Annotated in this window: 105 protein-coding genes and 3 pseudogenes (1 of these 108 running past the window's edge); 66 read left to right on the top strand and 42 right to left on the bottom strand. The window is 54.9% G+C overall.

All coding sequences use genetic code 11. The annotated features are described in order from the left end of the window. Positions 1–262: 262 nt before the first annotated feature. From V2S86_RS06935 to V2S86_RS06945, 3 genes are all read left to right on the top strand, one after another. Positions 263–1,588, top strand: coding sequence for a lysine N(6)-hydroxylase/L-ornithine N(5)-oxygenase family protein (locus V2S86_RS06935; RefSeq protein ID WP_330761791.1), 1,326 nt, complete (start codon positions 263–265; stop codon positions 1,586–1,588). Positions 1,589–1,617: 29 nt separating this feature from the next. Beyond that, positions 1,618–2,496, top strand: coding sequence for an ATP-grasp fold amidoligase family protein (locus tag V2S86_RS06940; RefSeq protein ID WP_330761792.1), 879 nt, complete (start codon positions 1,618–1,620; stop codon positions 2,494–2,496). Between the two features lie 183 nt (positions 2,497–2,679). After that, positions 2,680–4,554 carry a bifunctional sugar phosphate isomerase/epimerase/4-hydroxyphenylpyruvate dioxygenase family protein gene (locus V2S86_RS06945; RefSeq protein WP_330761793.1) on the top strand — a complete coding sequence of 625 codons (1,875 nt, stop codon included), beginning with the start codon at positions 2,680–2,682 and terminating at the stop codon, positions 4,552–4,554. 35 nt (positions 4,555–4,589) lie between these two features. Here V2S86_RS06945 and V2S86_RS06950 read toward each other — a convergent pair whose 3' ends face one another. Beyond that, on the bottom strand, positions 4,590–5,453 hold the full coding sequence (locus tag V2S86_RS06950) for a shikimate dehydrogenase (RefSeq protein ID WP_330761794.1): 864 nt from the start codon (positions 5,451–5,453) through the stop codon (positions 4,590–4,592). A gap of 530 nt (positions 5,454–5,983) precedes the next feature. Between V2S86_RS06950 and V2S86_RS06955 the strand changes: the two genes are divergently transcribed. From V2S86_RS06955 to pcaC, 9 genes are all read left to right on the top strand, one after another. Then, positions 5,984–7,342 carry an MFS transporter gene (locus V2S86_RS06955; RefSeq protein ID WP_330761795.1) on the top strand — a complete coding sequence of 453 codons (1,359 nt, stop codon included), beginning with the start codon at positions 5,984–5,986 and terminating at the stop codon, positions 7,340–7,342. A gap of 414 nt (positions 7,343–7,756) precedes the next feature. Then, a complete protein-coding gene (locus V2S86_RS06960; RefSeq protein ID WP_330761796.1) occupies positions 7,757–8,458 on the top strand; it encodes an RraA family protein in 702 nt (233 codons plus the stop codon). 26 nt (positions 8,459–8,484) lie between these two features. Further along, positions 8,485–9,015, top strand: a complete 531-nt coding sequence (locus V2S86_RS06965; protein WP_330761797.1) for a prephenate dehydratase domain-containing protein — start codon at positions 8,485–8,487, stop codon at positions 9,013–9,015. Positions 9,016–9,064: 49 nt separating this feature from the next. Continuing rightward, a complete protein-coding gene (locus V2S86_RS06970) occupies positions 9,065–9,463 on the top strand; it encodes a cupin domain-containing protein (protein ID WP_330761798.1) in 399 nt (132 codons plus the stop codon). A gap of 48 nt (positions 9,464–9,511) precedes the next feature. Beyond that, entirely contained in the window at positions 9,512–10,912 is a 1,401-nt protein-coding gene (locus V2S86_RS06975) for a 3-deoxy-7-phosphoheptulonate synthase class II (RefSeq protein ID WP_330761799.1), read from the top strand. A 376-nt stretch (positions 10,913–11,288) separates the two neighbouring features. After that, positions 11,289–12,644, top strand: coding sequence for an MFS transporter (locus V2S86_RS06980; protein ID WP_330761800.1), 1,356 nt, complete (start codon positions 11,289–11,291; stop codon positions 12,642–12,644). A gap of 10 nt (positions 12,645–12,654) precedes the next feature. Continuing rightward, entirely contained in the window at positions 12,655–13,833 is a 1,179-nt protein-coding gene (locus tag V2S86_RS06985; RefSeq protein ID WP_330761801.1) for a 4-hydroxybenzoate 3-monooxygenase, read from the top strand. Positions 13,834–13,977: 144 nt separating this feature from the next. After that, positions 13,978–15,342, top strand: coding sequence for a 3-carboxy-cis,cis-muconate cycloisomerase (locus tag V2S86_RS06990; protein WP_330761802.1), 1,365 nt, complete (start codon positions 13,978–13,980; stop codon positions 15,340–15,342). Then, on the top strand, positions 15,335–15,724 hold the full coding sequence (pcaC, locus tag V2S86_RS06995) for a 4-carboxymuconolactone decarboxylase (RefSeq protein ID WP_311992561.1): 390 nt from the start codon (positions 15,335–15,337) through the stop codon (positions 15,722–15,724). The genes V2S86_RS06990 and pcaC overlap by 8 nt, the downstream gene beginning before the upstream one ends. On the opposite strand, the gene V2S86_RS07000 is transcribed toward pcaC, so the two are convergent. From V2S86_RS07000 to pcaH, 3 genes are all read right to left on the bottom strand, one after another. Beyond that, positions 15,721–16,656: a LysR substrate-binding domain-containing protein gene (locus tag V2S86_RS07000; protein WP_330761803.1), complete on the bottom strand. Its 936-nt coding sequence runs from the start codon at positions 16,654–16,656 to the stop codon at positions 15,721–15,723. The genes pcaC and V2S86_RS07000 overlap by 4 nt on opposite strands. Before the next feature lie 97 nt (positions 16,657–16,753). Further along, on the bottom strand, positions 16,754–17,377 hold the full coding sequence (gene pcaG / locus V2S86_RS07005; protein ID WP_330761804.1) for a protocatechuate 3,4-dioxygenase subunit alpha: 624 nt from the start codon (positions 17,375–17,377) through the stop codon (positions 16,754–16,756). Beyond that, positions 17,377–18,105, bottom strand: a complete 729-nt coding sequence (gene pcaH, locus V2S86_RS07010) for a protocatechuate 3,4-dioxygenase subunit beta (protein WP_330761805.1) — start codon at positions 18,103–18,105, stop codon at positions 17,377–17,379. The genes pcaG and pcaH overlap by 1 nt, the downstream gene beginning before the upstream one ends. 429 nt (positions 18,106–18,534) lie before the next feature. Here pcaH and V2S86_RS07015 point away from each other — a divergent pair, with 429 nt between their 5' ends. The 5 genes and pseudogenes from V2S86_RS07015 to V2S86_RS07040 all read left to right on the top strand — a co-directional run bounded on the left by V2S86_RS07015 (position 18,535) and on the right by V2S86_RS07040 (position 23,235). Further along, on the top strand, positions 18,535–19,299 hold the full coding sequence (locus tag V2S86_RS07015; RefSeq protein WP_330761806.1) for an N-acetylmuramoyl-L-alanine amidase: 765 nt from the start codon (positions 18,535–18,537) through the stop codon (positions 19,297–19,299). 31 nt (positions 19,300–19,330) lie between these two features. Then, positions 19,331–20,083, top strand: a complete 753-nt coding sequence (locus V2S86_RS07020; protein WP_330761807.1) for a hypothetical protein — start codon at positions 19,331–19,333, stop codon at positions 20,081–20,083. A 264-nt stretch (positions 20,084–20,347) separates the two neighbouring features. Continuing rightward, the gene (locus V2S86_RS07025; RefSeq protein ID WP_330761808.1) at positions 20,348–21,835 is read left to right on the top strand and encodes a PhoPQ-activated pathogenicity-related family protein; all 1,488 of its coding nucleotides are present in this window, start codon (positions 20,348–20,350) and stop codon (positions 21,833–21,835) included. A 130-nt stretch (positions 21,836–21,965) separates the two neighbouring features. Then, positions 21,966–22,799 (top strand): annotated as a pseudogene (locus tag V2S86_RS25460) (integrase core domain-containing protein); the annotation flags it as partial. 25 nt (positions 22,800–22,824) lie between these two features. After that, a complete protein-coding gene (locus V2S86_RS07040) occupies positions 22,825–23,235 on the top strand; it encodes a hypothetical protein (RefSeq protein ID WP_330761811.1) in 411 nt (136 codons plus the stop codon). A gap of 135 nt (positions 23,236–23,370) precedes the next feature. On the opposite strand, the gene V2S86_RS07045 is transcribed toward V2S86_RS07040, so the two are convergent. The 4 genes from V2S86_RS07045 to V2S86_RS07060 form a co-directional block, all read right to left on the bottom strand. Next, positions 23,371–24,807, bottom strand: coding sequence for a 6-phospho-beta-glucosidase (locus V2S86_RS07045; RefSeq protein ID WP_208904046.1), 1,437 nt, complete (start codon positions 24,805–24,807; stop codon positions 23,371–23,373). A gap of 334 nt (positions 24,808–25,141) precedes the next feature. After that, the gene (locus V2S86_RS07050) at positions 25,142–25,876 is read right to left on the bottom strand and encodes a MurR/RpiR family transcriptional regulator (RefSeq protein WP_330761812.1); all 735 of its coding nucleotides are present in this window, start codon (positions 25,874–25,876) and stop codon (positions 25,142–25,144) included. Positions 25,877–25,964: 88 nt separating this feature from the next. Continuing rightward, positions 25,965–27,272: an MFS transporter gene (locus tag V2S86_RS07055; protein ID WP_330761813.1), complete on the bottom strand. Its 1,308-nt coding sequence runs from the start codon at positions 27,270–27,272 to the stop codon at positions 25,965–25,967. A gap of 265 nt (positions 27,273–27,537) precedes the next feature. Then, on the bottom strand, positions 27,538–28,488 hold the full coding sequence (locus tag V2S86_RS07060; protein WP_330761814.1) for a 2-hydroxyacid dehydrogenase: 951 nt from the start codon (positions 28,486–28,488) through the stop codon (positions 27,538–27,540). Positions 28,489–28,838: 350 nt separating this feature from the next. Here V2S86_RS07060 and V2S86_RS07065 point away from each other — a divergent pair, with 350 nt between their 5' ends. From V2S86_RS07065 to V2S86_RS07080, 4 genes are all read left to right on the top strand, one after another. Beyond that, positions 28,839–29,279: a rhodanese-like domain-containing protein gene (locus tag V2S86_RS07065; protein WP_330761815.1), complete on the top strand. Its 441-nt coding sequence runs from the start codon at positions 28,839–28,841 to the stop codon at positions 29,277–29,279. 53 nt (positions 29,280–29,332) lie between these two features. Next, the gene (gene epsC, locus V2S86_RS07070) at positions 29,333–30,286 is read left to right on the top strand and encodes a serine O-acetyltransferase EpsC (protein WP_330761816.1); all 954 of its coding nucleotides are present in this window, start codon (positions 29,333–29,335) and stop codon (positions 30,284–30,286) included. A 143-nt stretch (positions 30,287–30,429) separates the two neighbouring features. Next, positions 30,430–31,362, top strand: coding sequence for a family 2A encapsulin nanocompartment shell protein (locus V2S86_RS07075; RefSeq protein ID WP_004944722.1), 933 nt, complete (start codon positions 30,430–30,432; stop codon positions 31,360–31,362). Continuing rightward, on the top strand, positions 31,337–33,166 hold the full coding sequence (locus V2S86_RS07080; protein ID WP_330761817.1) for a family 2A encapsulin nanocompartment cargo protein cysteine desulfurase: 1,830 nt from the start codon (positions 31,337–31,339) through the stop codon (positions 33,164–33,166). Before V2S86_RS07075 ends, V2S86_RS07080 begins: the two co-directional genes overlap by 26 nt. Before the next feature lie 269 nt (positions 33,167–33,435). Here V2S86_RS07080 and V2S86_RS07085 read toward each other — a convergent pair whose 3' ends face one another. Genes V2S86_RS07085 through V2S86_RS07115 form a run of 7 tightly spaced genes read right to left on the bottom strand, consistent with a single transcriptional unit; the run spans position 33,436 to position 40,812 of the window. Further along, positions 33,436–34,386, bottom strand: coding sequence for a sulfonate ABC transporter substrate-binding protein (locus tag V2S86_RS07085; protein WP_330761818.1), 951 nt, complete (start codon positions 34,384–34,386; stop codon positions 33,436–33,438). Between the two features lie 23 nt (positions 34,387–34,409). Next, positions 34,410–35,063 carry a methionine ABC transporter permease gene (locus V2S86_RS07090; protein WP_330761819.1) on the bottom strand — a complete coding sequence of 218 codons (654 nt, stop codon included), beginning with the start codon at positions 35,061–35,063 and terminating at the stop codon, positions 34,410–34,412. Further along, the gene (locus tag V2S86_RS07095; RefSeq protein WP_330761820.1) at positions 35,047–36,138 is read right to left on the bottom strand and encodes a methionine ABC transporter ATP-binding protein; all 1,092 of its coding nucleotides are present in this window, start codon (positions 36,136–36,138) and stop codon (positions 35,047–35,049) included. The genes V2S86_RS07090 and V2S86_RS07095 overlap by 17 nt, the downstream gene beginning before the upstream one ends. Before the next feature lie 3 nt (positions 36,139–36,141). Then, on the bottom strand, positions 36,142–36,954 hold the full coding sequence (locus V2S86_RS07100; RefSeq protein WP_330761821.1) for a MetQ/NlpA family ABC transporter substrate-binding protein: 813 nt from the start codon (positions 36,952–36,954) through the stop codon (positions 36,142–36,144). Between the two features lie 32 nt (positions 36,955–36,986). Then, complete coding sequence (locus tag V2S86_RS07105) at positions 36,987–38,357, bottom strand: LLM class flavin-dependent oxidoreductase (protein WP_330761822.1); 1,371 nt, start codon at positions 38,355–38,357, stop codon at positions 36,987–36,989. Further along, positions 38,357–39,562: an SfnB family sulfur acquisition oxidoreductase gene (locus V2S86_RS07110; protein ID WP_330761823.1), complete on the bottom strand. Its 1,206-nt coding sequence runs from the start codon at positions 39,560–39,562 to the stop codon at positions 38,357–38,359. Before V2S86_RS07110 ends, V2S86_RS07105 begins: the two co-directional genes overlap by 1 nt. Before the next feature lie 11 nt (positions 39,563–39,573). After that, on the bottom strand, positions 39,574–40,812 hold the full coding sequence (locus V2S86_RS07115; RefSeq protein ID WP_330761824.1) for an SfnB family sulfur acquisition oxidoreductase: 1,239 nt from the start codon (positions 40,810–40,812) through the stop codon (positions 39,574–39,576). 609 nt (positions 40,813–41,421) lie between these two features. Between V2S86_RS07115 and V2S86_RS07120 the strand changes: the two genes are divergently transcribed. Further along, on the top strand, positions 41,422–42,291 hold the full coding sequence (locus V2S86_RS07120; protein ID WP_330761825.1) for a LysR family transcriptional regulator: 870 nt from the start codon (positions 41,422–41,424) through the stop codon (positions 42,289–42,291). Between the two features lie 8 nt (positions 42,292–42,299). On the opposite strand, the gene V2S86_RS07125 is transcribed toward V2S86_RS07120, so the two are convergent. Then, positions 42,300–43,205 carry a DMT family transporter gene (locus tag V2S86_RS07125; protein ID WP_330761826.1) on the bottom strand — a complete coding sequence of 302 codons (906 nt, stop codon included), beginning with the start codon at positions 43,203–43,205 and terminating at the stop codon, positions 42,300–42,302. A gap of 130 nt (positions 43,206–43,335) precedes the next feature. Here V2S86_RS07125 and V2S86_RS07130 point away from each other — a divergent pair, with 130 nt between their 5' ends. After that, the gene (locus tag V2S86_RS07130; RefSeq protein ID WP_330761827.1) at positions 43,336–43,905 is read left to right on the top strand and encodes a helix-turn-helix domain-containing protein; all 570 of its coding nucleotides are present in this window, start codon (positions 43,336–43,338) and stop codon (positions 43,903–43,905) included. A gap of 32 nt (positions 43,906–43,937) precedes the next feature. On the opposite strand, the gene V2S86_RS07135 is transcribed toward V2S86_RS07130, so the two are convergent. Next, positions 43,938–45,332, bottom strand: a complete 1,395-nt coding sequence (locus V2S86_RS07135; RefSeq protein WP_330761828.1) for an aminotransferase-like domain-containing protein — start codon at positions 45,330–45,332, stop codon at positions 43,938–43,940. Positions 45,333–45,630: 298 nt separating this feature from the next. On the opposite strand from V2S86_RS07135, the gene V2S86_RS07140 reads away from it, so the two are divergent. Further along, the gene (locus tag V2S86_RS07140) at positions 45,631–46,824 is read left to right on the top strand and encodes a benzoate/H(+) symporter BenE family transporter (protein ID WP_330761829.1); all 1,194 of its coding nucleotides are present in this window, start codon (positions 45,631–45,633) and stop codon (positions 46,822–46,824) included. A gap of 46 nt (positions 46,825–46,870) precedes the next feature. Here V2S86_RS07140 and V2S86_RS07145 read toward each other — a convergent pair whose 3' ends face one another. Both V2S86_RS07145 and V2S86_RS07150 read right to left on the bottom strand, forming a co-directional pair. After that, the gene (locus V2S86_RS07145) at positions 46,871–47,920 is read right to left on the bottom strand and encodes a type II asparaginase (protein ID WP_330761830.1); all 1,050 of its coding nucleotides are present in this window, start codon (positions 47,918–47,920) and stop codon (positions 46,871–46,873) included. 153 nt (positions 47,921–48,073) lie between these two features. Continuing rightward, a complete protein-coding gene (locus tag V2S86_RS07150) occupies positions 48,074–48,781 on the bottom strand; it encodes a TetR/AcrR family transcriptional regulator (protein WP_442996135.1) in 708 nt (235 codons plus the stop codon). A gap of 43 nt (positions 48,782–48,824) precedes the next feature. On the opposite strand from V2S86_RS07150, the gene V2S86_RS07155 reads away from it, so the two are divergent. The 5 genes from V2S86_RS07155 (at position 48,825) to V2S86_RS07175 (ending at position 56,797) form a co-directional block, all read left to right on the top strand. Beyond that, entirely contained in the window at positions 48,825–50,339 is a 1,515-nt protein-coding gene (locus tag V2S86_RS07155; protein WP_330761832.1) for an MDR family MFS transporter, read from the top strand. 125 nt (positions 50,340–50,464) lie between these two features. Continuing rightward, on the top strand, positions 50,465–51,625 hold the full coding sequence (locus V2S86_RS07160; RefSeq protein ID WP_330761833.1) for an efflux RND transporter periplasmic adaptor subunit: 1,161 nt from the start codon (positions 50,465–50,467) through the stop codon (positions 51,623–51,625). Between the two features lie 2 nt (positions 51,626–51,627). Beyond that, positions 51,628–54,783 (top strand): efflux RND transporter permease subunit, encoded by a 3,156-nt coding sequence (locus tag V2S86_RS07165; protein WP_330761834.1) that lies wholly within the window; start codon positions 51,628–51,630, stop codon positions 54,781–54,783. Position 54,784: 1 nt separating this feature from the next. Beyond that, positions 54,785–56,239 carry an efflux transporter outer membrane subunit gene (locus tag V2S86_RS07170; RefSeq protein WP_330761835.1) on the top strand — a complete coding sequence of 485 codons (1,455 nt, stop codon included), beginning with the start codon at positions 54,785–54,787 and terminating at the stop codon, positions 56,237–56,239. Positions 56,240–56,419: 180 nt separating this feature from the next. Beyond that, the gene (locus V2S86_RS07175) at positions 56,420–56,797 is read left to right on the top strand and encodes a DUF1493 family protein (protein WP_330761836.1); all 378 of its coding nucleotides are present in this window, start codon (positions 56,420–56,422) and stop codon (positions 56,795–56,797) included. Positions 56,798–57,213: 416 nt separating this feature from the next. On the opposite strand, the gene V2S86_RS07180 is transcribed toward V2S86_RS07175, so the two are convergent. Beyond that, positions 57,214–57,783: a DJ-1/PfpI family protein gene (locus V2S86_RS07180; protein ID WP_126482765.1), complete on the bottom strand. Its 570-nt coding sequence runs from the start codon at positions 57,781–57,783 to the stop codon at positions 57,214–57,216. A 283-nt stretch (positions 57,784–58,066) separates the two neighbouring features. Here V2S86_RS07180 and V2S86_RS07185 point away from each other — a divergent pair, with 283 nt between their 5' ends. From V2S86_RS07185 to V2S86_RS07195, 3 genes are all read left to right on the top strand, one after another. Then, a complete protein-coding gene (locus V2S86_RS07185) occupies positions 58,067–59,143 on the top strand; it encodes an alkene reductase (protein WP_330761837.1) in 1,077 nt (358 codons plus the stop codon). Between the two features lie 90 nt (positions 59,144–59,233). After that, on the top strand, positions 59,234–60,016 hold the full coding sequence (locus V2S86_RS07190) for an SDR family NAD(P)-dependent oxidoreductase (RefSeq protein ID WP_330763161.1): 783 nt from the start codon (positions 59,234–59,236) through the stop codon (positions 60,014–60,016). Positions 60,017–60,173: 157 nt separating this feature from the next. After that, positions 60,174–61,202, top strand: a complete 1,029-nt coding sequence (locus V2S86_RS07195) for an NADP-dependent oxidoreductase (RefSeq protein ID WP_330763162.1) — start codon at positions 60,174–60,176, stop codon at positions 61,200–61,202. Positions 61,203–61,347: 145 nt separating this feature from the next. Here the strand turns inward: V2S86_RS07195 and V2S86_RS07200 are convergent, their stop codons facing one another. Beyond that, positions 61,348–62,622 carry a Glu/Leu/Phe/Val family dehydrogenase gene (locus V2S86_RS07200; protein ID WP_004944650.1) on the bottom strand — a complete coding sequence of 425 codons (1,275 nt, stop codon included), beginning with the start codon at positions 62,620–62,622 and terminating at the stop codon, positions 61,348–61,350. 693 nt (positions 62,623–63,315) lie between these two features. Between V2S86_RS07200 and V2S86_RS07205 the strand changes: the two genes are divergently transcribed. After that, positions 63,316–63,948, top strand: coding sequence for a helix-turn-helix transcriptional regulator (locus V2S86_RS07205; protein WP_330761838.1), 633 nt, complete (start codon positions 63,316–63,318; stop codon positions 63,946–63,948). 28 nt (positions 63,949–63,976) lie between these two features. On the opposite strand, the gene V2S86_RS07210 is transcribed toward V2S86_RS07205, so the two are convergent. Beyond that, entirely contained in the window at positions 63,977–64,867 is an 891-nt protein-coding gene (locus tag V2S86_RS07210; RefSeq protein WP_330761839.1) for a LysR family transcriptional regulator, read from the bottom strand. A gap of 304 nt (positions 64,868–65,171) precedes the next feature. Here V2S86_RS07210 and V2S86_RS07215 point away from each other — a divergent pair, with 304 nt between their 5' ends. The 6 genes from V2S86_RS07215 (at position 65,172) to V2S86_RS07240 (ending at position 70,358) form a co-directional block, all read left to right on the top strand. After that, positions 65,172–66,200 carry an alpha/beta hydrolase gene (locus V2S86_RS07215; RefSeq protein WP_330761840.1) on the top strand — a complete coding sequence of 343 codons (1,029 nt, stop codon included), beginning with the start codon at positions 65,172–65,174 and terminating at the stop codon, positions 66,198–66,200. 84 nt (positions 66,201–66,284) lie between these two features. Then, the gene (locus V2S86_RS07220; RefSeq protein ID WP_330761841.1) at positions 66,285–66,770 is read left to right on the top strand and encodes a cyclophilin-like fold protein; all 486 of its coding nucleotides are present in this window, start codon (positions 66,285–66,287) and stop codon (positions 66,768–66,770) included. A gap of 107 nt (positions 66,771–66,877) precedes the next feature. Then, positions 66,878–68,068: an MFS transporter gene (locus V2S86_RS07225; protein ID WP_330761842.1), complete on the top strand. Its 1,191-nt coding sequence runs from the start codon at positions 66,878–66,880 to the stop codon at positions 68,066–68,068. Between the two features lie 68 nt (positions 68,069–68,136). Next, positions 68,137–69,090: a bifunctional helix-turn-helix transcriptional regulator/GNAT family N-acetyltransferase gene (locus V2S86_RS07230; RefSeq protein ID WP_330761843.1), complete on the top strand. Its 954-nt coding sequence runs from the start codon at positions 68,137–68,139 to the stop codon at positions 69,088–69,090. Between the two features lie 156 nt (positions 69,091–69,246). Beyond that, positions 69,247–69,921, top strand: a complete 675-nt coding sequence (locus tag V2S86_RS07235; RefSeq protein WP_330761844.1) for a hypothetical protein — start codon at positions 69,247–69,249, stop codon at positions 69,919–69,921. Between the two features lie 8 nt (positions 69,922–69,929). After that, positions 69,930–70,358, top strand: a complete 429-nt coding sequence (locus V2S86_RS07240) for a WapI family immunity protein (protein ID WP_197927230.1) — start codon at positions 69,930–69,932, stop codon at positions 70,356–70,358. A 116-nt stretch (positions 70,359–70,474) separates the two neighbouring features. On the opposite strand, the gene V2S86_RS07245 is transcribed toward V2S86_RS07240, so the two are convergent. Then, positions 70,475–70,843: a winged helix-turn-helix transcriptional regulator gene (locus V2S86_RS07245; RefSeq protein WP_330761845.1), complete on the bottom strand. Its 369-nt coding sequence runs from the start codon at positions 70,841–70,843 to the stop codon at positions 70,475–70,477. A 105-nt stretch (positions 70,844–70,948) separates the two neighbouring features. On the opposite strand from V2S86_RS07245, the gene V2S86_RS07250 reads away from it, so the two are divergent. Then, entirely contained in the window at positions 70,949–71,503 is a 555-nt protein-coding gene (locus V2S86_RS07250) for an NAD(P)H-dependent oxidoreductase (protein ID WP_330761846.1), read from the top strand. Between the two features lie 43 nt (positions 71,504–71,546). Here V2S86_RS07250 and V2S86_RS07255 read toward each other — a convergent pair whose 3' ends face one another. Continuing rightward, positions 71,547–72,332: an NAD(P)H-dependent oxidoreductase gene (locus V2S86_RS07255; RefSeq protein WP_330761847.1), complete on the bottom strand. Its 786-nt coding sequence runs from the start codon at positions 72,330–72,332 to the stop codon at positions 71,547–71,549. An 84-nt stretch (positions 72,333–72,416) separates the two neighbouring features. Here V2S86_RS07255 and V2S86_RS07260 point away from each other — a divergent pair, with 84 nt between their 5' ends. Beyond that, complete coding sequence (locus V2S86_RS07260) at positions 72,417–73,313, top strand: LysR family transcriptional regulator (protein ID WP_330761848.1); 897 nt, start codon at positions 72,417–72,419, stop codon at positions 73,311–73,313. A 121-nt stretch (positions 73,314–73,434) separates the two neighbouring features. Here the strand turns inward: V2S86_RS07260 and V2S86_RS07265 are convergent, their stop codons facing one another. The 3 genes from V2S86_RS07265 to V2S86_RS07275 all read right to left on the bottom strand — a co-directional run bounded on the left by V2S86_RS07265 (position 73,435) and on the right by V2S86_RS07275 (position 76,572). Then, positions 73,435–74,376: a sugar phosphate isomerase/epimerase family protein gene (locus tag V2S86_RS07265; RefSeq protein ID WP_330761849.1), complete on the bottom strand. Its 942-nt coding sequence runs from the start codon at positions 74,374–74,376 to the stop codon at positions 73,435–73,437. A 10-nt stretch (positions 74,377–74,386) separates the two neighbouring features. Continuing rightward, positions 74,387–75,565, bottom strand: a complete 1,179-nt coding sequence (locus tag V2S86_RS07270; RefSeq protein ID WP_330761850.1) for a Gfo/Idh/MocA family protein — start codon at positions 75,563–75,565, stop codon at positions 74,387–74,389. A gap of 83 nt (positions 75,566–75,648) precedes the next feature. Next, complete coding sequence (locus V2S86_RS07275; RefSeq protein ID WP_330761851.1) at positions 75,649–76,572, bottom strand: substrate-binding domain-containing protein; 924 nt, start codon at positions 76,570–76,572, stop codon at positions 75,649–75,651. A gap of 341 nt (positions 76,573–76,913) precedes the next feature. On the opposite strand from V2S86_RS07275, the gene V2S86_RS07280 reads away from it, so the two are divergent. From V2S86_RS07280 to V2S86_RS07290, 3 genes are all read left to right on the top strand, one after another. After that, complete coding sequence (locus tag V2S86_RS07280; RefSeq protein ID WP_330763163.1) at positions 76,914–77,927, top strand: LacI family DNA-binding transcriptional regulator; 1,014 nt, start codon at positions 76,914–76,916, stop codon at positions 77,925–77,927. A 121-nt stretch (positions 77,928–78,048) separates the two neighbouring features. Further along, positions 78,049–79,002: a 2-hydroxyacid dehydrogenase gene (locus tag V2S86_RS07285; RefSeq protein ID WP_330761852.1), complete on the top strand. Its 954-nt coding sequence runs from the start codon at positions 78,049–78,051 to the stop codon at positions 79,000–79,002. Positions 79,003–79,357: 355 nt separating this feature from the next. Next, a complete protein-coding gene (locus V2S86_RS07290; protein ID WP_330761853.1) occupies positions 79,358–79,966 on the top strand; it encodes a class I SAM-dependent DNA methyltransferase in 609 nt (202 codons plus the stop codon). 964 nt (positions 79,967–80,930) lie between these two features. Here the strand turns inward: V2S86_RS07290 and V2S86_RS07295 are convergent. After that, positions 80,931–81,782 (bottom strand): SDR family oxidoreductase, encoded by an 852-nt coding sequence (locus tag V2S86_RS07295; RefSeq protein WP_330761854.1) that lies wholly within the window; start codon positions 81,780–81,782, stop codon positions 80,931–80,933. A 98-nt stretch (positions 81,783–81,880) separates the two neighbouring features. On the opposite strand from V2S86_RS07295, the gene V2S86_RS07300 reads away from it, so the two are divergent. Then, the gene (locus tag V2S86_RS07300; RefSeq protein ID WP_330761855.1) at positions 81,881–82,306 is read left to right on the top strand and encodes a winged helix-turn-helix transcriptional regulator; all 426 of its coding nucleotides are present in this window, start codon (positions 81,881–81,883) and stop codon (positions 82,304–82,306) included. Between the two features lie 88 nt (positions 82,307–82,394). On the opposite strand, the gene V2S86_RS07305 is transcribed toward V2S86_RS07300, so the two are convergent. The 3 genes from V2S86_RS07305 to V2S86_RS07315 are packed head-to-tail and all read right to left on the bottom strand — an operon-like array spanning position 82,395 to position 83,579. Next, positions 82,395–82,853, bottom strand: a complete 459-nt coding sequence (locus V2S86_RS07305) for an SDR family NAD(P)-dependent oxidoreductase (RefSeq protein WP_330763164.1) — start codon at positions 82,851–82,853, stop codon at positions 82,395–82,397. Positions 82,854–82,857: 4 nt separating this feature from the next. Beyond that, the gene (locus V2S86_RS07310; RefSeq protein WP_062790763.1) at positions 82,858–83,154 is read right to left on the bottom strand and encodes a YciI family protein; all 297 of its coding nucleotides are present in this window, start codon (positions 83,152–83,154) and stop codon (positions 82,858–82,860) included. Positions 83,155–83,213: 59 nt separating this feature from the next. Beyond that, on the bottom strand, positions 83,214–83,579 hold the full coding sequence (locus V2S86_RS07315; RefSeq protein WP_330761856.1) for a hypothetical protein: 366 nt from the start codon (positions 83,577–83,579) through the stop codon (positions 83,214–83,216). 232 nt (positions 83,580–83,811) lie between these two features. Here V2S86_RS07315 and V2S86_RS07320 point away from each other — a divergent pair, with 232 nt between their 5' ends. Further along, entirely contained in the window at positions 83,812–84,249 is a 438-nt protein-coding gene (locus V2S86_RS07320; protein WP_330761857.1) for a winged helix-turn-helix transcriptional regulator, read from the top strand. A gap of 27 nt (positions 84,250–84,276) precedes the next feature. Next, positions 84,277–84,408: pseudogene (locus V2S86_RS07325) on the top strand (TetR/AcrR family transcriptional regulator); the annotation flags it as partial. Between the two features lie 61 nt (positions 84,409–84,469). Here V2S86_RS07325 and V2S86_RS07330 read toward each other — a convergent pair. The 5 genes from V2S86_RS07330 to V2S86_RS07350 form a co-directional block, all read right to left on the bottom strand. Then, a complete protein-coding gene (locus V2S86_RS07330; RefSeq protein ID WP_330761858.1) occupies positions 84,470–85,852 on the bottom strand; it encodes a carbohydrate porin in 1,383 nt (460 codons plus the stop codon). Between the two features lie 221 nt (positions 85,853–86,073). Next, complete coding sequence (locus V2S86_RS07335; RefSeq protein ID WP_330763165.1) at positions 86,074–86,379, bottom strand: PTS lactose/cellobiose transporter subunit IIA; 306 nt, start codon at positions 86,377–86,379, stop codon at positions 86,074–86,076. After that, positions 86,372–87,775, bottom strand: coding sequence for a glycoside hydrolase family 1 protein (locus V2S86_RS07340; RefSeq protein ID WP_330761859.1), 1,404 nt, complete (start codon positions 87,773–87,775; stop codon positions 86,372–86,374). Before V2S86_RS07340 ends, V2S86_RS07335 begins: the two co-directional genes overlap by 8 nt. A 20-nt stretch (positions 87,776–87,795) precedes the next feature. Then, positions 87,796–89,124, bottom strand: coding sequence for a PTS sugar transporter subunit IIC (locus tag V2S86_RS07345; RefSeq protein ID WP_330761860.1), 1,329 nt, complete (start codon positions 89,122–89,124; stop codon positions 87,796–87,798). A 12-nt stretch (positions 89,125–89,136) separates the two neighbouring features. Further along, positions 89,137–89,451 (bottom strand): PTS sugar transporter subunit IIB, encoded by a 315-nt coding sequence (locus V2S86_RS07350; RefSeq protein ID WP_006321882.1) that lies wholly within the window; start codon positions 89,449–89,451, stop codon positions 89,137–89,139. A 297-nt stretch (positions 89,452–89,748) separates the two neighbouring features. Here V2S86_RS07350 and V2S86_RS07355 point away from each other — a divergent pair, with 297 nt between their 5' ends. Next, positions 89,749–90,702, top strand: coding sequence for a LacI family DNA-binding transcriptional regulator (locus V2S86_RS07355; protein WP_330761861.1), 954 nt, complete (start codon positions 89,749–89,751; stop codon positions 90,700–90,702). Between the two features lie 76 nt (positions 90,703–90,778). On the opposite strand, the gene V2S86_RS07360 is transcribed toward V2S86_RS07355, so the two are convergent. Together V2S86_RS07360 and bamA are read right to left on the bottom strand one after the other, a co-directional pair. Further along, positions 90,779–91,984, bottom strand: coding sequence for an aldose 1-epimerase family protein (locus V2S86_RS07360; protein WP_330761862.1), 1,206 nt, complete (start codon positions 91,982–91,984; stop codon positions 90,779–90,781). 324 nt (positions 91,985–92,308) lie between these two features. Next, positions 92,309–94,753 (bottom strand): outer membrane protein assembly factor BamA, encoded by a 2,445-nt coding sequence (bamA, locus tag V2S86_RS07365; protein ID WP_330761863.1) that lies wholly within the window; start codon positions 94,751–94,753, stop codon positions 92,309–92,311. A gap of 370 nt (positions 94,754–95,123) precedes the next feature. Between bamA and V2S86_RS07370 the strand changes: the two genes are divergently transcribed. Then, complete coding sequence (locus tag V2S86_RS07370) at positions 95,124–95,876, top strand: MipA/OmpV family protein (RefSeq protein WP_330761864.1); 753 nt, start codon at positions 95,124–95,126, stop codon at positions 95,874–95,876. 54 nt (positions 95,877–95,930) lie between these two features. Here V2S86_RS07370 and V2S86_RS07375 read toward each other — a convergent pair whose 3' ends face one another. Next, positions 95,931–96,293 (bottom strand): nuclear transport factor 2 family protein, encoded by a 363-nt coding sequence (locus tag V2S86_RS07375; RefSeq protein ID WP_442996137.1) that lies wholly within the window; start codon positions 96,291–96,293, stop codon positions 95,931–95,933. A gap of 493 nt (positions 96,294–96,786) precedes the next feature. Here V2S86_RS07375 and V2S86_RS07380 point away from each other — a divergent pair, with 493 nt between their 5' ends. Together V2S86_RS07380 and V2S86_RS07385 are read left to right on the top strand one after the other, a co-directional pair. After that, positions 96,787–98,169, top strand: a complete 1,383-nt coding sequence (locus V2S86_RS07380; protein ID WP_330763166.1) for a diaminobutyrate--2-oxoglutarate transaminase — start codon at positions 96,787–96,789, stop codon at positions 98,167–98,169. A gap of 19 nt (positions 98,170–98,188) precedes the next feature. Then, on the top strand, positions 98,189–99,661 hold the full coding sequence (locus V2S86_RS07385) for a pyridoxal phosphate-dependent decarboxylase family protein (protein WP_330761866.1): 1,473 nt from the start codon (positions 98,189–98,191) through the stop codon (positions 99,659–99,661). A 252-nt stretch (positions 99,662–99,913) separates the two neighbouring features. Here the strand turns inward: V2S86_RS07385 and V2S86_RS07390 are convergent, their stop codons facing one another. Further along, positions 99,914–100,306, bottom strand: coding sequence for a winged helix-turn-helix transcriptional regulator (locus tag V2S86_RS07390; RefSeq protein WP_330761867.1), 393 nt, complete (start codon positions 100,304–100,306; stop codon positions 99,914–99,916). A gap of 95 nt (positions 100,307–100,401) precedes the next feature. Here V2S86_RS07390 and V2S86_RS07395 point away from each other — a divergent pair, with 95 nt between their 5' ends. From V2S86_RS07395 to V2S86_RS07425, 7 genes and pseudogenes are all read left to right on the top strand, one after another. Further along, positions 100,402–100,812 carry a DoxX family protein gene (locus V2S86_RS07395; RefSeq protein ID WP_330761868.1) on the top strand — a complete coding sequence of 137 codons (411 nt, stop codon included), beginning with the start codon at positions 100,402–100,404 and terminating at the stop codon, positions 100,810–100,812. A gap of 13 nt (positions 100,813–100,825) precedes the next feature. Further along, the gene (locus V2S86_RS07400; protein WP_330761869.1) at positions 100,826–101,197 is read left to right on the top strand and encodes an SDR family NAD(P)-dependent oxidoreductase; all 372 of its coding nucleotides are present in this window, start codon (positions 100,826–100,828) and stop codon (positions 101,195–101,197) included. Between the two features lie 172 nt (positions 101,198–101,369). Further along, positions 101,370–102,314, top strand: a complete 945-nt coding sequence (locus tag V2S86_RS07405) for a LysR family transcriptional regulator (protein ID WP_330761870.1) — start codon at positions 101,370–101,372, stop codon at positions 102,312–102,314. Continuing rightward, positions 102,299–102,679 (top strand): annotated as a pseudogene (locus V2S86_RS07410) (recombinase family protein); the annotation flags it as partial. The gene V2S86_RS07405 and the pseudogene V2S86_RS07410, both read left to right, overlap by 16 nt. A 55-nt stretch (positions 102,680–102,734) precedes the next feature. Then, positions 102,735–104,609, top strand: a complete 1,875-nt coding sequence (locus V2S86_RS07415; RefSeq protein ID WP_330761871.1) for a phospholipase effector Tle1 domain-containing protein — start codon at positions 102,735–102,737, stop codon at positions 104,607–104,609. Further along, positions 104,600–105,259 (top strand): DUF2931 family protein, encoded by a 660-nt coding sequence (locus V2S86_RS07420; protein WP_330761872.1) that lies wholly within the window; start codon positions 104,600–104,602, stop codon positions 105,257–105,259. The genes V2S86_RS07415 and V2S86_RS07420 overlap by 10 nt, the downstream gene beginning before the upstream one ends. A 321-nt stretch (positions 105,260–105,580) precedes the next feature. After that, complete coding sequence (locus tag V2S86_RS07425) at positions 105,581–105,790, top strand: hypothetical protein (protein WP_330761873.1); 210 nt, start codon at positions 105,581–105,583, stop codon at positions 105,788–105,790. On the opposite strand, the gene V2S86_RS07430 is transcribed toward V2S86_RS07425, so the two are convergent. Further along, positions 105,761–107,062, bottom strand: coding sequence for a PQQ-dependent sugar dehydrogenase (locus V2S86_RS07430; protein ID WP_330761874.1), 1,302 nt, complete (start codon positions 107,060–107,062; stop codon positions 105,761–105,763). The two genes, V2S86_RS07425 and V2S86_RS07430, sit on opposite strands and share 30 nt — an antisense overlap. Beyond that, positions 107,059–107,499 (bottom strand): DUF2231 domain-containing protein, encoded by a 441-nt coding sequence (locus V2S86_RS07435; RefSeq protein WP_330761875.1) that lies wholly within the window; start codon positions 107,497–107,499, stop codon positions 107,059–107,061. The genes V2S86_RS07430 and V2S86_RS07435 overlap by 4 nt, the downstream gene beginning before the upstream one ends. A gap of 396 nt (positions 107,500–107,895) precedes the next feature. On the opposite strand from V2S86_RS07435, the gene V2S86_RS07440 reads away from it, so the two are divergent. The 8 genes from V2S86_RS07440 to V2S86_RS07475 all read left to right on the top strand — a co-directional run. Next, positions 107,896–108,945: a dipeptidase gene (locus V2S86_RS07440; protein WP_330761876.1), complete on the top strand. Its 1,050-nt coding sequence runs from the start codon at positions 107,896–107,898 to the stop codon at positions 108,943–108,945. A 122-nt stretch (positions 108,946–109,067) separates the two neighbouring features. After that, on the top strand, positions 109,068–109,145 hold the full coding sequence (gene pqqA / locus V2S86_RS07445; RefSeq protein ID WP_004937827.1) for a pyrroloquinoline quinone precursor peptide PqqA: 78 nt from the start codon (positions 109,068–109,070) through the stop codon (positions 109,143–109,145). Positions 109,146–109,206: 61 nt separating this feature from the next. Beyond that, positions 109,207–110,118 (top strand): pyrroloquinoline quinone biosynthesis protein PqqB, encoded by a 912-nt coding sequence (pqqB, locus tag V2S86_RS07450; RefSeq protein WP_330761877.1) that lies wholly within the window; start codon positions 109,207–109,209, stop codon positions 110,116–110,118. Positions 110,119–110,127: 9 nt separating this feature from the next. Beyond that, complete coding sequence (pqqC, locus tag V2S86_RS07455; protein WP_004944485.1) at positions 110,128–110,883, top strand: pyrroloquinoline-quinone synthase PqqC; 756 nt, start codon at positions 110,128–110,130, stop codon at positions 110,881–110,883. Then, a complete protein-coding gene (pqqD, locus tag V2S86_RS07460) occupies positions 110,883–111,161 on the top strand; it encodes a pyrroloquinoline quinone biosynthesis peptide chaperone PqqD (RefSeq protein ID WP_006318437.1) in 279 nt (92 codons plus the stop codon). Before pqqC ends, pqqD begins: the two co-directional genes overlap by 1 nt. Further along, complete coding sequence (gene pqqE / locus V2S86_RS07465; protein ID WP_442996134.1) at positions 111,154–112,293, top strand: pyrroloquinoline quinone biosynthesis protein PqqE; 1,140 nt, start codon at positions 111,154–111,156, stop codon at positions 112,291–112,293. Before pqqD ends, pqqE begins: the two co-directional genes overlap by 8 nt. Before the next feature lie 3 nt (positions 112,294–112,296). Then, positions 112,297–114,627, top strand: coding sequence for a pyrroloquinoline quinone biosynthesis protein PqqF (pqqF, locus tag V2S86_RS07470; protein ID WP_330761878.1), 2,331 nt, complete (start codon positions 112,297–112,299; stop codon positions 114,625–114,627). 185 nt (positions 114,628–114,812) lie between these two features. After that, a protein-coding gene (locus V2S86_RS07475; protein WP_330761879.1) for a glucose/quinate/shikimate family membrane-bound PQQ-dependent dehydrogenase crosses the window boundary here: on the top strand, positions 114,813–115,343 show its 5' portion. The gene runs 1,905 nt beyond the window's last position; only the first 531 of its 2,436 coding nucleotides appear in the window; the start codon lies at positions 114,813–114,815; the stop codon falls past the right edge of the window.

Raw genomic sequence — 115,343 nt, forward strand, 5'->3', positions numbered from 1 at the left:
AAAGTCGTTTATCAAAGAATGATAAGTGAGCGTTTCAAGTGAAATAAAACGATGGGTTATTTCGGTTATTTTAATGTTTTTATCTTGTGGTCGTTAATGGTAAACGTTAGGGGAAATTAACAAGGCGCAGAGGGTAAATGAATGTTACTCAACGCTGAGGGTGTCAATAAACCCAATGCCGCTATTTAGTTTAGTTACGTTACTTTACCGGACCACAGAATATATTTTGGGAAATACATTTATTCACTCAGGAGCACACTCAATGAACCAGCGTTTGGACTTTATCGGTATTGGTATCGGTCCGTCCAACCTCAGCCTTGCTGCGCTTGGAAGCGAAATCGAGGGTTTCAATTGCAAATTCCTCGAACGCAAACCGCACTTTTCTTGGCACCCAGGCATGATCCTGGCGGACAGCAATATGCAGACTCATTTCTTGAAGGATCTGGTCACGGCCGTCTCGCCAACCAACCCTTATAGTTTTCTCAACTATCTGGTGAAGAGTAAAAAGTTCTACCGCTTCCTGACGACTGAGCAGCGTACCGCATCACGCGAAGAGTTTGCCGATTATCTCAACTGGGCGGCAACGGGGTTGGATTCGCTGGTGTTCAACCAAGAAGTTCGGCGTGTGGACTTTGATGACAATCAGCGACAGTTTGTCGTCACCACTCAGAATGATGTGCTTTACGCTAAACACCTGTGTGTGGGTATCGGCAAGCAAATCAAATTGCCGGACTGCGTAACCCAACAAAACGATCACTGTTTTCACGCCAGCGAAATGATGTTGCGCCAGCCAAGCCTTGCCGGAAAACGCGTGGCCATTGTGGGGGGAGGCCAAAGCGGTGCCGACCTGTTCTTGAATATTTTCCAGGGGGAATGGGGCCGGCCAGAGCAACTTAGCTGGATATCTCGGCGCAACAACTACAACGCGCTTGATGAAGCCGCCTTTGCCAACGAGTATTTTACGCCAGAGTATGTCGACAACTTCTACACGCTCGACCACGCGGCCAAAGAACATATGCTGCTGGAACAAAGGATGACTTCCGATGGCATCACCAGCGAGTCTCTGTTGGCAATTTATCGCGCCATGTATCACCACTTCGATGTACTCCGTGAGAAACGCTGGGTACGCTTGCTGCCCAGCCGTTCAGTTACGGCCCTTAATGCCAAAGACAATGCTTATCGGTTAGAGACGCTGCATCACCTTGATCAAGGGCGAGAAAGCGTTGATGCGGACGTGGTTATCTTTGCCACCGGTTACCAACAGGTCCGCCCGGCCTTTCTTGATTCCCTGGCTGACCGTTTGTTAACCACCGCCGATGGGCAATACCGTATTGCTTCTGATTTTACCCTTGAGCGGGAAGGGGTACATGAGAATTGCTTGTTTGCCGTCAACGCCAGCATGCATCACCACGGTATCGCCGATCCTCAGCTTAGCCTGATAGCCTGGCGATCGGCTCGCATTCTCAATCGAGCTTTAGGTCAGAACCAATTCGACCTGAGCACCACCCCGGCGATGATTCAATGGCGCAGTGAGCAAGAACAGCCAATCGCTTTAAATACCTTTGGGACCTCTCGGTCGCCTTTTTAATATTTTTATCAAATGATGAGACAGCCTGCATGAGAAAACACATTAATAAATTCATCATGAATCAATTGGCTACATTCGCGCCGACGTTCAAGACGAAATTTATATACGAAAAGGCATTCGGAAAAAAATTGAATTTAAACCCACCATCGACATGGAACGAGAAGATAAATTATCTCAAACTCAACGATTACAGCAACAATGCACTGGTCACGCAATGTGCGGATAAATACGCAGTAAGAGAGTATCTAAAGGCCAAAGGATGTGAAGAAATTCTCAATGAACTCTACTTCGCCTGCGATTCGGTTCATGAGATCCCATGGGATTCGTTACCTGACAAGTTTGTGATTAAGGGAAACCATGGTTCGGGTTACAACCTGATTTGTCAGGATAAAAGTTCGCTGGATATCGTAAAAACATCGAAAACCATTGAAAACTGGATGCGTGAAGACTATTGGAAGGTCTATGCGGAATTGAACTACAAGAACATCAATAAAAAAATAATAGGGGAGAAATTCATAGAGTCATCTAATGGCGTTGGCCCTGATGATTATAAAATATACTGCTTTCATGGCGTTCCTTATTGCACATTACTTTGTGTCGGCAGAGAAACCGGCATGCCAAAATATTACTTCTTCGATAAAGACTTCAAGTTTCTTTGTTATAGCCAAGACTGCCTGGCTCTCAGCCAGGAAGAGATCGATGCTTTTGTTAAACCCGAAGGTTACGACGATCTCTTTGAGTACGCCCGAAAATTGTCTGAACCCTTTGAATTTGTCCGCGTCGATTTTTATATCTCCAATGGCAAAGTCATCTTTGGCGAATTGACCTTCACACCCTCGGCAGGGATTGATACGGACATACTCGAACCCACGGATATCCTGCTCGGGAAGATGCTTAAGCTGAAATAGCACCTGACACTCTCCACAGCGGTGGCACTTTTGTGATCCGGGTTAAAGAGTTGTTAAGGTTCGCGGGCGGTACATTGACACAATGAACCTTATGGTTCATTTATAGTTGCATATGCCGCCGTCCGTTCCCCCCTTTAACGGCGGCGAGCCGATTTGTCACCACTGTCGCAAAGGGGAAAAGTCATGTTTCGTTCAATAGCCACCGTATCTATCGCAGGAACCCTGCCGGAAAAGCTGGAAGCCATTGCCGCCGCCGGTTTTGACGGCGTGGAGATTTTTGAAAACGACCTGCTGTATTATCCCGGCAAACCGGCGGATATCCGTCGTCTGGCGCAGGAACTTGGGCTGGCGATTACGCTGTTCCAGCCGTTTCGCGACTTTGAGGGCGGCCCACGCGATCGGCTGGCGGCCAATCTCGAACGCGTGCGGCGCAAGTTTGCCCTGATGCAAGAACTTGGCTGCGACCGCATGCTGCTGTGCAGCAACGTAGCGCATGACAGTTCCGCAGAGATTGAACTGCAGATTGAGGATCTGGGGCGTCTGGCGAACCTGGCGCAGCAACAGGGCATGGTGGTGGGGTACGAGGCGCTGGCCTGGGGGCGGCACGTGAACCGCTATCGCCAGGCCTGGGACCGGGTCCGCGCCGTCGACAGCCCGGCGTTGGGGCTGGTGCTGGACAGTTTTCATATTTTGGCGTTGGGCGATAACCTCGATCAGCTCGACGATATCCCGGCAGAGAAAATCAGCTTCCTGCAACTGGCCGATGCGCCATTGATGAACATGGAGGTGATCGAATGGAGCCGGCATTTCCGCTGTTTCCCCGGCCAAGGGGAATTACCGCTGGTCGAGTTCGCGCGCCGCCTGGTCGAAAAAGGTTACGCCGGCCCCTGGTCGCTGGAGATTTTCAACGACGGTTTTCGCGCTACGCCGAGCGCGCCAACGGCGCAGGACGGCCTACGCTCGCTGTTGTACCTGGAAGAACAGGTGGCTGCCACCCAACCGCCCACGCCTGAGTTATTCAGCAGCGCGCCTTTGCCTGAAAGCCAGCAAATCGAGTTTATCGAGTTTGCGGTAAACAGGCAGGAGGCGGAAAACCTGGCCGGCTGGCTGCGGCAGATGGGGTTCAGCCTGCGCGGTGAGCACCGTTCCAAGGCTGTTACGCTGTATCAAAACGGCTCGGTGCGCATCATCCTCAACCAGCAAAACGACTCATTTGCCGATGATTACCGTGAGCGGCATGGCGCTTCGTTGTGCGCCATGGCCTGGCGGGTGGCTAATCCGTCCGCTTTGTTGCAGCGGGCGCAAGATTTCGGTTATCCGGTTTATCAGGGGCAGGTTGGCCCTAATGAACACCGCATTCCGGCGCTGTGCGCGCCCGATGGCAGCCTGATCTATCTGGTTGAGACCCCGGTAAACGGCGGCGAAGCGGCAATTTATCAGGATGACTTCCATCTGCGGGACAAGCCGACACACACGGCTTCCGGACTTGAGGGTATCGATCATCTGGCGGTGGCGATGCCTGAAAGCGCATTAAAGAACTGGGTGATGTTTTTGCGCTGCGTGCCGGGTTTCGAACCGGACGGCGAGCAACTGCTGCCGGATCCTTACGGGCTGGTACATAGCCGGGTGATGCACAGCCGTTGTAATGGTATCCGCCTGCCGCTGAACGTCTCGCAGAGCAACGCGACGCTCAGCGCCAGAACGGTGGAGACCTACCACGGTGCCGGACTACAGCACGTTGCGTTCTCGACCGGGGATATATTTCAGGCGGTTGAACAGGCCAAGGCCAACGGTATGCAGTTGTTGACCATCGCCGATAACTACTACGAAGATCTGGCTGCCCGTTTTGACCTCGACGACGCCTTTATCGCCCGGCTGGCACAGTACCATATTCTCTACGATCGCGACGCGCAGGGCGGCGAACTGTTGCACGTATACAGCCGGCCGTTTGCCGAAGGGCGGTTCTTCTTTGAATTACTGCAAAGGTTTGGCGGGTATGCCCAGTATGGCGCGGTAAATGGTGCGGCACGTTTGGCGGCGATGCGGCAATTGCGGTAATGGCAGGGCGCGGTTCATCACCGCGCCCGTTCCGGTCAGCCGGCTTGCCGGAATACCCGGCTCATGCTCGCGGTATCCGGCGCGTGCCCGGTATACAGCTGAAACGCCAGCGCTGCCTGGTGCACCACCATGCCATCGCCCACGATAGCCCGGCAGCCTTTGGCGCGGGCCTTTTTCACCAACTCGGTTTCCCGGGGAACATAAATCACGTCCGCCAACCAGTGGCGCGGTTGCAGCCAGTCGATATCCACCGGCATGCCCGGGTGACCGGTCATGCCGATCGGCGTGGCCTGTACCAGGCCGTCGCTGTCGGCCAAGGCTCCGGCCACGTCTTCAGTCACGCCGATCCGCTGTTCGCCAAAGTGCCGGGCCAACTGCTGTTGCAGGTTGTGGCTGCGCACCGGATCCCGATCGTGCAACATCAAATGACCGACGCCGTGCGCCAATAGGCCATAAGCCACCGCATAGCCCGCACCGCCTGTACCTACCTGAACCACGCGATGGATCTTTTCGCCGCTCAATCCCTGGCTAAAGTGGGTAATAAATCCGTCGCAATCGGTATTGTGGCCAATGCGTTTGCCATCGTGAAACAGCACGGTATTGACTGCGCCAATGGCGCTGGCCTGAGGCGACAGTTCATCCAGCCAGGGAATGACCTGTTGTTTGAACGGATGCGTGATATTGCAGCCGGTGAAACCCAACAGCGCCAGGCTGTCGAGCACGGCCGGCAGGCGGTCGTCAGCCCAGCCGCGTTGAGTGAAATCGAGCAGTTGATAGGCGCAACGCAGACCTTGCCGACGGGCCTCCTGCTCGTACAGCTGCGGTGACAGTGAACCCTGAATGCCCTGGCCCAGCAGGGCGAGCAGATAGAGCGGGCGAGGTTGTTCATTATTCTTCATGGTTTCTCCGGGGTCAGGGCTTGGGGGCCGTGGAACACGACACGAAGAAAAAATGAACCATTTGGTACTTTATGTAAACCGGCTATCTTCGATTTGTGATCGGTATCATGCTGCCCGAATGTTAAGCAATTCACGGATGTCAGCACCGTCATAATGATCTTCCTCACACTTCGGCAACATTATTTTTCGCCGCTGCGCTGGTGTTTCACCCGGCAATAAGGTTATTAATTATATTAGTTTTCAGCGTTTTGTATTATCGGCTCTCGGTAGAGCGGTGTTTTAACTTGGCGACAAACGTACCAATAGGTTCGATAACCGCCCAGATTATCGATACCCTCCGTTGCCGACTCGCTTGAGAGTTCTTACATTGGAAGTGCGATATTTGAATGTTGGTGCGATTATCGAACATTTGCATTCATTTGCGCCTGTAGCCCTGGTGGCCGTAAAGCGAATAACACAGCGACGCGGAGACAGTCCCGACGCTTATAACGACATTTGCGGCCTGAGCCGACTGTACGGAGGAAGACATTGTGGCTTCAAACGAAATTGATGTTCGCACACTGATTAACGATCGCCCGTTATCCGGGTATCAAAAATTGATCGTTTTGCTTGGATTTATCGTTATTGCACTGGATGGCTTCGACATTACCCTGATGGGCTTTATCGCGCCGGAACTGAAAAGCGAATGGGGCATCGGCAATCATCAGCTTGGCATGGTGATCAGTGCGGCGTTGATCGGTCTGACGATAGGCGCGTTGCTGTCCGGGCCGCTGGCGGATTGGATGGGGCGTAGGGTGATTATCATCAACAGCGTGTTCTTTTTTGGCTTGTGGACGCTGATCACCGCATTTTCGCAGAATATCGAGCAAATGATTTTCTTCCGCTTCATGACCGGATTGGGGCTGGGGGCGGCAATGCCGAACGTCGGCACACTGATATCCGAATATGCGCCGGAAAAGAAACGGTCGTTCATTATCACCGTCGTGTTCTGTGGATTTACCTTCGGCGCTGCGCTGGGGGGATTCGCCGCCTCTTGGATTATCCCGCAGATGGGGTGGCATGCGCTGCTGCTGTTGGGGGGCATACTGCCGTTGCTTAGCGTGCCGCTGCTGCTCGCCAGGCTGCCGGAATCGGTGCGATTCCTGGTGACCAAACGTGCCAGCCCTGAACGCATTGGCAAAATTGTGGAAAAACTGGCGCCGGGGAGTACCGACGCCAACACGCGCTACACGTTGCCGCCGCTGGTAGCCCCCGGTAAAGGCTCGATGCAGATTGTGGTGTCGCCTCAGTACCGGTTTGGCAGCATCATGCTATGGCTGGGGTATTTTATGGCGCTGTTCCTGGTCTATCTGCTGGGCAGTTGGCTGCCGACGTTGGTGAAAGGCATTGGGATGAGTGTGGCGCAGGCGGCGGTGATTACGGCGTTGTATCAGGCCGGTGGCACCGCAGGCTCGCTGTTTGCCGGCTGGCTGATGGATCGGGTTAATCCCCACAGAGCGCTGGGGGTGATCTACCTGCTGGGCGCCTGTTTCACGGTGTTGATAGGCTTGGCTTCTCACAGTAGCCTGATGCTCGGCGCACTGGCGTTGGCCTGTGGTTTTTGCCTGAATGGCGCCAATACCGGCATGAATGCGCTGTCGGCGCACTATTACCCGACGGAGGCGCGGGCGACCGGGTCCAGCTGGATGCACGGCGTCGGGCGCATTGGCGCTATCCTCAGCGCCTTTGCCGGCGCAGAGATGCTGGCACTGGGCTGGGGATTCGAGCGTATTTTTGCCATTATCGCCATTCCGGCGGTGATCACCGCCTGCGCCATCTTCCTGAAGGGTGTCCGGGGCTTTAATCGCCAGGCCCAATTACCTACAGGCGAAATCGCCAAGAGTCTATGAGAGGCAAACCTGCGCCAGGCGTACCAACGGGGCTTTACGCCCCGTTTTTCGCTATGCGAACCCGACGCTAAGACACGAAAGAAGATCCCCGAAAAATAATTATGTTTAATTATTATTTAACAGCCTATATATTATTCCTCAATAGTTATATTGGTAATAATGTTTTTATTAATAAATCCTATCCCCATTAAAAACAAAAATCCATTCCCCCTGTCTTTGATTTTACTCACTTTAACTTAATTCCTCATTATAAAAAACAAACAAGCAACAAAAAGATATTGACTTAATTTGTGGTTCATCCTATTTGTTAATGGACCATAAATTGCGTGGTTATTATTTCTTTCTCGCAGAGATGACGTTCGGCTGTACTACCTTCAGTCGTGTGATTGTATTTTCAATACAGGATTGTTAATTATGTCATTTGAATTAATATCACCTCAGCTATTGGCGGAATTTAAAGCCAAGAAAATAAGCACTTCAACGGTTATTGATATTCTGGACGGTTTAAATGCCGGGAATGCGTTAACACCTGAAATACATGCAATAAACCTGTCGGAGCACTATCTGGTCGGTCAGGCCTATACCGTATCCTGGAAAATGGTGCGTAAAGGCGGCGATATATTGCAGTCGCAGCCCTCCACCTGGTCGCAAGTTAGCGATTTTTTGGTGCCTGAACTACAGACTGGCGCTGGGTTGGTGTATGTAGCAGGTGCCGGTCCGTTGATCACCCATGCCGCGTTGGCGGGCGGCATGAGCTGCACTTATTTCGCTCACCTGGGTTTTGCCGGCGTAGTTTTGGGCGGCGCGGTGCGCGACCTGCGTGAGCTAAAGCAGCTCTCGATGCCGGTGCTCGCCAGCAATCCCATTCCCACCGATACTCAGGGCGCTTATTGGGTAGCGGAAACCGGCACCCAGTGTCTGATCGAACATGTCAGGGTCCAAAGCGGTGATCTGATTGTCTCAGACATCAACGGTACGGTCGTGGTGCCGCTGGCATTGACCGAGCTGTTGCTGCAGCAGGCGCTGGCCATCGACACCACCGAAAATACCATGCTGGAGAAAATCAGGCAGGGTGCGCGTTTACCCGAGTTGATTAATTTGACCGGCAGAATTTAACGCTCTAATTATTGACGAGATAAATCATGATAACCGTTCATACATTAGGCCCAGCGGGCACCAATTGTGAGAAAGCAGCGCACCTGTGGCTGGAAAATAACAGCCGTAGTGGCGAGGTTAAATTACATCAGACGCTCGAGGATGCGGCGAAATATATGATGAATACCGACGAGCGTGATCTATTACTCGGCTGTATTGTCTATCCACACCTGCATCATTTGGTTTTTAAAAACCTGAGCTATTTAAAACTGATAGAGTGTTTTGTCATGGATACGCACAATATGGTTTTCGCCAGTAAAAACGCCGAGCCCAGCGAAATTAAAACCGTCGGCTCGCATCCGGCGCCACAGGATTTGATCCGTCAGGTGCCAGGAATAAACCGCCAATATTCTATCGAACTGTTTAATTCCAACAGCGAGGCGGCTCGCCAATGTGCGGCGGGTGTCGTTGACGCCTGTATATCTACCGATGTCTCCGCCAGCCGCTACGGCCTGACTATTTTGGCTGATTTCGGACCGGTGCCGATGGGTTTTTCCATCCACGCTAAAATCGCCTGACGCAGGCAATTCACTTTTCTTTCAACCCATTAACCCAGCAGGTATCTCTATGAGCTTACATTTAGGCAGTGAAATGGTTCCTTACGACATGGATCTACAGCGTCCGGAAGGTTCGGAAAGCAAGATTACCGCCAAATTTGTCCATGGCGTTGGCTTTACCATGGCATTTTGGCAATTCAAGCCCGGCGCCAAGATCCCTGAACACAAACATGTGCATGAAACGGCCACCACTATCTTGCAGGGCTCGCTGCGTCTGACCGTAGACGGCAGAACCCTTTATTTGCATGCGGGCGACACTTTCATCATTCCATCATGGGCAATTCACCATGCCGAGGCGCTGGAAGACTCTGAAGTGCTGGATGTCTACACCCCGGTGCGCGAAGACTACGTAGCCAGACAAAACGGCGTTACGGAAACTTACCTGACTCATTCCCAGCGCGCCGAGTGATCTCGCGCCCGTGGTTTTACTCCGCTTTATCCTCAGTGAGTGAGCATCATGATATTCACACATGATATTGACGTGCTGACCGGCGAGTTCCGCCGGGAGCGAGAATTATCCTGCGGTAACTTGCCGCAGGGGATACCGGATGACGGTTGGGCGCCGGCGTCATGGCGCCGCTTTCCAGCCCGACAGCTGCCGGTCTACCCGGATACCTGCGCGTTGCAATACTACGAGCAGTTACTGCAACGCAGCCCCCCGTTGGTGCTGGCATCAGAGATCCGCCAATGCCAGCAGCAACTGGCTTTAATCGCCGAAGGACGCGCTTTTTTGCTACAGGGAGGGGATTGCGCAGAGTCTTTTGCCGATTGCCAGACCACCTCGGTGCGCGATCACGTATTAACGCTGGAACAGATGGCAGCCCTGATTAGTCAAGGCATCGGGTTGCCGGTGCTGAAAATCGGTCGTATCGCCGGACAGTTCGCCAAACCGCGCAGCCAGCCGGAGGAAACCCTTGATGGCATCACTTTGCCCAGCTTTCGCGGTGATATCATCAACGGCCGTGAGTTTACCCCCCAGGGGCGTACTCCGGATCCTCAACGCATGATGCGCGCCTATCACCACTCGGCGATCACCCTGAACCTGATGCGCGCCCTGGAAAAATCGGTATTTGAGTTTTGCGCCGCGCCGCAGCAGGAGTACGTTCACCCGGGGGTTACGGAACAAGGCTATCGAACCTTGCACCGGCAGTTGCAGGACTGTTACCGCAGCATCGGTGAAAAGCCGCCGCGCCAGCCGCAATTTACCAGCCATGAGGCATTGCTGCTGCCTTACGAAGAAGCGATGACCCGCTGGGATCCCGCTCGTGGCTGCTGGTATAATTGCTCGGCTCATATGCTGTGGTTGGGGGAACGTACCGGAGACATCGATTTTGCCCACGTCGAGTACCTGCGAGGGATTGCCAATCCCATCGGCATCAAATGCGGTCCCGCAATGACCCAGGCCAAGCTGCTAGGTTTGCTGAAACTTATCGATCCGCTCGGCATACCCGGCAAAATTGTGCTGATTGCCCGCATGGGGTTGACGCAGATCGACGCCAGGCTGCCCACGTTGATTCAAGCCGTCAAAGCCACCGGCCACCCGGTTATTTGGGCCATAGATCCCATGCATGGCAACACCAGCACGACGGGAGCCGGCCATAAAACCCGCGTTTTTGCTACCCTGGTGGCAGAAACTCAGGCTTTCATCGCGCTAATGCATCAGCACGGCGTTCACCCTGGCGGACTACACGTTGAAATGACCGGATTGGAAGTGACTGAATGTACCGGCGGGCTGCAGCACATCAGCGATCGTGACTTGGCTCATCGTTATTACACAGCCTGCGACCCGCGCTTGAACCGCTCGCAATCGGTGGAGCTGGCTTTCCTGCTGGGCAAGTCCTGGCAAAATACGGCCTGACGGAGGTTTCACTCCCCGCACGAGATCCTGACACCCTGCGAGCACCTCCAGGGTGTTTTTTTATCGGACCGCAGGCCCATATCGGCATTAATGTTTCATCAATGTTAATCAGATCACAGAACTCAATTCCTCACACCTCGCGAAAAAACCACTCATTATATTGAAAATTAAAAATTTATTTAAACGTTAATCTTTTCTCGTTCGGTAATCGCACGCTAATTAATTTAACAATATTGAAACTTATTGTCGGCGGTGTTTTGATTTAAAAGTCGATTAACGAACCAAGTTCCGATAATCGCACAATTAGCGATTATGCCAGCGTCGCGTCTGGCCGTTCCCGCCAGGCTTATGCGCCAGGCCAACTTAGGAAACGCCAATGTCCGATCACAACACCTTAGAGATTCAGTCGTTTATCAATGACAATCCCTTTTCCCGCTATCAGTGGATGATCCTGATACTGTGCTTTTTAACGGTGGCGCTGGACGGATTCGATACGGCGATCATCGGTTTTATCGCCACTTCGCTGGTGCAGGACTGGGGGATTGAGAAGACCTCGCTGGGGCCGGTGATGAGTGCCGCGCTGGTAGGGCTGGCGGTGGGGGCGCTGACCGCCGGGCCGCTGGCAGACCGCATTGGCCGCAAAAAGGTGCTAGTGATGTCGCTGATCCTGTTTGGCGGTTTCAGCCTGCTGACGGCATTCGCCACCTCCTTGCCCATGTTGACGTTGCTGCGTTTTTTAACCGGGCTGGGCCTGGGGGCGGCGATGCCGAATGCCGCCACCCTGATGTCGGAATATGCACCCGAACGTAAACGCGCACTGTTGGTGAATCTGATGTTCTGCGGCTTTCCGCTAGGTTCCTCACTGGGCGGTTTCGTTTCCGCTTGGCTGATCCCACACTTTGGCTGGCAGAGCGTGATGGTGCTGGGCGGCGTAATGCCGCTGCTGGTGGCGGTGGTGCTGATTGTCGCCTTGCCGGAATCCGCGCGTTTCATGGTGGTGCGGGGTTACCCACGGCAACGCATCGCTGCGGTGCTCAAACGCATAGCACCGATCAATGTGCCGGAATCGCTGCGTTTTACCCTGAGTGAAAGCGGCCAGGTGAAGGCGAAATCGGCGCTGGGGGTAATTTTCTCCCAGCGCTATCTGTTGGGCACGCTGATGCTATGCCTGACCTATTTTATGGGCCTGATGATTTTCTACCTGCTGACCAGCTGGTTGCCGCTATTGATCCGTGAAACCGGTGCCTCCATCCGCCAGGCTTCGCTGATTACCGCGCTGTTTCCACTGGGCGGCGGCATTGGCGTGTTGATTATCGGTTGGCTGATGGACCGGATGAACCCGCACAAGGTGGTGGCGGTGGGGTATCTCCTGACCGGGCTGCTTGTCTGCGCGATTGGCTATGTTTATACCCATCCGATACTGATGGCGGTGACGGTATTCATCGCCGGCACCTGCATGAACGGGGCGCAGTCCTCAATGCCGGCGCTGGCCGCCGGTTTCTATCCGACCCAAGGACGGGCGACCGGTGTGGCCTGGATGCTGGGATTGGGGCGCTTTGGCGGCATCCTTGGCGCCATGAGCGGCGGGGTACTGATGCAAATGCAGCTGTCGTTCAGCACCATTTTTACCCTGTTGGCCATTCCGGCGCTGGTTGCTGCGCTGGCGCTGATGATCAAACATTTTTCCACCCGAACGCCGGCGCTGCCCGGCTCGCTCAACAAAGCGCTATAAGGAGATAAGCATGCGTACACAGGTTGCCATTATCGGCGCAGGCCCGGCAGGATTGATGTTGTCGCACCTGCTGCATCTGCAGGGTATTGAGTCCGTGGTTCTGGAGACGCGCAGCCGGCAGGCGGTGGAATCCACTATTCGCGCCGGGGTGCTCGAACAGGGTACGGTAGATCTACTCAATCAAACCGGGCTTGGCGAGCGCATGCGCAGGGAAGGCGTGCAGCACCAAGGCATCCGGCTGGCATTTTGCGGCCAACAGCACCGGATAGATCTCGCCGAGCTCACTGACCGTGCGATCACCGTTTATGCCCAGCACGAGGTGCTGAAAGATATGATCGCCGCACGGCAAGCGGCGCAGGCCCAGCTCTATTTTGAGGTCGAGCAGGTATCATTGCAGGCGCTGGACAGCGAACGGCCGCAGGTTCATTACCGCCACGCCGGCGAACAACGGCAGCTAAACTGCGATTTCGTTATCGGTTGCGACGGGTTTCACGGTATCAGCCGTGCGGCGATGCCCGGTGGGTTGAGACAGGATTACACCCGGATCTATCCCTTCGGCTGGTTCGGCATTCTGGTGGAGGCGCCGCCTTCCAGCGATGAATTAATCTACGCCCGACACGCCCGCGGCTTTGCGCTGATCAGCACCCGTTCGGCGGGCGTGCAACGGATGTATTTCCAGTGCGATCCGGCGGAAAACGTCGATCAATGGTCGGACGATCGCATCTGGAATGAACTGGAAACACGGCTGGAAAATCACGACGGCTGGTCGCTGAAAAAAGGCCGTATTTTTCAGAAAAACGTGGTGGGCATGCGCAGCTTTGTCACCGAGCCCATGCGCTGCAAGCGCCTGCTGCTGGCGGGGGATGCGGCGCATATCGTGCCGCCGACCGGTGCGAAGGGTCTGAATTTGGCGATGGCGGACGTCTGCCTGCTGTCACAAGCGCTGGAGGCGTTTTATCTGCGCAAAAGCTGGCGGCGGCTGGACAGCTACAGCGACGACGCGCTTAAGCGGGTATGGCGCGCCGAGCATTTTTCCTGGTGGATGACCAATATGCTGCACACTCACCCTGACGGCAGCCCATTCCAGCAGCGGCTGCAGCTGTCGGAATTGCAATATACGGTGAAGTCGCGCAGTGCCATGACGGTGCTGGCGGAAAATTACGTCGGCTCGCCTTTTCAGATGAACTGACCCCACCGGGATCACAAAAAACACAACCGGTAGCAGAAAGATGCTCAATGTTTCGATTATCGCCCAAGGCAGCGTTTATCGCTCTTGCACCCTGCCTTGGGCCGCGCCATCATCGGGAAAAGCCCCTTTAAGGTCGGAGAATTTATGGAATTATTGACGCCGCTGTTGCGGTCTTCAGCGGTTAGCGAATGTTTCAACGATGCCGCCACTCTGCAGGGCATGCTGGATTTCGAAGCGGCGCTGGCCACGGCGCAAGCCGGGCTGGGGATCATTCCGCCAGAGGCTGCGCAGCATATCGCCGCCTGCTGCCACAGTCATTTAGTAGACAGCGCCGCGCTGGCGCAGGCGGCGGCGCAGGCCGGTAATCTGGCCATCCCGCTGGTGAAGCAACTCACGGCCTTGGTCGCGCAACGGGATACCGATGCCGCACGCTTTGTTCATTGGGGGGCAACCAGCCAGGACGCTATCGACAGCGGCCTGATGCTGCAACTGCGGCATGCAATAGCCATCACGCAAGAGGATCTGAACCGGTTGATGGCGGCGCTGGTGCAACAAATTACGCGGCATCAGGATTGCGTGCTGGTTGGGCGCACCTGGATGCAACACGCGCTGCCGACCACGCTAGGGCTAAAGTTGGCCGGCTCGCTGGATGCTTTGCTGCGCTACCGTCAACGGCTGGATGAAATGCGCTCTCGGGTGCTGGCGCTGCAACTGGGCGGCGCGGCGGGGACGCTGGCGTCACTGCGCGGGGAAGGCGATCTGCTGGTGACGGCCCTGGCCGCGCGGTTGCAACTGAGCGCAGCGGATACGCCTTGGCACAGCCAGCGCGATCGTCTGCTGGAGATTGCCGGTTGGTACGCCGGTTTAACCGGTACGCTGGGTAAACTGGCACGAGACATCTCCTTATTGATGCAAACCGAAGTGGCGGAAGTTGCCGAACCGGTGGCAGAAGGGCGTGGCGGTTCTTCCACCATGCCACACAAACGCAATCCGGTGGCCTGCGCGGCGATCCTCGCGGCGGCCAACCGGGTTCCTGCGCTGGTCGGCGGGTTGTATGCCGCTATGGTGCAGGAACATGAGCGCGGGCTGGGCGGTTGGCACGCCGAGTGGGAAAGCTTGCCAGAGTTGGTGATGTTGGCGACGGGCGCATTGCACACGACAGGCGATCTGATCGCCGGTTTGCAGGTATTCCCGCAGCAGATGCAACATAACCTGAAGTTAACCGGCGGGTTGATCATGGCCGAGTCCGTGACTATGGCGCTGGGCGAGGCTATCGGCCGCCAGCAGGCGCATCAGCTTATTGAAAAACAGTGCCATCTGGCGCTGGCGCAACAGCGCTCGTTGCTCGACGTCTTACGGGAAGACAGCAGTGTAATGGCGCATTTAACCCCAGAACGACTGGCCGCATTGCTGGATCCGCAACATTATCTCGGCAGCGCGCAGACATTTACTCAACGGGTGCTGGATCAGGCGTCCCGGTTAACCGCAGGAGCAAAACGGCATGAATGATGAACAACGTTATCAGCAGGGCATTGAGGTACGGCGGGCCGTACTGGGGGATGCCCACGTTGACCGCAGTCTTGACCGGCTCAACCCGCTAAATGAAGAGTTTCAGCACTTTATCAGCCGCTACGCCTGGGGGGAGATCTGGACCCGGCCGGGGCTGGCGCGCCACACCCGTAGCCTGATCACCATTGCCATGTTGATCGCCCTCAATCGCGAAGCCGAGCTGCGCATGCACCTGAAAGCGGCCGCAAATAATGGCGTGACCCGCGAAGAGATCAAAGAGGTATTGATGCAAAGCGCGCTGTACTGCGGCCTGCCGGCGGCAAACTCGGCATTCCACCTAGCGGAGGAGGTTTTCGCCGAACAGGATCGCGAGGCGGACTAAGCGGAACCTGTGGCGTTGGCGATGCGGCGCACGGTGGCGATAAACGCCAGCGCCGCTTCACTCAGCTCGCCGTCATTACGGCTCAAAATGCCCACCGCTTCCTCCATGCCCTGAGTAGGCAGCGGCAGGGGAACAAGTTGCCCGGCGGCGATATCGGCTTTAACCGCGCTGGAAGGCACAAACCACACATAGTCGAATTGCAACGTCATCTGGCGCGCCAAAGAGGCGGACAGCGTTTCGATATACTGGCCGGGCAGGCTGAATCCCTGGGTGGATAACAGGTTCTCGGTATTGTGGCGCGGCACCGTGCCTTTGGGCGACAAAATGGCCGGATAGCTCAGCGCCTGCTCGAGGGTGATGGTCTCACTCAACAGCGGGTGCCCCGGGCGCGTCACCATCAGCAATGATTCCAGCAGCAGCAGTTCGAAGGCAATCCCGCTCATCATTTCCGGTTCGGCCATGCGGCCAATCGCCACGTCGATGTCGCCCGCTTTGAGCTGCGCCAGCAATTCGGTATTTTTGGCGGTGATCACCTGAATACGTGAATAAGGGCGCGCCTGCTGATACTGGCCGATGGACTGCGGCAGCATACCCAGCGCGGTGGTCGGCAAGGCGCCGATACGCAGCACCCGCGCCGGTACGTCGTCAAGCCTGTCCAGCGCGTGCCCGGCGGCGGTCAGCGCCTCCAGCACTCGCGTGGCATACCCCAAAAACTGTTCGCCTTGTTCGGTCAACCGGGTTCCCTGCCGGCTACGCACCAGCAGGCGGTTACCGGTCAGGGCTTCCAGTTCACTCAGCGTTTTCGACAGTGCCGGTTGGCTCAGGCTCAATTTGTCGGCGGCGCGGCTCAGCGATCGCTCCTGCGCCACCGCGACAAACCCATTGATGTGGCGCAAGCGCATGCGTTGTATAAATAAATTGGCTTTTTTCATGCCCCAGTGTAGGGAATTTTCCCCAGCGGCAACAAGTGACGGCGGCCGCATATTTGCACTGACGTGCAGATTTTTGCGGCCGCTGCGGTGGCGGGAATTACAGGTCGAAGAAGACCGTTTCGCGATCGCCCTGAACAACAATGTCAAAACGATATACCAGCTCGTCGCCACGGCGCTCGGGGTGCGCAATCAGCGTTTTACGGCGCACTTCCAGTTCGATCAGATTCAGCACCGGATCTCGCTGGTTGGCGGCATCTTCATCGGCAAAATACATCCGGGTATGCAGCCCAAGATTGATGCCGCGCGCGACGATCCACAGATTAACGTGCGGTGCCATCATGCGGCCGTCACGCCCGCAAACTGCGCCCGGCTTGATGGTTTCAAAGCGATAGTGGCCGGTTTCAAAATCCGAACAACTGCGGCCCCAACCGCGAAAAGCGCTGTCCAGCGGCTTGCCGTGCTGTTGATCGCCAGGGTGATGGTAGCGGCCATGCGTATTGGCCTGCCAGATTTCCAGCAGCACATCGCGGATCGGCGAGCCGCTGCCGTCGAACACCCGGCCTTCAATAGTGATGCGCTCGCCCTGGGTTTCCGGCTGAGTCAGGATGTGGTTGAAGTTGTTTTCAAAGATGTCGAAACCGGCGGCAAGAGGGGCCAGGCCGATGTGGACATAAGGCCCGGCGGTTTGCGACGGCGTTTCCGGCAGATATTGTTGCGGCATTATGCTTTCCCCTGCAGACGGTTTTCAAACAGCGTAGCGCGGTGGCCGCGCAGCACCAGATCGAAGCGATAGGCCAGGCTGTCCAGTTGAATCGAGGCGGTTTTGTCCAACCCGGCGATCAGCGTGCGCACCGCATCGTCATTTTTGATGGCACGAACTATGGGGCAACTGGCAATCAGCGGATCGCCCTCAAAGTACATTTGGGTGATCAGCCGCTGGGCGAAGGCGTCGCCGGACAGCGAGAAATGAATATGGGCGGGGCGCCAGTCGTTGACCTGGTTGCGCCACGGATAGGGGCCGGGCTTGATGGTGCGGAAGAAGTAATAGCCGTTATCGTCGGTCAACATGCGGCCACAACCGCCGAAATTAGGGTCTATCGGTGCCAGATACTGATCCTTTTTATGGCGGTAACGCCCGCCGGCGTTGGCCTGCCACACTTCTACCAGCGCATTGCGCAGCGGCAGACCGTTCTCGTCACGCACATAGCCGTGCACAATAATCCGCTCGCCGATCGGCAAACCCTGTTTGGCGTAATTAAGGATCAGATCGTTATCCAGCGCCCCCAACTCATGCTGGCCGAATACCGGGCCGGTGATTTCTGATAGCGAATTTTGCAACGAGATCAATGCGTTCTTCGGCGAGCGCAGCACGCTGGTTTTATATTCTGGCACCAGCGCCGGCGGGTGTAGGTCGTAGTTGCGATGATACAGTTCATTTATCTGGCTCATGCGGAAATCCTCATGGCATAGGCAGGATACAAAGGGCTGATCTGTTTGTTGTTATGTCAGCGCGAAGGGGAGAAACCCTGTCCCCACACTGAGTCTACGCAAGCCGAAGTGTTACGATAAAGTGAAATCTAGCGGTGTTTTATATAACCATAAGTTATGTAATAGGCGTGATAGAGAAACGGATAGCGTCACCCCTGGCGGAAATGCAGGGTTACAACGGCTCGCCGTCTCAGCGGTGCCAGTCAAAGCGCTTCTGGGCAGGAAGGACAGCGTTCACGCAAGTAAAAATTAGACAACTTTACGAAGCGATTTACATAAGCATACGCAAGTCGCTGTATAAATAACGAGCAGGCCGGATTTAATTAGCGTTTCTGGTTATGCCGTTCAATAAATTGGAATTCATAATTTTATCATATGAAAGGAGTCTATATGTATCAGGTTGACTATAATAGCTATCGTTCTGTGAAAGGATTTAATCGCCGAGTCCGTTTTCTGGTAATGCATTATACCGCGCTTGATTTTGGCGCGTCGATCCGGGCGTTGACTGGCCCTTCTGTGAGTGCCCACTATCTTGTCCCAGACCCTTCGGATAAAACGTATATCGATGCTGGTTTTAAAGATATGCGTATTTTTAACCTGGTTGATGAGAATGAGCGTGCATGGCATGCCGGGGTCAGTTCATGGGCTGGGCGTAGTAATCTTAATGATACGGCGATCGGGATTGAGAATGTTAATTTAGCCACAGATAATAACGGGGTATTTACCTTTCCGCCCTATAACCCAATACAAATTGAGGCAATAAAGGCGCTGGCAACAAACATTTTGCAACGCTATCCGGATATTACTCCGGTCAATGTCGTCGGGCACAGTGATATTTCTCCAGGAAGAAAAAGCGACCCAGGCCCAGCCTTTCCATGGAAAGAACTTTACATGGCCGGAATCGGGGCGTGGTTTGATGAAGAAACAAAAGATAAATACGTTAAGCAGTTTTTCCAAACTTTACCTCCGAAAAATGACATTATAGAAAAGTTGAAACGATATGGCTACGACACCTCAGGTTCGGGAAGTGAAGCGGGCTATACCCAATTAATTCGGGCATTTCAGCTGCATTTTCGTCCCTGCAATTACAGCGGGAAGATGGATGCTGAAACTGCTGCGGTCCTTTATGCACTGGTAGAAAAATACAAACCATGAAGATCAGATAGTTCACAAGGAGACGAACGTGATGAACACATTCATTACTGGTGGTTGGAGCCAGTCACTATCTGATAAACCACTTCCTGAATTCGAAGTGATGATGTATGGAATGGTGACCAATCTTGACGGATTAACGACAGGAACATCTACTCATCCCGGGTGGAGTCCGGAGAGGAAAAGCAAGCCTGAAAACTCCCCCGACTTTAAAGGAAAAACGCTATGGGTATATGGAGGAGGAGGATGTTCCCCTGAAGGGAAGCCGGCAAATAAAGAGGAAGTATTAAGGATCGCGGAAGCCACAAAAAGCCAGGGTTGGGACGGCGTGGATTTTGACGATGAATGTAATATGAACATTGATTTAGTTGTTGAGGCAATGAAACAACTAAAGATATGTCAGAAAGATACGAGCTTTGGTTTTATTTCTGGGTATTCTTACAACCATCCCGAAACAATTGATGGTGCTAATCTAAACAATAAGGTAAAGAAGGTCATTCTTTCTGGACAATGCGATAGAATTATCCATTATTGTTATGCTTCCGCAATGTGGAGTAAGGATGATATTATCGATAATGTTATACCTGCTCTAAAACGGACGTTAAAGAATGGTGCGGAAAACAAAAGGTGCATTCTCGCCCTGACAACAAGAGGCCTGACCGACTGGAATTTAAATTACTTTATCGACCAGGTGTTGGACTTTAATCTTGGTGGGTTATTTATCTGGAGGTATGATGCGCTAACTGCTGAGCATTATAAAATAATAAAAGATAGGTTGTGGAAATAGACGTTAAGAAATGCTTATGCCGTTGTTATATTAAAGGTGTAAACATTATGGGTCTGGTGTAAATTAAAATTTTCACCAGACCCAGTGACGTGATGATATACACAAAAAGCGCTTGCTGTGCAATGCGGACGATATCAGGGTAATGTCGATGCAGAAATCGAAGCCATTGTTCGGGTGCGGGTTGACAAATATCAAGGAACCACGTGAACCGGTTCCGGATGAATGGTAACTTTTTTTTACTCATCCCTTAAAAGGATTTTTCTGATGAAAGTTAAAGCATTATATCTTGCAATGTTGTTTATCTCACCGGCCTGCCTGGCATTATCCTCGGCAGGAAAGTGTAAAAATGCAGATCTGATGCATGTTATTTCTGATTATCGGATATTACTTGCCTCGATTCCTCTCGAGTATTCTCTTCAGGAGAAAAAACAACTCGACGGGGTTATGCTACAGAAATATAAGCTGAGCTCACAGTCATGGTCTCCACAGGGCATCGTGTCTCCGCCACGCTGGGAGCATGAGGTAGATATCTATATTCCTGATTCAGCCAGGGAAAAAAATGCCCTTGTTGTTGTTAATAATGGCAGCAACAATGATGGTTCAGGCAACTCTGTGGGGCCAACAGATTTTAATGGGGAAGAACTTACACGTATTGCGGCCGCCACCCGAACTATTGTGATATCTGTCAGTAACGTTCCTAATCAGACGCTTAATTATCAGGGCGTTAACAAACCGCTGGCTGAAGACGACAGTGTGGCGCATTCCTGGAAACTATTTATCGGCGACACGCAAAAATATCAGGACGCATCCCTGCATATTCCTATGTCCGCGTCGGTATCGCAGGTTTTCCGGCTGGCGAAGAAAGAACTTGGGCAACAGAATATAGAAAAATTTATTGTCACCGGCGCCTCTAAACGTGGCTGGGCCACATGGCTGGCAGCACTGTCGGACCCGGATGTCGATGCCATTGTTCCTTTTGTTCTGGATCTACTGGGTACCAAGAAATCTCTTGAACACATGTATCAGTCATATGGAAAAAACTGGCCGATAGCCTTTTATCCCTACTATGAACAGGAGATTGACCAGCAGATTGGTACGAATGAATTTGCCAGACTGATGACGCTGGAAGACCCGCTGGCTTATCGGAATACCGATCTGGGCAGCCGTCTGAATATTGATAAATATATTATTAATGCCAGCGGTGATGATTTCTATGTCCCGGACAACAGTCGTTTTTACTATAACCAGTTACCTGGCTCAAAATCCCTGCGGGTTGTGCCAAACTCAACGCATAACGGAGTTCTATCGGTTGCGGAACAGTCGCTGATTACCTTTGTTAACCGTTTTCAGGAACAGCAAAAGCTTCCTGAAATCACAGAAAAAGTGCAGGGCAACGACGATGAGGAAAAAGTGCTGACGGTGAGTTTTTCAGAAAAGCCAACAAGCATTTTACGTTGGACAGCCAGGAACCCCGCAGCAAGGGATTTTCGCTATGCCTGTGATGTGAAATACAGTTCAGCTCCTGTCAGTCTGGCCAGCGGCGGTGAGACGCTTAGCATTCCGCTGACGTCACCAGACAGCGGATGGCAGGCAACCTACCTTGAGGCAACGTTCAGCGATGGCTATGTGGCTACAACCCAAGTCTATATCACACCGGATGGGAAATATCCGGAAACAGCGCCTCCGTCGAAAGGTGCAGCCTGTCAGACTCTTCCCGGACGAGGACTGATTCCTGCTTTAGTTAAACAGTAGCTTCGCTTGCGACAGCTAATGGCGTAAAAAGGGGGCGGGTTGTATGAACCGGTCACATAGGTAACACTTTAAACCGGGCACATGGGTAACAGGTTATAACGGTACGGTAAACAGCTTATGGAGGTTTACCGTGCCCTGGAATGAGACTGTTACCATGCAACGTTTGCAGTTTGTCGCGGCCTGTCTGGAAGGTGACCTTCCGATTGCAGAGGTATGCCGCCGTTTCAACATCAGCCGTAAAACCGCCTACAAGTGGCTGGCCCGTTTTTCGCCGGATGAGGTCGACTCTCTTGCTGACCGTTCTCGGGCACGCCATCATCAAAACGCCACGCCAGAACCTATGGTGAAGTTGTTGCTGGAGACGATGCAATAGCATCCCCTGTGGGGACCGGAGAAAATCAGACCGCGACTGCTTAACCTGGACATCAGTGGTGTACCCGCTGCCAGCACGATTGGCGAGCTGTTCCGTAACCATGGCCTGGTCAAAAAACGTAAGCCTCCTTCCTTTAAACCCACACAGCGCCATGAGCTGCATAGTGTCGTGCAGCCAAACGATGTCTGGAGTGCTGATTTCAAGGGTAAATTCACCCACACCGGAGGGCGCTGGTGTGATAACTACAGCAGAATTGTGCTGGCCTGTGAGGCGACCTATATACCTGATGGCCGCTCTGTCATTCCCTGCCTGGAACGGGTATTCCGCGAATGCGGGATGCCGTGGGTGCTGCGTACGGATAACGGCTCACCTTTTGCGGGTACGGGGCTGTGGGGGCTGAGCAACATGTCGGTCTGGCTGATAAAATGTGGTATCCAGCCAGAACGCATCCGGCCGGGTAAGCCCACGGAAAACGGGCGGCATGAACGGATGCACCGAACCATGAAGGACGCGCTAAAACAGCATCCAAAATTCACGTCTATTGAAGAACAACAGACATGGTTTGACGCCTGGCGACAGGAGTTTAACGATTATTGAGTAATAATAAGGCAATAAATTGAAGAAAATATTATTTAGCTTTCTGGTCATTTTTATCATTTTTTTTCTTTTCGACTTTAGTATGCAGAAGGTGGCGGAGGGAAAAGATGGGTATACAAAGTCAAATGTATGGACATATTATCTATACACAGACAAAGATATCAGATCAGCGCCAAAAGGGGATGTATCGTATTATTTTACATTTATAGCCCAGGATGGTGGTCAATCAAGAGAAAGTAGTATTATCTACAGTGATAATGCAATTTTGTCAGATGTCAAAAAACACCTAATCACTTTAGGGTACAAAGTATCATCGCATGATGGGGCGTCTGAAAAATGGACGAGGAAAGATGAAGTTTTACCTTATTTCTATATATCCATAGATAAGGACAATCATACACTGACTTTAAGTAAAGTCAGTTTTAGATGATTATTCAGGGGCAAAGGCTATCTGTATATTTTAAAGACCACCTGAAAAAGGGACAACTAACTACACAAAACCCCAATAAAAATGAGCCACATCGTCGTGGCTCATTCTCGTTTTCATAAGCAAAATCAGTGAGTTTTAAAGCTGCTCGCCGTTGCTGGCGATCACGTTACGGTACCAATCAAAGCTCTTTTTGCGCGAACGCTCGAGGGTGCCGGTGCCATCGTCATGCTTGTCCACGTAGATAAAGCCGTAACGCTTGCCGTACTCGCCGGTAGTGAAGGACACGCAGTCGATACAGCCCCACGGCGTGTAACCGATCAGATCTACGCCGTCTTCGATCACCGCTTTCTTCATCTGCTCGATATGCGCGCTAAGGTAGTCGATGCGATAGTCGTCGTTGATTTGGCCGTCGGTTTCTACTTTGTCAAAGGCGCCAAAGCCGTTCTCAACGATAAACAGCGGTTTCTGGTAGCGTTCATACAACACGTTCAGCGAATAACGCAGCCCAACCGGGTCAATCTGCCAGCCCCAGTCGGAGGCTTTAACGTGCGGGTTCGGCACGTTGCCTGGGAAGCCGAACATGGCGTCGCTGCTGCTTGGCGCATCCGCCTGCAGGGCGTTGCTCATGTAGTAGCTGAAACCGATGTAGTCCGCGCAACCTTCGCGCAGGGTTTGCTCGTCCTGCGGCTGCATTTCAATCTGGAAACCCTTGCGTTGCCAGTCGCGCAGCAGGTAAGACGGGTAGTAACCGCGCACCTGAACGTCGGTAAACAGGTAGCGCTGGTGCATCGCCTCGACGCTGTACATGACGTCGTCCGGCTTGCAGGAGAACGGATAGAAGGGCACGCAGGCCAGCATGCAGCCGATCTTGAATTCCGGGTTAATCTGGTGACCGAGTTTCACTACCTGCGCACTGGCGACGAACTGATGGTGCAATACCTGATACAGCGTTTGCTCCGGGTTTTGTTCTTCGCTGTACACCACGCCCGAACAGCAGTAGCCAAACAGCGGATACTGGTAGTTGCTCTGGTTGTTGATCTCGTTAAAGGTCATCCAGTATTTCACTTTGTGCTGATAGCGGCGCAACACCACTTCGCTGAAACGCACGAAAAAATCCACCACTTGACGGTTTTTCCAACCGCCGTATTCCTTCACCAGGTGATAAGGCATTTCAAAGTGGGACAGGGTGATCACCGGTTGAATGTTGTATTTCAGCAGTTCATCAAACAGATCGTCGTAGAATTGCAGGCCGGCTTCGTTCGGCTCCAGCTCATCTCCTTTAGGGAAGATGCGCGTCCAGGCTATTGAGGTGCGGAAGCATTTGAAGCCCATTTCGGCAAACAGCGCCACGTCCTGCTTATAGCGGCCGTAGAAATCCACGGCTTCATGGTTCGGGTAGCGATAACCCTCCAACACGCCATCTGTCATCACGCGATCCACGCCGTGCGAGCCGCCCGACAGTACGTCGGCAATGCTTGGGCCTTTACCGCCCTGATCCCAACCGCCTTCAACCTGGTGCGCGGCGACGGCGCCACCCCACAGAAAATCTTTCGGTAACTGTTGCTGTTTCATTGTTGGATTCTCATTCGTTTATTAATGAAAGGCTATACGCAAAATAATTGGAGTTGCATCACGGCGGCAAGACCGTAACAAATCGGTCAGGAACCGATTTGAACAGCGCTTGTGCTGGCCCGTAGGGTGAGCCTCAGGGATGAGGCTCATAATCCCCAGGAGCTTAGTAAGCTAAGTGACTGGGGTGCGCGGGCGCGGCCAACACAGATGCAGCTTCAAGTATGAAGGGTATATTTTGTTAGCGTCTGAGAATAGAGTAACAAGTTGGAATTAAATGTCACGATATAACAAATCACCGCTTAGGTAACTTGTCACATTAAAAAAACAGGCTGTTTTATTTTGCGGCGTTAATATTCCCCAGACGCTTGCCGATGGTTTCAATAATGTAAATGACCGGGATCTGGGTGGTGATATTATGTTGGCCGGCAATGAGCTGTTGGGGGACGTGGTAGGAGAGGTTGAAGTCCGCTATTTTGGCCAACGACGAGGTTTCGTTGTTGGTGATGCTGACAATCTTGCAGTGATGCAGGCTGAACTGTCTGGCGAGACGCAGGATCTCTTCGGTTTCGCCGGAAACCGACAGCATAATCGCCACCGCGCTTTTATACATATCGCTGTTGATCGGGTAATAAGGATCGTCAATATGGGTGCTGAATTTCCCGACGTTGGAAAAGAAACGCGCACCGTATCTGCCCAACGCGCCCGAGGTGCTTACGCCGACGAAAATAATACGTTCCGCCGCGGCGATATGCTGCACCGCCTGATCGATTTGCTGATTAAACTCGTCGTTGTTGATGCTTTTAAAAAAGCTGATGATTTCGCTGGTGCCAAAATCCATCGGCGCCACTTCCGCCTGTTCCAGATACAGCTTGAAACGGATACGGAATTCGGAATACCCCTCGCACCCCATTTTCTTGCAAAAGCGCAACACGGTGGTGGTAGACACCCCGGCGGCCTCGGCCAGTTCGCGGATCGTCATGTACATCACCGGGTTCTTGTTTTTGATGACGTAGTTATAAACCATCATTTCCAGCGCGTTGAGTTCGGCGATTGCTTTATGGGTAAACATAGACTTATCCGGCTAGTGGCAACAGAGCGTAATCAGCGGGCTAACATAGCAAATTTTGCCGTAGCCCGCTCGTGGTTTCCGTTGCTTTTCAGGCGCGTTTAGCCTTTTCCAGCAGGGCGTCATGTGCCGGTTCGGACCCGGTCAGATCGCACTCCTTCGGCAGCCGCCAGGCGATAATACCGGCGATAATCAGCGAGACGGCCAAGCCGCAAACGGCGACGTTCTGGCCGTACAGATAAATCATCACGCCCACCAGATAAGGCCCGCAGAAACCGCCCAGATTGCCCAGGCCGTTGATCACGCCGCGTGCGCCGCCGGCCACCTCCGCCGAGGCGATGCGGCCAGGCATCGACCAGAACGGGCTGGTAGCGGCCTTGAGAAAGAATCCGCAGACCACCAGGGCGATATAGGCCGCCACCAGGTTATGGCGCAGTATCACTGAAGCCAACAGCGCGGCGGCGAAACAGAACAGTGAAACCATCACCCACAGGCGGCGCTTGCCGGTTTTGTCGGTGAGTACCGAAATCAGGTAAATCCCCAGCAGCGTGGCGACGAAGGGCAAAATGGCCAGAAATCCGACCGAGGCCATATTGCCGCCGGTGAGATTTTTCAGGATGGTGGGCAGCCACAGGGTGTAGCCGTAATCGCCGGTTTGATAAAAGAAGTTCAGCAGCACCAACTTCATCAACCCTTTATTGCGAAACACATCTCTCAGCGGGGCATTACTGACCGGCTGCGCTTTACTGCGTGCCTGGCGTTCACGCGCCAATTCGGTTATCAGATATTCACGCTCGCGTGCCGGCAACCAACGCGCCTCCTGTGGTCGATCGCTGATCAACAACCACCAGACGGCCAGCACCAGCAGCGACAGCAACCCTTCGAGAATAAACAGCCAGCGCCAGTCGAGCTGATTGATGATGGCACCGGAGATCGGTGCGGTAAGCATGCCGCCAAGAGGGGCGAACATCATGACGAAAGCGTTGGCGCGCCCCAGCTCTTTCTCCGGGAACCAGTTACTGATCATGGTCAGCACCACCGGCAACATGCCCCCTTCGGAAATGCCCAGAACAAAGCGCAGCACCAGCAATTGATAGTGATTGGTGACAAATCCGGTGGCCACAGAAACTACCGCCCACGCGCACAAAGACCAGGCGATAAAACGTTTGCCGCTGCCGTTAACCGCGATGCGCCCACCGGGCACCTGTAAAAACAGGTAACCGATAAAGAAAATGCCGCTGGCCAGGCCGGCCATCTGGCTGGTGATGCCCAAATCACTTTCCATGCCGCCGGGCAGCGCAAAACTGATATTAACCCGGTCCATAAAAGAAATAATGCAGGCGATCAGGATCGGGGCAATAACCCGCAGCCAGCGGGTGTTGGGGATTTTATTATCCATAGCGATCTCTCTTTGCGGGCGTGGGTATACCCGTCGCCTTTCAAGCCGCAGCGTTGTTGGCTGCTTACAAGTCCCATCCGTGGGCCTTGCCCCTTTGGGGCCGCTGCAAGCAGCGTTCAAATCTGTTCCCGACAGATTTGTCGTTCACCCCAGTTACTTACCGGAGTAAGCGCCTGGGGATGAGCGAGCTGGCCGCCTAGCTGCAGCTTGAAATTCATAGGGTATAAATAAGGTTCTGTCGTTCAAAATGAATAAACCCGGTTAATTACTCAATCGCGTTGGGCAGAGGCTGGTGCCTGAAATAGGCACTGACGTTGGCGAACACGATGTCGCTCATCTTTTGCCGGGTTTCGTGCGTGCCACTGGCGACGTGGGGTTGCAGCACCACGTTGTTCATGTCAATCAGTGCGGCGGGCACCCTGGGTTCGTCGGCGTAGACATCCAACCCGGCGCCTGCGATGGCGCCGCTGTGCAGGGCATCGATCAGATCCTGTTCATTAACGATGCTGCCGCGGGCAATGTTAATCACCAGCGCGTGCGACGGCAGCGCGTCGAAGATCGTCTTGTCTACCAGGCCGATACTGTCTTTGCCGCCGGAAATGGCGATAACAAAGAAGTCGCTCTCCCGCGCCAGGGAGAGGGGATCGGGGAAGTAGGCATAGGGTAATGCGCCATCCTGTTGGTGGCTGGCGTATTGAATATGCATGTTGAAACCGGCAGCGCGCTGGGCAATGGCGCGGCCGATGTTGCCCATGCCAAAAATGCCGAGGCGCTTGCCGCTAACCTGCACCGACAGGCCCGGCGCTTCCTGCAGCCAGCGGCCTTCACGCACAAAACGGTCGTAGTGACACAGCTGGCGCGCGGTTGCCAGCAGCAGCCCCAGCGCCATATCCGCCACGTCCTCCGTCAGTGCGCCGGAGGTAATGGTGATCGCGATGCCGCGCTGCCGGGTATAACTCAGGTCAATGGCGTCGGTACCCACGCCGAAAACGGCAATCAGCCCCAGGTTCGGCAGTTGTTCCAGTACCGACGTAGCAACGCCAATATCGCCACGGGTGACCAGTGCGGTGAGGGTTCCGCCATTGGCCGCCAGGAAAGCGGCCGGGTCGGCCTGTTCGTAGAGGCGGTGCACGACAAAGTTGGCCTCAAGGCGGGCAAGCAGGCTGTCCATTAGCGGGGCGATCAACAATACGTCATTGGGGGTATCGGTCATCATTTTTACCTGTTCAGAAAACACCATGGTTTCGTTGTTATTATCAAAGCGGTTTTCAGACGGCGGTTTTGCGACAGATATCACGCTGAAGAGTGTTAATAAACTGTGTTACCCGTAATGTGATCGACGGGAGAAAACGGGTAACAGCGCGCTGTAACATAGCCACGCGAAAATCGAAATTCATAAGCCAATAATTGGTTTTCATTAGCCTGATTTTAGCTAAGCGGGAGCTAGATGCTTTTACTATAAGCCCTAATGAAAAGTTATTTATTGCCGTTCGGAAAGGGTAATAAATTGAAGTTAATGAACGAAAACAACCCTACTGAAAAATAGAAAATATGCTGGAGGTGAATATGTCCTACGCATCTGCACAAAGGTTTAAACCCCATTCCAACGTGAATGCGGATAACCCAGGCAGGGATAACTACGCCGCTCAAAATACCGCCGTTTTTGAACGCGATCTGACGCCGGAAGCCAGTTGGCAATTAGTCAACAGCGGGGCGGCGGTGTTGGTGGATATCCGTACCCCGGAAGAGCGCAAAACCTTTGGCTACGTTGAACAATCCGCGCGGGTTCCCTGGTTAACCGGTTCGAATAAAATCCGCAACCCGCGTTTTTTCCTTGAATTAAGCAAAGTCGTCGACAAACAACAGCAGGTCATCTTGCTGTGCCAAACCGGCAAACGCTCCGCCGATGCGGTGCTGGCGGCCCTGAAAGCCGGTTATACGCAGGCTTACGGGGTGCAAGGCGGGATTGAGGGCGCACGACACTTGCCCTGGCTAAAGACAGCCTGACGGCGCTCGAACCGAGTGGGTCATTGGGTGTTATCACATAAACAGAGGGAATTATGACTCGCTTTTCACAGCCGCACGAAAATACCAACTGGCAACTTGCCGATATCGTTAATGAGCTGCGCTCAGCGCGGCTCTCCTGGCGCGAGCGCAGCGGCCAGGCGTCGCTTTCCGGGCAAAAGGAGCTGCCGTCGAAAAGTGTGGTCAGCGAAATCACCGAATCGCTGCGAGCGATTTTATTCCCGATGCGCTTGGGGCCGGACGATCTGCGCCATGAAAGCGAAGACTACTTCGTTGGCCATACGCTGGACGCGGTGCTGAATGCATTGCTGATTCAGGTGCGCCTTGCTTTGGGGTTTAGCCGTTCCGAGGACGACGACGTTGAGCGAGGGGACACGCTCAATGCGCAGGCGGTGACGCTGGTGCGGCAGTTCGCCAGCGTGCTGCCGGCCATTCGTCGCCGGTTGGACAGCGATATTCTGGCCGCTTATCACGGCGATCCTTCGGCGCGCAGCGTGGACGAGGTGTTACTGTGTTTCCCCGGCGTCAACGCCATTATTCACCACCGGCTGGCGCACTATTTCTATCTCGCGGGCGTGCCTTTGCTGGCACGTCTCATCGCCGAAAAGGCTCACGGTGAAACCGGTATCGATATTCATCCCGGCGCACAAATCGATGACGGATTTTTTATCGACCACGGTACGGGCGTAGTGATTGGCGAAACCGCCATTATCGGCAAGCGGGTACGTCTCTATCAGGCGGTCACGCTGGGCGCCAAACGCTTTGTCACCGAGGAGTCCGGCATTTTGCAAAAAGGGCAGCCACGCCATCCGATTATTGAAGACGATGTGGTGATCTACGCCGGCGCCACTTTGCTGGGTAGAATTACCATTGGCAAGGGCTCTTCCATTGGCGGCAACGTCTGGCTGACGCGCAGCGTCAAACCGGGCAGTAATATTCGCCAGGCAAATATCCAGAGCGACAGTCATGAATTTGGCTCAGGTATTTAATCTGGCGCACTCCACTCTTTTTAATTAGCCCGCAGTGAGGTCTGCGAAACGGAAATCAATAAATCGATATTTTATTTAACGCGCTATTTAACCGGTAATTATTCATTTTTTATCACCAGCCTATTTTTTCAGGAGAAACAACCATGTCCCAACACAATGATGCCCGGCTTGCATTAGGGGATAATGCAGCACGGCAATTGGCTAACGCGACAAAAACCGTCCCGCAATTATCCATTATCACACCACGCTGGTTAGTGCATTTGCTGCAATGGACACCGGTCGAGGCAGGGATATTCCGCCTTAACAAGGTCAAGAATCCGTTAAATGTTCAGGTTGCCTGTTCGCAACGCGATGAAGGGTTATTGCCGCAGACCTATGTGGATTACGAAGAAGCGCCGCGCGAGTATTTTCTCAATGCCGTGACCACCATTCTGGACGTGCATACCCGTGTCTCCGACTTGTACAGCAGCCCGCACGATCAAATTCGCGAACAGCTGCGCCTGACCATTGAAACCATTAAAGAGCGCCAGGAAAACGAGCTGATCAATAACCCCGAGTACGGGTTATTGGCCAGCGTCGATGACGCCCAGCGTATTTCAACGCTGACCGGGGCGCCGACGCCGGACGATCTGGACGAACTGATCACCAAGGTATGGAAAGAACCCGGTTTCTTCCTCGCGCATCCGTTAGCCATCGCCGCCTTTGGCCGCGAGTGCACCCGCCGTGGCGTGCCGCCGCCAACCGTCAGCCTGTTCGGTTCGCAGTTTCTCACCTGGCGTGGCTTGCCGCTGATCCCTTCGGATAAGCTGCCCATCGACGAAGAAGGCAAAACCAAGATTATCCTGCTGCGTACCGGGGAAAAACGCCAGGGCGTCATTGGCCTTTACCAGCCGGGCGTCGCCGGTGAGCAAAGTCCGGGGTTGTCGGTGCGCTTTATGGGGATTAATCGCAATGCGATAGCCTCCTATCTGATCTCCCTTTACTGCTCATTGGCGGTTCTGACTGAAGATGCCGTTGCCGTTTTAGACGATGTTGATGTGAGCAAATATCATGACTATCCAGACAGTTACAAGTAGTTCATTGCCTCACGAGGCACAGCCGCCAGCCGGATTGCCGGACGTTAACGCGCTGGCTAATCTGGCTAATCAGATCTTCAGTGCCTTGCCTGGGCGTGAGGCTGGTGCCGGGCTGCAACCGGCCGCAGGCAGCGAACGCGCCACGAGGGTGTTGCCACAGACCTCTACGCCGGTTCTCGAGCCGGCACTGGCCACCGACGGCCTGGAAGCGCAAAGGTTGTCCGGTTGGCAGCAGGGCGCAGAACGGCAAGCCTTTTTGGCTCCGCCGACGCTGCCTCAGCCACGGGATCCGGCGGCGACGGCAGGGTTCTATTTTCTGAGTGAAAATCAGGCCCGGCAAAAACGCTTGCCGCAGGATACCGGGCTGGACGGCCTGGCGGAACAGGCGCTCACCGGACAGGCCCATCTTAGTGACCAACCCTTCGCCGGGGCGGTCAACGGCGGGCTGGAGTCGGTTATCGGAGCGCTGTTTCCCGCCGTCGCGGCACCGGTTAGCGACGTAGCGCAAGAGGCGACCAGCGGGCAGTATTATTTCCTGGAACAGGGGCAGCCACGGCGAGAAGCCGCACCGCAGCAACGGCCGCGCAGCAGTTTTGATGTGCATGCCGTACGCCGCGACTTTCCCATTCTTTCGGAACGGGTTAACGGCAAACCCCTGGTGTGGCTGGATAACGCCGCCACCACCCATAAACCGCAAGTGGTTATCGATCGGCTGGCGTATTTCTACGCCCATGAAAACTCGAATATCCACCGCGCGGCGCATGAGCTGGCCGCCAGGGCAACGGATGCCTATGAAGGGGCCAGAAACAGCGTTGCTCGTTTTCTGGGGGCCAAATCACCGGCGGAAATTATCTTTACCCGAGGCGCAACGGAAGCCATTAACCTGATTGCCAACACCTTTGGCCGGCAACACATCGGCGAAGGCGATGAAATCGTGGTTTCCCAGTTGGAACACCACGCCAACATCGTGCCCTGGCAGCAGCTTGCCGCCAGCGTGGGGGCTAAAATTCGGGTGATCCCGGTGGATGAGAGCGGGCAGATTCTGCTGGATGAATACCGCAAACTCTTGTCGCCGCGTACCCGTTTGGTGTCGATCACCCAGGTATCCAATGCGCTGGGCACGGTGACACCGGTCGAGCAGGTGATTGCGCTGGCTCATCAGGCCGGCGCGCGGGTGTTGGTAGACGGCGCACAGGCGGTATCGCACCTGAAGGTTAACGTGCAGGCGCTGGACGCGGACTTTTACGTGTTCTCCGGCCACAAGGTGTTTGGCCCAACCGGCATCGGCGCGGTGTACGGCAAGGCGGAGCTGCTGGAAACCCTGCCGCCGTGGCAGGGTGGCGGCAATATGATTGCCGATGTCACCTTTGAGAAAACGCTGTACCAGCCGGCACCGGCCAGGTTTGAAGCCGGTACCGGCAACATCGCGGACGCGGTGGGGTTGGGGGCGGCGCTGGACTACGTCGAACGCCTGGGGCTCGATAACATCAACCGCTACGAGCATGAATTGCTGGAGTATGCCACCGAGCAGTTGATCCGTATTCCCGGCCTGCGCCTGATTGGCACCGCAGCCAATAAGGCCAGCGTGCTGTCGTTTGTGCTGAGCGGCTACCGTACCGAAGAAGTGGGCAACGCGCTTAACCGCGAAGGCATTGCGGTGCGTTCCGGCCATCACTGCGCTCAACCAATCCTGCGGCGCTTTGGCGTCGAGGCGACGGTGCGGCCATCGCTGGCGTTTTACAATACCTACGAGGAAGTGGATCTGTTGGCGGCAACCTTGCACAAGCTGGCGAAAGGGCGCTAGCAACGAGACGTGATAACCCGGCCGGCGCAGAGCACTCTGCGCCGGTTTTTTTATCCCCTCGCCGGACCAAGGCCACAAAAAGAAAAGCCGCACATAAGTGCGGCCAAAATAAGTTCGCGACGAACGAAACAAGGACAAAAACTCCGGTAGACAGGCCCTGAAAGAAAAGGCTCCCAGAGACATATCCCGATAATAATAAAAATATCCCCGCAGGTTAAATGCCGAATATCGCTTTGTTTAGCTGAATTATTACAAAGATATTCAGCAAGTTACTTATCCTCAGACCAGCGTGCGGCGCTGACGTCCACCTTGACCGGCAGCAGACCAATCGCGGTGAACTTGTCGGCCAGTTGCTGCTGTTCGGCAAATACCGCCGGCGTCATGCGTTGGCTGCCGAACGGCATGCGGGCGAGAGCTCTGGCCCAAATGGCCTGCTCCAACCCGGTGCTTTGCGCCAGGATCTTCGCCGCTTCGTCCTGATGGGCATTGGCCCAGGCGCTCAGTTCACTTAGCTGGTCGATCACCAATTTTGCGCTGTCCGGGTAGGTTTCGGCAAAGTGGCGGCTGGCGAGATAGAAGGTGTAATGCGGCACCAGACCTTGAGCATCCTTCAGCAGACGGGCGTTGGCATGGGTTTCCACCTCGGCGTAGTAAGGGTCCCAAATCACCCAGGCGTCTACGCTGCCGCGCTGGAAGGCGGCGCGGGCGTCACTCGGCGGCAAATACACCGGCGTCACGTCTTTGTAGCTCAGCCCGGCCTGTTCAAGCGCGCTGACCAACAGGTAGTTGACGTCGGAGCCTTTGTTCAGCGCAACGCGTTTACCTTTGAGATCGGCAACGGTTTTGATCGGCGAATCCTGCGGCACCACTATGGCTTCGGTTTTCGGGCTGGCCGGCGAATGCCCCAGATAGATCAAATCGGCTTTGGCTGCCTGGGCAAAGGCCGGTGGCGCATCGCCGGTAGCCGCCAGATCAATGCTGCCGACGTTCAGCCCTTCGAGCATTTGCGGCCCGGCAGGAAACTCAATCCAGCGCACCTTGATGCCCTGCGGCGTCAGGGCTTGCTCCAGCGTACCGCGATATTTCAGCAGGGCGAAGATATTGGCTTTCTGGTAACCGATGGTGATTTGCTGCGGTTTTTCCTGTGCCGCAAGGGTCGGCAGAGCGAATGCACCCAACAGCAGCGAAGCGGCGATCAGCGAGGCTTTCAGTTTTTTCATTACGCATGTCCAGTCAGTAAGGGTTAATGACGGTGGTTTAACCGGCGGGAAAGCCGATCGCCAAAAAATTGCAGCAGGGTCACCAGCACCACCAACACCACGATGACGGTGAACATCACCTGGGTGTCGAAACGCTGGTAACCATAACGGTAAGCCAGGTCACCCAGGCCGCCCGCGCCTATGGCTCCAGCCATCGCAGAGGCGTTAATCATGGTCACCAGGGTGATGGTAAAGCCGCTGACAATGCCGGGCATGGCTTCCGGCAGCAGCACATGGCGAATGATATGCCCACGGCGGCAACCCATTGCCTGCGCCGCTTCCACCAGGCCGTGATCCACCTCTCGCAGACTGACTTCGGCGATACGCGCGAAAAACGGCATGGCGGCGATGGTCAGCGGCACTACGGCGGCCCATACGCCGTAAGAGGTGCCGACAATCATGCGGGTGAAGGGGATCAGCGCCACCATCAGGATCAGAAAGGGGATCGAGCGGAACAGGTTCACCAGCCAGCCGAGCACCCGCTGAACGCCAACTTGTTCATACAATCCACCGCGTTCGCTGACCACCAACAGGATCGCCAGCGGCAATCCCAGCACCAGCGCCAACAGGGAAGAAACGCCCACCATCAGCAACGTATCGAGAAATCCGGCCCACAGCCGTTCAAGCAACAGTGACATAGCCCAGGACCTCCACGCTGTCGGCCAGCGTCTGCGGAATGGTTCGGTTATTCGGTGACGGTGTCACGGTTAGCAACAGATAACCGATGGCGCGCCCCTGAATATGCTCAATGGCGCTTTCCACCAGCGTCACGCTGCCCTGAAAAGCCGTCAGCACGTGGTTTAGCTCCAGCGATGCACCTTGGCCGCGGTAGCGTAGCCGGATCAATTGCGGTGCATCCGGCGTGGGGGGCGTGGCGGCGATCCGCCCAACCCATTCCTCCGGCAAGCGATCGTGTGAGGGGGTCAGCAGGATACGGGTCGTTTCCTGCTGCGGGTTGCCATACACCTGCCACACCGGGCCGCATTCGATAATCTCCCCCCGTTCCAGCACCGCCACCCGGTGGCAGATATCATGGATCACCTCCATTTCATGGGTAATCAGCACTATGGTGATGTTGAACTCACGGTTGATGCGCTGTAACAACGCCAGAATGGCGCGGGTGGTTTCCGGATCGAGCGCGGAGGTAGCTTCATCGCACAACAGCAATTCGGGATTATGCACCAGCGCCCTGGCGATGCCGACCCGCTGTTTCTGCCCGCCGGAAAGTTGCGCCGGATAGGCGTCCGGGTAGTCGCTCAGTCCGACCAGTTCCAGCAATGCGTCCACTCTGCCGCGCCGCTCCGCGACGGGCACGCCCGCCACCCGCAGCGGCAACTCGATATTCTGCCGGACGGTTTTGGCCGACAGCAGGTTGAAGTGCTGGAAAATCATGCCGGTGCGCCGCCGGTAGGCCACCAGTTGATCCTCATCCAATTGGCCGATATCAACGCCATCGACCTCCACGCTGCCGCCGCTGGGGCGTTCCAGCCGGTTGATGGTGCGGATCAGGGACGACTTGCCGGCGCCGCTGCGGCCGATAATGCCGAAGATCTCCCCACGGCGAATGTCCAGGGAGATCGCCTTCAGCGCCTCGGTCAGTTGGCCGGGGTAACGCTTGCTGAGCCGGGTAAAGCGCAGGTGAATGTCATCATGGCGGCGAACCACCTCTTCGGCGACGAGGGCGCCAGGGTTAGGCAAAACCAGACTGGACATAAACTACTGGCTCCAGCCCGGCTGATACAGCTTGCCGTAGAAACTGTCGAGTTTGGCGCGCACGACCGGCGAATGCTGGTAAACGTCGACAAACTTGCGCAGGCGCGGGTCGTCCTGATGGCCATCGCGGACCACGAACTGGATCACGTACTCCGGGTTTTCCAGGCCGTCGAACAGCAGGGCGCTGTTGGGATCGACGGTGCCGGACAAGCGCAGGTAGTGCGGATAGCCCTGCGCCAGGTCAACTTCCTCCAGCGTGCGTGCCAGTTGCACCGCTTCCACTTCGATAATTTTAATGTGTTTAGGGTTACTGACGATGTCTGCCTGGGTGGCCTGCAGGCCGGATCCCGGTTTGAGCTTAATCAGCCCGGCTTTTTGCAACAGCAACAGACCTCGGCCGCCATTAATCACGTCGTTGGCGATCGCCACTTTGGCGCCTTCCGGCAGATCGGCGATGCTCTGATACTTTTTGGAGTACAGCCCGACGTTATTGATGATCGCCGGGGCATAGGCCACCAGGTGGAAATTGCCCTCTTTATTGGCGTTGTGCAGGAACGGCAGGTGCTGGAACAGGTTGACGTCGATATCGCCGTTTTCCAGGCTGACGTTCGGCGCGGTCCAGTCGCTGAATTCGATGATATCGACCTTCAGCCCCTGTTTGCGAGCCTCTTCCGCCGCCACCTCCAGCGGCGGGGCGAAGGCGGCGGTGGTGCCGACTTTCAGCGCACCGCTGTAATCATTGGCCGCCGCCGCCGTACCTGAAAGTGCCAGCAGCGCCGAAAACGCCAGCGTTAATGTCCGAAAGGGTATTGTCATAGTGTTGTTCCTTCAAAAGAAAAAGTAAGGGGTCAAACGGGTAACGGCGTCCCCAGACGCCAGCCGGCCGCCGGGTGGCTGTGCGGCAAGCGGTCCTGCTGCCGAAACAGCTTTTGCCGCAGGCTGCCGGCGCGGTAGGCGGTTTTGTAGCGGCCACGCGCTTGTAATTCCGGCACCACCAGATCGATAAAATCGCGATAGCTGCCAGGGTTAACGATGCGCGTCAGGTTAAACCCGTCGATATCGGCTTGATCCACCCATTGCAGCAACGCATCTGCCACCTGTTGCGGATCGCCCACCACCAGCGGATAACGTCCGCCCATGGCGTGCTGTTCCAGCAGTTGGCGGCGGGTCCAGCCGCGGTAGGTTTGGGTTACCGACTCAATGGCCTGCGTCGGTCCGGCCTGGATCGGGTCGTCCAGACCAAAGCGCGAAAGATCGATACCGGTCGAACTGGAAAAATGCGCCAGACCAGCTTCGGGGCTGGCGTAATGCAGATATTCACGGTACTTGTCCTGCGCCTCGGCGGCGGTTGGCGCAACGATAACGCCGACCCCCATAAACACTTTCAAATCCTGTCGCTGACGGCCGGCCGCCACCGCTGCGCTACGCAGCTTGTCCACCTGCGCTTTCATTACCGCCGGGGTGGCGTGGTTAACGAAGGTGCACTCCGCGTGGCGGGCGGCGAACTGAATACCCCGTGCCGAGCTGCCGGCCTGGAACAGCAGCGGGGTACGCTGCGGCGAAGGCGAAGACAGGTGATAGCCCTCCACCTGATAAAACTCGCCGCGGTGGGTAACCTTGTGAATCTTCTGCGCATCGGCGTAAATCCGCCGTTGGCGGTCGGCCAACACGGCGTCATCTTCCCAACTGCCTTCCCATAACTGATAGGCCACGTCGAGAAACTCATCGGCCTGATCGTAACGGCGATCGTGCCCGATCTGTTCGTTCAACCCCATCGCTCGCGCTGCGCTGTCCAGATAGCCGGTGACGATATTCCAGCCGATGCGGCCCTGGGTCAGATGGTCCAGCGTCGACAAGCGACGGGCAAAGGGATAGGGCGCTTCGTAACTCAGGTTGGCGGTGATGCCGAAGCCCAGATGTTGGGTCACGCCGGCCATTGCCGACACCAGCAACAGCGGATCGTTAACCGGCAGCTGTATCGACTCGCGGGCGGTCAGGGCGATGTTTTGCTGATAGACATCGTAAACGCCGAGGATATCGGCGATAAACAGCCCGTCGAACAGCCCACGCTCCAGCAACTGCGCCAGATCGGTCCAGTAGCTGAGCTGGTTGAACTCGGTGGAGCGATCCTGCGGATGGGTCCACATGCCGTGATGAATATGGCCGACGCAGTTCATGTTGAAGGCGTTCAGCAGAACCTCTTTGGCGATGACGCTCATTACAGAGTCCCCCGGCGCGGCGGCAGCACCCCGTTCAGCACGTAATTGCCGATCGCCGGGTATTTCCAGCGCACCGGGTCGTGCAAGGTATGGGTTCGGGCATTGCGCCAGTGGCGATCGAGGTTATATTCCTGCAGCGTGGCGCGGCTACCGGCCAGCTCAAACAGCAGATTGCCGGCGGCCAGCGCGACCTCTGTGGTCCAGGCGCGCGCCGTGGCGACCTCAATCGAGGCTTGTGCGACCGACAGGGCATCGCTGTGGCGCTGAGCGACATCGATGGCTTCACCGGCTACCGCCAGCAGGGCGTCACCGGCCTGAATGCGGGCGGAAATTTTGCCGATGCGGTCCAGCGTCAGCGGGTCCTCGCTGGCGTGTTCGACGCCGGCATCAATCCACGGGCGCGAACGGCGGCGAACAAATTGCAGCATATCCTGCCACGCGGCTTTGGCGATGCCCTGATCTATGGCGGCGTGCATGATTTGCGCCAGCGGGCCCACCGGCGTCGGCCGTTCAAACGCCGTCTGGAAGGGCACGATATCCGCTTCATCGACCGGGCACTGTTCCAGCGTCACGCTGCCGCTGCCGGTAGTGCGCTGACCAAAGCCGGACCAGTCGTCGGTGATGCTCAGGCCAGGCGTAGTGCGCGGCAAAAACACCAATTGTTCTTTACCGTCTTCACCCCGCGCGGCAGTCGGGATGCGCCCGGCGTACAACGCGCCGGTAGCGTAAAATTTTTGGCCCGACAGCTGCCATTGGCCTTCATGCCTGGCCAGCGAGGTGCTGCGATGGTGGGCAGCCTTGCTGGCAAACTCCGCCAGCGCATTGCCGAAATGCACGCCGGCCAGCGCTTCCTGGTACAGCCGCCGTTGCTGCTGCGGCGAACCGTTTACCCGCAGCACTTCCAGCGCGTAATAATGGTTTTGCGGCACCTGACCGATCGACGCATCGCCCTGGCTGAGAATAGCGATGACCTGCGCCAGCACGCGGTTCGACAACCCCGGGCCGCCAAATTCTTGCGGCACGGTAATCGCGCCGAGCCCAGAGGCGAACAGGTCTGCCAGTTCGGCAACCGGCAATCGCCGTTGGCTGTCACGTTCGGCGGCGGTCGGGCTGAATTGCTCCGCCAGCCGGTGTGCGGTCTCCAGCGCCTGTTCGGGGCTGGTAATGCGTTGCGCCACGCGTTGAGGGGCTACCTGGGTGGTCATGTTCTGCTCCTTTAAATCCACGAATGACGTGCCGGAAAGCGGCCGTTGAGGTAGTACTCGCCAATGGCGTGGTATTTCCAGCGCACCGGATCGTGCAACGTGTGAGTGCGTGCGTTGCGCCAGTGACGATCGAGGCCATGCTCCGCCAGCGTGGAGCGGCTGCCGGACCATTCGAACAGCTTTTCGCTGGCCAGCAGCGCCACTTCCGTGGTCAGCACCTTGGCTTCGGCGACCGCGATCGACGCCGCTGCGGCGCTTTCGGCGGTTACCGGCCAGCGGTCAACCTCATCGAGCGTCCGCGCCGCACGGCGCAACAGGGCGTTCGCCGCGCTCAACTCCATGCTGAGCCGGCCGACGTCGGCCAGAATGTAGGGATCGTCCGCGTTGCGTTCGACGCCTGCGTCGATCCAGGGGCGAGAACGCTCGCGAATAAACTGGGTGGCCTCGTCCAGCGCACCCTGCGCAATGCCGGCATCGATGGCGGCCTGAATCAGTTGGGAAACGGCGCCCTGAATCGTCGGTTTTTCTGCCAGCGGCAGCAGCGGGATCACATTGGCCGGATCGACCAGAACCTCGCGCAGGCGCACCGTGCCGCTGGCGGTAGTGCGCTGCCCCATGCCGGACCAGTCGTCGACGATCTCCAGTCCTGCCTCCGGGTGGGGGATCAATGCCAGTACCGGCTGCTGCCGATCGTCGAGTGCCTTGGCGGCGACGATATGAGCGAACAGCGCACCGGTGGAGTAAAATTTGTCGCCGGTAAAGCGCAAGCCGTCTGCGGTTTGTCGTAAACGGCTCTGCATATCCAGCGTGTGCTTGCTGTTTTTCTCCGGGCCACCGTTCCCGATGCGTTGGCCGGCCAGCACCGCCGCGAAAATACGCCGTTTTTGTTCTTCGTTGCCGGCATCACGGATTAACTGAATCAGGCCGAAATGGTTTTGCGGAATTTGCCCCAGCGCTGGGTCAACGGCGGAAATCAGGCGAAACACCTCCGCCAGCGTGGTAAAGGACAGTTCCGGTCCGCCGTATTCGCGCGGGATGGAAATGCCGCCGAGGCCAGACTGGCTAAACAGCGCCAACTGCTGCAACGGATAGCGCCGCTGGCGGTCACGCAGTTGGGCTTCTGGCGCGGCGGCCACGGCGACGTGTCGCGCTGCATCCAGCGCCTGTGGGTCGTCAACAATCCTGTGGGTCCGTTCTTCTGCGGGAGGGAAATTGGCCGCATCCGGCGCAAGCGAAACAGAAACAACCATAACGATGTCCTCAATACGGAGACGGCAGTAAATAGCGCGCTGCCGCGGGCGTAGCGCGATGAAATATAATTAAAATTTAAGTTGGTACAACGGCGGGGTACGAAGCGATAATAATAATTTGCAGGTTGCGGTGTAAAGCAAAGGCTTATTATAAATAGTCCATTGCTTAGCGATTAATTAGCTTTGCGATAGGCGGGGAATGGTTTTCCCGCCCCGATAACGAATACCCTCGGGCAAAGAGGGCTCTGCCCGCGCAGCCAGTGACGCACAGCTCATTCCAGTAGCTGAAACGGATGCGCTGTTTCAGCCGGTTATTCCACACATAACGCGTCATCGTTAATTCCTCCTCCGTGTCTGCTTAATAGAGGTAACAGTTATTTTAAAACGGGTCGAATACGTTATTTCGCTTAGCTTTTGAGGTTTTCGGGATAATACGTTCACCGCTGTCCGGCTTTCTGACAAAATGCCATGCAGGCTCTCCGTTACGCACAATGCGATTCGCTCAGGGATGCGATGATTACAAAGGCGGCGCTCAAGGATACACTCAGCGATGCAGGTGCCTCATGTGGGGGACCGACACCAGGCATTTTGCAGAAGGGGAATTTCGTGGTGGGCAAGCTTAATTTGGACCAGCTTCAGACCTTTGCTTTGGTCGCCAGGCAAGGGAGTTTTTCCGCCGCGGGTGACGTACTGGGGCTGACACAGCCCGCCGTCAGCTTGCAGGTCCGACAATTGGAACAACGGTTGCAAGTCAGGCTGCTGGAGCGGGTCGCCAGGCGCGTGCAGCCGACGTCCGCCGGTGAGGCGCTCCTGGAGCACATCAGCCACATCAATGCGGCGGTGGATAATGCGCTGAGCGACATGGCCGGTCATGCGCAAGAGATTGCCGGTACCATTACCCTGGGCACCGGCGCAACGGCCTGCATCCATCTGCTGCCGACGCTGCTGCGTGAGTTGAAACAGGCTTATCCCTTGTTGAATGTCGGGGTACGCACCGGCAACACCGATGACATGCTGAAAGCGGTGGAAGAAAACCGCATCGATATCGCCCTGGTGACCTTTCCGGCCAATGGCCGCAGTTTGCAGCTGACACCGCTGTTGCAGGATGAATTTGCCGTCATTTTCCCTGCAGACTTCCCCGATTTGCCGGCTACCTACACCCCGCAAACCCTGGGTGCGCTCCCGTGGGTGGCTTTTGAATCCGGCAGCAGCACCCGCCGACTGATTGATGGCTGGTTTCTGAGCGCGGGGGTTAAACCCGCGCCGGTGATGGAGTTGGGCAGCATCGAGGCGATCAAGGAGATGGTTGCCGCCGGGCTGGGGTACAGCATTGTGCCGCGCATGGCGCTGCCCGGTGCGCGGGGGGCGTCTCTTACGCCCGCGCTTGAGCGCACTTTGGGCATTGCGCTGCGCCAGGATAAGCCGCTGAACAGGGCGCTGCAAAAGGTGATCGCCAGCCTGCACGCATTGAAAAAATAACCCGCCGGTTACTGTCCCTCCGCTGCGCGGGCGGTTTTACCCGCGCGCATCACCCGCCAGCCAAAGTTCATGCCCGCAGCGGCAATCAGGATGCCGGCGGCGCCCAAGATCTGCATCAGGCTGAGGCGGTGCCCGAATACCGCCCAATCGACGATGATCGCCACCAGCGGATAGATGAATGACAACGCGCCGACCAGGCTGGTGGGGATTTTCTGGATTGCGCTGTACAGCAGGGAGGACATCAGCCCGGTATGCACCAGGCCGATAGTCGCCAGCAGCAACCAGGCATTGGCCGTTGACGGCAGGTGGAGCAGGTCGGCGAATGGCGCCAGCACGATCATCCCGACGCTGAGCTGGATCAGCACGATCAAATGCGGCGGCACGGTTTTTAGCCCTTTGACGATCGCCGCCGCCACCGCATACATAAACGCGGCACCCAACGCCAACAGCACACCGATAACGTAATCCGCACCCGAACCCTCAGCGCCTGGGCGGCCGGTAATGATCAGCAACATGCCGCCGAAGGCCAGCAGCAGCCAAGCCAGCTTATTTGCCGTCAGCTTTTCGCCAAAGAAAAGTACGCCCAGCCCGACCAGCATAAAGGGCTGAACGTGGTAGGTCACCGTGGCGACGGCGATAGAAGCATAGGAATAAGCGCCGAACAGCAGCGTCCAGTTCAGCACCAGCGCCATGCCGCCCAATACCGCCACGGCGGCCTGACGGCGGGTCAGCATGCCTTTCTTCAACAGGCCGAGCAGGGCGCAGGCGATCAACATCGCCAGGGCGCCAAATGCGCAGCGCCAGAAAACCACCGTCGCCACCGGTTGCCCCAGCGCGATCACCGGCCAGCCGACGGTGCCGGAGATCATCATCGCCAGAGTCATCTGTACCACGCCGCGCGTGTTTGCCTTCATTTTGCCTTCTCCCTGATTGAGTGCCGTGCTTGCCGTCGTCGACGAACACCATTAAAATGAACAACTGAACATTATGATGAACAGCGCATAACTGTTCGTCAAGTCGAACAAACGAATGATATGGTGAACAATGCGCGACACCACCAGCAATACCGGCACGCCCATCGGCCTGCTTTCGGCCGCCATTCGCCGCGAACGCGAGCGGTTGGGGCTGTCGGTCACCGAACTGGCGCGCCGCGCCGGCATCGCAAAATCGACGCTTTCGCAATTGGAAACCGGCAGCGGCAACCCAAGTCTGGAAACCTTGTGGTCGCTGGCGATGGCCCTCGACGTGCCGGTCAGCCGGTTAATCTCTCAACCGCGTCAGCACGTGCAGGTGATCCGCGCCAACGAAGGGGTCACCACGGTTTCCGAACAGGCCAACTATGCCGCTACGTTGCTGGCAACCTGCCCGCCGGGAGCACAGCGCGATATTTACCGTTTGCGCGTTCAGCCGGGCGAGACGAGGGTTTCACGCCCACATATGCCGGGCACCATTGAGCACGTGATTATCAGCAGCGGCAGAGCGCGAATCGGGCCGACGGAGCAGGCGGTGGAATTGAGTGCGGGGGATTACATCAGTTACTCCGCCGATCGGGAGCACATTTTTGAAGCGCTCGAGGCAGATACCACGGCGGTGATGCTGATTGAACAAGGTTAGCCCGGTGCGGTAAACAGCGCCGGGCCAGGGGCTCAGTAATACAGGCGAGGTTCTGAAGATTCGATCATGCTGCGCAGCTTGGTCAGGGCAAATTTCAATTCGCTGCGGCTGGTTGGCGACATCAGCACGATGCGCACGGCACGCGTGTGGCCGCTGCGTTCGGCCAGAAATTGCGTGCCGCTGGAGATATTCACCCCCTGGGCACGCGCCAGATTGGCGAATTCATCGCTGGTCCAGGGTTCCGGCAGAGTGACCCAAATGTGGTAACCGTAGGGCTGCGAAGCGACCGCCAGCCCCTGGAAAACCTCTGCGGCGATGGCCTGGCGCGCCGCCGCTTCTTGCCTCTGGTTTTGCAGCATTTCAGCCCCGATGCCGGAGGTAATGATATTGCTGGCCAACTGCGCGATAAGCGGGGAAGGCATCCAGATGCTGGTTCGCACCATCGACGTCAACCGCGACAGGGTTTCCGCCGGCGCATGCAGATAACCGATGCGCAACGCCGGTGAGATGCTTTTCGACAGGCTGGTCAGATATACCGAGCGTTCAGGAGCAAACGAAGACAGCGCCTCGACCGGCTCTGCGGTAAGAAAACCGTAAATGTCGTCATCGAGAATGTAAAAGTCGAACTCGCGGGCAATCTGTGCGATTTCGGCCCGTCTGGCGTTCGACATCACCACCGTGGTGGGGTTTTGGCAACTCGCCACGCAGATCAGCATCGCCGGTTTTTCCTGGCGGCACAGTGCTCTCAGCGAGTCGGGCATAATGCCTTCGCTATCCATTTCGACCCCGCGCAACCGCCGCCCATTGCCGTGTACCAGCGAGATAATGCCCGGATAACACAGGGCTTCGCACAGGATAAGGTCCTGGTGCGCCGTCAATGCGTTGATGGCGACCAGCAAACCGTGCTGAGCGCCGGCGGTCAACACCACTTGCTGCCAATGCACATCGGGCAAAAAACGCCGCAGCCAACCGGCGCCGGCGTCGCGATGCGCCGGATGTCCGCCTTCCGGCGAATAGTCGAGCGCCAGCCCCAGTTCCGGGCTGGCGACCAGATGCTCGAGCGCTGTGCGGATCCCCTGTTCCTGAGCCTGCACCTCCGGTTTGATCACCGACAGATCGATATGATCCCGCTGGCCGGAAGATGAAGGGCTGAAGTGCGGCAGGCGCGCGTTTTCCATGGCCCTTTCAGGTGTGGCGAGCACAAAGGTCCCGCGACCCACTTCCCCCTGAACCAGCCCGCGCCGCGCAGCTTCTTCATAAGCGCGATTAACGGTGCCCGGCGTAACGGCCAGCGTCTGCGCCAGCTCTTTCAATGTAGGCAAACGTGAACCGGCAGGCAGCACGCCGCTATTGATGTCATTTTGCAGCGCATCTGCAATCAGCAAATACACCGGGGCATTTTTCTCACTGAAGCGCGGTGTCCACATAGACCCTCTGTATGCTTTGAATGGCTATCCCCGCGGGCTTTCTGCTTTGGCATTGCTGGCCGCAGGGTGGGGATAAGACGATTACAGTATAAGCCAGCCATTAAATTGATGTAATAAGTATTAACACAGAAAGAACTACACAGATACAATCGACTTAAATTAACTCGATTCAATCGATGTTATTTTCGAAATTTTGTTTGTTATTGCATCTTCAACTTGTTGTTTTTAAGTTAATTTATCGGGGTTTTTCTTTTCTGGCATATTGCATCGATTTAATCGATGTACATTGATAGGGGTAATGATGGACAGATTGCGACAGGATTTTTCTCTTTCGGCGGTAGTGGCGGGCGCCATCGCGGTGATAGTGTCTTACGCCGGCCCGTTGATCATCGTGTTTCAGGCCGCCAGTGCGGCGCACTTGCCCACGGAGGTGATCTCCTCCTGGATTTGGGCCATCTCCATCGGCAGCGGCATCACCGGGCTGATTTTGAGTTGGCGCCTGCGGGTGCCGGTGATCACCGCCTGGTCTACGCCCGGCGCGGCATTGCTGGTCGGGTTATTGCCAGGGGTGACGATCAACGAGGCGGTGGGGGCTTATATCGTTTCTTCGCTCATTATCGCCGTCATTGGTCTGTCCGGCGCCTTCGATAAACTGATCGGTAAATTACCCCGGTCGATCGCCGCCGCCATGCTGGCCGGCATTTTATTCCATTTCGGGGCCGAGTTGTTTGTGTCCATTCAGTTGCAACCGACGCTGGTCATGGCCATGTTCGTGACCTACCTGTTGTTTAAACGCCTGTTGCCACGCTATGCCATTGTCGCCGTGTTGGTGATCGGCGGCGCAGTGGCGGGAATGAGCGGCATGTTGAACGGTGGGGATATCGTCGTCAGCGTCGCGCATCCGGTCCTGATTACCCCGGCCTGGAGCTGGCACGCCATCATTAATATCGCACTGCCGCTTACGCTGGTGACGCTGACCGGTCAGTATGTGCCCGGCATGGCGGTGTTGCGCTCCTCCGGTTACGCCACACCGGCTCGGCCGATCGTCTCGATGACCGCGATTGCCTCGGTGTTGCTGGCGCCGTTTGGCTCGCACGGGGTAAATCTGGCGGCCATTACCGCAGCGATTTGCACCAGCGAAGAGGCGCACCGGGAGAAAAGCAAACGCTACATCGCCGGCGTCGCCAGCGGAATTTTCTACATTGTGATGGGGATTTTCGGCGCGACGCTGGCCTCGGTGTTTACTGCATTACCCAAAGAACTGATTATCTCGCTGGCCGGGCTGGCGCTGTTTGGCGCCATCAGCACCGGGTTGACCGGCGCAATGGCCGACGAGAAGCAGCGGGAAGCGGCGTTAATCACTTTCCTGGTCACGGCGTCCGGCATGAACTTTTTAGGCATGGCGTCGGTATTCTGGGGGTTGATCTTCGGGCTGGCTGCGCACGTCTCCCTGACTGTGCTTTCTGGCCGCCGTCCGGTGTTGGCCAGATAGTCTTTCATGAGCGTCCCGGCCTGTTGCCGGGACGTGACAGAGCAGATTAATAGGTATGGAAATAGTCCTGGATCACTTGCGGGTTATGGGTTTTGGTCAGCGCCAGCATCAGCAGAATGCGTGATTTAGCCGGGTTGAGCGAGTCGGAAACCAGGCCGGGCTGGCCGGCATCTTCAGGAACGACTCCGCTGCCGGTGCGGCTGGCGCGAACGACCAGCACGCCGGCTTTTTCCGCTTTCTTGATCCCGGCCGAGCTGCGCACCGACACCGACCCGGCACCGGTGCCGGCATACACAATCCCGTCGACCTTGTGTTGAATGGCTGCGTCATACATGTATTCGGGATCGTCCTGATAACCGTAAATAATGTCGACTTTCGGCAGCGCGCTGACATTGCGTACGTCAAACACCGAACGGGTGGTATGAATTTTATCCACCCGGGTTTCAAAGTAAGGTTTGCCGCCGACAATCACCCCCAAATAACCTTCCTCCGCCGCTTTGAAGGTGTCCAGCGTCGTCGCGTTGGTTTTGGTGCTGAAGCGGGCCGAACCAATGCGATCGTTCAGCACCACCATCACTCCGCGGCCTGCTGCCTGTTTATCGGCGGCAACGGTCACCGCATCCAGCAGGTTCATCGGGCCGTCGGCGCTGATGGCGGTCGCCGGGCGCATGGCGGCAGTGAACACCACCGGTTTGTTGCTTTTTACCGTCAGGTTAAGGAAGTAGGGCGATTCGTCCAGCGTGTCGGTACCGTGGGTGATCACCACGCCGGCGACGTCATCGCGCGCCAGCAGTTCGTTGACGCGTTTTGACAGCTTGAGCAGGATCTCGCTGGTCATGTTTTCGCTGCCGATATTGGCAATCTGCTCGCCGTCCACCCGGGCGACTTTCTGCATTTCCGGTACCGCGGCGATCAAGGTATCAACCCCCAGCGCCCCGGCTTTGTAGCCGGTGGTTTGGGTATTGGAGGCTGCCGAGCCGGCGATGGTGCCGCCAGTGGCCAAGATAACGATATGCGGTAACTCACCGGCTGCAGTCGCGGCGTTGGCGCAACCTAAGGTCAATAAAACAAATGCCACTCTAATTATTTGAAACATAGCGCTACCCCTGATTAGAAAGCCAAATTAGGCGGAGTAGCCAAAGCAAAAAAGGTGCCAGTTAAGCGACAGGCGCAAATAGCGGGAAAGCGAGTGGGACAAGGTGGGTATTGCACCCGGTACGGGAGGGCCCCGCACCAGAATGGATCTCTCTTAGCGTTGCGGCCCCAGGCCGTGGGTGAGCAGCGTAATGGCATGCCGGGCTATGTCTTCGGCGCGCAGCGGGCTGAGGGCGTTATCGCGCTGCCATTTTGACGCCGTGGCTAACGGCAATAGCGTCATGCCAAACAGGGTGACAATCAGCAGGGATGGCTCCAGATCGGCATGCAGCTTGCCTTCCGCCTGCCAACGAACGATGGACTGCATCGCCGTTTTGCGCTGTTTGTCGCCGAAGCGCTCGTCCATTCGCTGTTTCAATACGCCGCTGTCGCTCATCACTTCGCGTAACCACAGCGGGGCGAACCACGGATGCGCGATGGAAATATCGATAAACCGCTGCGCCAACTCGGTGAAGGCCGCTACCGGATCGTCCTCGTTGGCGTCGAAAACGTCGCCTGCGGCGATTCTCACCGGCAGAAAACGTTCGTCTATCAGCACATCGAGCAGCTGTTCACGGTTGTGAAAGTAGTAGTGCAGCATCGCTGGGGTAACGCCGGCCTCGCGGGCAATGGCGTTCAGCGAGGTATCGGCAATGCCCTGGCGGGCGAACAAATTCAACGCAGTGTCGAGCAGATGTTCCCGTTTCTCTGCCCCGTTGGCCGCGCCGCTGGGCCGGCCAGGGCGGCGTGGAGAGGCGGGATGTTTAACGTTTTGTGCTGTCATCGCGGCGAGATCCATTGACCGGAGAAAAGAATAGCTCATATATTAATTACTCAGTTAATTAATTACAAGCGGACTCACTCGAATGGGCATTGATAACACCGCAGGCCACGAAGATCACGGCAGGGCGTCTGAACAGGCGTCCTCGATCCGTTTGCTGTTCTCCGCGCTGCTGCTGGTGATGCTGTTGGCGGCGCTCGATCAGACCATCGTCTCGACCGCGTTGCCGACCATCGTCGGCGAGTTCGGCGGCTTGGAGAATTTGTCCTGGGTGGTGACGGCCTATCTGCTGGCCTCAACTATCGTGGTGCCGCTGTATGGCAAGTTCGGCGATCTGTTCGGCCGCAAGATCGTGCTGCAAATCGCCATCGTGGTGTTTTTGCTCGGTTCGGTGCTGTGCGGGTTGGCGCAGAACATGACGCAATTGATCCTGATGCGCGCGTTGCAGGGACTGGGCGGCGGCGGTTTATTGGTGGTGACCATGGCGGTGGTGGGTGACGTGATCCCGCCGGCCGATCGCGGACGCTATCAGGGGTTGTTCGGCGGGGTATTTGGCCTGGCGACGGTAGTCGGGCCGCTGATCGGCGGGCTGCTGGTGCAGCATTTCTCCTGGCGATGGATTTTCTATATCAACCTGCCGCTGGGGGTTTTCGCCCTGTCGGTGATCGGCGCGGTGTTCCAGTCGCGGGTCAACCGGGTTAAACACGAAATCGACTATTTGGGGGCGGCTTATCTCGCCTCGGCGCTGACCTGCATCATCCTCTTTACCAGCCAGGGCGGCACGATCATGGCCTGGTCGGACGGCCAGCTGTGGTGCATTCTGGCCTTCGGGTTGGTGTCTCTGGGTGGGTTTATCTACGAAGAGCGGCTGGCGAGCGAGCCGATCATTCCGCTGGGGCTGTTTCGTAATCGCACCTTTGTGTTGTGCAGCCTGATCGGTTTTATCATCGGCATGTCGCTGTTTGGTTCGGTGACCTTCCTGCCGCTGTATTTGCAGGTGGTGAAAGACTCGACGCCTTCGCAGGCCGGGATGCAGCTGTTGCCGCTGATGGGCGGCATTATGATCAGCTCGATCGTCAGCGGCAGGCTGATCAGCAAAAGGGGCAAATACCGCATCTTCCCGATTATCGGCACCCTGTGCGCATTGGCAGGCATGATCCTGCTCGGCACGCTGACAAATTCGACGCCGGTGCACCAGTTGTATCTCTATATCAGCCTGTTGGGGCTGGGATTGGGCATGGTGATGCAGGTGATGATTCTGGCGGCGCAAAACAGCGTAGAGCCTCAGCACATGGGGGTCGCTACCTCCAGCGCTACGTTGTTCCGCTCGATTGGCGGTTCGATCGGCGTGGCGGTGTTTGGCGCGATTTTTACCAACGTGCTGCACAGCCGCCTGGCCGTATTGTTACCGGAGGGCACGCAACTGCCGCGTTCTCTGGGCGCGGCGGCAGTACACCATTTGCCGGTGGCCTTGCAGCAAGACTATCTGCAGGCTTTCGGCGGGGCGATCCACTCGGTGTACCAGATTGCCGCCTGGGTGATGGTGCTGGCCTTTGCGCTGACCTGGTTGCTGAAAGACGTGCCGCTACGGCAAAAATAGGGTTTACAGCGGCGTTTCTCATGCTTTGCGAAGGACTTTTACCGAATCCTTACGTAACCCTGTCAGACTAAAAATACCGGAATCTATATATTGAGAATAAACGTTCTCAATAGGATAGATACTCGATGCAGAGCAAAAAGCTTTTTCTTGTCAGCCTGGCGCTAATGTTGGCCGCCTGTGATGGCAAACCCGGCGGGGCCCCGATGGGAGCGGGCGGCACACCGGAGGTGGGGGTCGCGACGCTGCACGGCCAACCGGTCACATTGAGCAGCGATTTGAGCGGCAGGGTGAACGCCACCATGACCTCGGACGTTCGTCCGCAGGTTGACGGCATTATCAAACAGCGTCTGTTTACCGAAGGGGCCGAGGTAAAAGCCGGCCAGGTACTGTATCAAATCGATCCCGCCACTTATCAGGCCAGTTATCACCAGGCTGCCGCACAGTTGAAAAGCGCGCAGGCGACGGTAAAAGCCAGCCGCCTGAAGGCACAGCGTTACGCGGCGCTGGTGAAAGAGAATGGCGTCTCCAAACAGGATGCGGACGATGCGATGGCGACCTATCTGGAGGCGGTCGCTTCCGTCGATCAGTATCAGGCGGCGCTGGAAACCACCAAAATCAATCTCGCTTACACCCAGGTGCGCGCGCCGATTTCCGGCCGCATCGGTATTTCCTCGGTGACGCCCGGCGCACTGGTTACCGCCAGCCAGACCGATGCGCTGGCCACCATCCGTGCGCTGGACCCCATCTATGTCGATCTCACGCAATCCAGCAGCCAACTGCTCAGGCTGCGCAAATTGCAGGCGTCCTTAAAACGTGACGATGTCACACCGGTCGCCATCAAACTTGAAGACGGCACGCCTTATCAGCATGACGGCAAACTGGAACTGACGGAAGTGTCGGTGGATGAGGCTACCGGCTCCGTTACGCTACGCGCCGTATTCCCTAACCCGGAGCATGAATTGCTGCCGGGCATGTACGTTCACGCCAGAGTCGATAACGGCGTCGATCTCAAAGGCATTCTGGCACCGCAGCAGGGCATCACCCGCAATGCCAAAGGTGAAGCCACTGCGTTGGTAGTGAATGCGCAAAACAAGGTTGAACAGCGCACGGTCACCACCGAACGGGTGATCGGCAGCAACTGGCTGGTCAGTAAAGGGTTGAACGACGGCGATCGCCTGATCGTCGAGGGCACCAGTAAGGTGGCCGCCGGGGTCGACGTTAAAGCCGTTGAAGTGCAAAAAAAGACGCAGGCGGCGACCGGTACGGCTAACGGCGGGGAGCAGTAATCATGGCGCAATTCTTTATTCGGCGTCCGGTGTTTGCCTGGGTGATCGCGATCATCATCATGCTGTGTGGCCTGATGTCGATCAACTCGCTGCCCATTTCGCAATACCCGGACGTCTCTCCACCGCAGATCGCCATTTCGGCTACCTATCCGGGCGCCGATGCGGAAACCCTGGAAAACAGCGTGACGCAGGTCATTGAGCAACAGCTCACCGGCCTGGACGGCCTGCTGTATTTCTCGTCGACCAGCAGTTCCGACGGTTCGGTGAGCATCAACGTGACTTTCGATCAGGGTACCGATCCGGACATCGCTCAGGTACAGGTGCAAAACAAGGTGCAGCAGGCGGAAAGCCGCTTGCCGTCCGAGGTCACCGCGCAAGGGGTAACGGTCAAGAAATCGCAGAGCAGCTTTTTGCTGATCGTCGGCCTGTACGATGAGACCGATAAAGCGACGATGGCAGACATCGCCGACTATCTGGTCAGTAACCTGCAAGACCCGCTGTCGCGCATTAACGGCGTGGGCGACGTGCAAGTGTTCGGCTCGGAATACGCCATGCGTATCTGGCTGAACCCGACCAGGCTGGCGTCTTATTCGCTGATGCCGTCCGATGTGGAGACGGCGATTGAGGCGCAGAACACCCAGGTTTCTGCGGGTAAGGTCGGCGATCTGCCGGCCGGCGCCGATCAGCAACTGACCGCCACGGTCAAGGCGCAATCGCGGCTGCAAACGCCGGAGCAATTTCGCAATATCATCCTGAAAAGCGACAGCAGCGGGGCCCTGGTTCGCCTGGGCGATGTGGCGCGGGTTGAGCTGGGCAACGAAGATTACTCTTCCAGCGCACGCCTCAACGGCCATCCTGCGGCGGGCATTGCGGTCAAACTGGCCGCCGGGGCCAATGCGCTCAACACCGCCAAGCTGGTCAAGGCCAAGGTGGCGGAATACCAGTCATCCATGCCAGACGGCTATAAGGTCGCGTACCCGAAAGACAGTACCGATTTTATCAACATCTCGATTGAAGAAGTAGTGAAGACGCTGTTCGAAGCGGTGGTGCTGGTGGTGATCGTGATGTTCATCTTCCTGCAGAACCTGCGTACGACGTTGATCCCGACTATAACCGTGCCGGTGGTGCTGCTCGGCACCTTTGGCGTGCTGGCGGTGTTCGGTTATTCGATCAATACCCTGACGCTGTTTGGCATGGTGCTGGCCATCGGGTTGTTGGTGGATGACGCCATCGTGGTGGTGGAGAACGTCGAGCGCGTGATGCGCGAAGAAAAACTGCCGCCGCGCGAAGCGACGGAAAAGTCGATGAAAGAGATCTCCGGCGCCTTGGTGGGCATTGCGATGGTGCTGTCTGCGGTGTTCCTGCCGATGGCGTTCTTCGGCGGGTCCACCGGAGTGATTTATCGCCAATTCTCCGTCACTATCGTCTCTTCCATGGCGCTTTCGGTGATTCTGGCGCTGACGCTGGCACCGGCGCTGTGCGCCACCTTGCTGAAACCTGCCCATGAAGAACTGACCGACAAAGGCCTGCTGGGCAAATTCAACCGGGGTTATGACCGGCTGCAGGCGAAGTATGCCGACAAGGTCGGCAGGGTGATCCACCGCCCAATGCGTTATCTGCTGATGTACGGTCTGTTGCTGATCGCGGCCGCCGTCATGTATATGCGCCTGCCGACCGGTTTCCTGCCCAACGAGGATCAGGGGATGGTGATGGTGCAGTATACGCTGCCGGCCGGCGCTACCGACGCCCGTACCTCGGTGGTCAGCGACGAGGTGAAGGATTACTTCCTCAACAATGAGAAGGCCAACGTCAACAGCATTTTTACCATCAACGGCTTTGGTTTTAGCGGCAGCGGCCAGAACGCCGGCATGGCCTTCGTCAGCCTCAAGGACTGGAGCCTGCGCAGCGGCAGCGAGAACACCGCCGACGCGATTGCCAAACGCGCCATGGGGCACTTCGCCGGCGTTCGCGATGCTCAGGTGTTTTCGATGAGCCCGCCGTCGATCGACGGCTTTGGCCAGTCCAACGGCTTCACCTTCGAGTTGCAGGCCAAAGGCGCAACGACCCGTGCGGAATTGCAGACGATGCGTGACCAGATTATTGCCGCCGCCGGCAAAAATCCGGGCCTGATCGCCGTGCGCGCCAACACCTTGCCGGATACCCCGCAGCTGCAGGTGGATATCGATAATGACAAGCTGCAAGCATTGGGCCTGAGCGCCGGTGACGTCAGCAGCACGCTCACCAGCTCTTTCGGCAGCACCTATGTCAACGACTTTATCGACCGCAACCGGGTGAAGAAAGTCTATATGCAGGGGGACGTGGAGTTCCGTTCCAAACCTGAGGATCTGGATAAATGGTTTGTGCGTGGCAGCTCAACCAGCAGCACGACCAGCATGACGCCGTTCTCGGCCTTTGCCTCATCGCGCTGGATCTACGGGCCGGAAAACCTGTCGCGTTATAACGGGCTTTCGTCGTTCGAAATCACCGGCGAAGGCGCTCCGGGCACCAGCTCCGGCACCGCGATGGATGAAATGGAAAAACTGGCGGCGACGTTCTCCTCGGGCAGCAGCTACTCCTGGAGCGGGCTTTCTTATCAGGAGCGCCTGACCAGCGGCCAGGCGGGATCGCTGTATGCCATCGCGCTATTGGTGGTGTTCCTGTGCCTGGCGGCGTTGTATGAGAGCTGGTCGATCCCGTTCGCGGTCATGATGGTGGTGCCGATGGGCGTGGTGGGTTCGCTGTTGGCAGTCACGCTGCGCGGGCTGGAAAACGACATCTACTTCCAGGTGGCGCTGTTGACCATTATTGGGCTGTCGGCCAAAAACGCCATTCTGATCGTGGAGTTTGCCGAAGAGAAGTACCAGCACGGAGAAACGCTGATCGCCTCGGCGATCGAAGCATCCCGTATGCGCTTGCGGCCCATCCTGATGACGTCGCTGGCGTTTACCGCCGGGGTGTTGCCGCTGGCGATTTCCACCGGTGCCGGCGCCAACAGCCGAATTGCCATTGGCACCGGGATTATCGGCGGTACCCTTACCGCGACACTCTTGGCGATCTTCTTTGTTCCTTTGTTCTACGTTTTGGTACGCCGGGTATTTGCACGTAAACCGGTCGCCGCCAAACAGGTAGAAAGCACCGCGCCACAGGCAGGAGAATAATGTGCTGCAACGATTGATAACCCTGACATTCCCCCTGTTGCTGGCAGGCTGTATTTCACTGGATCCGGACTATCAGCGGCCACAGGCACCGGTGCCGGCAAACCTGCCGCAAGGTGCCGCCTATGCCGCGCCAAGCGGTAAGCTTTCACTGAGCTATCCGGATATCCCGTGGCGCGATTATGTGGTGGATGCGCGGCTGCGGCAGGTGGTGGCGATGGGGCTGAGCAGCAGCCGTGATCTGCGCGAAGCGATCGCCAACATTGAGTCGGCACGCGCGTTATACGGCGAACAGCGTTCCGAACTGTTCCCGACCATCAACGCGGGCGTGGACGGCACGCGCTCACGTACCTTGACCGGCAACGGCAATGCGACCGCGATCAGCCAGAGCTACGAAGCCAGCGCCGGCACCAGTTCGTTTGAGTTGGATCTGTTCGGTAAAAACCGCAGCCTGTCGCGCGCAAAATTCGAAACCTATCTGGCGGAGTCCGAGGCGGCAAAAAGTACGCGTCTGACGCTGATCGCCGATATCGTCACCGACTGGGTGAACGTGGCGGCGGAACGCAGCCTGTTGGCGGCCGCCAAAGACACGATGAAAAGCGCCAGGCTGTCGCTGGAGGTGACGCGTAAAAACCAGCAAAACGGTATTTTGTCGATGGTGGATGTGGCTTCGGCGGACACGGTTTATCAGCAGGCGCGTTCAGACGTCGCCAGCTATACCACCAGCGCCGCGCAGGCGAAAAACGCGCTGGATCTGGCGGTGGGGCAAAGCGTGCCCGAAAGCTTGTTGCCGAACGGGATCGAGGCGCTGTCCGGCATCATGAAAGACATGCCGGCCAATGTGTCGTCGCAGGTGCTGCTGAACCGGCCGGACGTGCTGGAAGCCGAGCATAATCTGAAGTCCGCCAATGCCAGCATCGGTTCCGCGCGTGCGGCGTTCTTCCCGTCGATCAGCCTGACCGCCAGCGGCGGCGTGGGCAGTGGGGAGCTGTCGTCCCTGTTCAGCAAGGGCGCCGGCGTCTGGTCCTTTGCGCCGAGCGTCAGCCTGCCGATTTTCACCGGCGGCTATAACACCTCGCAGCTCAACTACACCAAGGCGCAAAAGGATCTGTACGTCGCCACCTATGAGAAAGCGGTGCAGACGGCGTTCCAGGAAACTGCCGATGCGCTGGCGCGCAATGGCACCCTTGGGGAGCAACTGGCGGCGCAAACCGGCTACGTGGCTGCCTCGCGGGAATATTACCGCCTGGCCGAACTGCGTTATCGGCACTGTGTGGATACCTACCTGAACATGCTGGACGCCCAGCGGACGCTGTACACCGCCCGCCAGTCGTTGATCAGCGCGCAGCAAACCGAGTACCAGAACCTGATTACGCTGTATAAGGTACTGGGTGGCGGCATTACGGCGGAGAAGCAGGAGGATAGTGCGGTCGCCAATAGCGCGACCCTGACCCGTTAAATTTATTATCGAGCAATAACCGATTACGCAGGGTGGTGTTATCACCCTGCGTTTTTTATATTTATCCGGCACGAGAAATGTAAAGAAAAGGAAAATACCCCCGACCCGCAGAACTCGACACAATAAGAAAGGTCTGAAGAATATCGCAACTTTCCCGCGGCCAAATATATTGAGGTTGAAATGGACAGTGATATTCAGCAACAAGTGATTTCCGTTGTCGACAGATATAACGCGCCCGCATTTCTTAAAAAGGGCATTGCCGTCACTCTGAATACCGAGATAAACAAAGAGCTTAACCTGACCTTGCCCATGTCGGAGACGCTGATGCGCGGCTACTTCGATACCTTCGGCATAGACAACAGCAGTTACAATCACGAGCTGTATTTTCGGCAGGAGACAAAGTCGGGAATATTATTCTCCGGATCGCCTCGCCGCATGAATAACTGGGATCTGGAGATGGAAAGGATCCGGCCGCTGTATGTTTACATGCTGGTACGTTCCGCCCGGGCTAAACGCTGGCTTTATGATATCCATTTTCTGATTGAACAATTAAAATGATGCGAAACCGGTGCGGATAACATAACGCATTATTTTCTGTTCTCAGACGTTAAATTAACGCCAGCGGAAAAGAGAACTTCTTATGAATACCCTATGGCTTTCAAGTTGGCCGCTCTAGCACATCCATGTGCTCGCGGCATTCGTACATCCCTGTACAGCACTGCCAGGCGCCCAGCTCGTTCATCCGCAGGAGCTTACTCCGGTAAGTGACTGGGGTGACAAATCTGTCGGGAACAGATTTGAACGCTGCTCGCAGCGGCCCCCGAAGGGGTGTGGCCCATGCACGGGCCACATAACTAAGTGCAGGTAACAACGCTGCAGCTTGAAAGACGACGGGTATAGAGGCAGCATCAGAATAGATGTCTTGTCTTGTGCTGTTGGCCCGCCTGCGATTGCGGGCCTTTTTTATGCCGGATTTATTGTGCCAACACCTCGGCAAATTTCGCCAGCCACTGCGGATGCGCCGGCCAGGCCGGCGCGGTCACCAGATTGCCGTCAACGTGAGCCTGATCGATACCGATATCCGCATAATGCCCGCCGGCTAACTGCACTTCAGGGGCGCAGGCCGGGTAGGCGCTGCAGGTTCGGCCTTTCAACACGTTGGCGGCGGCCAGCAGTTGCGGGCCGTGGCAGACGGCGGCTATCGGTTTGCGGGCGGCATCAAAAGCCTGCACCAACTTGATCACCTGCGGGTTTAGGCGCAAATATTCGGGCGCTCTGCCGCCGGGGATCAGCAGGGCGTCATAATCCTCTTCCCGCGCGGCGGCAAAATCGGCATTCAGGATAAAGCGGTGGCCGGGTTTCTCGCTGTAGGTCTGCGCACCGTCAAAATCATGGATCGCCGTCATGATGTAGTCGCCTTTGACTTTATCGGGGCAGACGGCATCCACCTGGTGGCCAATCATCTGCAACGCCTGAAACGGCACCATGGTTTCGTAATCTTCGGCATAGTCGCCGACCAGCATCAGGATCTTTTTCTTGCTCATGAGGAGGTTCTCCGGAGGGGGAAAGGATCCCTAACATATAGCTTATAGGGGCGGGGAGCGCGAACCCATGCCAAGCTTTTTGATACCGCTGTCATTCAGAGTACAGCTCTCTTATTCGGTTCTCTCGGACCTGCTCTTTCGACATCTTCATTATTGAGCCCTTCCTTACAAATCAGGCCACAGCACATATAGATGATGGTCATAATCAAATAAATTGACTTCTTAGATTGTGATCATCATGATTAGTGACGACAACTTCCGAACAACCTGGCGAAGGAAAAACATGACTAATCAAACGTTATTTCAACCTTATCCCCTTGGCTCAATAACGCTCGCCAACCGCATTGTGATGGCGCCGTTAACGCGCAATCGTGCGGGCTCGGGTTTGGTACCCAGCGAACTGGCGGCGATGTACTACGCGCAACGAGCCACCGCAGGCCTGTTGATTACCGAGGCTACGCAGATCTCGGCGCAGGCACAGGGCTATCAAGATACGCCGGGAATCTATACGCGGGCGCAAATCGAGGGTTGGCGCAAAGTGACTGAGGCAGTACATGCCAAAGGCGGGCGAATCTTCGTACAATTATGGCATGTGGGTCGCGTATCCCATGTCGACTTGCAGCCCAACGGCGCAGCGCCTGTCGCTCCCTCAGCCATCAGGGCCGAGACTAAAACCTTTGTGAACAACGGTTTCTCTGACGTTTCTGAACCGCGCGCGCTTGAAACAGCCGAGATAAAGCAGATTGTCGACGATTTCCGACAGGCTTCAGCCAATGCAATAGCCGCGGGGTTCGACGGTGTAGAGATTCATGGTGCGAATGGCTACCTGTTGGAGCAATTCCTCAAGGATGGGGCGAATCAGCGCACTGATATTTACGGCGGTTCCATTGAGAATCGTGCGCGACTGCTGTTGGAGGTTATGGCTGCCGTGACAGGGGAGATCGGCGCTGAGCGGACTGGCGTCCGTATTTCACCCGTTTCACCCGCCAATGCAATTACGAGCAGCGATCCACAGGGACAATATGATTACCTCGTCGAACAACTCGACACATTAGGCATCGTCTACCTTCATGTGGTCGAAGGGGCAACGGGCGGCCCTCGTGACGCAGTGCCGTTTGATTACGATTCTTTGCGTCGACGCTTTAAAAATACCTATATCGGCAACAACGGCTATGACCTGGCATTGGCTTCGGCCCAACTTGCCGAAGGTAAGGCCGATCTGTTCGCTTTCGGGCGGCCCTTCATCGCTAACCCCGATTTGGTGGAAAGATTGCAGAAGGGCGCACCTCTGGCTGCATTCATCCCGGAAACGCTCTATGGCGGCGGCGCAGAGGGATACACCGATTATCCGCCGCTTTAGGTTCCCCCGAATAATGCCGTTGGCGGCTGCATGCCAATACACGCCGCACAGCGCGGTATCTCTTTAATTATCGATGAAGAAACTAAATATATGACAACATCTACAGTCCTTATTACAGGCGCCTCTACCGGCATTGGCGCAGTTTACGCCGAGCGCTTCGCGCGCCGTGGCCACAACCTTGTGCTGGTCGCTCGCGACAAGGCAAAGCTTGATATCCTTGCCGATCGTTTGCAAAAAGAACACGGCATTTCCGTCGATGTCCTGCCTGCCGACCTGACCCAATGCAGCGATTTGGTCAAGGTAGAAGCACGCCTTCGTGAGGACACTCAGATAGGCATTCTGATCAATAACGCGGGCATCGCGCAATCTGGCAATTTTATCGATCAGACGCCAGACTCGATAGAGCAACTCATCGCGCTCAACACGACCGCACTGACGCGCCTTGCCTGCGCGGTGGCGCCACGGTTTGCGCAAGCGGGTGAAGGTTCGATCGTCAACATCAGCTCGGTGGTGGGCTTGGCACCGGAATTTGCCATGTCTGTCTATGGCGCAACCAAGGCTTTCGTTCTTTTCTTGTCTCAGGGAATGAATATTGAGCTGTCGCCGAAGGGGATTTATGTCCAGGCCGTGCTGCCCGCCGGAACCTACACGGAAATCTGGGAACGTGCCGGCATCGACATCAGCGCATCCTCCAAAATGATGGAAGTGGGGGAGCTGGTCGACGCCGCGCTGGTGGGCTTCGATCGCCGTGAACTCGTCACCATCCCGCCACTGCACAACGCAGCACGCTGGGATGCGCTCGATGCCGCGCGCCAGGCTTTGCTGTCTGACATAAAGCAAGATGAAGCCGCAGAGCGGTATAAAGCCGTCTAGCAAAATAACGACTCTCTGCAGATGAGTATCAACCTGCCTTGCAGGTTGTTCTGTAGAGAGTCAAACCGTTCCACTGCGGGTACAAGGCAAAATAACGCCTCATGAAGGTGAAGTGAATGCATTTATCAGCAAGCGTAACGCGGAGAATAAACAACAGATGAAAAATAAAACGATGAAAGCACTCACCTTCAAACGTTATGGCAAATCGCCTGAGATAGATTTCACCGAGGTGGCTTGCCCCGCGCTGAAAGCCGATGAAATCCGGGTTAAAGTCTATGCCGCCGGCCTGAACCCGGTCGACAACATGATCCCAACCGGCGTATTTAAAGCCGTACTCTCTTTCCAGCTTCCTGCCACTCTGGGTAGCGATTTGTCGGGTGTCGTCACCGAGGTTGGCAGCCGCGTGACGCGCTTCAAGCCCGGCGATGCCGTCTTCGCCAGCATTTTCGATCAGGGTACGGGGTCTCTCGCCGAATTTGCCGTAGTACCCGAAAGCGCGGCGGCAATGAAACCGGCAAATCTGGACTTCGTGCAGGCGGCTTCGCTGCCGATGGTCGCGCTCACCTCCTGGCAGGCACTGAAAGAGCGCGCCAGACTTCAACCTGGCCAAAAGGTGTTCATCCCCGCAGGCTCCGGCGGTATTGGCACCTTTGCGATACAGTTGGCCAAATACCTTGGCGCAACGGTGGGAACGACCACCAGTACGAGCAACGTGGAATGGGTGAGCCGCCTGGGTGCAGACGAAGTGGTTGACTACAAGCAGCAAGACTTTGAAAAAGTGTTAAGTGGCTACGATGTGGTTCTTGGCACCATCAGGGGCGATTCCCTTGAAAAATCCGTCAGTATCCTCAAGCCTGGCGGCAGTATCGTCTCTCTCATCGGCCCCCTGGACGTGGCGTTCGCCCGGGCCCGGCGGCTAAACGTCTTCCTGAGGCTGGTCTTCGGGTTAATGAGCCGCAAGATAATGCGACTGTCGAAAAAACGAGACGTTACCTACTCATTTCTCTTCGTTCGTCCTGATGGGGATCTGCTCACCGAGATCGGCAAACTCCTGGAAAACGAGCGTATCAGGCCAGTGATCGACAAGGTATTTCTTTTTGAGGAAGCGAAGAATGCGCTTGCCTACCTTGCGCAGGGGCGGGCGAAAGGCAAAGTGGTCATCAAAATGAATGAATCTACCCAGTGAGCCCCCCGGGAAAGGCAATGAGCAGGGCAATATCCGCGTTATTGCCGATGATCGTTACTTAAAAGGCTTTGGCGCTGAGGAGGGGAAGGGAGAATATCCCGGCCCACAAAGCAGGCCGGGAAGAACCGAAACATTGACTCAGGTATTAACCTGGGTAAATGCCACGCTCTTTACGTGCGGTCAGGATGCGCTCACAGGCGACGATATAAGCCGCCGTACGCAGGCTGCATGTTTTCTCTTCGGCCTTGTTCCAGACGTGAACCATAGCGTCGGTCATGATCTTGTCCATACGCTCGTTGATTTCGCTCTCGCTCCAGAAGTAGCTGGCCATATCCTGCACCCACTCGAAGTAACTGACGGTCACGCCGCCGGCGTTACAGATAACGTCAGGCACTACGGTGATATTGCGTGAGCGCAGCACGTCGTCCGCATCCGGGTAGGTTGGGCCGTTAGCGCCTTCCAGTACCAGCTTGGCGCTCAGGATTTCTGCGCGTTGGCGAGTGATCTGGCCTTCCAGCGCCGCAGGGATCAGAATATCCATGTCGACCGACCAGAAAGCTTCGCTTTCGATCTCTTTGGCACCAGGGAAGCCGGCAATCTGCTTGTTCTTGGTCTGCCATTCGGTCAGCGCGGCCAGATCGATGCCGTCCGGGTTGAACAGGGTAGCTGAGTGGTCCTGGATCACCACTACGCGTGCACCGACGCCAACGAACAGACGAGCGGCCTCGCTGCCTACGTTACCAAAACCCTGCACCGCGACTTTGGCCCCTTCAATTTCAACGCCGAGACGCTTGGCCACTTCGCTGCCGGTGACGAACACGCCGCGGCCGGTGGCTTTTTCACGCCCCAGAGAGCCGCCGAGGTGAATCGGCTTGCCGGTGACCACGCCAGTGATAGTGGTGCCGTGGTTCATGGAGTAGGTATCCATCATCCAGGCCATGACTTTCGAGTTGGTGCCGACGTCCGGTGCAGGAATATCTTTCTGCGGCCCGATGATAAAACCGATTTCACTGGTATAGCGGCGGGTCAGTCGCTCCAGTTCGCCTTCAGACAGTTTGAAAGGATCGACGCGGATACCGCCTTTGGCGCCGCCGTACGGCAGGTTGACCGCCGCACATTTGATGGTCATCCATGCTGACAACGCCATGACTTCATCGAGATCAACATCCGGATGGTAACGGATGCCGCCTTTGCCCGGGCCGCGCGACAGGTTGTGCTGAACGCGGAAACCTTCGAAGTGGCGGATAGAACCGTCATCCATTTGCAATGGGATGTCGACAATCAGCGCACGCTTGGGATGACGCAGGGTATCAACCCAACGAGACAGGTCACCGAGGTAAGGTGCAACGCGGTCGATTTGTTGCAAGTAGGTGGCCCAGGCCGTTGTGCTGCTTTCTGAAGCGTAGGATAGCTTTTCCATAACCAACCTTTTTTTATCTAGGTATTTATTTTGTTTAACCGTGGATTACTAAGTGCATAACACTTTTGCGACGCTAAATTTACCATTAAACCTGCCGGTTGTTAGCCCCCCTCGATCGGGCTGCAGGCCGGTTCCCAATGGGTTTTGACGGGTAAAAATGAATAGTTAATTACTTTTGTCGGGAGGTTACGAGGGGTATTCATGCTTTATGCACAAAAAACGCATAAATTTTGCCTTTATCTATTTGTCAGAAGCTTGAATGTGATCAAAAAGTTTCATTTTATTTAAGCATCGTGTTGACAATGCCGTTTCCTGACGGCGGCGGGGAATTCCTGTCAAAACGGCCTGATATCGTGTTTTTATTAAACGAAACCGGCTTCAACTGGCTGATATATTGAAAATCTTATGCCAATTAATAAATTTCATCTGCAAAATGTGGGCAACAGCGCAGTTCGACATGTCGTTTTATGATGTATCGCGATATTCACTTTTTGTTAACAAAAGGGCTGGTGGCATTTTGCCGCTTCGGCCTCAAATGTGCTGTCAACGCAGCGGTGAATCGAGGCGCAAGCGACGGCAGGACGGCAGCTCTCCCGCTCGGCATTCCACGGCAAGTAAGGTATGCTAAGCGGCTGACCAGATGATGAAAATCGGCCAAAATCATCATGCTTATCGCTACGGAGAAACGGCAGAGTGCTGAAACCCACGTCCCAACTTGAATTATTGCAGTCGGTCGCCGACGGTATCGCCGCCCTGTTTTTCCCTAACGTGGAAGTGGTGATACACGATCTGTCGACCAACAAAGTCACCTACCTCGCCAATAACCTGTCGAAACGTAAACCGGGTGACGATGCCGGCCTGGACGATTTTGATATCAACAGCGGCGCGCCGGTCACCGGCCCTTACGAAAAGCTCAACTGGGATGGCAAAAAAATGCGTTCGGTGAGCATTCCCGCCCGCGATGAACAGGGCAATCCGAGCTATCTGCTGTGCATCAACCTGAGCACCGGCATGTTTGAGGACGCCAGAAATGCGCTGGACATGTTCTTGTCGGTGACGCGTCTGCAACCACAGCCGCAGCAGCTGTTCAAGGATGACTGGCAAGAGAAGATCAATACCTTCTTGCATGAGTGGATCCGCCTTCAGAACACGTCGTTGTCATCATTGAGCCGTGAACAAAAAAAGCAATTGGTGATCGATCTCTACAAGGAAGGGGCCTTCAAAGCCAAAAGCGCCGCCGATTATATCGCCAACGTGTTATCCCTGGGGCGCGCGACGGTCTACAAATACCTGAAAGAACTGAAAAAAGGCGAAGGTGCCGCCTAAGCCCGGTTCAGAGTAGCCCGCGGTGCGGCTAAAGGGTCTTGCGGTAATTTTCCTTCAGGATATCAACCAGAGCCATAAAGGCCGGCGAACCGTGGCGGCGATGGGGATAATAAAGATGGTATCCCTGAAAATAAGGGCACCATTCAGAGAGAACTTCCGTCAGTTGCCCGCTCTGGAGATAAGGGGCTACCAGGTAATCGGGCAGGTAAGCAATGCCGATGCCCGCCAGCACGGCGTCTAACTGATGCAGGGTGCTGTTTGCCGTGAATTGCCCTTTAACTTTTACGCTGAACTGACGTTTGCCTTTTTCAAATTCCCAGGCATAAACACCGCTGGTGATTGAATGACGGATATTGATGCAGTTATGCCGGATAAGATCGTTAGGAATTTGCGGGGCGGCATATTGCTGGAAATAAGCGGGAGTCGCCACCACGCACAATCGCCAGTCCCGGCTGATCCTTACCGCCACCATGTCCTTGTCAATAGACTCGCCCAGACGTATGCCCGCATCAAAGCGCTCCTGGACGATATTGGTAAAGCCGTAATCGATACCGATTTCAATATTAATTTCGGGATATTTTTTCAGAAAATCTGCCAGCACAGGGCGAATCAGGTACTGAACGGAATCATCTGATCCCGTCAGGCGAATCGTCCCACTCGGTGTATTCCTCATCGCCCCCAATTTTTCCAGTTCATCATTTATTTGCTCGAATAAGGGCCCCAGGCTACGCAGCAGCATTTCGCCTTCTTCGGTAGGAGCCACGCTGCGGGTGGTTCGGGTCAACAAGCGATACCCCAGTTTTTCCTCCAGCGTTTTAATCGTATGGCTCAGGGCCGAAGGGGTGACGCCAATCTCCGCCGCCGCTTTGGTAAAGCTCCGCAATCTGGCAATGCACAGAAAGGCTTTAAGATCATCCACTTTGCTTCTCCTTTGGGGGGTTCAGGTGTTGAGCGGGTGGGTGCCTGAGTGCGCATCATCTTACCCCAATGCAGGCTGAGGGGGAAAACCATTGATGAATTTTTCTCACAAAAGCGTAAAGATTTTTGGCATTAATTGTTCTAATCATTGTTGCTATATTGACTGCGTCGACAGGCCCTTTACATCAACTTGAAATGAGTCGTTCAAATAAATGACCCACGTTCAGGTTTGAGTTTTTATTCCCCGATTTATTTAAACAAACACCGAAGAAATTAACTTCACTATTTCAACCGAGAGTAATCAGATGAAGAAAATAGCGTTATCCCTGGCCCTGCTGGTCAGTTCATTTACTTCTATGGCAGCCGATATGTCTAACGGCGCAAATAACTTTTACCGGAGCGATAAGGTAACGACGCAAAAGGTCACCTTTAACAATCAATTCAAAATGAAGATTGTAGGGAACCTGTACATGCCCAAAAATCGGCAGCAGGGCACCCACTATCCTGCGATAGTCATTGGCCACCCGATGGGTGCGGTGAAGGAGCAAAGCTCGAACCTTTATGCGCAGAAGCTCGCTGAACAAGGGTTTGTCACGTTGGCTATCGATCAGTCTTTCTGGGGTGAGAGTGATGGGCAACCCCGTAACGTCGTGGCGCCAGACCTTTATGCAGAAGCGTTCAGCGCAGCCGTTGACTACCTGAGAACCCAACCGTGGGTTGATAAAGAGCAGATCGGCGTACTGGGCATTTGCGGAAGCGGCAGCTTCGTCATCAGTGCCGCGAAAATCGACTCGCGTATCAAAGCCGTTGCGACGGTCAGTATGTATGATATGGGTGCGGCAGTACGCAATGGACTTAAACATTCGCAAACGCTGGAACAGAGAAAGCAGATGATCGCAGCGGCATCCGCACAGCGTGATGTGGAGTTCGCAGGCGGAAAAACCGAATACGTCAGTGGTACCGTGCATGAATTGACAGCGGACACGCCGGCTATCCAGCGTGAGTTCTATGACTATTACCGCACGCCGCGCGGCGAATTCACCCCTAAGGGTTCGTCGCCGGCGCTGACTACCCATCCGACGCTGACCAGTATCGTCAAGTTCCTGAACTTCTATCCGTTCAACGACATTGAGACGATCTCTCCTCGCCCGATGCTGTTCATCACGGGCTCTGAAGCGCACTCGCGCGAGTTCAGTGAAGAGGCCTATAAACTGGCCGGCCAACCGAAAGAACTGGTCATCGTGCCGGGTGCCGGCCATGTGGATCTGTATGACCGTACCGACCTGATCCCGTTCGCCAAACTGGCTTCCTTCTTCCACGGCAATCTGAAGTAAGCGTTTCGTCTCCGCAACCTCAGGCCGCGCATTGGCGCGGTCTTCAACCTGAGCTTAACAGCGCCGACTATGAAAGGACATGCCATGGGAAAGACCTCTATGCGGGTTAGCCAATATGCAGCCCTACTTTTTATGCTGCCGGCAATCGGCACATTACAAGCAGCCCAGGACAGTTCCGAGAACCAGAGAGGAGCCGCTACACGGCAGGTAAAAATGCATGATATTCGGATAGCCATAGGCTCCACCTATCTAACGGCGACGCTTGAAGATAATCCGACGGCGCGGAGCTTCGTCAAGCTGCTGCCACTCACCTTAACGCTTAAAGACTACGGTGATGCGGAGAAAATCAGCGGCGCGCTGCCACGTCGCCTTTCGCAAGACGCGGCCCCCGAGTCTGCTGCCGGCGCCGCCGGGGACATTGCTTATTATGCTCCGTGGGGGAACATTGCTTTTTACCGAGGCCGCGGACCTGAAGCCGCAGGGGTTATCAAAATTGGCAAAATCACTTCAGGCATTGAGGCTCTTAATCAACCGGGAAGCATGCGCGTAACAATCTCCCCTGGGAATTGAAAAGGGTGTTTGTCAGAGTCAATCTGATGTGTATTTGACTGCGTTCATTCATCTTGCCTCACAATATGCCTGTTGTTTTACGGGACATTTTCATTTCGGAGTAACCCATGACCACCTCAACCCGAGCCTCGTCAAGAAGCTCTCTGGCGAGTGCCGTCGGTTCAATGGCGCTGTGCGTGGCACTGCTGATCGCCTCAGAGTTTATGCCTGTCAGCCTGCTGACGCCTATCGCCGGCGATCTGCATGCTACGCAGGGCATGGCGGGACAGGCAATTTCCATCTCAGGTCTGTTTGCCGTATTAGCCAGCTTGTTTATCGGCCCGATAGCAGGCCGCTTTGATCGCCGCTATGTATTGATGAGCATGACGGCGCTTATGCTGCTGTCGCTAATTCTGATCGCTCTGGCACCCAGCTTTTCCTTGTTAATGGTCGCCCGCGCACTGCTGGGTTTGGCCGTGGGCGGTTTCTGGTCGTTGGCTACCGCCACGGTGATCCGCCTGGTTCCTGCGCACCGGGTGCCCAAAGCGCTCGGCACCATTTACATGGGTAACGCGGTCGCCACCGCATTCGCGGCACCGATTGGCGCCTATTTGGGTGGGCATTTCGGATGGCGCTGGGTGTTTGCGGGCCTGGTTCCCCTGGTCTTGCTCAACCTCGTCTGGCAGGCGAAAAGCCTGCCGTCTATGCCGCCACAGGCCACCATTCCGGTCACACGCCTGTTCGGTTTGCTCAAACGCCGCTATGTCGCCATAGGTATGCTTGCGGTCATGCTGACCTTTGCCGGAGCCTTTGCCGCCTTCACCTATTTCCGTCCCTTTCTGGAAGGCGTGACCGGAGTTGACTCAGACAAACTCTCCTTGCTGTTATTGGGCCTGGGGGCAGCAGGTTTCGCCGGCACGCATTTCGCCAGCGCCATGCTGCAGCGCAACCACCTGTATCGGCTGCTGGTTTGGTTGCCGGTCGGCCTGGCGGTGGTGACCCTCGGCATGGTCGGTGCGGGCCAGGTATTTGCAGGCGTCTCGCTGATGATGGTCGGATGGGGCATGTTGAACTCGGCTATTCCGGTGTGCTGGTCTACCTGGCTTGCCAGAGAGATTAATGACGAACCGGAAAGCGGCGGCGGCCTGATGGTGGCGTCCATCCAGTTAGCCATCATGCTGGGCGGGGCTTTCGGCGGGCACTTGTTGGATTCCATCGGCGTGGCCGCGCCGTTGATCGGCGGTTCGGTTTTGCTGATACTGGCGGCGTGGCTGATAGGAAACGGACGCCGTCTGCGACGGCCAGAGCAGGGGGCTTGATGGGTACTCTTGAATTTGTGGCTCTCTCTGATATGGTTGTATAGTGCAACTATATTGGAGAGGCCATTATGCCAACCCTCGAAAGTCGTCTGTATTTACACCCTATCAGGGATGCCTCGCGCCATCTGGTGCGCGAGCTGGGTTTTATGGGCAGCACTCTGGCGGGGACAGATTTGCCGCCGTCCGCCGTGCATGCGTTGATCGAAATAGGCGATCGGCAGGTTGATACCGCCGCGCAGCTGTGTACGGTGCTCAACCTGGAAAAATCCAGCGTCAGCCGCATGCTCAACAAGTTAATCAAGGCGGGAGAACTGGCTACGCAACCCGGCGAGCGCGACGCGCGGGAGAAAATTCTGCGGCTGACGGAACAAGGGCGGCAAACCTTGGCGGGGATTAATCGTTTTGCCGAACGGCAGGTGCTGAATGCATTGGACATTCTGCCTGCGAGCGCCTGCGCCGACATTGCCACCGGTTTGCAAACCTATGCTGCCGCATTGCGCGCTCACCGGTCCGGAGAGGCAGCACCGGTACCGGAGACAGAGATTGTCAGTGGTTACCGCCCCGGTTTTGTCGCCAGAACGCTGGAAATGCATATGCAGTATTATTCGCGGACGGTTGGGTTCGGCGCATTTTTTGAATCTACGGTGGGCACGGCGCTGGCCGATCTCGCCGGGCGCCTGTCTCACCCGCTGAACGAGACCTGGTCTGCGCTCAGCGGCGGCCGAATTGTCGGTTCGGTTTCCATCGACGGCGAGTCACTGGGCGATAATCGCGCCCATCTGCGTGCCTTTATCATCGATGACAGCCTGCGCGGCAGTGGTGTGGGCCGGAAATTGCTGAACCGGGCGGTGGTTTTTTGCGATGAACGCGGGTTCCGTGAAACACACCTTTGGACGTTCAAAGGGTTGGATGCGGCCCGACATCTGTATGAAAGCGTCGGTTTTGTCCTGGCAGAAGAGCAGCAGGGCGAGCAGTGGGGCCAACCGATGACCGAACAATTATTTATTCGTCCGCAGGGCTGAGCGCTACAGCGCGATGAGTCCCATGACAGGTCAGCAACATATTCCACCGGTTTGGGTTTGGTTCCCAGTCGCCCGTTCCCACCCACCCGTCAAGATGGAGTAGTACTGAAAAAAGTGTTATATGATCCCTTCTGATAGATCAAAAGGGATCATATTATGGCAACAGGATTTGCAGTCAGAGAAGAACTCGGTCGTTATTATACCTTTCAGTCCTGGTTGCCACCGGGTGAATTTTTTGAAATCCGTCCCCGACTTTTACCCCATAATGCCAAACCAATAACTGATGACGAAAGCGGGATGTGCATTGGTTATTCCGTTTCACAGGCTCCCGGTCTGTGGCGAATTTATGATACTGATGGCACTTTTGTCCGCCTGGAAGAAGCTCCGCTAGAATCACCGCTGATTGACCCAACCGATATTGTATTACTGGCAGCCGGTGTTTTTCGTATCTTCTTTGCCGGCAGGGCATTGTTACAAAGCGGGGCCAGAACAACTGTCACCGTAAAACTCAGTCAGAGTACAGTCAGTTTCTTACGTGGTCGGTTAAAAATGGGTCTGTCAGCCCGTAATCTTAAAATGACAGAAACCTCTGCGAAGCATATGTATAACCCCGGGCGCTATGTGCCTTTGCAGCTTCAGGAAAAAGCGATTCGTTATGGGCGCAGAATGCCAGACCCGCAGAAAAAAGTAGGGCTTTTTCGCTATGAAACTGAAATGTATAAGCTTGTTGAAAACAAGCAGGCAAAAGGAACATATTATTATAAAAAATATACTCTTGAAGTCCTTGTCCGTGAAAAAGACTGGACAATCAGTCATTTTCAGTATTTTTAGAGGTGATTATGATTGATATAAACGTTGGAACATTGGAGTTTCGGTTGTCGTCTTATGAAAGAGAATATACAGAAGAAGATCTATCAGATGACTGGATAAAAACGTTTGTGGAATACAAACTGCCTGTATTAACGATACAGTACAGCACTGCATTTACAGTGTCTGAACTCATTAATTTAAAAGACGAGCTTCAATCTCTCTATGAGAGTCTAATTGAACAAAAGCCGCATTCTGATATTTTCTTTGACAGTTTAGAACGTCATTTTAGTTTACAGATCAGGCAGGTTGGCCATCATGATGCTGCGGAAGTAAATATCATGATGAAGCCTGAAGATAATGCAGACAGCGTCAAAGTCACTGATACCTTCTACCTTGACCAGAGCTACTTTCCTGCATTGTTGTCCGGCCTTGACGAGATGATTAACTGGCAGAACTGACTAACTTTCGCTCTTAGCTACATTGGTGTGCATACTGCCACCGATTATGTAGAAGAATCGCCTGCGGGATCTGATCCTCGCAGGCGGCTCTGGAAAGTAGGGGGCCGAACAATTATTTATTCGTCCGCAGGGCTGAGCGCTACAGCGCGATGAGTTTCCCCCCAGGTACACATCATATCGATGACAGGGATCAGCGTGCGGCCACGTTCCGAGAGGCTGTATTCGACCTTGGGCGGGATCTGCGGGTATTCCTTTCTGATGACGATGCCGTCTCTTTCCAGCTCTTTCAACGTCGAACTTAGCGTTTTATAAGAAATGGTGCCGATGCAGCGCTGTAATTCGTTGAAGCGTAATACCGGCTTATATTGTGCCAGCCAGTACATAATAATCATTTTGTATTTCCCGCTGATCACCGACAGCGTATAGCCGTATCCGGTCTGTTCGAGGTCGATGCCCGTTGGGCTACAGATATCTTCAACGTTCATTTGATACTTTCCTGAAGGTTAGTATATGTAGTCAGTGTGCGTATTTTACATTAGGAAAGCATAGCATATGATGCCCCGGTGAACTCATTGAAAGGGGCAGTCTGAATGAAAACGTTAGTGGTGGTCGCTCATCCTGATATCGAAAACTCGATGATAAATAAAGCCTGGCTGAACGAACTGAGGAAATATCCCGATCTTTATACCATTCATGAATTATATAAAGCCTATCCAGACTGGCGGATTGATGTCGAAAAAGAGCAACAACTGATTGAACAACATGAAAAAATCGTTCTGCAGTTTCCGGTGTTCTGGTTCAGTTCGCCGCCGCTCCTGAAGAAGTGGCTGGATGATGTATTTACCTACGGCTGGGCCTATGGTTCGAGCAGTGGTTATAAGATGAAAGATCGCAAGATTGCACTGGCCGTCACGGCGGGGATCAGCGCGAAGGGGTACTCGCAGGAGGGCAAATATAAGTACTCACTGGATGAAATTTTGCGGCCTTTTGAAATCACGGTTAACTATGTGCGGGCAAAATACGGCTCATTCCATGCATTCTACGGCAAGGAAAATACCCCGGACGCCGACGTTGAACCCTTAAATCATCATGATATTGAACGCAGCGCGTCAGAGTATCGCGCCTTTATCGCCAATCTGAGCTAGCCCTGTACCGCGCGCGCCGTATTAAATGGCGCGCGCGGTACAGTTATTGATTCTCGCTGCGATGCACAGTGAACCCCGAACGACCTGGCGCGATATGCTCTTTCAGGGACAACTCGGGAATATGGTATTCCCCGGCATTTTGCCGCCGGAACGGAATAGGCGGGGTATCCCACAGGCTGTCCAAACGTTGGCCGAGTACCTCGCAGGCCACGGCAAATCGCGCCGGGTCTATCTTGTCGGTGCGGTAGATCACGAACGGCGGCAGTACGTCAAAACCGGGATAATGCAAAATCCCATGCTGGATCGGGAATAAAATGTCATCGATAGGTCCGTTGATGCCGCGCGGGCCGTAATGCGTTTCCCAACCGCCGGCGGTGACCATCAGCATGGCGCGCTTGCCGGCCAGCGTACCTTCGCCATAACGATCGCCCCAGTGGGTATCGGAGTGTTCCCCCACGCCATAGGCAAAACCGTAGGCGTAAACCCGTTCCACCCAGCCTTTGAGGATTGCCGGCATCGAGAACCACCACAGCGGGAATTGCAGGATCACCGTATCGGCCCACAGCAGTTTTTGCTGTTCGCATTCAATGTCTTTGCTTTGCAGCCCATCGGCAAATGCACGTTGGGAATCCTGTACAGGATCGAACCGTTCGCCCGTTTGTGTTGCCGTGCTGTCATCCGCGTCGAGTACGGCTTTCCACTGCATGGCGTAAAGGTCGGACAGCTGAACGGTATGCCCGGCATCCTCCAACCGCTTGATTGAAAAATCCCTCAGCGAACCGTTCAGCGACTGCGGTTCCGGGTGTGCGTAAACGAGAAGAACATTCATGGTAGACCTCCGTTGCAAGATAAAAGCAGGGTAGGTTTTTGTCAGGTATAGTAGAAATGAATTTCTAATATTCCAGGTATTACCATGAATAATCTCAGACGACTGGATCTCAATTTGCTGGTCACGCTGGATGCCTTGCTCGCCGAACATAATGTAACGCGAGCGGCGCAACGCCTTAACTTCTCGCAGCCCTCGGTTAGCGTGCATCTCGCCAAGTTGAGGGAGATTTTTGGCGATCCGCTGTTGCTGCCGGGGCCGCGAGGCATGCGGCCTACCGCACGTGCCGAGGCGCTACGCGAGCCTTTGCGGCAGGCGCTTGAGGCGCTGGAGCAAGCAGTGGCGCCAGCCAGCCCTTTTGATCCTGCCAGCGCCGGCAATACCTGGCGGGTGGCTGCCTCAGACTATGGTGAATCGACCATCGTCTTGCCCGCCTTGATTGGCCTGCGTTCTGTGGCTCCGGGCACCCGGTTGGCAGTATTGGAAGCCGTGCCCGCTCGCCTCGCCCGGCAGGCGGAGCAAGGGGAGATAGATCTTGCTTTTCATACTCATGAAGGGGCGCCAGAGAATTTGCGTCGGCGTACTTTGTTTAGCGAACGTTACGTCCTGGCAGGCCGTGCCGGTCATCCTCAACTGGCGGTAACTCCTACGCTGGAACAGTTCTGCCGGCTGGAGCACGTGGTGGTATCGCCGGACGGCGGGGGATTTTTCGGCAATACGGACAGCGTATTGTCGGAAGCGGGCCTGCAGCGCCGGGTGGTGCTCTCGGTTCCTCATTTTCTGTTCATCATGTCTGTTCTGGCCAGTTCCGATCTGGTGGCCATGCTGCCTTGGCGGCTGGTGCGCAATAACCGGGCGCTGCAGGTGGTTGAAGCACCTATCGAGGTGCCCGGATTCGAAATGGCCATGCTGTGGCATGAACGTTCCCACCGCGATCCGGCACATCGATGGCTGCGTGAGCATATCGTCGCGGCAGTAAGCTAACGGGTGCCAGCGCACTTCTGAGAAAATTCACTTGAATATCAATGGCACGTTGATATCAAAAAGAGCAGTGGCTATGTAAAGCAAACGGGTATGGCGCCACTGCTTTAATCAAGCATGATGTTTATTTGCTGATGGTTTGTTGCAGGGCAAGAATGGACGAGGTTATCCCCGCATCCACCGACATGGTTAAATCTTCCATTTCAAGGGATACCCAGTCGTTGTAACCCATCATGCGCACGACGGAGAAGAACTCTTTCCACCATTGCAGCTCCTGCCCACAACCGACGGCTACGTAGTTCCAGGCACGGTTGGCGACATCTTCCACCGGCTTGGTTTCCAGTAGCCCGTTTACATCAACCAATCCACGTTCCAGCCTGACATCCTTACCATGTACGTGATGGATGGCAGGGCCGAGGGCACGCGCCGCCGCGATGGGATCCGCCCCCATCCAAATCAGGTGGCTGGGGTCGAGGTTCAGACCCACCATCGGGCCGACGGCATCACGCAACCGGAACAGCGTCTCGGGGTTCCAGACCAACATTGAGCTGAAGTTCTCCAACGCAAATCGTTCGACACCACATTCCTTGGCCCGGCGTACCAGTTCTTCCCAATAGGGGATAGCGACCTCATTCCATTGGTAATCCAGGCAGTTTTTCAGCGTAGGTGGCCAACTGACGGTATAGGTGATCCAATTCGGTATCGTATCATGAGGGCTCGCCGGCGGCAGGCCACTCATCATAACGATCTTTTTTACGCCCAGCAGGCCGGCAAGTTCCAGCGCTTTATCGGTGTCGCTTTTATGACGCTGTCCCAGTTCGCCTGGGTCGAGGGGATTGCCGGAAACATTAAGCGCAGCAATCTCCATACCGCGGCTTGCCAACGCCTGGAGCAGGTGCCGGCGTTTGGCGGGACTGCTCAACAGTTCATCCGTCTGCATATGCGGGGCTGAAGACCACCCCCCGGTGGTCATCTCCACACCGTGCACACCCAACTCCAGCAACCTGTCCAGCATTTGCTCAAAGGGCAGATGGCCAAGGCTGTCGGTACAAAATGAAAGTCTCATGGTTATTTCCTTATTCGTAGTTAACCCAGGTGGCGCCGTTATCGGCGGAACGAACACAGTTTTCAATCCAACGCACGCCTTCCAGCCCCGCGTTGATATCCGGATAAATCAGCGAATCCAGCGTTTGCCGGTCGCCACGCTGGCTGGCGCTGATGGCGATAGCGAATTTGAGGTAGATGTTGGCCCAGGATTCGGCCAGGCCCTCGGTATGAAGAGCGCCGAGTCTTTCATCCGCCAGCGCGCTTTCATCCAGATACGGCATGCCATGATGCAGCGTTTGGTTCGGTTGCCCCTGGACTTCGTATTTCAACTCACCGGGGTTGTAATCGCTCCATTCCAGGCTGGCCAGCGACCCCACGATGCGAATGCTTTGGCTATCCATTGAGCCCGCATTGATAGACGATGCCCACATGCGGCCGACGGCTCCGTTTTCGTAATGCATAAGCACCATGGCATTATCTTCAAGAGGGGCACGGGAAGGGATGAAACTCTGCCGATCACATAACAGGGACTTGATTTTCATCTCGGGCAAAACCAGCTGCGAAATGTAAAAGGTGTGGGTGGAAATATCGCCCAGTACAAAGGATGGGCCGGCAATTTTGGGGTCAATACGCCATTTCTGCGCGTCGCTGAATTTGTCCGCACTTTCGTTCGAGCTGAAACCATGGGTGTACTGCAGCTCAACCATGCGCACGTCGCCAATGTCGCCTTTGGCGATCATTGCCCGCATCTGCATCAGCAAAGGGTGGCCCGAAAACCCGTAGGTAACCCCGACGATGAGTCCTTTTTCTTCCGCCAACGCTTTGATTTCTTTCGCCTCCGCCGTGGTGAAGAACAATGGTTTTTCACAGATAACGTGGATGCCGGCATTCAGTGCCGCCCGGGTAATTTCATAATGGGTTCCATTGGGCGTTGCGATGGTCACTACCTCAATACCATCGGTTCTTTTGGCTTCTTCTGTCAGCAGTTGCTGGTAGTTGTCATAACAACGTTCGGAAGGCACACCCAGATTGACGCCAAAATCACGCCCGCGTGCCGCGTCAATGTCAAAGGCGCAGGCAACAAGTTGATAGGCGGTGTTATCGCGTAGAGCACCCGAACGATGCTTGTAACCGACCTGGCTGAGGCGGCCACCGCCGATCATGGCCCAACGCAGGGGGCGGGTAATACTTTTTTCACCATTTAACATATTGATTCCTTGAGTTATCATTATTGCACCCGGGTGCAGTGCAGGTTAAAAAAACGGACGTTTGATGCTTTGTGGTGCGGGCGTTATTTCTGACTAATCTGTGCGAATTGTTGGAAATTTTCTTTGGTGACGATCTCGTAAGGCACCCAGTTATACGCCTCTGTTTTTTCGTGATCCAACATAGCCTTTGTCACTTTGACCGCACCTGTCGCCTGGGCTTTGGCATCCTGGAAAATGGTGACGGCCATTTCACCATTCTTGATAAATTGCAGGCCGTCGGGCGTACCATCAATACCGGCAACCAGAACACCGGTCTTTTTGGCCTGCTTTAGCGCCATGATTGCGCCAATGGCCATTTCATCGTTATTGGCGGCAATAGCGTCAATAGGCAGGCCGTTTAACAACCAACCCGACATCACATCAACAGCCTCATTGCGCTGCCATTTTGCCGTTTGCTTTTCCACCACTTTCATTTCCTTGTATTTGGCAATAACAGCTTCCGCAGCACGGGTTCTCTCGCGTGTTTCTTCGTTGGATAGGGCACCCATGAGTATTGCCACATTGCCTCGGTAGTTCATTTTTTTCGCCAGCGTTTCCATCTGGAGGGTGCCGCTTAATGCCGCATCCGAACCCACGTAAGCCGTTGCACCTTCCAGCTTCACTTCCGGTTTACGGTTTACAAATATCAAGGGAATATTGGCGCGTCTGGCGGCGACGATCATCGACTTAACGCCTTGCGTATCTACAGGGTTGAGAATGATGGCGTCAACGCCTTGATTGATTAGGTCGTCGACTTGCTGTACCTGTAAAGCCACATCGCCTTTGGCATCAGAAAATTGTCCTTTCAGTTGCTGCGCTTCCAGCTCCTGTACCATTTGAGTCCGTAATATCGAAATAAAATTTAAATCGAAATTAGCCAGAGCTACGCCGACCTGGTTGGTTTTTGCTTGAGCGGTACACACCAACATCGAGCTCAATAACATCAACAGCAGTCTTGTTTTTTTCATCGTTGTATCCTGTAAGGGAAGGTTGTTGTGGCAAAGCACAGTGAATGGCGCTGTCGCGTTCTGTTTTTTATCACCTCTGCACCCGGGTGCAATCAGGGGTAAAAAAAAGCTGCGAATATCTTAGAGCCATCCTGAACGACGAGTTAAATTTCATACAGAGTCAAAATTTGGTCAATAGAGCAAAAGCGGAAAGGGCGCGGTTTGTCACAAAACCGTTACTTTTTGCACCCGATTGCAAATAGCAATTGCAATCGGGTGCAAAAATAAAAATAATCGAGAAAGCCATGTTCAAATGCAGGATGCACCTTTCAACCTTCGGACACAGGGATATGACAAAAACCATGATAAAACGCCATAAAGCCACCGCCAGCGACGTTGCCCAAAAGGCAGGGGTGTCGAAATGGACGGTATCGCGCGCTTTCACCCCCGGCGCTTCCATTTCGGAGCAGGCACGTGAAAGCGTATTGGCCGCGGCCACAGAACTGGGCTATCGGCCCAATCTTCTGGCACGCAGTTTGTCTCAAAAAAAGACCCACATTATTGGGGTGGCAATTGATGAGTTGAAAAACCCGCATTCGATGATGATGCTCGATGTGGTGACGAAACAACTGCAAGCCCGGGGGTATATGGCACTTTTGCTTAATATTACCGCCGGAGAGAACTACCTGGCGGCCATGTCCATGGCCGACCAGTTGCAGGTAGATGGCATCTTGTTTCTGGGCACCTCTCTGACGGAAGAATGGTCTGCGATCGCGAAAGACTTGCATCAGATCCCCCTGGTGCAAGTGTGCCGCAACACCGAAGGGAAACACATTGATATTGTTAACATTGACGGTTATCAGGCGGGTAGAGAGATCGCCAACCTGTTGATCGCTCAAGGACATCAGCGATTTGGCTACATGAAAGGACCTGATACCCTAAGCAGCCATTTGCTGCGAATGGAAGGCTATCGAGACACACTGGTGGCGGCGGGTCTGCACCTGGATCAAGTCTTAACCGCCGGACATTATGATCGGCAATGCAGCTTTCAGCTGATGATCGATTACATGCATTCAACCCCAATTCACGAGCAGGTCGATGCGCTATTTTGCGAAAACGATGTTCTCGCGTTGGGCGCACTCGAAGCCTTAAGGCAAGATCCGTTCACTGCAATCGCCGTAGTGGGTTTTGACGATATCGACGAGGCCAGCGCGCCAAGCTGGGCGTTGACCAGCTACAGCCAGCGGCTTGATCGTCTTATCGCGGAAGCGCTGAATCGCCTTATCGATGAACGCGCCACGCCAGAAGGTGAGTGGCGTCAGGGAGAGTTGCGCATAAGGGAGTCACACCTGAAAAAAGTGCTTACGCCAAGCTAAGGGCGGTCATTCAACACAGAGAATTGAGGCGCAGATTCGTAATCAGCACTTTCCGGCTTAAGGTCCGGGCACCGGTCGCGGTATTCTGTCGATCGCCTGTCTTGCCGCCGGAACTTTTTCTATGAAACGTCATCTTCTGATACTGGTTGAACTTGCGCGCGAACATCATGCCAGCCTTGAGTTGGCGGGTTTTACCGTTCATGCCACCCGTTCTGTAGCGGCATGGACGGCGCAAAAACCAAGGGTCGATGTACAGGCAGTGCTAACCAACGGTTCCATTGGACTCAGTGCAGACGAAATATCCGCGCTGCCGGCGCTTGAAATCATCTGCGCCCTCGGCGCGGGCTACGAGAATATCGACCTCACTGCCGCACAGGCGCGGGGTATTGTCGTGACCCACGGCCCCGGTACCAACGATGCCTCGGTAGCCGACCATGCGCTAACATTGCTGATGGCCATTGCCCGCGGGATCCCGCAGGCCGATGCTTCCGTTCGCCGGGGCGAATGGAAGCAAGCACGGCATCCACGCCCGATGGTTTTCGGCAAAAAATTGGGGATCCTCGGCCTCGGCAACATCGGCATGCAGATTGCCCAGCGCGGGGCCAGGGGGTTTGAGATGCCCGTGGCTTACCACAACCGCCAGCCGCGTAACGACACCTCTTATCGCTATTGTTCAAGCCCGGTCAACTTGGCCGAATGGGCTGATTTTATGGTGATCGCAACCCCAGGCGGCGGGCAAACCCGCCACATCGTTAACGCGGAGGTGCTTGATGCTCTGGGCCCAAACGGATTTCTGATCAACATTGCGCGCGGTAGCGTGGTAGATACCCCGGCGCTTATCAACGCCCTGCAACATCAACGCATCGCCGGCGCGGCTCTGGATGTGGTAGAGGGCGAACCTGCCGTGCCGCCGGAGCTTGCGCGGTTAACCAACGTTATTTTAACGCCGCATATCGCCGGGCGGTCTCCCGAGGCCATTGCCGCAACTGTCCAGTTGGTTATTGATAATCTGTGTGCGCATTTCCTGGCAGAACCGCTGCTTACACAGGTGATCATAGGTGACAATGTCACTTAATGAGGCCGGAATTGTTAATTTACGGCAGTTAAACGACGTATTTTGGTGAAATCTGCCGGGCCAAAAATGGCTGAAAGAGCAAAAGGTGGCTACCGATTGGTTATCTGTTATAGATACTGAATGGCCGGTCATTGAGCAGTCTCTGGTTGGCTGGCTTTGTACCTGAAAATTTCACTGAAGAGGCGCACAGAAACTTAGGCTCGAGACATTTTTTATAAGCAACAACCCCTTAAAGACGTACCCTTAATCAGGTGCTGAGCATGATGTTCATCGGCAAGTATTGGCGCATTCTGTAAGGCCAAGTATGCCAATCTTTGTCAGATTTCACGTAGCGCGATCAAAAAGAAGAGGGTAAATGACACATTCTGCGGCCGCGAAGATCATCACTTTATACGAACAGCATGCCGAAGCCTGGAAAAGGTTGCGGACAACCGATCTGTTTGAGCGGCCTTGGCTGGACAGATTCCTGAATCTGGTACCGACAAATGCAAGGCTCCTGGATATCGGTTGTGGTAATGGAATACCGATCGCTGAATATTTCATTCGACAAGGTTTTACCGTAATGGGGATTGATAGCTCAGGATCAATGATCGACTCATGCTTGAAGACATTTCCGCATCAGCAGTGGCGAGTGGCAGATATGCGAGAATTGGTGCTGGATGAAACCTTCGGTGGACTGATTGCCTGGGACAGTTTTTTTCATCTTACGCGTAATGACCAACGTCAGATGTTCAACGTTTTCCGCAAGCATGCTGGCAGCAAAGCAGCATTGATGTTTACCAGTGGCACAAGCGATGGCGAAGCGATTGGCACATTTGAAGGCGAGCCATTGTATCATTCGAGCCTGGCGCCGGCAGAGTATCGGCAGTTGCTGCATGAAAATGGCTTTCACGTTGTGAAGATGGTTTTCGAAGACCCTGAATGCGGAGGAAGAACAGTGTGGCTAGCGAAAAGCACGATCTGAGGCGATATGCGGATAAGGTCATAGGTCATGACAAAGGCCAAAACCTCAGAATCTACGTATCCCTATATAGGTGCGCATAATGTATATTATGTTAAATTGCATTATTGGCTGCGCACCAGGCTGGCTATCTATCAGGTTCTCCCACCTCACCTTCATACTTACCGGTTTTACTCTCAAGTACATGGCAAAATTTGGCTTTGGCGATCCAAGTCTTTTAAGCATTACCGGTTTTCTTGTCAGCCGATATGCTCAGATAAAAATGCATCGCTAACGATCACCGTTCTCGTTGATGATAACGACCTGCTCGATGAACGTTTTGTGCATAGAGCAACGGCGTTCATCAACATCACGGGGAAAACTGTTCGTCATCAATACGACTCTGTTCTCGGCAATCGTCTCTAGCGAACCCTCGGCAAAAATCTGCGACTAACTATTTTAACTGCCCAGTCCTGCGCAGTTTTCTGTTTGGCCGTTGGCTGAATTAGCCAACGCTGCCATGCAGCACGACAATCGCGCCGTTACATTCCGCTGACTGGTGAAGCTGAACCGCCGTGACTGCATCACTGCCATTACCTCAATGAACTCGCTCCAAACGCCCTTCTTTTTTGATCGCGCTACGTGAAATCTGACAAAGATTGGCATACTTGGCCTTGCAGAACGCGTCAAAATGCACTGGCTGAAAATCATATTCAGCACCACTTTTTGAACTGTCAAAACCCATCAAGTCAACGATTCGCTGCTTTCTGTAAGCCAATTCGTACATGTTGCCGTCGTAAACGTTAACACTATGTTCAGGGATGTCGATGCTATGTCGGAAGCTATCTAAATAGGGAAAATATATTATCGGTCACAGCTATTTCAGATCATTAGACGGGGATGCAACAAAACCCAGCCTGGTGATCCTGCACATTGTCGACTGCCTGATTAAAGGCGAGATTGTTCAGGATCCCTTTTCGTAAGACGGTCAGCTCGCCTTCAGAGCCTGTTCAACGCTGGTTGTCAGCGGGGTCGTCGGGCGGCCGATAAGCCTGGATAATGTACCACCTGCATCGAATAACGCTCCCTGAGAAGCGCCCACATCCCAAGATGCGATCGCATCGGCGAGCCCTGCTGGCAGGCCAAAGCTATGCAGTGCCGCCGCATATTCGGCTTCAGGAAGGTTATGGTAAGCGATGTCCTTGCCCGTCTGGAGGGATACCTCGTCTGCCAGATCTTTCAGTGTCCATGCAGTGTCTCCGGCCAATTCGTAGGTCACATTCACGTGGCCGGCGCTGCTCAACATCGCCACTGCCGCTTCTGCGAAATCTTCACGGCTGGCCGATGAAATCCGGCCTTCACCGGCGCTTCCTATAAAAGCGCCATTGGCTAGTGCTGCGCCAACGGAACCGGTGTAGTTTTCGGTGTACCAACCGTTGCGCATGATCGTGTAGGAAAGGCCAGAGGTCTTAATCGCGCTCTCCGTTGCAAGATGTTCACCGGCCAGGTTCAAAGGTGAGACGTCTGCATGGAGCAGGCTTGTGTAGACAATGTGTTTCACGCCCGCCTTCTTCGCGGCGGCGATCACATTGGCGTGCTGGGCGACGCGTTGGCCGACTTCACTTGAAGAGATCAGCAAAAGGCTGTCGATACCGGCCAGTGCAGCATCGAGCGTGTCAGGTTGCACATAGTCGGCAGCACGTACGCTAACCCCTAGCGATTGCGCTTTTTCCGGGGTGCGTACCAAAGCAACGATGTCGCTGGCCGCCACTTTCTGTTTAAGCTTCTCAATAACGATACGGCCTAACTGGCCTGTGGCGCCGGTGATGGCAATAGTCATGGCATAACTCCTTGAAATTTGATTGTGCGGTTAATCACGACTCGACTATAGACCAGATACTAACTTATAGTAAGTACGTACAAAAAGGTAAGTGAGGCATGATTTCACCTGTCCAAAGAGGCTCTATGACAAACTCCGTAGTTGAACCTTTATCCGAAAAAATGTTGCGCGGCGACGTAATGGCCGCGGCCTGTCCTTCACGCGAAATCTTGAGCCATCTTACCAGCCGCTGGGGGGTACTTATTCTGATCGCGTTGCTGCCCGAGACACTGAGGTTCAGTGAAATTCGCCGCAGGATCGGGGGAGTCAGCGAGCGAATGCTGGCTCAAACTCTGCAGTTATTAGAGAAAGACGGCATGATTAACCGCTATGACTACAATATCGTCCCGCTACGCGTAGAGTACACGCTCACGCCACTTGGAAAAGAAGCTGCGGCCAAAGTTCGGGATTTAGCGGACTGGATCGAGAACAATTTGGCGGCACTGACACTGGCGCACAATAGCCCTGATGCAGTTGCCTCATAGGGTTGGGGCCGATAATTTTCAGCCGTCGGTTCCAGATCTCGAAGAGCAATCTTTACCCTTCGAGGTCTGGTCACGGGATAACGCCCTCTCACGGGCGATAACGTTTCGCCGGCTGAGAATTGCTGAAGCCTTTGGCCAGTGCCCAACGCGCCTGTTCGAAGGCTTCCCAGGTTGCGGCCTCCGGCACCGGCGGGATGGTCACCAGCTCCTTGCGGTCGAAGCCGATCAATGCGGCATCCACCAGATCCTCGACTTCCATCACATCCGGCACCTGGCTGATATCCCCACCTGCCCGCTCGTAAATTTCAGTGCGCGTGGCGGCCGGCAATACAGCTTGTACGTAGACGCCTTTTGATGACACTTCTGCGGCCAGGCTTTGCGATAACGTCAACACATAGGATTTGGTGGCGGCATAAATCCCTGGTGCATATTCGGGTAACAGAGCCAAAACGGAGGCGACGTTAATGATGGCACCCTGTCCGCGAGCAACCATTCCGCCAATGGCGGCGGAGGCAAGCAAGGTCGGCGCAAGAACATTCAGGCGCAGAAGCTTAGCCGCGGGCTTTCAAATGCAGCATGGAGTAATGTTCGTAGTGGCCGACGCCATTCTTCACAATGGGGTCTTCCGCTGTAATGGCCGCGATATCCTGTTCATCGGCAATTTGGTAGAGCGAGACGCCATAGCCACCCTTTTCATCAATCACCGGGCCATGGGCCACGATCAGGCCTTGGGCAAGCAGCTCGTTCAAAAAGTCGGCGTGTTGCTGCATCCATTTTTGTTCGTCGGCAGACATCGTGGTCAGGAAATTAGCTCGCGGCGGTATAAATTTGCACAGGTAATATTTCATGGTCAGTCCCTCATTGAAATCATTTAAATTTCATTTAAACGTCGCAGACGTTATTTCTGTTATGCAGACTTCACGCTTTTCAGAATTTCACCTTCAAAGATTTTTGGCATGTGCTGCTGAAGGAACAGGATTATTCTGCTCATTTTCCCCACAGGATTGCTGAATTTCGGTTTCTTCGCCGTTATCAGGGCGGAAATGGTTTTGATCACCGCGTCAGGCGCTTCGGCTTCATCAATGCCCTTCTGCGTCGCGGCCATGGCCTGTTTGCGATAGGTGTTGTAGTCGGCAATGTCACGGCCTTGTGCGGAAACGGCATTGTGGCCCAGGTTGGTTTTAATAACGGTAAAACCCTGCTGGTGAAGGCTATTGGCAAGCATCAGCCCAAAACCCGATGATGCACCTGTAATTAAAACGGTCTTTTTCATGGTGTTCTGTTCCAAAAGGCGGTGTGGTTTCACATTCCGCAATACCATAGAGATATCAATGATGGATAAATGTGCCGCTGGCACCTACCGGCACCGCCAGGTCGCAGTGATTACCCGACCTAAGTTAGTATCGTTTTAGTAGTTAGTCAATACCAAAACAATACTAACAAAAAAGTCGGCGAAGGCGAGCCTGCATGATAGTATCGTTTCAGTAGTGAGTGAGGTGAAAATTATGAACACAAATTCCTATTCTGAAAACATCTGCCCCATCGCCCGCAGCGTCACTTTTCTTGGCGATGCCTGGACAATGCTGATCCTGCGCGATGCCAACTCCGGCATGACGCGCTTTGACCAGTTCCGCAAAAGCCTGGGGATTGCCCCCACCATGCTGACCAAACGGCTGGCAATGTTGACCGAGGAAAATCTGCTTGAGAAACGGCAGTATTCGGAGCGCCCGTTACGTGAGGAGTATATTTTGACCGAGGCCGGCCGCGACTTTCTGCCGGTGCTTATCATGATTGGTGCCTGGGGGCGAAAGCACCGTGGCGAAGGCAAGTTGCTCCGTCTGCTGGATGCCGAGGCGGGAACCGACATCAACGCGATAGCGATTGATACCGTCACCGGGGCCGAGATTGGCACACGCGCAATCCAGATGGTGCTCCCGGAATGATAGCCTAAAATTCTTTATTAAACGTTTCGCCGCGTAGCACGGCAACTGGACGCCATGCTGTTTGGTTACGGTGAACATCTTTTTACCCTGCCTTCTGCGCAAGCATTGAAACAGGCGGAAGAAGACATTGATGACTTCATTCAACGAAACTTGCTGCTCATTGATAACGACCAGACGGGGCCGGGGTGGCCACCTCTGCAGCCACCCCGCCGGTCTGTCATCAGAACCAGGCTTCCCACATTGCGCCGACGTTGAACGAATCCAGTTGAGTATCGTCGTCGGTGCCGTTCACGCGGGCGGTATGTTTGTTATCCACCTCGCCGCCGGTGACGTAGAAGCGCAGCATGGGGCGGAACTCTGGCCCCATCGCGATCGAAATATTCTGCGACAGCGTGAGTTTCCAGCCGTGGTTATCGCCGCCCTGGTCGTAGTCTACCCGCTGGTAGCCCGCCTCCAGCCAGGTTGAATGCACGTCGTTCCACCAATACATCGGTCGCACAATCGCGCCGTAGTTACGGCGGTCGTCCGTGCCGTCGGCGTCGTTGGAGTAATCATGGAAAGCGAGCAGGTATTCCACCTGCGCCTGCTGGGTAAACTTGTAGTTCCCCTCGAAGCTGGCGTAAACCGCCGTCAACTCGTCCGTTTTGTTGTAGACGCTGTTATCCGCATTGTTGGAGTAACGGGCGATGACTTTATTCACCCCTTTGTCACCGGTATGGCTCAGCACCACGCCGCCCTGCCAGGCTTTCAGGCGCTCATCGCTTTCCACGGCTTTAGAATCGAAGCCATAGTTGGCGTAGAGTTCCACATCCAGCGGGCCGACCTTCATGCCGTGAATTTTCGAGGTCAGCGCGTAGTTGCCTTTATCGCCGGTTCCTGAACCGCCGGTACAGGTGATGCGCGACGGGTTGGCTTCGTCTTCCGCCACTCTCGGGTCACAGGACTCAACGGCGGCGACGGCGGCGACGTCAAACTGTACGCCGCCGATATCGAAGTTCTTCACCCCCGCCCCCTGGCCATCGTGATTCATCCAGAAATAGTCGTTGATGCCCTGTTGCGGACGCTGATGAAAATCGCGGCCGGCCCACAGATAGGCATTCGGGTTGGAGGCCAGAATATTGGTGACGCCGGCATAGGCTTTCTTGAGGTTTACCTCGTCGCCCCAGTGGTCGAACATCACATTGACATCCCAGATTGCGCCGTTATCGCCTTTGAACGCTTTAGAGAGCTGGAATTCGCCGCCGTTGCCTTCGTTACCCAGTCGGCCCAGCGCGGACGCGCCGTTGTAGGAACCGTCAACGCCGACGAATTTCTGATCGCCGCCCTGGAACTGAGCGCCGTAACGGGCGTAACCAGAAAATTTGACGCCAAACGGGATCGCCATATCCGGCGACTGCGCGGCGCTTTGCGGCTCGGTAATCACATCGGCTTTCTTATTCATGGCGGTATCTATTTTCGCCTGCCGTTCCGCCAGGGCTTTATCGACCGCTTTTGCCACTATGGCGTCGATTTGTTCTTGGGTAAATTCTTGAGCGAGTACGGATCCAGAGCAAAGCGCGGCCATTACCGCCAACGCCATTGGCAATTTATTATATATTTTCATGGTTATCTCAATTGTACACAGGTGATATTATCAGCCACGCGAAGGTGGCTTTAATAACATCCTGTGGGCTGGTTTGCATTTAGATAACAGCCATCCTGTTTTGGTTTTTTTAAAAAAAACCGTGCTATCACCAAAACAAGCTGATTCTTTATTATTGATATGGGTACAGAGCAATTAAATTTTCTTCGTAATTATTTCTCCTTATTGAAATGAATAATGTGCTATTTACGTTGGTAAAGATGAATGATCTCTTCCGATAGTTCACGTGCCAGTAAAGACGTCATTAAATGGTCCTGCGCGTGAACCATAATCAAGGTCATTGGCTGTCGGGCTTCACCGGCATCCTGTTCGATCAGTTTGGTTTGCATATGATGCGCCTGGCGCGAGAAACCATCGGCCTGCTGCAACAGCGCTTTGGCTTCGCTGATGTTGCCTTCCCGCGCGGCGCGCAACGCTTCAAAGCACAGGCTGCGCGACTGGCCGGCGTTGACGATAATCTCCATGACCGCTTCTTCCAATTCAATCATCATTCGTCCCCAGTTCGTTAAACCCATTGTCTGCGGCGGTGGCGGCAAACCACTCTCCGCTTTTCTTGACGGTACGTTGCTGGCTGGCTAAATCCAATTGCACCAGACCGTAGCGATTTTTATAGCCGTTGCACCATGACCAGTTATCAATAAACGTCCACATGTGATAGCCGAGGCAATTACTGCCTTCGCTAATGCCTTTATGCAGCCATTTAAGGTGTTCGGAAACAAATTCAATACGATAACGATCGTTGATTTGGCCGTTTTCCACAAAACGTTGTTCGTTTTCCACACCCATGCCATTTTCGGAAATAAAACAGCGCGGGTTGTCATAATTAACGCGCAAGTTTGTCAGAATGTCATAAATACCCGGCTCGTAAATTTCCCAGCCGCGGTAAGGATTCATTTTTCTGCCGGGCATTTCATAGTTTTCGAATAACCATTCAGGCATAAAGGGCGCCAGCGGGTTTACGGCACTGTCGCGGCATTTCACGCGCCGCGGCTGGTAATAGTTAACCCCAAGCAGATCAATCTTTCCTTCGGCGATCAGCGCCCGATCGCCAGGTTGGCAGGCCGGAAGCTGATCCCAGGTTTTCAGCAAAGCCACCAGATCGGCCGGGTACTCGCCGCGCAGCACCGGATCGAGGAAACTGCGGTTAAACAGCAGGTCGGCGTGATGCGCGGCACTCACATCCGCCGGGTTTTGCGAACGCGGGTAGGACGGCGTCAGGTTCAGCACGATACCGATCTCCCCGGCGTAAAGCCCGACACGAAACGCCTGTACCGCCGACGCATGCGCCAGCACCGTGTGGTAGGCCACCGTCGCCGCCCGCTTAAAGTCGACCACATTGGGATAGTGGAAATCATACAGGTAGCCGCCTTCGACCGGCACAATCGGCTCATTGAAGGTGAACCAATGCATCACCCGGTCGCCAAACAGCTCAAAACAGACCTGCGCATAGCGGCTAAAGGCCGTGACCACGTCGCGATTTTCCCAGCCGCCCTTCTCCTGCATCGCCATCGGCATATCGAAGTGGAACAGCGTAATAAACGGCTTGATGCCCTGCGCCAGCAGCTCATCAATCACGTTGTTATAAAACGCCACCGCCTGCGGATTCACCTCGCCCGTGCCGTCCGGGATCAGCCGCGACCAGCTGAGGGAGGTCCGAAAACTGTTATGGTTGAGCTGTTTCAGCAGCGCGATATCCTGGCGCCAGTTCCGGTAAAAGGTCGACGTCTCCTGCGGGCCCACCTGCTGATGAAAACGCCCGGGCTCATTGGCGTACCAAGTGTCCCAGATTGTCGGGCTTTTACCGCCCTGCAGGCTGTCCCCTTCGGTTTGCAGCGCAGAGCTGGCGCTGCCCCACCAGAAGTGCTCGGGAAATACGTATTTCATGCTTCGCTTCTCCATAAATATCAGTTGTTGCCGAGGGTTCCGGCCAGCGGTGCCCCGTTCTGCGCTTTTTGCTCTTCGGTTTTCATTAAAGAGCGCTCGTAGGCTCGCAGGAACGGCAAGTACATCAGGGCGGACATCACCATACAGATGACGCACATCACTACCGGACTGAACGCCCAGTTCGCCGCCCAGGAGGCGCCGATGGGTGCCGGCGTGGTCCACGGCGTAAGCGAGACCACCTGCGCCAACCATCCCAAACGCGTCGCGGTATAGGCCAGTACGGCGTTGATCATAGGAACGCAGACAAACGGGATGAACAACATCGGGTTCATGATGATCGGCGCACCAAACAGGATCGGTTCATTGATGTTAAAGAAGCTCGGCACCACGCCCATCTTGCCGATGGTGCGCAGATGCGCAACGCGGCTGCGCAACAGCAGGAAAGCCAGCGGTAACGTCGAACCGACGCCGCCAATCAGCAGATAGTGATCCCAGAAACCCTGCAAATAAACGTGCGGCAATGCCGCCCCGGCCGCCAGCGCCGCCTGGTTTGCCGACAAGTTCGCCATCCAGAATGGGTTCATGATGCCGGTGACGATCAGCGCACCGTGAATGCCGGCGAACCAGAAAATCTGGCACAACAATACCGACAGCAAAATGGCAGGCAGCGAATCCGAGGCGGACACCAGCGGTTCCAGCAGATGCATAATCGCCTGCGGCAGGATCATGCCGGTTTGCGCTTCGATAAACAGATTCAGCGGATGCAGCGTACCAATCACCACCAACACCGGGATCAGTATCTCGAACGAACGCGCCACGCCGGTGGGCACCTCTTTCGGCAGGCGGATGGTGACGTTGTTCTGCTTGAGCCAGGCGTAAACGCGGGTTGAGTAAATGGCGGTGATCAGGGCGGTGAAAATCCCTTGCCCGGAAAGATACTGGGTGGATATTTTACCGTCGGCATAAGGGGCAGCCACCAGCAAAAAGGCCATAAATGCCAGCAAGCCGGACATCACCGGATCGAGATTAAACTGCCGCCCGAGGCTGGCGCCAATCCCCACGGAGATAAAGAAGGTCATCACCCCCATGCTCAGGTTGAACGGCAACATCAGCTGTGCGCGATAAGTCTGCGAAAAATCCAGCCAGCCACGCGCAAAGCTGTTCGTGGTGTCGGCGGAAAACGGCGGAAAGATAAAGACCAGCATGAATGAGCCGATAATCATAAACGGCAGCGCGGCGGTAAAACCATCGCGGATGGCAATGACATATTTTTGCTGCCCCAGACGGCCGGCCAGCGGAGTGATGGATTGCTCGATGACGGCAACCATTGACTGATATAACGAACTCATAGGAACACCTTTTTAGTGCGCCGCTGCGATCAGCGACAGAGCATAGTCCAGTACCTTCTCACCGCGCTGCATGCCGTAGTCCATCGGATCAATGGGCTGAACGGGTATGCCTTGGACGGCAGCCTTTTCTGACAGTGTTTTAAGCATATATTTTACCTGCGGCCCCAGCAGCACCACCTGATAGCGTGGAAACTGCGTATCGAACTCGGCTACGCCATAGGCATCGATCTCGACCGGCAACCCCCTTTCATCCGCCGCCTCGACCATTTTCCTGACCAGCAGGCTGGTAGACATCCCGGCGGAACAACACAGCATAATTTTGTACATCGACAACCATCCTCAACGAGTAAATAACCTGAATGCGGGAATGATTGGATATCATACGGAAACCGTTTTCCATTGGGTGAGAGTGGAAGTGTGATACTCATCATGATCTAGGCAGCGCAAGGGTTTTTTATTGGATTTGCATCACATATTTTTGCCTCACCCAGAGAGGTTTTGAGATGCTATGGAAAATCGGTTTCCATGAAAAAAAGAAAAAGGTTATACTGCTGGCGGCGATAATGTGAGCCATTACCGGATGGGTTTTTACAGGCTGCAGCTTGGGTTTGTCAGGAGAGAAAGATGTCAACAATCAACGATGTATCACGTTTAGCTGGGGTGTCAAAAGCCACAGTCTCACGGGTGTTGAGTGGAACGCGCGGCGTTAAGGAAGCCAGCCGTCTCGCGGTATTGCAGGCCGCAGAAGAGCTCAATTACCGGCCCAATGTGATCGCGCAATCATTGCTTAGCCAATCGACGGGCTGCATCGGGGTTATCTGCGCGCAGGAGAACATTAACCAGACCACAGGTTATCTTTATGCGCTGGAAAAACAGCTCAGCCAGCATCAAAAGCATCTGCTGCTGCGTTTCGCCAACACCAAAGCGGGCGTAATGAACGCGCTGGACGAACTCACCTGCGGGTTGTGCGACGACGTGCTGATTATCGGCGCCCGGTTCCCGCTCAACATCCCGCATGACAACGTGATCCTGGTCGATTGCGTTGAGGCCGATACGCCCAACAGCATTCAGTTCGACCACGCTTTCGCCACCGAAAGCGCCTGCAATTACCTGATTAGCCAAGGCAGACGCCAAATCGCCTTGATCCATCCGGATGCCGGCGGCTCTGCCGATCAACTGCTGCTCGGTTACAAGCTTGCTCTGGAAAACAACTTTTTGCCGTTCAATCGCAACCTGGTGTTTATGGATTCGACCACCTCTTCCGTCGCGGTACAGGTACTGCTCAATAACGCCACCACGCTCAATTTCAACGCGCTGCTGGTGGCGGACGAGCAGGAGGCACAGCGGGTGATTACTCAGCTACAGGCGTTCAATAAATCCGTACCGGACGACATTATGGTCTTTAGCCTGGCCGGTTCGCTGCATTTACCCGGCATTCCGGCGATCCCCTCCATCGAATACTCAATGGACGCCATGGCGGCGCGCATCGTCAGTTGGTTGACGGAGAAAACCCGGGATATGCTCGGAGCCTGCGTGCTGCGCGGGGATTTGATTATCCCGGATTCACGCAAGCGTTAAACGATTGCCGGCGCCGCCGGAAAACAAAACGGGCCAACAAGGTTTGGCCCGCGATCGGTACAATTTTCACTGACGACTATTCTACCGCGATAGGCGTCTCAACCAGTTTGGGCTGATTGCTCCCCTGCAGCGTCTTGATCTTGTCCTGGTACACTTTCACCTGTTCAGCATCTTTCAGCAAAGTATAGGTCAGCTCGAAGTCGGCACTTTGGCCAGGCTGCAGCTGTTTGATACGCCCTTGTTCCCGTTCGATTTTCACCGGATAGGCATAGTTGGTCCCCGGTTCGATGCCGGTGACGTATCCCTGGCGTTCGGTATCCGTATTCTTCCACAATGTCAGCAGCGGCAACTGGTGGGTATCGAAACCTATCGCCACACCGCGATCCCCGCGCCGGTTGTGCAGCATGGCGAGCGTTTTGCCCTGTGCATCCGCATAAGGCAGGATGTTGAACACCATTTCGTCATAGCCTTTGGTCGGGCCCTGATAGGTTGCCCAATCTTTCAGGCCGGCTTTGGCGTAGTCGTTAAAGGGTGAGATTTCCTTGATCGGTGCACTGAATACCGCACCTTCTTCCAGCAGCGGTTTGCCGAAGTTGCTGTGGTAAATGATCTCGTAATCTCGTGGGTAATCGGCGCGGTTGGTCACGCGGTCATGGATTGAAAACGATTGTGATCCAGGGATATAACGCAGCTCGGTCCAGGTTTCCAGGTTGCTTTTCTTGAAGGTGTTTTCTTTCAGCAACCCGCGAATGCGGACTTCGTACGGGGCTTTTTCGGCGATCTCAATCACCACTTTCGAGGCCGGCGTATTGCCGGCGCGGCCATGCAGCGTGTAAAGCGTGCCGTTGTCGACGCCAGGGTGCCCGGTCCATTCAAAGCCGCAGCGCACCATCATTTCATTAAAACCGTCCAGCCACCCCAACCCATTGCGGCTGTCCAGATTGATGTAAGCCGGGTTGACCACCTCGGTCACCGGTGAGTCCCAGCCCAACCGGACGTCTGACCCCTTCACATTCAGAATATTCATGCCGCGTGTCGGGCTCAGAGCAATCGTCAGGCCGGCGCTGCTTAAGGTGATCACCTTGGAACCTTCCTGCTTACCGCCGTGCAGTACCTGCTGCTGTAAGCTGAAGCCCGCCCCTGCGATGTTCAGCTTTTGGCTGTCGGTTTGCCAATTGCCTTGTTCAATGCCTTTTTCCGAGTCGGTCAACACAATGGTCTGCGCGTTTACTGCGCACGAAATCAAAGAGATAACCGCCGAAAGTGTAATTAACTTTTTCATGGTGCCGTCCTTAACGTTAGCTGAAAGGTTTTAGCTAAAACAATGAAAAAATAGATCTCGGCGGCCAATTAAAAAGAGAGATAAGTCACTTTTCCGATAACAACGGGATAACAATGAAAAATAATGGAGTGCAAGTCACCTTATCAATGTAATAAATGATGTGTAATCACAAAATTAATCGATATAAATCACTGCAAAGATGGCACATTGCTGTAAGGTGTCAGCAAAAAAAACACCGCATCGGTAAAACTAAGTTTATTATTTATTATCAATGTATTATGTGAAAATCAAAGCCTGCGGAGATTGGCAGGCTTGGCGTCAGGATTACCAGGTTTTGCCGATGTTGAACTGGAATTGCTCTGCCTTGTCCCCTTCGTACTTTTTGATCGGGAACGCATAAGAGAAGGACAACGGCCCCAACGGCGACTGCCATTGCAGTGCAATACCTGCCGCAACGCGGATGTTGCCCGGATCACCGTAATCCGGTATCCCGGCGGCGAGCGTTTGGGAGGTATTCTGCCAATGGGTGTCCCAGACCGTGCCGGCATCGACAAACATTGAGGTGCGCAACGAATTGGCGTAGCGATCATTAATGAACGGCGTCGGGAATATCAACTCGGTACTGGCAATGGCCATGGCGTTACCGCCCACGGCATCATCGGATTTGTCGACAGGACAATCGCTGTAGGCACTCTCCGTGCCGCTACAATGATAGTAAGCCGCTTTAGGGCCAATACTGTTGGAAGAAAACCCCCGTACGCTACTGGAACCACCGGCATTAAAATTATCGTAGAACGGCACTTCATGGCCGCCAAGACCATCGGCATAGCCGGCTTTGGTACGCCCCATCACTATCCATTTATTATCGCTGCTCAACGGCAGATACTGATTGACGCTGAACGTCAGCTTGTAGTAACTGTTGGTCGACCCCGGTACGGTAATCTTGCCGTTCAGGCTGGCGCTGGTCCCGTCAGTCGGGAAGAAACCGCGGTCAAGCGTGTTGTAATTCCACCCCACGCTCGCAAAGAAATCATTGGCCGTGAAACGGGCATCGTTATCGTCGTCTTGCGTGGTGATGCGGGGGTTGACATTGACCGAGTTGAGGTAGCGCCACATGGCCACCTGCGGCGCCATACCGCTAAGGCGGGTATTGGCATAGTCGAGGCCAAGGCCAAGCGAACTGTTTTCGCCGATCGGGAAGCCAAGATTGCCGCCGATGCCCAGGCTTTTCATGGTGTATTCAGCGAGATCGTCATCTTCCGCATCATAGTCGTTATAAGAGATCTTCCCGCCTAAACTTACGCCGTCCACCGTGAAATAAGGGTCAGTCATCGACAATTCGATATAGGTCTGGGAGTCGCTTTTGGTGCCGTTAAAACCGACGGTATTCCCACTGCCCAGCCAGTTGTCCTGGCTGACGCCCACTTGAAAACTGGCCCCGCTATCCGTGCCGTAACCGAGCCCAAAGTTAAAGCTCCCCGTATTGCGCTCTTTAACTTTATAGACAACATCGACCTGATCGGGTGATCCCGGCACTCGCTGGGTTTCCGTCTCCACCGTTTCGAAGAAGCCGGTACGATTCAGGCGTTGCTTGCCCTGTTCTACCCGATCGTTGCCTAACCACGCCCCCTCCATTTGCCGCATCTCGCGCCGCAAAACGGAATCTTTCGACGTGCCGTTGCCTTCAAAACGGATCCTGCGCACCGAGTAACGTTGACCGGCATCGACATTGACGTGCAGTTTTACCCTCTTATCCGTCTGATTGATTTCAGGTTCTATCCCTACCCGCGGGAAAGCGTAACCGTAACGCCCCAGCAGCTGCTTGATGTCATTTTCCATACGGGTAATTTTTGCGCCGTTGTACAGCTCGCCCGGCTGGATGTGCGTCAAGGCGTCAATCTGCGGCAAGTACCCCGCCATATTGCCGTTCAGCACAGTACCGGACAGCGAGTACCGGCTGCCTTCGGTAAGGTTGATGGTGATATAAATGCCCTTTTTGTCCGGGGTCAGGCTCACCTGGGTTGAATCAATCTTAACGTTTGCATAACCCCGGTCGAGGTAAAAACTGCGCAAGGTTTCAAGATCGCCGGCCAGTTTCTGTTTCTGGTACTTGCGATCGCTCGCCAGGTTCCACCAGGGCACGTCATCGCGCAGTTGCAGGTTGGCGAGCAGTTCGTCCGAGCGGAAGGCCTGATTGCCGATCACGTTAATCTGCTGAATTTTGGCCGATACCCCTTCGGTGAACACCAGTTTCAGATCGATGCGATTACGCGGCAATGGCGTGATGACCGCGTTTACGCGGGCGCTGTATTTACCCACGCTATAGTAAAAATCCTCCATGCCTTTCTCGATCGAAGACAGCGTAGTGCGATCAAGCGCCTCGCCCACGCGTACCCCCGAAGACTCAAGGTTCTGTTTTAGCATGTCGTCTTTCACCGTTTTGTTGCCGGAGAAAGAGATGCCGGCAATCGTCGGCCGCTCTTTGACTCTAATAATCAGGACATGATCGTCCCGCAGAACCTGCACATCGTCGAAGTTGCCGGTAGCGAACAGCGCGCGGAGAGTATTGCCGATATCTTCGTCAGACAGCGTGTCGCCAACGCGTACCGGCATACTCAGTAATGCAGCGCCTGGCGCAACGCGCTGGAGCCCTTCAAAGTGGATATCTTTCACCAGGAACCCGTCTGTGGCATAGGCCGAAAGGCTATTAAGGAATAGCATTGCAACAATTGATTTCTTCATCTTGATTGGCATGTCTCGAGTGTTCATAAATACTGCGTCAGCTTTATACCTGTGGATAAATCTTTACCACGGCCATGCGGAACATCCGTTTACTATCGGCATAGTATTCCCGGTACTGTCATTTAAAGAGATATCCCACTGACTGCTCGCCTTATAAATAATTCAAAACAAGCCCCCGACCTTTCGCATTATTTTCACAAACCTGACACTCTTAAACTCTTTCGCCAGCCGACTGGGCGTTAAAATCGGGAAATGTCCATTAAGGTAATTAACGAGCCTTTGTAAGCAAACAATCAAGCTCGCGTAAAAAATAAGGAAATATGAATTTTTTGTGCCGTGGTTGCTATAAATTCCCTACGTACCACACCCGGTACCTATTTACTTTCAGGTAGACCTTATGAGCCTTTATCCGGTAATGAAATGCCGCGTGCTTTTGATGCTTCCTCTTTTCTATGCGTCAGGTGCGTTCGCCGGCGAATGGTCGCTGGGCGCGACTGCGGGGGGTGGCATCAGCCCCTATCGCGATACGGACAATACCCTGACTGCGCTGCCGCTCATTGGGTATGAGGGGGAGGATTTTTATCTGCACGGGTTAAAAGGAGGCTATCACCTGTGGAAAGACGAACAGAATCAACTGGACGTGATGGGTTATTATTCGCCGTGGCATTTCAAACCCGGCGACAGTGACGATGAGCGTATGAAGCGCCTGAACAAGCGCCGTTCAACTGCAATGGCCGGCGTTGAGTACACCCATCACGCCGATTGGGGAGCCATTCGCGCGGCACTTTCCGCTGACGTGTTGAACAACAGCAACGGCCTGGTGGGCGATCTGGCCTATCTGTACCCCATCCACCTGAATGACTGGGAAATCACCCCGATAGCCGGTGTCAGGTGGGACAGCAAAAACCAAAATAAATATTACTATGGCATCAACGCCGGCGAATCGCGCCGAAGCGGGCTGGCCAGTTATACCCCGGACGACAGTTTCACCCCTTACCTGGAACTGGCTGCGCGCTATCATCTGAATAAAAGCTGGGAGACTTTTGTCTCTGCACGTTACCAATCGCTGCCAAACACCGTTAAAAACAGCCCAATGGTGGATAAATCAAATATCGGCACGCTCTCCTTTGGCGTTAATTATTCCTTCTGACGCGGATATTGCCTGCTTTCTTTTTATTGGGGTACGTGAGGATTTAATGAACAATTAATCCGTTGCCGGCGTGCCCTGATGAAAACGCAGCTGCCAGCGCTCGCCGGTCTGATGCTCCGATAACACCCAGACAGACGAACGCAACGTTAGCCTCGTGATAGTGCCTGCGGCATCGCGCTGGAAGCTTTTGTACGTCAGCAACGCCACAGCCTCCGTCATCATGACCAACTTGAAATCTTCGGCATGGATCACTGGTCGACCGGTTTCTTGCTCCAGCGCCGCAACGGTTTGCCGCTTATCATAATGCCGCCCCGAGCGGCCTATCTCTTCAAAATCATCATGCAGCAATTCACTGACAAGCTTGCTGTTGTTACGCGTCGCCGGTTGATGCAGTTGCATCTCCAGCGTTGGGATCATGGTTGAAACGGTCAAAACACGCTCCTTTTTGCTTACACCTGCGGGCACTTCTGGTTCATTGACTCGACGATGTTTTTGCCAGGAAACCGGGTTCATGCCCGAATTTCAATACACGGAAAAAATCTGGCAAAAGCATAAGCCACTTCGATATTTATTGATTCACGTACCGCCTCTGCTCAAGGCCGCTACTGGCGCGGCCTGGCGGACGAGCCATCCCCCGTCGGTCAGTCTATCGCCACACAAAAAACGTGTCTAAATGTTGTCAGCAAACATTTTAGCCGAGGGTATAGCCTCAGGGGGGTGGCATGAATGGTCACAAAAACAGCAACATATTGGCAATGGCATAAAAAAACCAATAAAATCAAAGGGAAATAAGCTATTGAGTCCCAGGCTAAAAAGCCATATATTGGACGCGATTTTTTACCGGGTTTACTTTTAAATTCAATTAATTCAACCAGGGCGTTTTGACACTCCCGGTTGTAGGAGAGATATGATGACGGATAAAGTCCGTATTGACACTTTAGTTGCGAATTCATTAAATGGAAACAATGAAACCTATTTGGCGAGACAGGCCGAATTTGAATCGAATGTCAGAAGTTATCCACGCAAATTGCCACTGGCCATCGCCAAAGCAGAAGGCGTGTGGATCACAGACGTTGAGAATAATCAGTATCTTGACTGCCTGGCTGGCGCCGGAACCCTGGCGCTTGGGCATAACCACCCTGACATGCTGAAAAGCATCCAAGATGTCATTACCAGCGGCTTGCCGTTACATACCCTCGATCTGACCACGCCATTGAAAGATCGTTTCTCCGAATACCTGCTTTCCTTGTTGCCCGGCCAGGGCAAAGAGTATTGCCTGCAATTCACCGGTCCATCCGGCGCAGACGCCGTTGAAGCCGCACTTAAGCTGGCCAAAAAACACACCGGTCGCTCCGGCGTGATCAGCTTCTCCGGCGGCTATCACGGCATGACCCATGGCGCGCTGGCGGTAACGGGTAACCTGTCACCGAAAGAAGCCATCAACGGCATGATGCCGGAAGTCCAGTTCATGCCCTACCCGCACCTGTACCGCTGCCCGCTGGGCATTGGCGGCGAGGCCGGCGTCAAGGCATTGACCTACTATTTCGACAACCTGATCAATGACGTCGAAAGCGGCGTACGCAAACCTGCGGCCGTCATTCTGGAAGCCGTTCAGGGTGAAGGCGGCGTTAACCCGGCCCCGGCCGAGTGGTTGCAGCGCATTCGCAAAGTCACTCAGGAACACGGCATTTTGCTGATCATCGATGAAGTCCAGGCCGGCTTTGCGCGTACGGGCAAATTCTTCGCCTTTGAGCACGCGGGCATTGAGCCGGACATCATCGTGATGTCGAAAGCCGTAGGCGGCGGTTTGCCATTGGCCGTATTGGCCATCAAAAAACAGTTCGACGCCTGGGAGCCCGGCCACCATACCGGTACCTTCCGCGGCAACCAATTGGCGATGGCCACCGGCCTGACCACCCTGCAGCACCTTAAAGACAACCAGATTGCCGAAAAAGTGGCCGCCCAGGGCGAATGGCTGAAAGCCCGCCTGGCCGAGCTGCAAAAACGTTATCCGGTGATAGGTCACGTGCGTGGCCTGGGCTTGATGATTGGCATTGAGATCGTCAAACCACACGAAGCGCAAGATCATATGGGTTGCTACCCTGCTGATGGCCAATTATCCGCACTGTTGCAGAAAAAATGCTTTGAAGCCGGGCTGATCCTGGAGCGCGGTGGCCGCAATGGTTGCGTGCTGCGCTTGCTGCCTTCCTTGCTGATCACCAACGATGAGTTGGGTATTTTCCTGGATAAATTTGAACAAGCCCTGTTAGCGGCCGGCGTCAAACCCGTCTGATGTGGAGTGAATGACCGCGATGTCCAAGTTAAACCCGATTCTGGCGGCCTCGGCGCAAAGCACCGAGGCATACCAGCAAGCGATTGCACAGAGTAGCCAGGCCGTTGTGCAGTGGCTGCAACAACCTGAGATGTATCAGGGGAAAACCGTTGCCGAACTGCGTGAACGCATTACGCTCGATTTCAATCCACAGGGCCTGGGCAACCAGGCCGCGATTGAACGCGCGATTGAGTACTTTTTAAAAGACAGCCTGTCGGTTCACCACCCGCAGTGCGTGGCGCACTTGCATTGCCCAAGCCTGGTGGTCAGCCAGGCCGCTGAGGTCTTGATTAACGCCACCAACCAAAGCATGGACTCCTGGGATCAAAGCCCGTCCGCCACCATCATCGAGATGAAATTGATCGAATGGTTGCGCACCCAGGTAGGTTATCAGCCTGGCGATGCCGGGGTGTTCACCAGCGGCGGTACCCAGAGCAACCTGATGGGCCTGATGTTGGCGCGCGACGCCTTCTTTGCGCGCCAGGGGCACTCTATCCAGCAGGATGGCCTGGTCGGCAACCTGAGAAAGATTAAAGTGTTATGTTCTGAAAACGCCCACTTCTCGGTGCAAAAGAACATGGCGTTGCTGGGCCTGGGTTACCAATCCGTCACGCTGGTGAAAACCGATCGCTTCGCGCGTATGGACCTGAACGATTTAGCCGAAAAAGTGGCGCAGGCCGAAGCCAACGGCGAGCAGATCCTGGCGATTGTAGCGACCGCAGGCACCACGGATGCCGGCGCTATTGATCCTCTGCGCGCTATCGCGCAGTTGGCGGCGAAACACCAGATCTGGGTGCATGTCGATGCAGCCTGGGGCGGTGCATTGCTGCTGTCGGAGAAATACCGCGATTATCTGGATGGCATTGAATTGGTGGATTCCATTACGTTGGACTTCCATAAGCAATTCTTCCAGACCATCAGCTGCGGTGCCTTCTTGCTGAAAGAAGCCCGTCACTATGAGCTGATGCGCTATCAGGCGGCCTACCTGAACTCCGAGTTCGACGAAGCGCAGGGCGTGCCGAACCTGGTGTCCAAATCGCTGCAAACCACCCGCCGTTTCGATGCGTTGAAACTGTGGATGGGCCTGGAAGCCCTGGGGCAAAAGCAGTACGCGGAGATCATCGATCACGGCGTTACGCTGGCGCAGCAGGTTGCGCACTACATCGGCGATCAACCCTCGCTGGAACTGGTTATGCAGCCGCAGTTGGCCAGCGTCCTGTTCCGCTACCTCCCGCCGCAGTTGGCGACGAGCGGCGATGCGGCGATTGCCTTGCTCAACCAACGGATTGGCGATGCCTTGCTGGAATCGGGCCGCGCCAACGTGGGCGTTACCGAGTTTGACGGCGTTACCTGCCTGAAAATGACGTTGTTGAACCCGACCGTCAGTCTGGAAGACATTAAAGTGTTGCTGGCGCTGGTGGAAACCACTGCTCAGCAATTGCCGGCCGCTTAAACCGGTTTGCCGTTAAAAGCCGATAGCATTCTGCTATCGGCTTTTTTACGAGCATCGCTACCTGCGAGGTAGACGATGAAAGCCCTTCTCGGTTTGCCCGTGAGTACCCTCGTTTCTTTGGAATCCCCCCGAAAAAGGCATAGTGCCCGACGCTGCATGAAGCAACTATGACAGATCGCCAAAATCTGCTTTAACGATGGCACTGCCAACGACAGGAGCACTCCCGTCGTTGGCAGTTCGGCTGGATAAAAGTTATCCGGATGTTTTTCCCGGCGTTGTGCGGCGCCCTCTCCCTGCCGGTTTTACCGGAATATCGCCGCCATATTCGAGCCACCATACTGTAAGTGCCTCCATAGTGGGCCCGAGCCCGCGAGCTTTTTTTGTGATTTCATATTCTACTCGTGGAGGAACCTCCGCAAAAACGGTTCGGGATACCAACCCATCATTTTCAAGTTCCCGAAGCTGGGCCGTCAGCATGTGTTGAGTTACCCCAGGGATCGCTTTTCGCAGTTCGCCAAAGCGGTAAATACGCTGGTTCAGGAGCCACATGATTTCCAGCTTCCATTTGCCAGACAGCAAGCCGAATGCACGGCGCATTTCTTCATGCATGTTAACTTCAGCGCCCTCATTGGTATGGTTTTCCATACTAACCCCTTGTATTTCATCCTACTTGTTAAAATTCATCATAGGCTACATGCTTGCGCCGGTCGACAGTTTCGATTAACAAAAGGACATTCTCCATGACCGAAATTTGGATTTACTGGATTAGCACGGCCTTGCTGGGTTTCTTGTATGTCACTTCAGCAATACTTTATATCGTCAAGCCGGGATGGGTGCGCCAGACGCTGGTTGATTTTGGCTACCCCGCTTATCTGCATCCTCTGCTTATCGCAGTGAAAATTCTGGCTGTCGTTGCCCTCCTGTCGCGCGTTAGCGTTTTTCTTGGCGATTTGGCTTACGCAGGTATTTTCTTTCACCTCATGCTCTCCGCAATGGCTCATGTTGGCGTCAAAAAACCGATGGGTGCCTTACCGGCCGTGACAGGACTTGTATTAATGGCCGCGTCATTCACCACGCAAAATGCAGCAAGGACACCCCCTTCTTCTTATGCAGAAACCGTCGCTAATCACATGTTGTCCCATCAAATCTAAAAGGAGAGTGGCCATGAATCGATTAAGTGGAAAAGTTGCCCTTGTTACCGGAGCAAGTCGCGGTATCGGCAGGGCTATCGCAATGCTGCTGGCAACCGAAGGGGCGAAAGTAGCGGTGATGTCGCGAACCGCAAATGCGGTGGAAAATGTTGTCCGCGACATTCAATTGGCCGGCGGTTCAGCAATCGCAGTTGTAGGTGATATCAGTAGCGAAGAGCAGATCAACGCGGCGGTCGATCAAACGACTGCGGCTTTTGGCGGTATTGATATCCTGATCAATAACGCCTTTGATCCGACCATACCTCTGGCAAGCCGTGATGCGCAATTCCTGACGGGCTATAGTCTCACGCCGGATGGCGGAGCAATGATAGACAGCGCCCGCTGAGAGATTCACTGTTGATTAAGGTCAGGTATTCAACTACCTGGCCTTAAAAATAGCGCAGCGCTGGATATTTACCCTTTCACAAACAATCCCCTGCATAATAGCGGGCTGAAAACGCAGCGTTTGCGGTTATAAGCTGTATACCACTTTCTTTTGGCCAAGGAGACTAAACAGCGTGACGGAACCCGATCTCAACCTACTCATTGCCCTCGACGTGTTACTGGCCGAAGGCAGCGTGGTCGGCGCAGCGCGGCGTCTTGGATTAAGCGCTTCGGCCATGAGCCGCACGCTCAGCCGCTTGCGTACGGCAACCGGCGATCCTTTACTGGTGCGCGCCGGGCGCAATATGGTGCTGACTCCTTATGCCGAAGAGATACGCGAGCGTACGCAAAATACCGTCTTTGAGGCACGCGCAGTGCTCCGCCCTGCGGCAACTGAGCTGGATCCGGCCACGCTGGAACGCACCTTTATCCTGCGTACCAACGACGGCTTTGTGGAGGCTTTTGGCCCGGCGCTTATCGCGGCGGCGGCAGCGGCGGCCCCTTTAGTGCGCCTGCGCTTTGCGCCAAAACCCGAGAAAAGCGCAAAGCCTTTGCGAGAAGGCCTGGTTGATCTCGAGATCGGCGTGTTGGGCGACATGGGGCCGGAAATACGCCTGCAGGCGTTATTCAGGGACAGGTTCGTGGGGGTGGCAAGAAAGGGCCATCCGCTGGCGCTACAGCCAGACGTCACCCTTGAACGCTATGTTGCCTGCGGGCATGTCGTCGCCTCGCGCAGCGGGCGGGTAGCCGGGCCGGTGGACCAGGCGCTGGCAGAACTGGGGCTGGAGCGGAATATCGCCGCCGTGGTGCCGAGCTTTCCCGCCGCGCTGGCGGTGGCGCAGGCATCGGACCTGGTGGCGCTGGTGCCCGCCTCTTTTCTTATCAATCAACCCGTGGTTAATGGGAACGGGGTTGTCGCCACACTTTTCGCTTTTGAACTGCCGGTAAAAACCCAGGGTATTACCGTCTCGCAAATGTGGCACCCGCGTTGCGAAGTGGATCCGGCCCATCGTTGGCTTCGGCAATTGGTATTGAGTGTCTGCCGCCGCCAGACGCCGGAATCATGGAAAAGCAGATAGAACAACACGAACTACGGATTGTCAGCCTGGATGTGCCTACCTCATGGCAGGCGCTGTCAGATAAAACCTCTTCGCAGGCTGATCCAATCATTCGTGCCGTTCAATAACATGCTTATCGATCTGATGGCCGTAATGCCGCATAAGGACTGGCTGAGCCCAAAAACCGGGAATTGAACGAGCCCATACGCTGGATAAATACCGGGGAAAACAGGCCGATCATGAGCGGCATTAGAAAGTCCTGTACTACCGGCAGGTCAGGAAACTCAGTATCCGGGGAAACAGCAGATGCAACGGAGTACAGTCCTTCGCAAATCTGCCGTATCCAGGCATTGTACCGGCAATCAGAAGCCGAAGATTTTGGTTAAGTCATGATTAAGGTATGATGCGCTGATTTTATAACCATTTCGTTCATGAGGGATTATGACAACGGGATTTTTTCTGTATCACCTGGATAAAACCACCTGCGGCGGACGGATCCTTTCCGGCGCATCTGATGACACCTACGAAACCGGCGGCATCGAGCGGCAGCAGGTCCGCGTAGGTGACCCGGTGACCTGCGGGAAGCATGAGGGGCGCTTCCGCGTGTGCGGCGGCATGGGGGATACCTATGAGGTCGATGGTGGTCCAAAAGAGTGGGCGGGTTCACTGGACAGCTACAGTTCCTGCCCGTGCCGGGCCCGGTTTATCCCGTCAGTCCAGACGCATACCTACGAGAGCAACTGTAACGCCGGACAGGTGGCCGAACGGGCCGAGACGGCGCAGAAAAAAGCGCAGCAATCAGAGCCTGAACAGCGTGCACAGGCCGCAAAGAAGAAACGGGAAATCACGCTGACCATCGGCGTGTTCTTTGATGGCACCGGCAACAACGCGAATAACAGCGGTGACCGTCAGGCCGCCTGTTCCGGGGAACATTACGGGATGAACGATGCTGATGCTGACTCTACGTATTCCCAGTGCGTCCGACTAAAACGTGGCTACAGTGGTACTGCTGCAGGGAGCTATATCGGCTACTACAGCAACATACACTGGTTGAATACACTGTATAGACAGGATATCAGGCCCGATACAGGAGCAGGTCAGTACGCCATTTATATTGAAGGTATCGGTACGGAAGACGGGGCTGGCGACAGCACTTACGGAATGGGAACTGGCCGAGGCGATACTGGCGTAGTGAGAAAAACCGATAAAGCAATCGCAGCACTGGCTGACGGTATTCAGGGTTATTTACTCCAACATGCTAACGCCGGTTCCTGCACCATCAAAGAGCTGCAGTTTGATATTTTTGGCTTCAGCCGGGGAGCAGCGGCGGCGCGGCATTTTGCCAACCGGGTGTTCAGTCAGGACCGCGCCATTGTATCGGCGATTAAGGCCGGGCTGGAAGGGACTGAATTTTCCGGGGCGCCCGGGGGTAAAACCCGCTTTCTGGGCATATTCGATACCGTAGCCGCCATAGGGACACCAGTTAACGGTCTCAACCCGCACAGCGCCGATACCGGGGATATCAATCTGGTGCTGCGTCCGGGCGTGGCAGACAAAGTGTTCCACATCACCGCGCAACACGAATGCCGCTTTAACTTCGCGCTGAACAGCGTGAAACCGGCGTGGCCGGAACTGGCTTTGCCCGGTGCGCACTCCGACATTGGCGGTGGCTACAACTCTGACGAGCACGAAGCCTACTTCATTACCCGGCCAGAGTTTGAAACCGTCCCCCTTTCCACTCCCGATACAAAAACGCGGATTTACCGGCAGACCTGTGCGCAGCTTACAGCGATGGACGGCTATCCGGCGATAGCGCCACTGCTGAATGCGGTGGAAGTGAATGTTGATACCTGGCATGACGACAAAATGCCCGCCGACCGTTACGGAGCGCTACAGAAACGCAGCGGTGCCGCGTTGGTTATCGACCGTCCGACGCGCAACGACTGGTCGAAGGTGGTGTTGCGGGTGATGCTCGATGCGGCGCAGGATGCCGGGGTAGAGTTTTCCCCTATTTTACCTAAAGACGACAACCTGTCACTCCGGCCAGAGCTGAACAGCCTGTGTGAAAAAGCGATTGTCATGGGCCGTGCCATAAGGAGAGGACAGTCTGCCCCCGGCTTTACCACGCCAGAAATTCTGATGCTGGCCGAAAAATATATCCATTGCTCAGCCAACTGGAACAGCGTGGTGAGAGACGGCCAGGGAAGTATCCGCGGTGCAGTCAAACCAGCGAAGCTGGTGACGTTCACCAACCGGCCAGACGAGCGCTGGCAACGTACAGTTTATGATATGGACGGGAATAAAATATGGAAATAATCCGTGTGGCCTGGCTGTTTCCGTTGTTGATCCTGACGGCCTGTCAGGGGAAGTCTTTGTCCGACACCGCCGCGCAAAGCAATGTACCGGCAGAGTGGACCTTTAACTTTTTCACACCCAAAGCGTTGCCAGCAGTGGTGACGTTTGCCGCTATTCTTGACGCTGATGGAAAGGATTATCGCTTTAACACACTGAACAGTACACCCGACCTGCCTGAAGTTATCGGCGAGTGGAACGACAAAGACCGTGCGCCTGGTGGCTACTGGAATCACGTTAAACGACCTCCCAGACATATTATTTTTTGCTGGGACTCGATTATCGATAAAAAAGTGTATGAAACTCATCTGACGATCCCTAAACCTGTACTGGAGAAAATGCTCAGGCCGAGTGAGTACAGGGATTATCGGGGAAGAACTGCGTATTACGACAGAGTGCAAATTGGTCTGGCTCCGGAGGGGAAAGTGGCCGTCTGGTTACAGGGAAGTGGTTCTGAGCCTAATTACCGCGTCACCCCATCAGTCCTGAAAACCGTCTCAGGGGATAAATTAGATATTTGCAAAGGAATAACGCGGTTTTCTAACGGCTATGAGTACGGAAAAGATACTGAGGACTTTATCAAAGGGAAAAAATATCCTTACGGTAGTTGGTAATCAACTTGTTGCCCCCTTGAGGATCTTCCTAAGATCCTTTGGGGCTTGATGGTCAATTCTTAGCCTTAACGTACAATAATTTTCGATATCCAAACTGTCCCCTAAAAGCTTGAACGGTTCAGAGCAAAGATAACTCAAAGGAAGGTTGGCCAGGATAATTACGCAGCGCAACCATTATCATGAAAGGTGATTATTGGTTTGATTCATGTGGCTTTAATAATGCCCACTATGCAGTACAGTAAAACGATGACGCCCAATCAATCGAAGCACTGCATAGTGGAGCTAGAATATTAACGTAACGAATAGGGATTTCATAACCTTATGAAACTAAAAAAACCTAAAAACCCAACAGTTAAAGTACAAAATGACAAAAACTCATTACTTTGTGCTAATAGAAAAGTTGATTTTTTTCGCCGTGATTATACCGCTGCCTTTTCTTCAGGCCGAGCCGGTTCGGCTGCCCCGGAACGGCCTGAAGAAATCGGCATAGCTACCTATATTTTATTGCGCAGCGCTGATGCGCCAGAGTGAATTACCCGCGTCATCGGCAATCAGAACACCCCCCTGCCGATCCATCGCCAGCCCAACCGGCAAACCGCGGACCTGTTTCTGATCGTCGGTCAGGAAACCGCTCACGACCGTTTTGGGTGTACCTACCGGTTGGCCATTGTCGAATTTAACCCACATGACCCGATATCCATTCAACGGGGTGCGGTTCCAACTGCCATGTTCGCTGACAAACGCACCGCCATGATATTGCGGCATGTTATTACTGTTGTAAAACAGCAGGCCAAGAGGCGCAACGTGCGAACTAAGCGCATAATCCGGTTTGATCGCCTTTGCGACCAGATCCGGCCGTGGCGGTTTGGCGCGTTCATCTACATGCTGGCCAAAATAACTGTACGGCCAGCCATAAAAACCCTTCTCCTGCACCGAGGTCATGTAATCCGGTACCAGATCGGAACCTATCTCGTCGCGTTCGTTAACGATCGCCCACAGTTTGCCGCTTTGCGGCTCCCATTGCAGCCCGGTCGGGTTGCGCAGCCCGCTGGCATAGATGCGGCTGGCACCGCTGGCGGTATCCACTTCCAACACCGCGGCACGGCGATATTCCGCGCCGATGCCATTTTCTGTGATGTTGCTGTTTGACCCGACGCCGACGTAAAGTTTACTGCCGTCCGGGCTGGCCAGAAGTGCCTTGGTCCAGTGGTGGTTAATCGGTCCACCCGGCAGTTCGGTTACCACCTCGCCTGGGGTGCGGATCTCGGTTTGTCCTTCCTGATAAGGAAACTTCACCAGACTGTCGGCATTCGCGACCCAAAGAGTGTTACCGATCAGCTGCATGCCAAAGGGGGAATACAGGTTCTCAATGAACACATGCTTTTCCCATTTGCCGTCGACATTACGCAGTAGCGTGATGCGATTGCCGCCAGGGCCGCCTTTGCCGGAAGACTGCTGTACCATGCCCATAATCAACTGCTTCGGCCGCGTGGTAGGTTTGGCAGGCCCATTGGCTTCTGCAACCAGCACATCATTATTCGGCAGGACATAAACTTGACGCGGGTGCATAAAACCGTCGGCGATTTTTTCAATCTTAAGCCCTTCAGCGACCTTCGGCTTTTCACCCTCCTTCCACGGCACGCCTTCAGGTACCCGCATCGGCGGCATTAAAAAATTCTGCGCCTGCGGCAATTGCGGATTCGGACCTATCTGTTGTTGCGGATCGAGGCTGGCACCTTCATCACAACCGGCCAACAACGTGGCAAGCGTTACGGCGATCAACGCACGATTACGGTTATTCATAATGGCTGCTCCTTAACTGTGCGCTGACGTAACGCGAGTTGAACATTGCTCAATAGCAGCAAAATGACCACCAGGGTTGAGAGAATGACACCCATAGGCACCACCGCATAGGCATCGCGGCTATGAATAAAGGCGTTGAGTATCGCCAGTAAAATCGCCAGCAGGTTCAACCAGAAATGAATTTTGACCGGTGAGCTTTGCGGATAATGCTGACCCACCCATACCTGTACCAGATTCATCAATCGCGGGATGACAGCAATCACCAAACCGATGGCGATAAGCCAACTGGCGGCGTGTGTCCACATCAATACAAAGCTGTTGAGGTAAATGATGTCGAAGATCCAGGCTGCGACAAAAAAACCAAGGGGAATGGGCTCCAGCAGCTCATATAACCCCACGGCAAATGCCGAGCGTTTTGAATTAGCGTGTGTCTTCATTTACGCCTCCCTAAGTTATTTGAAAATCGGTTACGGCCAATATCATCGCGATCGCCGTTTACCCTGCCTGTACTAGGGTAGTAAACATGAAGGAATATGTCGGAAATCATTAACGGAAAGAGGCGCGCTTGCCGGAAAAATAACGGCAGAGCAATGCCGTAACTGCGGATAAATAATCAGTCGGTCATAGCGCCGGTGAAATAGCATTAGAAATCGTTTTAACCGCTGCAAATATCTTTTTCATTGGCACTATTCCCCTACCGTTCTGAGATAAACGGCGAGAATCCCGTCCGTCCCCCGGGTCAGACAAGGCTACCCAGCCGCTTCCCGGCGCGATAATATGGCTCGCATAATCCTGTCGCCGCCTCAGGCCGGTCATTTTTTACAGTGGAACTCATGACACACTTATCCCCCTTGCCTGTTTTTGACGGCCATAACGATCTGCTGCTCAAGCTTTGGCTGGAGCACCCTGACGATCCCGTCGCCGCGTTTTACTCCAGGGTGGAAAACGGTCATCTGGACTTTGCGCGCATGAAACGCGGCGGATTTTTCGGCGGGTTATTTGCGGTCTTCATCCCCCCGGCGAGCTATGTCGCGCAGATGCGTAACCAGACCGAAGAGCAGGTTCTCGCCGGCTACGATCCGTTGGCGATCACCGAAGCGCAGATCGCCATAATGTATCGGTTGGAACAAGCGTCTGAAGGCCGATTACGAATATGCCGCACCGTCAGTGAGATAGAATATTGCCGGTGCCATCAGCTCATTGCCGCCGTGCTGCATATCGAAGGCGCCGGCGCTTTGGATGCGGAACTGACGCGCCTCGATCGGTTTTATGATTTAGGTGTACGCAGCATAGGGCCTTTCTGGAATCTACCCAATGCGTTCGGCGAAGGCGTCACCGGGCCATTTCCCGGCTCCCCGGACAGTGGTGCGGGTTTAACGCAGGCAGGTAAAGCACTCGTCCGTGCCTGCAATCAACGCCGTATCATGATCGACGTTTCGCATATGAATGAAAAAGCATTTTGGGACACGGCCGCGCTCAGCAAGGCCCCTCTGGTCGCCACTCACTCGAATGCCCATACATTGTGCCCGCAACCCCGTAATTTGACCGAGGCACAATTAGAAACCATCGCGCAAAGCAATGGTTTCGTTGGGGTTAATTTCGGCACTGCGTTTCTTCGCGCTGACGGAAAACGTGACAGTGCAACGACACCTTTGACAGAAATTGTTAAACACATTGAGTTTTTGATCGCTAAACTTGGGGAAGACCGCGTTGGATTCGGTTCTGACTTCGATGGGGTGAACATTCCGCAACAGCTTGGCGACGTAAGCGGTTTACCGCACCTGATGCAAGCATTGTCGCAGGCGGGTTTTGATGACCGGTTATTGGAGAAATTGGCCTGGCGTAATTGGCTCGGAACCTTGGGCGCTTCGTGGGGCGAATAAAAAACTTACCTTTATAAGGTTGCGAATTTCATCATATTTCATCAACATCTGGGCCGCGTCGGGTAAGATCGATTTTGTTACCTGACTTGTCCCATCTTGATTCACACAACAGGAGTATCGCTATGACAACTTGGACCAAACCAGAATTTGTTGATCTGCGTCTGGGGCTGGAAGTAACACTGTACATTTCCAACCGTTAATCGCCCCGTCTGCCCGTTCCTCTGGAGCGGGCACTTCTTTTCCTCTTTTCCTGGTCAATACATGCAGATTAAAGTTCTCGGCTCTGCAGCGGGCGGCGGTTTTCCACAATGGAACTGCAACTGCAAAAACTGTCAGGGGGTACGCAACAAGACGCTCAACGCCTCGCCCCGGACGCAATCCTCGATTGCCATCAGCGACGACGGTAAAAACTGGGTGCTGTGCAATGCCTCTCCCGATATTTGCCAACAACTGCTTGCTGCGCCTGAATTGAATAACCCCAACGTGCTTCGCGGCACCGGCATCGGCGCCATTATCCTGACCGATAGCCAAATCGATCACAGTGCGGGCTTACTCAGTTTACGTGAAGGTTGCCCACACCACGTTTGGTGCACTCCTGAAGTTCACGACGATCTCAACACCGGTTTCCCGGTATTTACCATGCTTTCTCATTGGAACGGCGGCCTGATCCATCACCCTGTCGTTCCGCTGGCATCGTTCCAGACGGCGGTTTGCCCAAGGATCCGCTTCACCGCAATACCGATCCTGAGCAATGCGCCGCCTTATTCTCGCTATCGCAATCGCCCGCTGCCAGGCCACAACGTCGCCTTGTTTATTGAAGATACGCTGCGCGGCACCAGCCTGCTCTACGCCCCCGGCCTTGGCGAGCCAGACGAGGCGTTGCTCCCCTGGCTACAGCGCGCAGATTGCCTGCTGATCGACGGCACTTTATGGCGTGACAATGAGTTGGCCAGCCTCGGCGTCGGCCACAATACCGGCAAAGACATGGGGCATCTGGCGCTGGCGGAAGAACAGGGGCTGGCGGCATTGCTCAGCAGCCTGCCGGCCAAGCGCAAGATCCTGATCCACATTAACAATACCAATCCCATTCTTGACGAAGACTCCGCTGAGCGCCAAAGCCTGACCGATGCCGGCATTGAAGTGAGTTGGGACGGAATGAACATTGAACTGTAGGTGAGTACCATGACACAGCAACAGCCACTCTCGGCACAGGCGTTCGAAGCGGCGCTACGCGCCAAAGGCGCCTATTATCATATCCATCACCCGTATCACATCGCGATGCACAACGGTGAAGCCACACGGGAACAGATCCAGGGCTGGGTGGCTAACCGCTTTTATTATCAGACCAGCATCCCGATCAAGGATGCGGCGATCATGGCCAACTGCCCGCAACCGCAAACGCGGCGCAAATGGGTGCAGCGCATTCTCGATCACGACGGATACGGCGGCAGCGAAGGCGGAATTGAAGCCTGGCTGCGCCTCGGCGAGGCGGTGGGCCTTGAGCGCGACATCCTGCTGTCTGAGGAATTGGTGCTGCCGGGCGTACGCTTCGCGGTGGATGCCTACGTCAACTTCGCTCGCCGCGCATGTTGGCAAGAAGCGGCATGCAGTTCGCTGACCGAACTGTTTGCGCCGCAAATTCACCAGTCGCGCCTTGATAGCTGGCCGCAGCATTATCCGTGGATTGATGAGGAAGGTTACGATTACTTCCGCAGCCGTCTTGGGCAAGCCAACCGCGACGTTGAGCACGGGTTGACGCTGGCGCTGGATTATTGCGATACGGTGGAGAAACAACAGCGCATGCTGGAGATCCTGCAGTTCAAACTGGATATCCTCTGGAGCATGTTGGATGCCATGAGCATGGCTTATACCCTTAACAGGCAGCCTTACCACTGCGTGACCGACGCGCGGGTGTGGCACAACCGGAGGTTGGTGTAATGACGCTGAACCGAGAGCAAACCCCGTTATTCCGGCGCGGTTATCGCCTGCAATGGGAAGAAGTGCAAAATAGCCATGTCATCCTCTATCCGGAGGGCATGGCTAAACTGAACGAAAGCGCTGCGCTCATTTTGCAACTGGTCGATGGCAAGTCGACGCTGAATGACATCATCGGCCAACTGAATGCCCGTTTCCCGGAGGCGCAGGGGTTGGCGGACGACGTAGTCGAGTTTTTCCAACGCGCTTATGCGCAAAAATGGGTGATTTTCCGTGACTGATATAACCGCCGCCCCTGCGGTGAATCCCCCACTCTGGCTGTTGGCGGAGCTGACCTACCGTTGCCCGCTGCAATGCCCCTACTGTTCCAATCCGCTCGATTTTGCCGCCCAGGAGCAAGAGCTGACCACCGAACAGTGGATAGACGTGTTCCGCCAGGCTCGGGCGATGGGCAGCGTTCAACTGGGCTTTTCCGGTGGCGAACCGCTGGTGCGCAAGGATTTGCCCGAGTTGATCGCCGCCGCGCGCGATCTGGGCTTTTACACCAACCTGATCACCTCCGGCATCGGGCTGACCGAGAAAAAACTGCAAACCTTCGCGGACGCCGGGTTGGATCATATCCAGATCAGTTTTCAAGCCAGCGATGAAACGCTGAATGCTGCACTGGCGGGATCCGCCAAGGCATTCCAGCAAAAACTGGCGATGGCGAAAGCGGTTAAGGCACTCGGCTACCCGATGGTGCTCAACTTCGTGTTGCATCGCCACAATATCGATCAAATCGACCGTATCATTGAGTTGGCCATTCAACTGGAAGCCGACGATGTCGAACTGGCGACCTGTCAGTTTTATGGCTGGGCGCAATTAAACCGCGAAGGCCTGCTGCCGACTCGCGAACAAATCGCGCGTGCGGAAGAAGTCGTGCAGCGCTACCGCGAAAAAATGCGCGACAGCGGTAACCTGGCGAACTTGCTGTTCGTCACGCCCGATTATTACGAAGAACGGCCAAAAGGGTGTATGGGCGGCTGGGGCGCGATCTTTCTGAGCGTGACGCCGGAAGGCATGGCGTTGCCCTGCCACAGCGCGCGTCAATTGCCGGTGAAGTTCCCTTCCGTGCTGGAGCATGACTTGCAACACATCTGGTATCACTCCTTTGGTTTTAATCGCTATCGTGGCTATGACTGGATGCCGGAGCCGTGCCGTTCCTGCTCCGAGAAAGAGAAAGATTACGGCGGTTGTCGCTGCCAGGCGTTCATGCTGACCGGCGATGCCCAAAATGCCGACCCGGTGTGCTCTAAATCGCCGCACCATGCCACCATACTGGCCGCACGCGAGGCCGCCAACCATACGCAAATCGGGATTGAGCAACTGCGTTTTCGCAACGCCGCCAACTCGAAGTTAATCTTCAAAGGTTAAATCATGGGACGTCACGCCTCATCTGTGCGACTCGGCAACGGATTGCGAGTCAATCTGATCAGCGATCCCGCAGCGACCCGCGCCGCCGCGCTGATGCAGGTCGATGCGGGCAGCTACCAAGAACCGCTCGCATGGCCGGGGCTGGCGCATCTGCTTGAACATATGCTGTTTCGCGGCAGCGAACGATTCCAGGCACGAGAAGGCTTAATGAACTGGGTGCCTTCTCAGGGAGGGCGTCTTAACGCCACCACGCATGCGACGCGTACCTTCTTCTTTTTTGAAATCGGCCCGGAGCAATTTGATGCCGGCATTGACCGTCTGATCGATATGCTGATCGCCCCGCTGCTGGCAACTGACGCGCTGGATCAAGAGGCGGATGTCATTGACGCCGAATATCAATTACTGCGCACTGAGGGAGAAACACTCTGCGAGGCGGCACAGCAGCAAGCATTCGACGGCATCGCGGCGATGCATCGCTTTCATATCGGCAGCCGCGCCGGCTTTGGCGAGGATATGGCGGTGCTGCGCTCTGCACTGCAACAGTTTCATCAACGGCATTACAACGCCGCTACCATGACGCTGTGGCTGCAAGGGCCACAGTCGCCGGATCAATTACGCGCCATGGCCGAAAAATATGGTGCGCGCATTGCCAAGGGGCTTCGCCCTCCAGCGCCGGCCGTCTCGCACACTGTCCAGATAGGCGACCGCACGCTCGATTTGCCGGGCGCACCGCAATTGCGCTTGACCTTTGCCCTCAATCAACAACCGGCAACACAGCGCCAGTGGCTGCGGTTGTTGGAGTGTCTACTGCTGGATGAAGCGCCTGGCGGCCTGATGGCCTGGCTGCGCGCAGAGGAGTACAGCGACGCTGTCCGGTTAATTCACGCAACATGCGGCGAGGGGTGTTCACTGCTCACTCTGGCGTTCACCGTTATTCAGGGCACAACCGCAGAGGCGGCAGCCATTGAAGCCGCCCTGTTTGGTTGGCTGGAGCAATTGGCCGGCCTGACCGGACGCCATCTCGAGCATTATAGCCGTCTGGCGAATCGGGCATTCGATCGCCTTGCCCCACTCGATCAATTACGGGCGAACGCCTTTGGTCTGCCGCCGGTACAAGCGACCGACCATTGGGCAGAACAGATCGCCATGCTTGCGTCTGCCTCAATGAGCCGTTTATCTGTACGACCTGATGCCGGCGGCGAAGTCACCGAGTATCGAGGATTGCCTTTAAAACTGACCCTCTTCCATCCGCAAAACCCACCGCCAGTCACCGCGCGTTTCACTTTCTTCCCTGTCGACGTCGCATCTCCGCACAGCGCCCCCCCGCCCGTCGGCCACGCACCGTTAAAACATCGGCCTAACGATGAGGGTTCGCCCGTTTTGCTGTTGCGGCCCGCGCCGGATGTGCTTTTTGAGGAACAACGGGGGTATCTCCTGCAATCGGCATTGCGTACGCTGGCGGCCGAGTTGGCGCATCAGGATGGGCATCTGAGCGTCGAACGTCATCAGGGAGTGTGGGTGCTGCAACTGGCCGGAGAGGATGCGTTGCTGTGTCGCGCCGTCACCGCCATCAACCACCGGCTGGCGGCGATATCACCCGCAATGCAGCGTGACGCAACGAGAGCCTGCCAGCGAGCGCAGGCGCGGGAACAAGGCGACATCGCCATCCGTCGCTTATTGGCGCAGTTGCCGGCCGCATTGTCGGCAGGATTAACGCCGGGCCTCGTGAGCTGGCAGGCCACGCTGACCGGCGGGAATGCGGTTTTACGACAACGGCTGGCACACTTACTCAATGATTTTCCCGAGCCGATCGTCCCCGCCGGGGAATACCGTATTCGTACGCCCGCAGAGCGCGTCGCGCTCGCGGAAAGCGGCGATGAAAATGCCCGGTTAGTGTTTTATCCGCTGCCGGAAACGTCGGCCGCGGCACGTTGGGCTCTTCAACTGCTGGCGCAGCTTTATGCCTCGCGCTATTTCCAGCGTCTGCGCGTCGATCAAAATATTGGCTATGTCGTGCACTGTACTTATTACCGTTGCGTCGATGTCGAAGGTATTTTCTTTGCGTTACAGTCACCAAAATATACCGTCGCGCAACTGGATCATTATACCGCAGCATTTTTGCAGCAAATGGAACTGGAATTGGCGCAGTTAAGCGACCGGGAACTGGCCGAAGCAAGAAATATCCTTCTACACAGGCAGTCCCGCGGCAGCGTTCCTGGCTTGCAACATGCACGCGAAAATGTCTTGGAAAACAATCCCTCTCCAGAATATCTGGAGCAGCTTAACCAGAACGCGTTGTCCTTCTGGCACCGCCGTATCTTCGCGTCGTTATAAAAGTGAGCAATATCCTGGTTTAAAAGCAACATATCCTTAACAGCCTAACGAATCAAATGGTACAATCCGTCGCATTCACTGTTTAATTTTTTGCTCCGCGCCCTGCCTCAATGCAGGGTGCGAAGTAACGATTACACTTTGGTAAACGAGTCGTAATACACATTATTTTCGGAGACTGCCTGAACATGTCTGATTCAACTACCCGGCCGGGTATAAAGCTTAAATTATGGTATTGTTTATTGGGGGTAATTCTTACCGTTACGGGATTATTCTTCGCCATCGCCGGCGGAAAGTTAGTCTCGCTCGGCGGCAGCGCCTACTTCCTGATTGCCGGTATCGTCACCCTGCTTTCCGCCGTTCAATTCTTCCGTCGCAAATCCTCGGCAGTCACGCTGTTCCTGCTGGTGTTCATCGGCACGCTGATTTGGTCAGTGGCCGACGCCGGTTTTGATTTCTGGCCCTTGATTTCACGGCTGATGGTGCCAACCGGCCTGATGATTCTGGCCTTCCTTAGCTGGCCTGCACTGCGTAAACCGGAAGGGAAAGCGCCGCTGGCGAAACTTTCTTACCTGCTCTCCGCCGTGCTGGCTGTGGGTATGGTCGTTGCCTTCGTGCAGATGTTCCAGCCGCACCCCACCGTCGCTTTCAGCGGCCGGCAGTTGCCGCTGATCCCGGTAGATAAAGCCAAACAGCAAAAAGACTGGGACAACTACGGC

It is taken from the genome of Serratia sp. C2(1) (assembly GCF_036352655.1).
Lineage (GTDB): Bacteria > Pseudomonadota > Gammaproteobacteria > Enterobacterales > Enterobacteriaceae > Serratia > Serratia inhibens.

Excerpts from the sequence above, each read along its gene's own strand:
- V2S86_RS06935 (WP_330761791.1), top strand. The coding sequence starts at position 263 with ATGAACCAGCGTTTGGACTTTATCGGTATTGGTATCGGTCCGTCCAAC.
- V2S86_RS06940 (WP_330761792.1), top strand. The coding sequence starts at position 1,618 with ATGAGAAAACACATTAATAAATTCATCATGAATCAATTGGCTACATTC.
- V2S86_RS06945 (WP_330761793.1), top strand. The coding sequence starts at position 2,680 with ATGTTTCGTTCAATAGCCACCGTATCTATCGCAGGAACCCTGCCGGAA.
- V2S86_RS06950 (WP_330761794.1), bottom strand. The coding sequence starts at position 5,453 with ATGAAGAATAATGAACAACCTCGCCCGCTCTATCTGCTCGCCCTGCTG.
- V2S86_RS06960 (WP_330761796.1), top strand. The coding sequence starts at position 7,757 with ATGTCATTTGAATTAATATCACCTCAGCTATTGGCGGAATTTAAAGCC.
- V2S86_RS06965 (WP_330761797.1), top strand. The coding sequence starts at position 8,485 with ATGATAACCGTTCATACATTAGGCCCAGCGGGCACCAATTGTGAGAAA.
- V2S86_RS06970 (WP_330761798.1), top strand. The coding sequence starts at position 9,065 with ATGAGCTTACATTTAGGCAGTGAAATGGTTCCTTACGACATGGATCTA.
- V2S86_RS06975 (WP_330761799.1), top strand. The coding sequence starts at position 9,512 with ATGATATTCACACATGATATTGACGTGCTGACCGGCGAGTTCCGCCGG.
- V2S86_RS06980 (WP_330761800.1), top strand. The coding sequence starts at position 11,289 with ATGTCCGATCACAACACCTTAGAGATTCAGTCGTTTATCAATGACAAT.
- V2S86_RS06985 (WP_330761801.1), top strand. The coding sequence starts at position 12,655 with ATGCGTACACAGGTTGCCATTATCGGCGCAGGCCCGGCAGGATTGATG.
- V2S86_RS06990 (WP_330761802.1), top strand. The coding sequence starts at position 13,978 with ATGGAATTATTGACGCCGCTGTTGCGGTCTTCAGCGGTTAGCGAATGT.
- pcaC (WP_311992561.1), top strand. The coding sequence starts at position 15,335 with ATGAATGATGAACAACGTTATCAGCAGGGCATTGAGGTACGGCGGGCC.
- V2S86_RS07000 (WP_330761803.1), bottom strand. The coding sequence starts at position 16,656 with ATGAAAAAAGCCAATTTATTTATACAACGCATGCGCTTGCGCCACATC.
- pcaG (WP_330761804.1), bottom strand. The coding sequence starts at position 17,377 with ATGCCGCAACAATATCTGCCGGAAACGCCGTCGCAAACCGCCGGGCCT.
- pcaH (WP_330761805.1), bottom strand. The coding sequence starts at position 18,105 with ATGAGCCAGATAAATGAACTGTATCATCGCAACTACGACCTACACCCG.
- V2S86_RS07015 (WP_330761806.1), top strand. The coding sequence starts at position 18,535 with ATGTATCAGGTTGACTATAATAGCTATCGTTCTGTGAAAGGATTTAAT.
- V2S86_RS07020 (WP_330761807.1), top strand. The coding sequence starts at position 19,331 with ATGAACACATTCATTACTGGTGGTTGGAGCCAGTCACTATCTGATAAA.
- V2S86_RS07025 (WP_330761808.1), top strand. The coding sequence starts at position 20,348 with ATGAAAGTTAAAGCATTATATCTTGCAATGTTGTTTATCTCACCGGCC.
- V2S86_RS07045 (WP_208904046.1), bottom strand. The coding sequence starts at position 24,807 with ATGAAACAGCAACAGTTACCGAAAGATTTTCTGTGGGGTGGCGCCGTC.
- V2S86_RS07050 (WP_330761812.1), bottom strand. The coding sequence starts at position 25,876 with ATGTTTACCCATAAAGCAATCGCCGAACTCAACGCGCTGGAAATGATG.
- V2S86_RS07055 (WP_330761813.1), bottom strand. The coding sequence starts at position 27,272 with ATGGATAATAAAATCCCCAACACCCGCTGGCTGCGGGTTATTGCCCCG.
- V2S86_RS07060 (WP_330761814.1), bottom strand. The coding sequence starts at position 28,488 with ATGATGACCGATACCCCCAATGACGTATTGTTGATCGCCCCGCTAATG.
- V2S86_RS07065 (WP_330761815.1), top strand. The coding sequence starts at position 28,839 with ATGTCCTACGCATCTGCACAAAGGTTTAAACCCCATTCCAACGTGAAT.
- epsC (WP_330761816.1), top strand. The coding sequence starts at position 29,333 with ATGACTCGCTTTTCACAGCCGCACGAAAATACCAACTGGCAACTTGCC.
- V2S86_RS07075 (WP_004944722.1), top strand. The coding sequence starts at position 30,430 with ATGTCCCAACACAATGATGCCCGGCTTGCATTAGGGGATAATGCAGCA.
- V2S86_RS07080 (WP_330761817.1), top strand. The coding sequence starts at position 31,337 with ATGACTATCCAGACAGTTACAAGTAGTTCATTGCCTCACGAGGCACAG.
- V2S86_RS07085 (WP_330761818.1), bottom strand. The coding sequence starts at position 34,386 with ATGAAAAAACTGAAAGCCTCGCTGATCGCCGCTTCGCTGCTGTTGGGT.
- V2S86_RS07090 (WP_330761819.1), bottom strand. The coding sequence starts at position 35,063 with ATGTCACTGTTGCTTGAACGGCTGTGGGCCGGATTTCTCGATACGTTG.
- V2S86_RS07095 (WP_330761820.1), bottom strand. The coding sequence starts at position 36,138 with ATGTCCAGTCTGGTTTTGCCTAACCCTGGCGCCCTCGTCGCCGAAGAG.
- V2S86_RS07100 (WP_330761821.1), bottom strand. The coding sequence starts at position 36,954 with ATGACAATACCCTTTCGGACATTAACGCTGGCGTTTTCGGCGCTGCTG.
- V2S86_RS07105 (WP_330761822.1), bottom strand. The coding sequence starts at position 38,357 with ATGAGCGTCATCGCCAAAGAGGTTCTGCTGAACGCCTTCAACATGAAC.
- V2S86_RS07110 (WP_330761823.1), bottom strand. The coding sequence starts at position 39,562 with ATGACCACCCAGGTAGCCCCTCAACGCGTGGCGCAACGCATTACCAGC.
- V2S86_RS07115 (WP_330761824.1), bottom strand. The coding sequence starts at position 40,812 with ATGGTTGTTTCTGTTTCGCTTGCGCCGGATGCGGCCAATTTCCCTCCC.
- V2S86_RS07125 (WP_330761826.1), bottom strand. The coding sequence starts at position 43,205 with ATGAAGGCAAACACGCGCGGCGTGGTACAGATGACTCTGGCGATGATG.
- V2S86_RS07130 (WP_330761827.1), top strand. The coding sequence starts at position 43,336 with ATGCGCGACACCACCAGCAATACCGGCACGCCCATCGGCCTGCTTTCG.
- V2S86_RS07135 (WP_330761828.1), bottom strand. The coding sequence starts at position 45,332 with ATGTGGACACCGCGCTTCAGTGAGAAAAATGCCCCGGTGTATTTGCTG.
- V2S86_RS07140 (WP_330761829.1), top strand. The coding sequence starts at position 45,631 with ATGATGGACAGATTGCGACAGGATTTTTCTCTTTCGGCGGTAGTGGCG.
- V2S86_RS07145 (WP_330761830.1), bottom strand. The coding sequence starts at position 47,920 with ATGTTTCAAATAATTAGAGTGGCATTTGTTTTATTGACCTTAGGTTGC.
- V2S86_RS07150 (WP_442996135.1), bottom strand. The coding sequence starts at position 48,781 with ATGAGCTATTCTTTTCTCCGGTCAATGGATCTCGCCGCGATGACAGCA.
- V2S86_RS07155 (WP_330761832.1), top strand. The coding sequence starts at position 48,825 with ATGGGCATTGATAACACCGCAGGCCACGAAGATCACGGCAGGGCGTCT.
- V2S86_RS07160 (WP_330761833.1), top strand. The coding sequence starts at position 50,465 with ATGCAGAGCAAAAAGCTTTTTCTTGTCAGCCTGGCGCTAATGTTGGCC.
- V2S86_RS07165 (WP_330761834.1), top strand. The coding sequence starts at position 51,628 with ATGGCGCAATTCTTTATTCGGCGTCCGGTGTTTGCCTGGGTGATCGCG.
- V2S86_RS07175 (WP_330761836.1), top strand. The coding sequence starts at position 56,420 with ATGGACAGTGATATTCAGCAACAAGTGATTTCCGTTGTCGACAGATAT.
- V2S86_RS07180 (WP_126482765.1), bottom strand. The coding sequence starts at position 57,783 with ATGAGCAAGAAAAAGATCCTGATGCTGGTCGGCGACTATGCCGAAGAT.
- V2S86_RS07185 (WP_330761837.1), top strand. The coding sequence starts at position 58,067 with ATGACTAATCAAACGTTATTTCAACCTTATCCCCTTGGCTCAATAACG.
- V2S86_RS07190 (WP_330763161.1), top strand. The coding sequence starts at position 59,234 with ATGACAACATCTACAGTCCTTATTACAGGCGCCTCTACCGGCATTGGC.
- V2S86_RS07195 (WP_330763162.1), top strand. The coding sequence starts at position 60,174 with ATGAAAAATAAAACGATGAAAGCACTCACCTTCAAACGTTATGGCAAA.
- V2S86_RS07200 (WP_004944650.1), bottom strand. The coding sequence starts at position 62,622 with ATGGAAAAGCTATCCTACGCTTCAGAAAGCAGCACAACGGCCTGGGCC.
- V2S86_RS07215 (WP_330761840.1), top strand. The coding sequence starts at position 65,172 with ATGAAGAAAATAGCGTTATCCCTGGCCCTGCTGGTCAGTTCATTTACT.
- V2S86_RS07220 (WP_330761841.1), top strand. The coding sequence starts at position 66,285 with ATGGGAAAGACCTCTATGCGGGTTAGCCAATATGCAGCCCTACTTTTT.
- V2S86_RS07225 (WP_330761842.1), top strand. The coding sequence starts at position 66,878 with ATGACCACCTCAACCCGAGCCTCGTCAAGAAGCTCTCTGGCGAGTGCC.
- V2S86_RS07230 (WP_330761843.1), top strand. The coding sequence starts at position 68,137 with ATGCCAACCCTCGAAAGTCGTCTGTATTTACACCCTATCAGGGATGCC.
- V2S86_RS07235 (WP_330761844.1), top strand. The coding sequence starts at position 69,247 with ATGGCAACAGGATTTGCAGTCAGAGAAGAACTCGGTCGTTATTATACC.
- V2S86_RS07240 (WP_197927230.1), top strand. The coding sequence starts at position 69,930 with ATGATTGATATAAACGTTGGAACATTGGAGTTTCGGTTGTCGTCTTAT.
- V2S86_RS07245 (WP_330761845.1), bottom strand. The coding sequence starts at position 70,843 with ATGAACGTTGAAGATATCTGTAGCCCAACGGGCATCGACCTCGAACAG.
- V2S86_RS07250 (WP_330761846.1), top strand. The coding sequence starts at position 70,949 with ATGAAAACGTTAGTGGTGGTCGCTCATCCTGATATCGAAAACTCGATG.
- V2S86_RS07255 (WP_330761847.1), bottom strand. The coding sequence starts at position 72,332 with ATGAATGTTCTTCTCGTTTACGCACACCCGGAACCGCAGTCGCTGAAC.
- V2S86_RS07260 (WP_330761848.1), top strand. The coding sequence starts at position 72,417 with ATGAATAATCTCAGACGACTGGATCTCAATTTGCTGGTCACGCTGGAT.
- V2S86_RS07265 (WP_330761849.1), bottom strand. The coding sequence starts at position 74,376 with ATGAGACTTTCATTTTGTACCGACAGCCTTGGCCATCTGCCCTTTGAG.
- V2S86_RS07270 (WP_330761850.1), bottom strand. The coding sequence starts at position 75,565 with ATGTTAAATGGTGAAAAAAGTATTACCCGCCCCCTGCGTTGGGCCATG.
- V2S86_RS07275 (WP_330761851.1), bottom strand. The coding sequence starts at position 76,572 with ATGAAAAAAACAAGACTGCTGTTGATGTTATTGAGCTCGATGTTGGTG.
- V2S86_RS07280 (WP_330763163.1), top strand. The coding sequence starts at position 76,914 with ATGATAAAACGCCATAAAGCCACCGCCAGCGACGTTGCCCAAAAGGCA.
- V2S86_RS07285 (WP_330761852.1), top strand. The coding sequence starts at position 78,049 with ATGAAACGTCATCTTCTGATACTGGTTGAACTTGCGCGCGAACATCAT.
- V2S86_RS07290 (WP_330761853.1), top strand. The coding sequence starts at position 79,358 with ATGACACATTCTGCGGCCGCGAAGATCATCACTTTATACGAACAGCAT.
- V2S86_RS07295 (WP_330761854.1), bottom strand. The coding sequence starts at position 81,782 with ATGACTATTGCCATCACCGGCGCCACAGGCCAGTTAGGCCGTATCGTT.
- V2S86_RS07300 (WP_330761855.1), top strand. The coding sequence starts at position 81,881 with ATGATTTCACCTGTCCAAAGAGGCTCTATGACAAACTCCGTAGTTGAA.
- V2S86_RS07310 (WP_062790763.1), bottom strand. The coding sequence starts at position 83,154 with ATGAAATATTACCTGTGCAAATTTATACCGCCGCGAGCTAATTTCCTG.
- V2S86_RS07315 (WP_330761856.1), bottom strand. The coding sequence starts at position 83,579 with ATGAAAAAGACCGTTTTAATTACAGGTGCATCATCGGGTTTTGGGCTG.
- V2S86_RS07320 (WP_330761857.1), top strand. The coding sequence starts at position 83,812 with ATGAACACAAATTCCTATTCTGAAAACATCTGCCCCATCGCCCGCAGC.
- V2S86_RS07330 (WP_330761858.1), bottom strand. The coding sequence starts at position 85,852 with ATGAAAATATATAATAAATTGCCAATGGCGTTGGCGGTAATGGCCGCG.
- V2S86_RS07335 (WP_330763165.1), bottom strand. The coding sequence starts at position 86,379 with ATGATTGAATTGGAAGAAGCGGTCATGGAGATTATCGTCAACGCCGGC.
- V2S86_RS07340 (WP_330761859.1), bottom strand. The coding sequence starts at position 87,775 with ATGAAATACGTATTTCCCGAGCACTTCTGGTGGGGCAGCGCCAGCTCT.
- V2S86_RS07345 (WP_330761860.1), bottom strand. The coding sequence starts at position 89,124 with ATGAGTTCGTTATATCAGTCAATGGTTGCCGTCATCGAGCAATCCATC.
- V2S86_RS07350 (WP_006321882.1), bottom strand. The coding sequence starts at position 89,451 with ATGTACAAAATTATGCTGTGTTGTTCCGCCGGGATGTCTACCAGCCTG.
- V2S86_RS07355 (WP_330761861.1), top strand. The coding sequence starts at position 89,749 with ATGTCAACAATCAACGATGTATCACGTTTAGCTGGGGTGTCAAAAGCC.
- V2S86_RS07360 (WP_330761862.1), bottom strand. The coding sequence starts at position 91,984 with ATGAAAAAGTTAATTACACTTTCGGCGGTTATCTCTTTGATTTCGTGC.
- bamA (WP_330761863.1), bottom strand. The coding sequence starts at position 94,753 with ATGAACACTCGAGACATGCCAATCAAGATGAAGAAATCAATTGTTGCA.
- V2S86_RS07370 (WP_330761864.1), top strand. The coding sequence starts at position 95,124 with ATGAGCCTTTATCCGGTAATGAAATGCCGCGTGCTTTTGATGCTTCCT.
- V2S86_RS07375 (WP_442996137.1), bottom strand. The coding sequence starts at position 96,293 with ATGATCCCAACGCTGGAGATGCAACTGCATCAACCGGCGACGCGTAAC.
- V2S86_RS07380 (WP_330763166.1), top strand. The coding sequence starts at position 96,787 with ATGACGGATAAAGTCCGTATTGACACTTTAGTTGCGAATTCATTAAAT.
- V2S86_RS07385 (WP_330761866.1), top strand. The coding sequence starts at position 98,189 with ATGTCCAAGTTAAACCCGATTCTGGCGGCCTCGGCGCAAAGCACCGAG.
- V2S86_RS07390 (WP_330761867.1), bottom strand. The coding sequence starts at position 100,306 with ATGGAAAACCATACCAATGAGGGCGCTGAAGTTAACATGCATGAAGAA.
- V2S86_RS07395 (WP_330761868.1), top strand. The coding sequence starts at position 100,402 with ATGACCGAAATTTGGATTTACTGGATTAGCACGGCCTTGCTGGGTTTC.
- V2S86_RS07400 (WP_330761869.1), top strand. The coding sequence starts at position 100,826 with ATGAATCGATTAAGTGGAAAAGTTGCCCTTGTTACCGGAGCAAGTCGC.
- V2S86_RS07415 (WP_330761871.1), top strand. The coding sequence starts at position 102,735 with ATGACAACGGGATTTTTTCTGTATCACCTGGATAAAACCACCTGCGGC.
- V2S86_RS07420 (WP_330761872.1), top strand. The coding sequence starts at position 104,600 with ATGGAAATAATCCGTGTGGCCTGGCTGTTTCCGTTGTTGATCCTGACG.
- V2S86_RS07425 (WP_330761873.1), top strand. The coding sequence starts at position 105,581 with ATGAAACTAAAAAAACCTAAAAACCCAACAGTTAAAGTACAAAATGAC.
- V2S86_RS07430 (WP_330761874.1), bottom strand. The coding sequence starts at position 107,062 with ATGAATAACCGTAATCGTGCGTTGATCGCCGTAACGCTTGCCACGTTG.
- V2S86_RS07435 (WP_330761875.1), bottom strand. The coding sequence starts at position 107,499 with ATGAAGACACACGCTAATTCAAAACGCTCGGCATTTGCCGTGGGGTTA.
- V2S86_RS07440 (WP_330761876.1), top strand. The coding sequence starts at position 107,896 with ATGACACACTTATCCCCCTTGCCTGTTTTTGACGGCCATAACGATCTG.
- pqqA (WP_004937827.1), top strand. The coding sequence starts at position 109,068 with ATGACAACTTGGACCAAACCAGAATTTGTTGATCTGCGTCTGGGGCTG.
- pqqB (WP_330761877.1), top strand. The coding sequence starts at position 109,207 with ATGCAGATTAAAGTTCTCGGCTCTGCAGCGGGCGGCGGTTTTCCACAA.
- pqqC (WP_004944485.1), top strand. The coding sequence starts at position 110,128 with ATGACACAGCAACAGCCACTCTCGGCACAGGCGTTCGAAGCGGCGCTA.
- pqqD (WP_006318437.1), top strand. The coding sequence starts at position 110,883 with ATGACGCTGAACCGAGAGCAAACCCCGTTATTCCGGCGCGGTTATCGC.
- pqqF (WP_330761878.1), top strand. The coding sequence starts at position 112,297 with ATGGGACGTCACGCCTCATCTGTGCGACTCGGCAACGGATTGCGAGTC.